This window comes from Oceanobacillus neutriphilus (assembly GCF_014645515.1).
Taxonomy (GTDB): domain Bacteria; phylum Bacillota; class Bacilli; order Bacillales; family Amphibacillaceae; genus Oceanobacillus; species Oceanobacillus neutriphilus.
In genome coordinates this window covers 114,836-230,178 of sequence record NZ_BMLW01000003.1, presented here as the reverse complement: position 1 = coordinate 230,178, position 115,343 = coordinate 114,836, and the positions used below count along the sequence as shown (strand labels likewise).

114 protein-coding genes, 1 other RNA gene and 1 riboswitch (2 of these 116 running past the window's edge) are annotated in these 115,343 nt (G+C 38.0%); of the genes, 31 read left to right on the top strand and 84 right to left on the bottom strand.

Annotation, left to right across the window (positions count from 1 at the left end; genetic code table 11):
- The 6 genes from IEX29_RS06660 to IEX29_RS06635 form a co-directional block, all read right to left on the bottom strand.
- Positions 1–830 carry the 5' portion of a cytochrome c oxidase assembly protein gene (locus tag IEX29_RS06660; RefSeq protein WP_188733682.1) on the bottom strand. The gene continues 10 nt to the left of window position 1, outside the view, so only the first 830 of its 840 coding nucleotides appear in the window; its start codon is at positions 828–830; the stop codon falls past the left edge of the window.
- A gap of 278 nt (positions 831–1,108) precedes the next feature.
- Positions 1,109–1,747 (bottom strand): response regulator transcription factor, encoded by a 639-nt coding sequence (locus tag IEX29_RS06655; RefSeq protein ID WP_188733681.1) that lies wholly within the window; start codon positions 1,745–1,747, stop codon positions 1,109–1,111.
- Between the two features lie 26 nt (positions 1,748–1,773).
- A complete protein-coding gene (locus tag IEX29_RS06650; RefSeq protein ID WP_188733680.1) occupies positions 1,774–2,847 on the bottom strand; it encodes a sensor histidine kinase in 1,074 nt (357 codons plus the stop codon).
- A complete protein-coding gene (locus IEX29_RS06645; protein ID WP_188733679.1) occupies positions 2,847–3,377 on the bottom strand; it encodes a DNA-deoxyinosine glycosylase in 531 nt (176 codons plus the stop codon). The genes IEX29_RS06650 and IEX29_RS06645 overlap by 1 nt, the downstream gene beginning before the upstream one ends.
- A 65-nt stretch (positions 3,378–3,442) precedes the next feature.
- Positions 3,443–4,003, bottom strand: coding sequence for a maltose acetyltransferase domain-containing protein (locus tag IEX29_RS06640; protein ID WP_188733678.1), 561 nt, complete (start codon positions 4,001–4,003; stop codon positions 3,443–3,445).
- Entirely contained in the window at positions 4,003–4,401 is a 399-nt protein-coding gene (locus IEX29_RS06635; protein WP_188733677.1) for a hypothetical protein, read from the bottom strand. Before IEX29_RS06635 ends, IEX29_RS06640 begins: the two co-directional genes overlap by 1 nt.
- Positions 4,402–4,612: 211 nt before the next feature.
- On the opposite strand from IEX29_RS06635, the gene IEX29_RS06630 reads away from it, so the two are divergent.
- On the top strand, positions 4,613–6,031 hold the full coding sequence (locus IEX29_RS06630) for a catalase (RefSeq protein ID WP_188733676.1): 1,419 nt from the start codon (positions 4,613–4,615) through the stop codon (positions 6,029–6,031).
- A gap of 59 nt (positions 6,032–6,090) precedes the next feature.
- Here IEX29_RS06630 and IEX29_RS06625 read toward each other — a convergent pair whose 3' ends face one another.
- The 10 genes from IEX29_RS06625 to proB all read right to left on the bottom strand — a co-directional run bounded on the left by IEX29_RS06625 (position 6,091) and on the right by proB (position 15,650).
- A complete protein-coding gene (locus IEX29_RS06625; protein WP_188733675.1) occupies positions 6,091–7,377 on the bottom strand; it encodes a nucleobase:cation symporter-2 family protein in 1,287 nt (428 codons plus the stop codon).
- Positions 7,377–7,961, bottom strand: a complete 585-nt coding sequence (locus tag IEX29_RS06620; RefSeq protein ID WP_188733674.1) for a xanthine phosphoribosyltransferase — start codon at positions 7,959–7,961, stop codon at positions 7,377–7,379. Before IEX29_RS06620 ends, IEX29_RS06625 begins: the two co-directional genes overlap by 1 nt.
- A 114-nt stretch (positions 7,962–8,075) precedes the next feature.
- A riboswitch (purine riboswitch) is annotated at positions 8,076–8,177 on the bottom strand.
- 106 nt (positions 8,178–8,283) lie between these two features.
- Positions 8,284–8,658: a VOC family protein gene (locus tag IEX29_RS06615; RefSeq protein ID WP_188733673.1), complete on the bottom strand. Its 375-nt coding sequence runs from the start codon at positions 8,656–8,658 to the stop codon at positions 8,284–8,286.
- A gap of 779 nt (positions 8,659–9,437) precedes the next feature.
- A complete protein-coding gene (locus IEX29_RS06610; protein ID WP_188733672.1) occupies positions 9,438–10,088 on the bottom strand; it encodes a DJ-1/PfpI family protein in 651 nt (216 codons plus the stop codon).
- 178 nt (positions 10,089–10,266) lie between these two features.
- Positions 10,267–11,016: an SDR family NAD(P)-dependent oxidoreductase gene (locus IEX29_RS06605; protein WP_188733671.1), complete on the bottom strand. Its 750-nt coding sequence runs from the start codon at positions 11,014–11,016 to the stop codon at positions 10,267–10,269.
- A gap of 141 nt (positions 11,017–11,157) precedes the next feature.
- Positions 11,158–11,345: non-coding RNA, 6S RNA (gene ssrS, locus IEX29_RS06600), on the bottom strand.
- A 167-nt stretch (positions 11,346–11,512) separates the two neighbouring features.
- Positions 11,513–12,130: a 3'-5' exonuclease gene (locus tag IEX29_RS06595; protein WP_188733670.1), complete on the bottom strand. Its 618-nt coding sequence runs from the start codon at positions 12,128–12,130 to the stop codon at positions 11,513–11,515.
- 13 nt (positions 12,131–12,143) lie between these two features.
- Positions 12,144–13,094, bottom strand: coding sequence for an MBL fold metallo-hydrolase (locus tag IEX29_RS06590; RefSeq protein ID WP_188733669.1), 951 nt, complete (start codon positions 13,092–13,094; stop codon positions 12,144–12,146).
- A 193-nt stretch (positions 13,095–13,287) separates the two neighbouring features.
- Positions 13,288–14,535 carry a glutamate-5-semialdehyde dehydrogenase gene (locus IEX29_RS06585; RefSeq protein WP_188733668.1) on the bottom strand — a complete coding sequence of 416 codons (1,248 nt, stop codon included), beginning with the start codon at positions 14,533–14,535 and terminating at the stop codon, positions 13,288–13,290.
- Positions 14,532–15,650: a glutamate 5-kinase gene (proB, locus tag IEX29_RS06580; protein WP_188733667.1), complete on the bottom strand. Its 1,119-nt coding sequence runs from the start codon at positions 15,648–15,650 to the stop codon at positions 14,532–14,534. The genes IEX29_RS06585 and proB overlap by 4 nt, the downstream gene beginning before the upstream one ends.
- Before the next feature lie 499 nt (positions 15,651–16,149).
- On the opposite strand from proB, the gene IEX29_RS06575 reads away from it, so the two are divergent.
- The 4 genes from IEX29_RS06575 (at position 16,150) to cydS (ending at position 19,830) form a co-directional block, all read left to right on the top strand.
- The gene (locus tag IEX29_RS06575) at positions 16,150–16,914 is read left to right on the top strand and encodes an NRDE family protein (protein WP_188733666.1); all 765 of its coding nucleotides are present in this window, start codon (positions 16,150–16,152) and stop codon (positions 16,912–16,914) included.
- A 465-nt stretch (positions 16,915–17,379) separates the two neighbouring features.
- Positions 17,380–18,723 (top strand): cytochrome ubiquinol oxidase subunit I, encoded by a 1,344-nt coding sequence (locus IEX29_RS06570; RefSeq protein ID WP_188733665.1) that lies wholly within the window; start codon positions 17,380–17,382, stop codon positions 18,721–18,723.
- Complete coding sequence (locus IEX29_RS06565; protein ID WP_188733664.1) at positions 18,720–19,733, top strand: cytochrome d ubiquinol oxidase subunit II; 1,014 nt, start codon at positions 18,720–18,722, stop codon at positions 19,731–19,733. Before IEX29_RS06570 ends, IEX29_RS06565 begins: the two co-directional genes overlap by 4 nt.
- Positions 19,734–19,737: 4 nt before the next feature.
- The gene (gene cydS / locus IEX29_RS27210) at positions 19,738–19,830 is read left to right on the top strand and encodes a cytochrome bd oxidase small subunit CydS family protein (RefSeq protein ID WP_371863279.1); all 93 of its coding nucleotides are present in this window, start codon (positions 19,738–19,740) and stop codon (positions 19,828–19,830) included.
- A gap of 59 nt (positions 19,831–19,889) precedes the next feature.
- Here cydS and cydC read toward each other — a convergent pair whose 3' ends face one another.
- Both cydC and cydD read right to left on the bottom strand, forming a co-directional pair.
- Positions 19,890–21,608: a thiol reductant ABC exporter subunit CydC gene (gene cydC / locus IEX29_RS06560; protein WP_188733663.1), complete on the bottom strand. Its 1,719-nt coding sequence runs from the start codon at positions 21,606–21,608 to the stop codon at positions 19,890–19,892.
- Positions 21,605–23,329 (bottom strand): thiol reductant ABC exporter subunit CydD, encoded by a 1,725-nt coding sequence (cydD, locus tag IEX29_RS06555; RefSeq protein WP_188733662.1) that lies wholly within the window; start codon positions 23,327–23,329, stop codon positions 21,605–21,607. Before cydD ends, cydC begins: the two co-directional genes overlap by 4 nt.
- Positions 23,330–23,558: 229 nt before the next feature.
- Here cydD and IEX29_RS06550 point away from each other — a divergent pair, with 229 nt between their 5' ends.
- On the top strand, positions 23,559–23,828 hold the full coding sequence (locus tag IEX29_RS06550; protein WP_188733661.1) for a hypothetical protein: 270 nt from the start codon (positions 23,559–23,561) through the stop codon (positions 23,826–23,828).
- 54 nt (positions 23,829–23,882) lie between these two features.
- Here the strand turns inward: IEX29_RS06550 and IEX29_RS06545 are convergent, their stop codons facing one another.
- Complete coding sequence (locus IEX29_RS06545) at positions 23,883–24,536, bottom strand: endonuclease III domain-containing protein (protein ID WP_188733660.1); 654 nt, start codon at positions 24,534–24,536, stop codon at positions 23,883–23,885.
- A gap of 127 nt (positions 24,537–24,663) precedes the next feature.
- On the opposite strand from IEX29_RS06545, the gene IEX29_RS06540 reads away from it, so the two are divergent.
- Together IEX29_RS06540 and pdxK are read left to right on the top strand one after the other, a co-directional pair.
- Positions 24,664–25,701: a C45 family autoproteolytic acyltransferase/hydrolase gene (locus tag IEX29_RS06540; RefSeq protein WP_188733659.1), complete on the top strand. Its 1,038-nt coding sequence runs from the start codon at positions 24,664–24,666 to the stop codon at positions 25,699–25,701.
- A 140-nt stretch (positions 25,702–25,841) separates the two neighbouring features.
- On the top strand, positions 25,842–26,672 hold the full coding sequence (gene pdxK / locus IEX29_RS06535) for a pyridoxine/pyridoxal/pyridoxamine kinase (RefSeq protein WP_188733658.1): 831 nt from the start codon (positions 25,842–25,844) through the stop codon (positions 26,670–26,672).
- Between the two features lie 36 nt (positions 26,673–26,708).
- Here the strand turns inward: pdxK and IEX29_RS06530 are convergent, their stop codons facing one another.
- From IEX29_RS06530 to IEX29_RS06475, 12 genes are all read right to left on the bottom strand, one after another.
- Positions 26,709–28,106, bottom strand: a complete 1,398-nt coding sequence (locus tag IEX29_RS06530) for a DHA2 family efflux MFS transporter permease subunit (RefSeq protein WP_188733657.1) — start codon at positions 28,104–28,106, stop codon at positions 26,709–26,711.
- A gap of 193 nt (positions 28,107–28,299) precedes the next feature.
- Positions 28,300–28,845: an NADPH-dependent FMN reductase gene (locus IEX29_RS06525; protein ID WP_188733656.1), complete on the bottom strand. Its 546-nt coding sequence runs from the start codon at positions 28,843–28,845 to the stop codon at positions 28,300–28,302.
- Between the two features lie 296 nt (positions 28,846–29,141).
- The gene (locus IEX29_RS06520; RefSeq protein ID WP_188733655.1) at positions 29,142–29,558 is read right to left on the bottom strand and encodes a spore coat protein; all 417 of its coding nucleotides are present in this window, start codon (positions 29,556–29,558) and stop codon (positions 29,142–29,144) included.
- 96 nt (positions 29,559–29,654) lie between these two features.
- The gene (locus tag IEX29_RS06515; RefSeq protein WP_229720122.1) at positions 29,655–30,116 is read right to left on the bottom strand and encodes a GNAT family N-acetyltransferase; all 462 of its coding nucleotides are present in this window, start codon (positions 30,114–30,116) and stop codon (positions 29,655–29,657) included.
- A gap of 622 nt (positions 30,117–30,738) precedes the next feature.
- On the bottom strand, positions 30,739–31,911 hold the full coding sequence (locus IEX29_RS06510; RefSeq protein ID WP_188733653.1) for an MFS transporter: 1,173 nt from the start codon (positions 31,909–31,911) through the stop codon (positions 30,739–30,741).
- A complete protein-coding gene (locus IEX29_RS06505) occupies positions 31,911–33,185 on the bottom strand; it encodes a hypothetical protein (RefSeq protein WP_188733652.1) in 1,275 nt (424 codons plus the stop codon). Before IEX29_RS06505 ends, IEX29_RS06510 begins: the two co-directional genes overlap by 1 nt.
- A gap of 18 nt (positions 33,186–33,203) precedes the next feature.
- A complete protein-coding gene (locus tag IEX29_RS06500; protein ID WP_188733651.1) occupies positions 33,204–34,382 on the bottom strand; it encodes an ROK family transcriptional regulator in 1,179 nt (392 codons plus the stop codon).
- Positions 34,383–34,564: 182 nt separating this feature from the next.
- Positions 34,565–35,056 (bottom strand): GNAT family N-acetyltransferase, encoded by a 492-nt coding sequence (locus IEX29_RS06495; protein ID WP_188733650.1) that lies wholly within the window; start codon positions 35,054–35,056, stop codon positions 34,565–34,567.
- 121 nt (positions 35,057–35,177) lie between these two features.
- A complete protein-coding gene (locus IEX29_RS06490) occupies positions 35,178–35,405 on the bottom strand; it encodes a GNAT family N-acetyltransferase (protein ID WP_188733649.1) in 228 nt (75 codons plus the stop codon).
- 410 nt (positions 35,406–35,815) lie between these two features.
- The gene (locus IEX29_RS06485) at positions 35,816–36,487 is read right to left on the bottom strand and encodes an SIMPL domain-containing protein (RefSeq protein WP_188733648.1); all 672 of its coding nucleotides are present in this window, start codon (positions 36,485–36,487) and stop codon (positions 35,816–35,818) included.
- Positions 36,488–36,557: 70 nt separating this feature from the next.
- Positions 36,558–37,112 (bottom strand): SLOG family protein, encoded by a 555-nt coding sequence (locus IEX29_RS06480; RefSeq protein WP_188733647.1) that lies wholly within the window; start codon positions 37,110–37,112, stop codon positions 36,558–36,560.
- Between the two features lie 152 nt (positions 37,113–37,264).
- On the bottom strand, positions 37,265–37,594 hold the full coding sequence (locus IEX29_RS06475) for a CotD family spore coat protein (protein ID WP_188733646.1): 330 nt from the start codon (positions 37,592–37,594) through the stop codon (positions 37,265–37,267).
- 688 nt (positions 37,595–38,282) lie between these two features.
- Here IEX29_RS06475 and cspD point away from each other — a divergent pair.
- The gene (gene cspD / locus IEX29_RS06470) at positions 38,283–38,483 is read left to right on the top strand and encodes a cold-shock protein CspD (protein ID WP_077603415.1); all 201 of its coding nucleotides are present in this window, start codon (positions 38,283–38,285) and stop codon (positions 38,481–38,483) included.
- A 208-nt stretch (positions 38,484–38,691) separates the two neighbouring features.
- Here the strand turns inward: cspD and IEX29_RS06465 are convergent, their stop codons facing one another.
- Entirely contained in the window at positions 38,692–39,168 is a 477-nt protein-coding gene (locus IEX29_RS06465; RefSeq protein ID WP_188733645.1) for an SRPBCC domain-containing protein, read from the bottom strand.
- Positions 39,169–39,403: 235 nt separating this feature from the next.
- Entirely contained in the window at positions 39,404–40,327 is a 924-nt protein-coding gene (locus tag IEX29_RS06460) for a manganese-dependent inorganic pyrophosphatase (RefSeq protein WP_188733644.1), read from the bottom strand.
- A 264-nt stretch (positions 40,328–40,591) separates the two neighbouring features.
- Here IEX29_RS06460 and IEX29_RS06455 point away from each other — a divergent pair, with 264 nt between their 5' ends.
- Both IEX29_RS06455 and IEX29_RS06450 read left to right on the top strand, forming a co-directional pair.
- Positions 40,592–41,056: a DinB family protein gene (locus IEX29_RS06455; RefSeq protein WP_188733643.1), complete on the top strand. Its 465-nt coding sequence runs from the start codon at positions 40,592–40,594 to the stop codon at positions 41,054–41,056.
- Positions 41,049–42,179, top strand: a complete 1,131-nt coding sequence (locus tag IEX29_RS06450) for an NAD(P)/FAD-dependent oxidoreductase (protein ID WP_188733642.1) — start codon at positions 41,049–41,051, stop codon at positions 42,177–42,179. The genes IEX29_RS06455 and IEX29_RS06450 overlap by 8 nt, the downstream gene beginning before the upstream one ends.
- A gap of 283 nt (positions 42,180–42,462) precedes the next feature.
- Here the strand turns inward: IEX29_RS06450 and IEX29_RS06445 are convergent, their stop codons facing one another.
- Positions 42,463–42,840 (bottom strand): DUF6198 family protein, encoded by a 378-nt coding sequence (locus IEX29_RS06445; RefSeq protein ID WP_308423624.1) that lies wholly within the window; start codon positions 42,838–42,840, stop codon positions 42,463–42,465.
- A 156-nt stretch (positions 42,841–42,996) separates the two neighbouring features.
- Between IEX29_RS06445 and IEX29_RS06440 the strand changes: the two genes are divergently transcribed.
- Positions 42,997–43,641, top strand: a complete 645-nt coding sequence (locus tag IEX29_RS06440; protein ID WP_188733641.1) for a TetR/AcrR family transcriptional regulator — start codon at positions 42,997–42,999, stop codon at positions 43,639–43,641.
- A 108-nt stretch (positions 43,642–43,749) separates the two neighbouring features.
- Here IEX29_RS06440 and solA (IEX29_RS06435) read toward each other — a convergent pair whose 3' ends face one another.
- The 3 genes from solA (IEX29_RS06435) to IEX29_RS06425 all read right to left on the bottom strand — a co-directional run bounded on the left by solA (IEX29_RS06435) (position 43,750) and on the right by IEX29_RS06425 (position 47,525).
- Positions 43,750–44,886, bottom strand: a complete 1,137-nt coding sequence (gene solA / locus IEX29_RS06435) for an N-methyl-L-tryptophan oxidase (RefSeq protein ID WP_188733640.1) — start codon at positions 44,884–44,886, stop codon at positions 43,750–43,752.
- Positions 44,887–45,039: 153 nt separating this feature from the next.
- On the bottom strand, positions 45,040–46,173 hold the full coding sequence (gene solA, locus IEX29_RS06430; RefSeq protein WP_188733639.1) for an N-methyl-L-tryptophan oxidase: 1,134 nt from the start codon (positions 46,171–46,173) through the stop codon (positions 45,040–45,042).
- A gap of 29 nt (positions 46,174–46,202) precedes the next feature.
- On the bottom strand, positions 46,203–47,525 hold the full coding sequence (locus IEX29_RS06425) for an MFS transporter (RefSeq protein ID WP_188733638.1): 1,323 nt from the start codon (positions 47,523–47,525) through the stop codon (positions 46,203–46,205).
- A gap of 175 nt (positions 47,526–47,700) precedes the next feature.
- Between IEX29_RS06425 and IEX29_RS26615 the strand changes: the two genes are divergently transcribed.
- Positions 47,701–47,976, top strand: a complete 276-nt coding sequence (locus tag IEX29_RS26615; protein ID WP_229720121.1) for a hypothetical protein — start codon at positions 47,701–47,703, stop codon at positions 47,974–47,976.
- Between the two features lie 190 nt (positions 47,977–48,166).
- On the opposite strand, the gene IEX29_RS06420 is transcribed toward IEX29_RS26615, so the two are convergent.
- From IEX29_RS06420 to IEX29_RS06405, 4 genes are all read right to left on the bottom strand, one after another.
- The gene (locus IEX29_RS06420; RefSeq protein ID WP_188733637.1) at positions 48,167–48,475 is read right to left on the bottom strand and encodes a hypothetical protein; all 309 of its coding nucleotides are present in this window, start codon (positions 48,473–48,475) and stop codon (positions 48,167–48,169) included.
- A 173-nt stretch (positions 48,476–48,648) separates the two neighbouring features.
- Positions 48,649–49,371 (bottom strand): amino acid ABC transporter ATP-binding protein, encoded by a 723-nt coding sequence (locus IEX29_RS06415; protein ID WP_188733636.1) that lies wholly within the window; start codon positions 49,369–49,371, stop codon positions 48,649–48,651.
- Positions 49,371–50,021 carry an amino acid ABC transporter permease gene (locus tag IEX29_RS06410; RefSeq protein ID WP_188733635.1) on the bottom strand — a complete coding sequence of 217 codons (651 nt, stop codon included), beginning with the start codon at positions 50,019–50,021 and terminating at the stop codon, positions 49,371–49,373. The genes IEX29_RS06415 and IEX29_RS06410 overlap by 1 nt, the downstream gene beginning before the upstream one ends.
- Before the next feature lie 260 nt (positions 50,022–50,281).
- Entirely contained in the window at positions 50,282–51,085 is an 804-nt protein-coding gene (locus IEX29_RS06405; protein ID WP_188733634.1) for a transporter substrate-binding domain-containing protein, read from the bottom strand.
- A 302-nt stretch (positions 51,086–51,387) separates the two neighbouring features.
- Between IEX29_RS06405 and IEX29_RS06400 the strand changes: the two genes are divergently transcribed.
- Positions 51,388–51,723, top strand: coding sequence for a hypothetical protein (locus IEX29_RS06400; protein WP_188733633.1), 336 nt, complete (start codon positions 51,388–51,390; stop codon positions 51,721–51,723).
- A gap of 45 nt (positions 51,724–51,768) precedes the next feature.
- Here the strand turns inward: IEX29_RS06400 and IEX29_RS06395 are convergent, their stop codons facing one another.
- The 4 genes from IEX29_RS06395 to IEX29_RS06380 form a co-directional block, all read right to left on the bottom strand.
- Positions 51,769–52,716 carry a bile acid:sodium symporter family protein gene (locus tag IEX29_RS06395; protein WP_188733632.1) on the bottom strand — a complete coding sequence of 316 codons (948 nt, stop codon included), beginning with the start codon at positions 52,714–52,716 and terminating at the stop codon, positions 51,769–51,771.
- Between the two features lie 264 nt (positions 52,717–52,980).
- Entirely contained in the window at positions 52,981–53,193 is a 213-nt protein-coding gene (locus tag IEX29_RS06390; protein WP_229720120.1) for a hypothetical protein, read from the bottom strand.
- Positions 53,194–53,323: 130 nt separating this feature from the next.
- The gene (gene solA, locus IEX29_RS06385; protein WP_188733630.1) at positions 53,324–54,460 is read right to left on the bottom strand and encodes an N-methyl-L-tryptophan oxidase; all 1,137 of its coding nucleotides are present in this window, start codon (positions 54,458–54,460) and stop codon (positions 53,324–53,326) included.
- A gap of 37 nt (positions 54,461–54,497) precedes the next feature.
- Positions 54,498–54,971, bottom strand: coding sequence for an acyl-CoA thioesterase (locus tag IEX29_RS06380; protein ID WP_188733629.1), 474 nt, complete (start codon positions 54,969–54,971; stop codon positions 54,498–54,500).
- Between the two features lie 363 nt (positions 54,972–55,334).
- On the opposite strand from IEX29_RS06380, the gene IEX29_RS06375 reads away from it, so the two are divergent.
- The 6 genes from IEX29_RS06375 to IEX29_RS06350 all read left to right on the top strand — a co-directional run bounded on the left by IEX29_RS06375 (position 55,335) and on the right by IEX29_RS06350 (position 61,156).
- Positions 55,335–56,309: an SIS domain-containing protein gene (locus IEX29_RS06375; protein ID WP_188733628.1), complete on the top strand. Its 975-nt coding sequence runs from the start codon at positions 55,335–55,337 to the stop codon at positions 56,307–56,309.
- A gap of 95 nt (positions 56,310–56,404) precedes the next feature.
- A complete protein-coding gene (locus IEX29_RS06370; protein WP_188733627.1) occupies positions 56,405–57,673 on the top strand; it encodes an ABC transporter substrate-binding protein in 1,269 nt (422 codons plus the stop codon).
- Positions 57,674–57,758: 85 nt separating this feature from the next.
- On the top strand, positions 57,759–58,640 hold the full coding sequence (locus IEX29_RS06365; RefSeq protein WP_188733626.1) for a carbohydrate ABC transporter permease: 882 nt from the start codon (positions 57,759–57,761) through the stop codon (positions 58,638–58,640).
- Positions 58,641–58,642: 2 nt separating this feature from the next.
- A complete protein-coding gene (locus IEX29_RS06360) occupies positions 58,643–59,530 on the top strand; it encodes a carbohydrate ABC transporter permease (protein WP_188733625.1) in 888 nt (295 codons plus the stop codon).
- Between the two features lie 6 nt (positions 59,531–59,536).
- A complete protein-coding gene (locus IEX29_RS06355; protein ID WP_188733624.1) occupies positions 59,537–60,358 on the top strand; it encodes a PfkB family carbohydrate kinase in 822 nt (273 codons plus the stop codon).
- A 63-nt stretch (positions 60,359–60,421) separates the two neighbouring features.
- The gene (locus IEX29_RS06350; RefSeq protein ID WP_188733623.1) at positions 60,422–61,156 is read left to right on the top strand and encodes a GntR family transcriptional regulator; all 735 of its coding nucleotides are present in this window, start codon (positions 60,422–60,424) and stop codon (positions 61,154–61,156) included.
- Positions 61,157–61,297: 141 nt separating this feature from the next.
- Here IEX29_RS06350 and IEX29_RS06345 read toward each other — a convergent pair whose 3' ends face one another.
- The 6 genes from IEX29_RS06345 to IEX29_RS06320 all read right to left on the bottom strand — a co-directional run bounded on the left by IEX29_RS06345 (position 61,298) and on the right by IEX29_RS06320 (position 68,097).
- On the bottom strand, positions 61,298–62,149 hold the full coding sequence (locus IEX29_RS06345) for a metallophosphoesterase (protein WP_188733622.1): 852 nt from the start codon (positions 62,147–62,149) through the stop codon (positions 61,298–61,300).
- Positions 62,150–62,312: 163 nt separating this feature from the next.
- On the bottom strand, positions 62,313–63,053 hold the full coding sequence (locus IEX29_RS06340; RefSeq protein WP_188733621.1) for an esterase family protein: 741 nt from the start codon (positions 63,051–63,053) through the stop codon (positions 62,313–62,315).
- Between the two features lie 24 nt (positions 63,054–63,077).
- Positions 63,078–64,253 (bottom strand): ATP-grasp domain-containing protein, encoded by a 1,176-nt coding sequence (locus IEX29_RS06335; RefSeq protein WP_308423623.1) that lies wholly within the window; start codon positions 64,251–64,253, stop codon positions 63,078–63,080.
- Positions 64,254–64,508: 255 nt separating this feature from the next.
- On the bottom strand, positions 64,509–65,339 hold the full coding sequence (locus IEX29_RS06330) for an alpha/beta hydrolase (RefSeq protein WP_188733620.1): 831 nt from the start codon (positions 65,337–65,339) through the stop codon (positions 64,509–64,511).
- A gap of 82 nt (positions 65,340–65,421) precedes the next feature.
- Positions 65,422–66,711, bottom strand: a complete 1,290-nt coding sequence (locus IEX29_RS06325) for a globin-coupled sensor protein (protein WP_188733619.1) — start codon at positions 66,709–66,711, stop codon at positions 65,422–65,424.
- Between the two features lie 546 nt (positions 66,712–67,257).
- Positions 67,258–68,097, bottom strand: coding sequence for a mechanosensitive ion channel family protein (locus IEX29_RS06320; protein ID WP_308423622.1), 840 nt, complete (start codon positions 68,095–68,097; stop codon positions 67,258–67,260).
- 280 nt (positions 68,098–68,377) lie between these two features.
- Here IEX29_RS06320 and IEX29_RS06315 point away from each other — a divergent pair, with 280 nt between their 5' ends.
- On the top strand, positions 68,378–69,958 hold the full coding sequence (locus IEX29_RS06315; RefSeq protein ID WP_188733617.1) for a PTS sugar transporter: 1,581 nt from the start codon (positions 68,378–68,380) through the stop codon (positions 69,956–69,958).
- Between the two features lie 428 nt (positions 69,959–70,386).
- Here IEX29_RS06315 and lpdA read toward each other — a convergent pair whose 3' ends face one another.
- From lpdA to pdhA, 4 genes are read right to left on the bottom strand one after another with little or no spacing between them, the layout of a single operon-like run.
- The gene (lpdA, locus tag IEX29_RS06310; RefSeq protein WP_188733616.1) at positions 70,387–71,760 is read right to left on the bottom strand and encodes a dihydrolipoyl dehydrogenase; all 1,374 of its coding nucleotides are present in this window, start codon (positions 71,758–71,760) and stop codon (positions 70,387–70,389) included.
- Positions 71,761–71,772: 12 nt separating this feature from the next.
- The gene (locus tag IEX29_RS06305) at positions 71,773–73,125 is read right to left on the bottom strand and encodes a dihydrolipoamide acetyltransferase family protein (protein WP_188733615.1); all 1,353 of its coding nucleotides are present in this window, start codon (positions 73,123–73,125) and stop codon (positions 71,773–71,775) included.
- Between the two features lie 14 nt (positions 73,126–73,139).
- Positions 73,140–74,123, bottom strand: a complete 984-nt coding sequence (locus IEX29_RS06300) for an alpha-ketoacid dehydrogenase subunit beta (protein ID WP_188733614.1) — start codon at positions 74,121–74,123, stop codon at positions 73,140–73,142.
- Between the two features lie 26 nt (positions 74,124–74,149).
- Positions 74,150–75,130 (bottom strand): pyruvate dehydrogenase (acetyl-transferring) E1 component subunit alpha, encoded by a 981-nt coding sequence (pdhA, locus tag IEX29_RS06295; protein WP_188733613.1) that lies wholly within the window; start codon positions 75,128–75,130, stop codon positions 74,150–74,152.
- Between the two features lie 200 nt (positions 75,131–75,330).
- Between pdhA and IEX29_RS06290 the strand changes: the two genes are divergently transcribed.
- Positions 75,331–76,281, top strand: coding sequence for a sugar-binding transcriptional regulator (locus IEX29_RS06290; protein ID WP_188733612.1), 951 nt, complete (start codon positions 75,331–75,333; stop codon positions 76,279–76,281).
- Between the two features lie 76 nt (positions 76,282–76,357).
- Here IEX29_RS06290 and IEX29_RS06285 read toward each other — a convergent pair whose 3' ends face one another.
- From IEX29_RS06285 to IEX29_RS06165, 25 genes are all read right to left on the bottom strand, one after another.
- On the bottom strand, positions 76,358–76,633 hold the full coding sequence (locus IEX29_RS06285; protein WP_188733611.1) for a PTS sugar transporter subunit IIB: 276 nt from the start codon (positions 76,631–76,633) through the stop codon (positions 76,358–76,360).
- A 17-nt stretch (positions 76,634–76,650) separates the two neighbouring features.
- Positions 76,651–77,400 carry an SDR family NAD(P)-dependent oxidoreductase gene (locus IEX29_RS06280; RefSeq protein WP_188733610.1) on the bottom strand — a complete coding sequence of 250 codons (750 nt, stop codon included), beginning with the start codon at positions 77,398–77,400 and terminating at the stop codon, positions 76,651–76,653.
- Between the two features lie 23 nt (positions 77,401–77,423).
- On the bottom strand, positions 77,424–78,074 hold the full coding sequence (locus tag IEX29_RS06275; RefSeq protein WP_188733609.1) for an SDR family NAD(P)-dependent oxidoreductase: 651 nt from the start codon (positions 78,072–78,074) through the stop codon (positions 77,424–77,426).
- Between the two features lie 4 nt (positions 78,075–78,078).
- On the bottom strand, positions 78,079–79,116 hold the full coding sequence (locus tag IEX29_RS06270; protein ID WP_188733608.1) for an alcohol dehydrogenase catalytic domain-containing protein: 1,038 nt from the start codon (positions 79,114–79,116) through the stop codon (positions 78,079–78,081).
- 6 nt (positions 79,117–79,122) lie between these two features.
- Positions 79,123–79,569, bottom strand: a complete 447-nt coding sequence (locus IEX29_RS06265; RefSeq protein ID WP_188733607.1) for a hypothetical protein — start codon at positions 79,567–79,569, stop codon at positions 79,123–79,125.
- 67 nt (positions 79,570–79,636) lie between these two features.
- A complete protein-coding gene (locus IEX29_RS06260; RefSeq protein ID WP_229720119.1) occupies positions 79,637–79,918 on the bottom strand; it encodes a PTS sugar transporter subunit IIB in 282 nt (93 codons plus the stop codon).
- Between the two features lie 19 nt (positions 79,919–79,937).
- Positions 79,938–81,314, bottom strand: coding sequence for a PTS galactitol transporter subunit IIC (locus IEX29_RS06255; RefSeq protein ID WP_188733606.1), 1,377 nt, complete (start codon positions 81,312–81,314; stop codon positions 79,938–79,940).
- A 26-nt stretch (positions 81,315–81,340) separates the two neighbouring features.
- Positions 81,341–81,814, bottom strand: a complete 474-nt coding sequence (locus tag IEX29_RS06250) for a PTS sugar transporter subunit IIA (protein WP_188733605.1) — start codon at positions 81,812–81,814, stop codon at positions 81,341–81,343.
- A 29-nt stretch (positions 81,815–81,843) separates the two neighbouring features.
- Positions 81,844–83,922 carry a BglG family transcription antiterminator gene (locus tag IEX29_RS06245; protein WP_188733604.1) on the bottom strand — a complete coding sequence of 693 codons (2,079 nt, stop codon included), beginning with the start codon at positions 83,920–83,922 and terminating at the stop codon, positions 81,844–81,846.
- 520 nt (positions 83,923–84,442) lie between these two features.
- Entirely contained in the window at positions 84,443–85,384 is a 942-nt protein-coding gene (locus tag IEX29_RS06240) for a sugar-binding transcriptional regulator (RefSeq protein WP_188733603.1), read from the bottom strand.
- 244 nt (positions 85,385–85,628) lie between these two features.
- The gene (locus tag IEX29_RS06235; protein ID WP_188733602.1) at positions 85,629–86,012 is read right to left on the bottom strand and encodes a transcriptional regulator GutM; all 384 of its coding nucleotides are present in this window, start codon (positions 86,010–86,012) and stop codon (positions 85,629–85,631) included.
- 106 nt (positions 86,013–86,118) lie between these two features.
- On the bottom strand, positions 86,119–87,114 hold the full coding sequence (locus tag IEX29_RS06230) for a 2-hydroxyacid dehydrogenase (RefSeq protein ID WP_188733601.1): 996 nt from the start codon (positions 87,112–87,114) through the stop codon (positions 86,119–86,121).
- Positions 87,115–87,143: 29 nt separating this feature from the next.
- Positions 87,144–88,172, bottom strand: coding sequence for an alcohol dehydrogenase catalytic domain-containing protein (locus IEX29_RS06225; RefSeq protein WP_229720118.1), 1,029 nt, complete (start codon positions 88,170–88,172; stop codon positions 87,144–87,146).
- A 55-nt stretch (positions 88,173–88,227) separates the two neighbouring features.
- Positions 88,228–89,244, bottom strand: a complete 1,017-nt coding sequence (gene srlE / locus IEX29_RS06220; protein WP_188733599.1) for a PTS glucitol/sorbitol transporter subunit IIB — start codon at positions 89,242–89,244, stop codon at positions 88,228–88,230.
- A gap of 27 nt (positions 89,245–89,271) precedes the next feature.
- On the bottom strand, positions 89,272–89,814 hold the full coding sequence (gene srlA, locus IEX29_RS06215; RefSeq protein WP_147208431.1) for a PTS glucitol/sorbitol transporter subunit IIC: 543 nt from the start codon (positions 89,812–89,814) through the stop codon (positions 89,272–89,274).
- A 66-nt stretch (positions 89,815–89,880) separates the two neighbouring features.
- Positions 89,881–90,237 carry a PTS glucitol/sorbitol transporter subunit IIA gene (locus IEX29_RS06210; protein ID WP_188733598.1) on the bottom strand — a complete coding sequence of 119 codons (357 nt, stop codon included), beginning with the start codon at positions 90,235–90,237 and terminating at the stop codon, positions 89,881–89,883.
- Positions 90,238–90,428: 191 nt separating this feature from the next.
- Positions 90,429–91,688, bottom strand: coding sequence for an NAD(P)H-dependent oxidoreductase (locus IEX29_RS06205; protein ID WP_188733597.1), 1,260 nt, complete (start codon positions 91,686–91,688; stop codon positions 90,429–90,431).
- Between the two features lie 782 nt (positions 91,689–92,470).
- Positions 92,471–92,905 carry a hypothetical protein gene (locus tag IEX29_RS06200; protein ID WP_188733596.1) on the bottom strand — a complete coding sequence of 145 codons (435 nt, stop codon included), beginning with the start codon at positions 92,903–92,905 and terminating at the stop codon, positions 92,471–92,473.
- Positions 92,906–92,937: 32 nt separating this feature from the next.
- Entirely contained in the window at positions 92,938–93,942 is a 1,005-nt protein-coding gene (locus tag IEX29_RS06195) for an ABC transporter ATP-binding protein (RefSeq protein WP_188733595.1), read from the bottom strand.
- Positions 93,942–94,961, bottom strand: coding sequence for an ABC transporter ATP-binding protein (locus IEX29_RS06190; protein ID WP_188733594.1), 1,020 nt, complete (start codon positions 94,959–94,961; stop codon positions 93,942–93,944). Before IEX29_RS06190 ends, IEX29_RS06195 begins: the two co-directional genes overlap by 1 nt.
- Before the next feature lie 17 nt (positions 94,962–94,978).
- Entirely contained in the window at positions 94,979–95,830 is an 852-nt protein-coding gene (locus IEX29_RS06185) for an ABC transporter permease (RefSeq protein WP_188733593.1), read from the bottom strand.
- 62 nt (positions 95,831–95,892) lie between these two features.
- Complete coding sequence (locus IEX29_RS06180; RefSeq protein WP_188733592.1) at positions 95,893–96,837, bottom strand: ABC transporter permease; 945 nt, start codon at positions 96,835–96,837, stop codon at positions 95,893–95,895.
- 182 nt (positions 96,838–97,019) lie between these two features.
- A complete protein-coding gene (locus IEX29_RS06175; RefSeq protein WP_188733591.1) occupies positions 97,020–98,621 on the bottom strand; it encodes an ABC transporter substrate-binding protein in 1,602 nt (533 codons plus the stop codon).
- Between the two features lie 58 nt (positions 98,622–98,679).
- Complete coding sequence (locus tag IEX29_RS06170; RefSeq protein WP_188733590.1) at positions 98,680–99,873, bottom strand: M20 metallopeptidase family protein; 1,194 nt, start codon at positions 99,871–99,873, stop codon at positions 98,680–98,682.
- Between the two features lie 185 nt (positions 99,874–100,058).
- On the bottom strand, positions 100,059–101,129 hold the full coding sequence (locus IEX29_RS06165; protein WP_188733589.1) for a C45 family autoproteolytic acyltransferase/hydrolase: 1,071 nt from the start codon (positions 101,127–101,129) through the stop codon (positions 100,059–100,061).
- 347 nt (positions 101,130–101,476) lie between these two features.
- Here IEX29_RS06165 and IEX29_RS06160 point away from each other — a divergent pair, with 347 nt between their 5' ends.
- Positions 101,477–103,531 (top strand): alpha-helical endospore appendage domain-containing protein, encoded by a 2,055-nt coding sequence (locus IEX29_RS06160; protein WP_188733588.1) that lies wholly within the window; start codon positions 101,477–101,479, stop codon positions 103,529–103,531.
- Between the two features lie 75 nt (positions 103,532–103,606).
- On the opposite strand, the gene IEX29_RS06155 is transcribed toward IEX29_RS06160, so the two are convergent.
- Together IEX29_RS06155 and IEX29_RS06150 are read right to left on the bottom strand one after the other, a co-directional pair.
- Complete coding sequence (locus tag IEX29_RS06155) at positions 103,607–104,239, bottom strand: hypothetical protein (RefSeq protein WP_188733587.1); 633 nt, start codon at positions 104,237–104,239, stop codon at positions 103,607–103,609.
- Positions 104,240–104,775: 536 nt separating this feature from the next.
- Positions 104,776–105,465 carry a hypothetical protein gene (locus tag IEX29_RS06150; RefSeq protein ID WP_188733586.1) on the bottom strand — a complete coding sequence of 230 codons (690 nt, stop codon included), beginning with the start codon at positions 105,463–105,465 and terminating at the stop codon, positions 104,776–104,778.
- A 582-nt stretch (positions 105,466–106,047) separates the two neighbouring features.
- Here IEX29_RS06150 and IEX29_RS06145 point away from each other — a divergent pair.
- From IEX29_RS06145 to IEX29_RS06115, 7 genes are all read left to right on the top strand, one after another.
- Entirely contained in the window at positions 106,048–106,347 is a 300-nt protein-coding gene (locus IEX29_RS06145; protein ID WP_188733585.1) for an alpha-helical endospore appendage domain-containing protein, read from the top strand.
- A gap of 162 nt (positions 106,348–106,509) precedes the next feature.
- Entirely contained in the window at positions 106,510–106,929 is a 420-nt protein-coding gene (locus IEX29_RS06140; protein ID WP_229720117.1) for an alpha-helical endospore appendage domain-containing protein, read from the top strand.
- 15 nt (positions 106,930–106,944) lie between these two features.
- On the top strand, positions 106,945–107,439 hold the full coding sequence (locus IEX29_RS06135) for a hypothetical protein (RefSeq protein ID WP_188733584.1): 495 nt from the start codon (positions 106,945–106,947) through the stop codon (positions 107,437–107,439).
- A 31-nt stretch (positions 107,440–107,470) separates the two neighbouring features.
- The gene (locus IEX29_RS06130; RefSeq protein WP_229720116.1) at positions 107,471–108,496 is read left to right on the top strand and encodes a glycosyltransferase; all 1,026 of its coding nucleotides are present in this window, start codon (positions 107,471–107,473) and stop codon (positions 108,494–108,496) included.
- A 10-nt stretch (positions 108,497–108,506) separates the two neighbouring features.
- The gene (locus IEX29_RS06125; protein WP_188733583.1) at positions 108,507–109,598 is read left to right on the top strand and encodes a polysaccharide pyruvyl transferase family protein; all 1,092 of its coding nucleotides are present in this window, start codon (positions 108,507–108,509) and stop codon (positions 109,596–109,598) included.
- A gap of 15 nt (positions 109,599–109,613) precedes the next feature.
- Positions 109,614–110,549 carry a glycosyltransferase gene (locus IEX29_RS06120; protein ID WP_188733582.1) on the top strand — a complete coding sequence of 312 codons (936 nt, stop codon included), beginning with the start codon at positions 109,614–109,616 and terminating at the stop codon, positions 110,547–110,549.
- A 227-nt stretch (positions 110,550–110,776) separates the two neighbouring features.
- On the top strand, positions 110,777–111,655 hold the full coding sequence (locus tag IEX29_RS06115) for a glycosyltransferase family protein (protein ID WP_188733581.1): 879 nt from the start codon (positions 110,777–110,779) through the stop codon (positions 111,653–111,655).
- 152 nt (positions 111,656–111,807) lie between these two features.
- Here the strand turns inward: IEX29_RS06115 and IEX29_RS06110 are convergent, their stop codons facing one another.
- Positions 111,808–112,899 carry a glycosyltransferase family 2 protein gene (locus IEX29_RS06110; protein WP_188733580.1) on the bottom strand — a complete coding sequence of 364 codons (1,092 nt, stop codon included), beginning with the start codon at positions 112,897–112,899 and terminating at the stop codon, positions 111,808–111,810.
- Between the two features lie 209 nt (positions 112,900–113,108).
- Here IEX29_RS06110 and IEX29_RS06105 point away from each other — a divergent pair, with 209 nt between their 5' ends.
- Positions 113,109–114,386 (top strand): glycosyltransferase family 2 protein, encoded by a 1,278-nt coding sequence (locus IEX29_RS06105; protein WP_188733579.1) that lies wholly within the window; start codon positions 113,109–113,111, stop codon positions 114,384–114,386.
- Between the two features lie 77 nt (positions 114,387–114,463).
- Here IEX29_RS06105 and IEX29_RS06100 read toward each other — a convergent pair whose 3' ends face one another.
- Positions 114,464–115,343: the 3' portion of a glycosyltransferase family 61 protein gene (locus tag IEX29_RS06100; protein WP_188733578.1), read on the bottom strand. The gene runs 221 nt beyond the window's last position; the window shows 880 of its 1,101 coding nt (coding positions 222–1,101); its start codon lies off the right edge, out of view — the gene reads right to left on this strand; it ends in the stop codon at positions 114,464–114,466.

Here is a 115,343-nt window from a genome sequence, read left to right as displayed (position 1 = left end):
TTTTCATTCTTAGTTTGCCGCTGTGCCCAAACCAATGTAATAACAGATACCAGTGCAATACTGAACAGAAAAATTAAAATTCCCATCTGCTGCTCATAAACCGGGTCGAACGGTAAAAAGCCTATATAGAATTCATCCGGCATCTGGAGATCAACTGGAATACAAACCTTTAATGATTCCAGAAATACAGCAGGATCATTGTAAGTTTGATAAATACCTTTGCTGGCTAACAATCCATAAAAGCAATAAGGAAGAAAAACAGAAATTTGTATCGCCATTGCATACCATCTGATACGATTATCCAGCCAATAATAGAAAAATGCAGACCAGAAATTTAATGCCGCTATAAAAAGACCCAGCATAAAGAAATGATTCCAATACAGCTCCAAACGGGCGATATCAAACATTAACGGCATATGATAGCTGTAAAAGAAGATAGTTAGTATTATAATTGCTGCTGCAGGTTTTCTTAGAAAATCAAGTGCTCTCCGAATCCGGCTGATTTTTTGGCTGATCCAGGATTTCGGTCTCCAGCCAATAACCAGCAGCGGTGCTGCAACAAACAGCAAACCGACAATTTGATACATATGCGCCTGGAGTGTCAGTCTGCCAATAATATTCAGTGGACTTCCTGCAGCCAAAAATAGAACAACCATACCCAGAAGGAAAGAGATTGTATGTATCGCCCTGACTTTCCCCTTGGAAGGAATCATAAAAAAATAACAAATAATAATAAATGCACAAAATAAGAAGATTCCGCCGTTCCACAGTGTAGAAAAATGAAATTCATCTAAAAATATTTCAATCATAAATCCTTCACCAAACTTCATTTAAGATTACTTCTACCTTGAACTACTCGTCAATTAAACAAGGGGTTCGAATTTCCGCCGACAACAATAGCCGACTCAACTTCATTCTCGTCAGCGCTTAAGGCAGGGACTAACTGTTGCAATGACACTCAGCATCAAAACCCTTGACCATCTTATCCGTTAATACAAACGGACTGATGATATCCGCTGCACCACCAAAGCTGATGTCCCATATTTCATTATAAAATATCTAACACTTGACTTCCGCAGAAAATCGTACAATTTCTTGACATTCTCTTTCAGGAAATGTCATGCGTTACTGCATAAATAGCAAGCTGCGTCCGATCTCTCTGACCTGTCTTTTGAAGAATAACAGAAATATGATTTTTAACAGTTCCTATGGATAGATAAAGCTCCGCGGCGATCTCTTTATTCGTTTTCCCCTGTCCAATTCGTTTCGTAATCGCTCTTTCTCTTTCCGTAAGATCAACATGAAGGGCAGCAGCAGCTTTTTTAGATTGCTTCAATAATCTCGGCATTACTTTTGCTGTTACTTCGTCATGAAGCACCACGCCACCATTCATCACGCTGTAAACAGCTTCAATAAGCTTTTTTCCGTCAGAGGTTTTCAATAAGAAACCGCTCGCTCCTTCATTAAGCGCTTCCAGTGCATACTCATCATCGTTAAAGGTAGTTAAGATTAGAATAGCTGTGTCAGGCCACTGATCTTTTATTTTTCTCGTCGCTTCAATTCCATTCATATCCGGCATACGGATATCCATAAAAATAACGTCAACCCGATGAGCTGCCATCTTCTCTATTGCCTCTAATCCATTACTTGCTTCACAGCTCACACGGATTTCGTTATCCTGTTCGAGAATCATACGCAATCCTTGCCGTACTATCTCCTGATCTTCTACAAGCATAACGTGAAACATCCCTTATCATCTCCTCTCACTGTGTGTTAACCGGGAATCCTGCCTGATAAAACAAATTTATCCGGCAATTGAATAATCTCTAATTTTCCATCTTGTTCTTCCATTCGGCTCCGCATATTTGTCAGCCCAAATCCCGGTTCAAAAGCCTTCACTTCATAAATTGCATTCGTTATTTCAAATTGAATTGCTCCATCTGCAGATTTGCTTAATGTTACATGGACCTCCCGGCTGTTTGCGTGGCGCATGGCATTGGTAATCCCCTCTTGAATAACTCTGTAAAGAAGGACACTTTTGATATTCGATATTGGTACAGACAATACTCCATTTTTCATCGTAAAATGCACATTCAAATGGCTTTCACTTTCTAACTTTCGAATCAGATAGACTACGGTTGCAATTCCTTCTGTTTCATCCACTTTTAATGCTTTTACAGCATCTCTGGTTTCCTGTAAGCTTCTATTCGCTAATTCCTTCATCTGCCCTAAATCCAAATCAGGATATTTTATAGACAGCATCTCTATCTGCATGATTAATGCAGTTAAATGATGTCCGACAGAATCATGTATATCTCTGGCAATACGTGTTCTTTCTTCTATCTTGGCATTTTCTTCTGCAGTGAGATGAAGCCGCTTCAGCTGCCGGTAGGAATCACTTAACTTATCATATAAATTTTTATAATATTGGTCTTTACTCCATTGTTTATGCAGAAGAAAGCTTAATACAAAAATAAAAATACTTCCCAGAAGCAGTGCATAGGAAATGGATGGAATAAATGAAAATAACAGACAGGTAACAACGGCCCCTGATAAAAGGATATAGTAAGCATTTGTATGTAGCTGCCTGGCGGCTAATAGCAAAAGGAACCATACTAAACCAGCGGAAAATAAAACATTTTCCGAGAAAAAGAATCCAGCACATAATATAATAAGAATATTTCCGAATAATAGATACAGCTGTTTTATACGGAACGACAGCAGGAAAAACAAAGCCAGACTCACGGCAAACAAAAAGAAATGAAAAGCGATGAACTTACTGCTGAATAGGATTAAACCGATCCATAATATTGAAAAAAGTACAAATTGCTGCCAGAATAGTTTCATTATATCTCCTCTTCATAAGACTTGATATCATCTAAGTAGTTTGTAATGACACGCCAGGATTCTATTTTCTCTTCAAACGTTTTATTGTACTTCCCTGGAACAGGGCTTGTGGAAGGGAGCTTGATAACATCGATTTCCTGCTGCAGCAGTGGAGTGATAAACTTCTTATACATTTGATAAGCCTTTGTTCCATTGCAGGCAATAAGCTGAATGGTTGGATATTCTTTTAAAAGACCGGCAATATCATTAGGCTCTTCTTCTTCAATGTACATATCCAGGCTCCCCTGCCGGTAACAGTACCCGATTGTATCCCATAATGCTATGTAATTTTTCTTGATCAGGTGTATTTTTTCAGCATACGTTTCGCACGGTTTCTCCTCTAAAATACGATACATGATTGACCAGAAATGGTTTCTGGGATTCCCATAATACTCCTGCTCCTCCAGCGATTTTATACTTGGCATGGAACCGACAATAAGAACTCTTGGCTTGTTGTCGATAACAGGTGCAAATGATTGAAGCTTATCCATGACGCTCCTCCTTACTACTCTTTGACAATAAAAGAATAAATCTGCTTTTTTTGAAAAACTGTTTTCTATAGTTCTACACTTTTAATAAACTTAGCCGGATTTCCTCCATAAATAACATTCGCAGGCACATCCTTGGTCACGACGGAACCGGAAGCAATGATCGTGTTATCACCAATTGTTACACCAGGATTAATGATTGCTCCGCCGCCAATCCATACATTATCACCTATAGTTACCGCTTTACCAAGTTCTATTCCAGAATTGCGTTCTTCAGGGTGAATAGGGTGGGTAGCTGTATAAATATGTACTCCCGGAGCAAGCATGCAATTATCACCAATACGAATCGGGCAAATATCCAGCATGACACAATTAAAATTTGCGTAAAAATTCTCTCCAACATGAATATTATAGCCATAATCACAGTGAAAATCAGGTTCAATAAAAAGTGATTCTCCTGTTGATCCAAATATTTCTTTCAGACAGCTGGTGCGCCTGACAGTGTCCTCCTCTGTAAGTCCATTATAATAACGCATCATTTTCCGGACATAGAGCCGATCTTTTACAAGCTCGTCATCTCCCGGATTATATAATTCTCCTGCCTGCATTTTCTCTTTTTCTATTGACATTAAATCTCCTCTTTCATCTTATTTTTATTTTGTTTCTGTTCGCGGTTTTTCCACCAGCGAATCACCCTTTTTACCTTACCGGAAATAAACGTATACAGTTTTTTATATTCAGGACCAAAAAAGATCCAAAAAAGGATATACAGATATCCTAATAAAAGAAAAACACCAATACTGCTTCTTCCTCTGGCCTGCTGCCATATATAAGCTATTTCATTCATACCCTCTGGACGATTAATACTATATAAAAAGCTCACAAGCGGCAATAAAAGAGATAAAATAATAGCTAAAACCGCCAATACTTCATAACGCCTTCTCACCCATTGAATGATACCAACCAGCAATGCTGCTAAAATGATAAGTCCATAGATAAATAGCGTACCGTTTGACAAATCAGTCATTCCTGCGCTACCTCCTTCATTATTAACAAAAAAAGATATACTTTGATTTTAGCTCAGGTTGCTCTCAAATGCTAGCAATCCAATGAACTGCCTGACAGTTATTATCATTTAATTTTTCATGTCATCCGTTTATTTTTGCTAATGACGCATATTGATACAAGTACCATTCATAACAATATAGAGTAGATCAATTTTTTACAAGGAGGAAATAATGACCGATAACAATCAAAATCCTCATCAAAGAAGGCGCATTCCTGTTCGAAAAACAACAGCATCAACAGGAAACAAGCATCCCGTCCGTCACCCTAAGCAATCGGATAATCCTGAATCATTATATTCACAGACGATCGGTAAGGAAGGTCCGATACTGGAGCAAGATAGTATTTTGCATGAATCGCTGGAAACACTTGTTCACTCAAAGATTGTGGAACGGCCTTTACATGTGAAAGGGACTGGAGCTTTCGGTTATTTCGAAACATTGAATAGTATGAGCAACTATACCAAGCTCCCATTTCTGCAGCAGGCTGGTACAACCGTTCCTGTCGCAGTCCGTTTTTCGCTTGGGGCGAGCAATAAAGGCACCCCGGATACGCTGCGAAACGTGCGTGGATTTTCAACGAAGTTCTATACAGATGATGGAATCTTCGACCTTATTTGCAACCACATCCCCATCTTTTCATTACGCGATCCGAGACGTTTTGCAGAAAGTGTAGAAGCAATGGCGCCTTCACCAAAGAATAATTTAATGGATCCGAACCGGCTTTGGGAATTTGTTGCTACCACTCCAGAGTCCACTCATTTTTTTGTCCAGCTTTTTTCAGACCACGGTACCATTAAAAGCCTGCGGCATATTCCCGGCCATAGTGTCAGTACGTATGTTTGGCGAAACTCAGCAGGAAAACGTTATTACATTAAATACCTCTGGATTCCATTTGACGGGGTAGAATATATTACAAATGAAGAGGCAGAGAAGCTTGCAGCAATCAGCCCTGATTATGCCGCTGAAGATCTCTTCCGGACGATTGAGTCAGGGAAAACCGTAGAATACGGGCTTTATGTGCAAATTATGGACCCGGATGATGCAGAGAAGCTTCCATTTGACCCGCTTGATGATACAAAAGTATGGGATGAAGAAATAATCCCTTTCCATCCTGTAGGAAAGATGGTCCTCAACCGCAACACTGACAATTACATGGAGCAGGTAGAGAAGATTGCCTTTTCACCTTCAAATTTATTAGATGGAGCAGAATTGTCTTTTGATAAGATATTACAAGGACGCGCGAATATATATTGGGACTCCCAGCGTTATCGGATTGGACCGCAATTCCGTAAAGTACCGGTGAATGATCAAAAGCATTGGCAGCCTGACGATTTGCAGACAAGTGGAGAAGGAGAATTTGTAGAAGGAAAGCTCGTACGTTCGGATATACCCAAAGCAAAGCAGGATGATTTTTCACAGGCTGGAGAATTCTATCAGTCGTTGTCACAAACTGGAAAATCTCATCTTGTCTCAAATCTTGTTGCCGCAATGACAGGAGCACGAAGGGACTTACAAGCGAAGGTAATCGAGTATCTATCTCTTGCTTCCCCTGAGCTGGGTGAACGCGTATCGAATGGACTGACCCAGTAATAGAAAAACTACTGATTTGCTGGAGAAATCAGTAGTTTTTCTTATCATTTGTAATTCTATTAAACTTCTTTTGCCAATTCTCCCGTTTCCGTTTTACGGCGGGGTGTCATATTAAAAATAATATTTAAAACAATTGCTGTAACACTTCCCGCTACAATACCGTTACTCGTTAAAATCTGTAAGGAAGATGGAAGTATATCAAACAACTCCGGCACAACGGTAACACCAAGTCCCATACCGACTGAGCAGGCAATAATCATGGAATTCTCCGTTGACTCTGAAATGACTGCACCAAGCATTTTAATCCCCTGTGCTACAACCATTCCAAACATCGCCAGCATTGCTCCGCCTAATACCGAGGTCGGAATAATTGTTGTAACAGCAGCAATTTTAGGAATAAATCCTAATACAACCAGCATAGAACCCGTGATAACAATCACACTGCGTTTTTTTACACCTGTCATCTGCATCAGACCAACATTTTGAGAAAAAGCAGTATATTGGAACGCATTGAATATTCCTCCGAGTAAAATTGCCAGCCCTTCTGCACGATATCCTCTGGACAAGTCTTTTTCTGTTAATTTTTGCTTCGTAATATCACCTAACGCAAAATAAACACCTGTTGATTCTACGAGAGATACCATTGCTACTAAAATCATTGTAATAATCGCTGACCATTCAAATGTTGGTGTGCCAAAGTAGAAAGGATGAACCATATGAAAATAAGAAGCCTCTGCAACAGCTGAAAAATCAACTCTGCCCATCAATCCTGCAGCAATCGTCCCAGCACCTAAACCGATTAAGATAGAGATAGATTTCACAAACCCGGTTGTAAATCGGTACATTAAAATGATAAATAATAACGTTCCAAACCCAAGCGCGATATTAGCAAATGATCCAAAGTCTGCTGCTCCTTCTCCGCCGCCTAAATTATTTATTGCTACAGGAATCAGCGTAATCCCGATAATCGTTACAACGGATCCCGTTACTACCGGCGGGAAGAAGCGGACAAGCTTACCAAAGAATCCGCTTATTAAGAATACAAATAATCCAGATACAATAATTGCGCCATAGATAGCGGAGATACCATACTGTCCTCCGATAGCAATCATTGGTGCAACAGCTGTAAAGGTACACCCTAATACAACCGGCAGCCCAATACCAATATACTTACTGTTCAGAACCTGAAGAAGCGTGGCTATTCCGCACATCAGAATATCAATAGCTACCAGATAAGTTAATTGCTCGGTAGTCAGGCCTAACTCAGCTCCGACAATAAGTGGTACTAAAATCGCTCCGGCATACATCGCTAACAGGTGCTGTAAACCCAATGCTGCCATTTTCATTACTGATGAGCCTCCTCTTTAAAAGCCACTTGCTTATTTTCCAGGGACTCGATAATAGCCAATGACTCTACAATAATCCCCTTTTCACGAAGTGCCTGTCCACCGTCCTGGAAGCCTTTTTCTATAACAATCCCGATACCGGCAACAGTTGCTTTTGCCTGCTCGGCAATATCTATTAATCCGAGAGCTGCCTGTCCATTGGCTAAGAAATCATCAATAATCAGCAGGTTATCCCCCTCTTTAATAAAATCATGAGAGACAGAAACCTTACTGGTTGTCTGCTTTGTAAAGGAGTAAACTTCTGCAGTCAGAAGATTATCTGTTAACGTCAATGATTGCCGTTTTCTTGCAAAAATCACCGGAACACCAAGCTCCAGACCTGCCATTGTTGCAGGGGCAATACCTGATGATTCTAACGTAAGAATTTTTGTTATTTTTTTATCCCGGAATCGATTCGCGAATTCCTTTCCAATTTCTTGCATTAATACAGGGTCTATCTGATGGTTTAAAAAAGCATCTACCTTTAACACTGCATCTGATAAGACTTTTCCTTCTGCTACAATTTTTTCCTTTAGTAAATCCATGAATGATTCCTCCTAAAATGTAAAAAGCCCGAAAATCTACTCATAGGAAAAGTAGATTTTCGAGCATCTTGTCGAATAATCAAGAAAGCAGGTATTGTCTGCTGACAAAATACAAGCTTTTTTATACTTTTCCATAGTCGGTCTATTTACGGTAAACCGGTAGAAACTTGCAGGCCCTATCCCCGCTATTATATGAAAAATATTCGTTTTGGGTTGAATTAAAATTTAAAGAATGCTTTTAGTATAGCACGTACATTCACAAAAACAAGGATTAGGAAAAAATTAAAATCTTTCAAATAATTTAGATAAAACTTTTAGTATCTTATTTATTTTGCCATTCCAGAAATTCAATTCTGTTACCAAATGGGTCATTCACATAGAATCTTTTGGCATTTGGAAGTTTACTATCCCATTTTGTCGAAATACCTGCTCCTTCTAAATGTGTTTGCAATGCATCGATTCCTGATACCTCAAATGCCGGATGCGCTTTTTTCAAAGGAGTAAATGGGTCTTCAATTCCGATATGGAGAGCGATTATTCCATTTCTGAACCAGACGCCTCCATTTGGTTTTAGGGCTTCCGGTTTTTCTTCCTCCTCAAAGCCTAAGATATCTCTGTAAAACTTCACCGCTGTCTCTTCAGAATCTTTTGGTGCAGACAGCTGAACATGGTCTATTCTTTCTAATTGAAATGTCATGTTAATTCTCCTCCCTGAAACAGTATTCTTATATTAAGCATAGCAGGGTTCAGAAAGAAGGAAAAATCGTATTTTATTATCTGTTTTAATTTGTTTTAGTTATAACAGAGAGACCAACTACAAAGAGAACTATATAAATTAAAATTGAAATGAAGATTGTGTATAGCTTCCGCTCCGGCCAACCACTCCGCTTTCCGACGTACAGGACGTACTAGTGCAGACGTTGCAACAGGACGTTGCGATTTTAGTCTGCCATGGGGACGGCTTCAGCTAACTTGAAAAGAAACCCGCTTTTCAAGTGGATCTTCAGCTCGCCCTGTTCCCATAGGAGTCTACGTGGTTGGCCTGCGCTCTAATAGGATTCTACAGCGAATAAAAGAAATTATATCCTGATGGAGTTGGATGAAATCATTACTTTTTGCTTGATGAAAAGATCATTTTAGTGTTTCAAATGGTTGATTTGGCCATTTAAATGATGACACAGCAACAGCATGGGATAGTAAATATCGGGAATAATTTTCATGAACAGAGAGTAATAGTAACAGAATATTTTACTATGAATCAGGAAAAATGTTTTATCTGATATAATTTCTATTTAGTCAGCTGTTTTAACCTGTAAAGAACATCCTGCTAGCGGAGGCGGACCGTTTTGACTCCTGAGGGATTAGCACCATCTGAAGATCCACTTTTGCCAAGTGCTCTTCTTGGCAAAAGTTAGCTGAAGAGCGTGCCCCTAGGAAGCAAAACGGTCCGCCGCAGCGGTGGCCTAATATTTTATTTTAATTTAAATTTTTATCTTTCATTTTATAGTCACCTTTAAATTTTTCAAAGTTCTCTTCGCCCATATAAAATGTTAATTCATCCTCTGTATATTCTCTTATTGCGCCATCAAACATATCGATACTGCAATCTAATCCAAGACCTTTTATAGTTTCAACCGCGAACTCTTTAAAAGCAAAACCAATAGCTGTAATTATGTTTTGATCACGGTGTATTGGTTTATGTAAAATATTACTATCAGGAATAAAATCAGCCCACTCGTTAATTTCTTGCCATAGACCTAAAGTAAATTCTTTATTATCCAGCAGCCCTGCTTTGGCTAAAAGTATAGGTGAACTAGAAATGCTGGCTATTAAAAAGTCTTTATCTTTAAATTGTTTCAAAAAGCGAATATTATCTTCATCAAACAATGCCAGGAGGGGATTAATGATTCCAGGCAAGATTAAACAGTCATAATTGCTTAAATCAAACTCCTCAAAAGTTTTGTGAGCAATAACTTGAAAACCATCTTCCGTATTTATTATTTCCTTATTTGAAGCAAACACTTCTACCTCACGATTATACCAAATAGCTAAAGCATCCGTTAAAGTACTAATTTCTTGCATGCTAAAATGTGGATAAATCATAACTGCTATTTTTTTATGTTTCAAAATATACTACCCCCTTTAAATTTACTGAAAATTATTAACTATGAAAATAACATTAACATAACGGTCTTTCCTTTTCAATTTTACGGTAAATGACTCTGGGGGCAGATTCCATCTCGTTTGATACATGTCTTTTTCAAACAAAAAAACCTCCCAATATCAGGAGATTTTTTTGTTTATATTATATACTTGTATAGCCGCCATCAACCAGCAAACTTGAACCTGTAATAAAGGAAGCTTCATCACTAGCTAAGAATAGAACAGCATTTGCGACTTCTTCCGGTTTGCCAAGCCGGCCAATTGGATGGAGCTTTATCAGATCCTGCTTCGCTTCATCCGGAGCGTCTTTTAATAATGGGGTATCAATATAGCCCGGGTTTACATTATTCACACGGATTCCTTTAGCTGCATATTCCGCTGTTGCCGTTTGTGTTAACAGCTTTACGCCGCCCTTTGCAGCAGCATAGGCGCTCACACCTGCTTTACCGACAAAACCATGAATCGAGTCATTATTTACAATTGCTCCGCCGCTTTCCTGTTTCAGCATTTGTTCAATTGCATACTTGTTCGTTAAAAATACACCAGTTAAATTCACATCAATCACTTTTTGCCAGGCTTCCAGAGACAATTCATGCAGAATGGTACTGTTACCGATTCCGGCATTTGCAAACACTACATCTAACCGTCCATATTTAGCAACTGTTTCATGCACTAATTTTTTGACATCCTCTTCGTTTGTCACATCCGTTTTGATAAAAGTTGTCTCAAATCCTTTTTGATTCAATTTTTCTGACAGCTTTTCCCCATTCTCTGACATATCAGAGAGAACTACACTGGCGCCCTGTTCAGCAAATTTTACAGCAGTCGCCTCTCCAATACCACTTGCTGCTCCAGTTACAATCACTATTTTTTCATCAAATCTATTTGCCATTTCCATTACTTCCCTTCTGTTCTACAGCTAAAATTCATTAAGCAATATTCTTCCCAACTTAGATAAGAATACACATTACATTGCTTCAAACATTAAAGTCCCGATAGCGTTAACGCTATCGGGACTGGATATAAATTATGTACACAGGCCACATTTGCCGTACCATGCAATAAAAAGTTTTAAACCACCACTTCGCAAAGTGGGTGTCCGCAGAAACCTTCCTGTCTTCCATTCCTTTATGACGGCTCGACATTTCAATTTCAATGTAAAACTCCCTATTCCAACTTTAGAGGTTAAAACTTTTATTGATACGAACAACGTAGCTTGTAGTTAATATAATACGCCTTTTTTCTAAAATACGCAATGATAAGGATAGCCTAATTTTTTCTTGTTAAAAAGTTAAGAAGTACTATTCACACTCTCTCAATTCCTTATTAATTAACCAGAAATAATATGCATGTGATACTTCATATATAGATTATCCTGAAGCTTTTTATCAGGATAAAAACAGCTTAGTTGATCCACGTCCTGACTTTCTTTTACCGCTTGTCTTCGGATAACTGCGGCGTGCACTTGCTTTTGATGAGAGCCATCTTTCTAAAAAGTGTTCAGCATCTCCGTCCTGCTGGGCTTCCAATGCCTTCATTAAAATGGATGCAGAAGCCTTCGCATCTTCCAATGCGTGGTGATGAATCAATGGAATATCATGATATGCAGCGACGGTATGCAAACGGTGGTTTTCCAGGTACGGCCATACACGCTGTGAAATTTTCACAGTGCATAAAGAAGCATAGTCCGGATGTGCCAAATCATATTTTAATAAAGAATGACGCAATACACTCATATCAAAGCTGGCATTATGCGCGACAATAATATGTCCTTCCAGCTTTTCATGCAGGGTCGGCCATAATTCTTTAAAGCTTGGCGCATCCTGTACATCCTCTTCCTGAATTCCATGAATGCGTATATTCATACTGCGAAAATCACTTAACGGATTTATCAGCGAATAATATTCATCAAAGATTTCATTTTCGTTGAAACGGACAACTCCTATGGAGCAGGCGCTGTTTCTTTTCTCATTTGCTGTTTCAAAATCGATTGCTGCAAACTTCATCGCTTATCAGCTCCTAATCACTTATAAATGCTTTTGCGGGAAGACCATAGTAATTCTTCCCTTTCTTTGTTTTCACCTTAATTTTGGACTGTTTTTCTAAATAAATTAATCGGGTCAGCGTTGCCATAAATTGACTTGCAAAAGCAAGACTTTTCATCGGACCATATGCTTTCGACGTTAATTTAAAGGCTGTCATTTCCTCATTTTCCATAATCTCTAGCAGCTCGTTCATTCTTTTTTCATGACGATTCGAAATATCTGTTATCCGTTCATCCAGATGTTCGATTATATCCCCATGACCGGGTAATGCCCGTCGTACCGGATATTTCCTCAATACATCCAGTGCATAGAAATAATCCTCCATCGGGTTCAGCTCTTCCCCCATCCAAAGCCCGATTACCGGTGAGAGATGATTTAAGACATGGTCACCGATGATCATTATCTCAGTCTCCGGCTGATAGAAGCAATAATGATCAGGGGCATGTCCCGGTGTCCAAATTGCCTGGTAAGAACGATTACCGAGTCTTATTTCATCATTATCATCAAAAAAGCCATCCGGCTCAAATTTATAAATAGAAGATTCATCTTTTATTTTTAAAGGAATCGGCGGTGCTCCATGTTTTTTTATTAACTCTTTTATCCGATTTTTACGGGCTTTTGCATCTCTTCCTTTACACATTTCTTCATAACCGCGTTTAGAAACATACACAGGAATTTCATATATTTCCTGAAACCACCGTGCCAGTCCGATATGATCCTCATGTGTATGTGTCAGTACAAGCTTTTCTATTTTATAGTTGCTGAGAACACGTTCCCATAATGCTTTTGTTTCTGGTGCATCAATTCCTGTATCAATCACGGTGTAGCCATAATCGCCTTTAATTAAATAACTATTTACCTCTCCCATTGCCCCTTTAAAGCGGACAACGAGGCGGTAAATGTCATCTGTTATTTGCTCCAGCATGTCAGACCTCTCTTTTCACAACCTTTTATATTGTTATTCTACCGCGATTTATTGCATTTGCAAAATGAAAGAGGCTGGATGATGTTAATAACTGAACCCGCAGCTTTCCATCTCGTAAAATCAATTTTTATGTATTCTGCTATTATTAATCCCCAAAAAGGGAAGTGAAATATCTCACTCCCCTTCCCTTGCCTTATTCACGAATCTGTCCGTCACCGGAAACAATAAATTTATTAGATGTTAAAGCTTTTAGCCCCATTGGACCTCTGGCATGCAGTTTCTGTGTACTGATTCCAATCTCTGCTCCAAAACCAAACTCAAAACCATCCGTAAAACGTGTAGAGGCATTATGATATACCGTTGTAGCATCTACTTTTTGTTTAAAAACTTCAGCATGGTTTTCATCCTCTGTAATAATGGCTTCGGAATGCTTTGTACCATAGGTATTAATATGATCGATGGCTTCATATACATCCTGCACCGTTTTTACACTAATCTCCAGACCAAGATACTCTGTTTCCCAATCCGCTTCTGTTGCAGGCTGGACAAAAGGAATTTCTTCAAAAACCCGTTCATCTCCATGTACCGTGATGCCATTCTCAATCAGAGAAGAAATCAGATCATTTCCGTATTTATCAAACCAATCCGACTGAATCAGCAGAGATTCAATAGCATTACATACAGACGGGCGCTGCAGCTTGGCATTTAAAGTGATTTCTTTTGCCATCTCAAAGTTTGCAGTATCATCAATAAAGACATGGCAATTTCCAGCTCCGGTTTCAATAACAGGCACCCGGGATTCTCTGACAACTGTGTCAATCAGATTTTTTCCTCCGCGCGGGATAAGCACATCAAGATAATCATTTAAACGGAAAAGCTCTCCCGCTGTTTCTCTGCTTGTATCTTCTATTAACTGAACCGAATCAGGAATTACTGCACTTTCTGCCATTGCTTCATGAATTACTTTTACAATTGCTAAATTGGAATGAATCGCAGAGGAGCTGCCTCTTAAAATGATGGCATTTCCTGTCTTTATCGCAAGCGTTGCTGCATCAACCGTAACATTAGGTCTTGCTTCATAAATCATACCGACAACGCCGATAGGAACTCGTGTATTGACTATTTTTAAACCGTTATCCTTCTCAATCGTTTCAAGGACTTCACCAATCGGGTCCGCCAAATCGATAATTTGCAGAATAGCATCTGCAATATCGTGAATTCGCTCCTTCGTCAGCTCGACACGGTCAAGCAGTGACTCGGATAATCCTTTCTCTCTCCCAGCCTGGATGTCCAGATGATTTGCAGCAAGAATCGCTTTTTCATTTGCTCTCAGCCCATCGGCGATTTTTAATAATGCATTATTCTTTTCCTCTGTTGTGCATATCCCAATTTGATAGCTGGCTTTTTTGGCAAGTTTACCTTTTTCAATTACTTCACTCATGTCAATTCTCCTTTCATTGTCTCAAATGATACCCAATTGTCACGGTGGATCACTTCAATAGTCGGTACCGTGTGAATATAGGTTGATTCCCGTAATTTCATAACAGCTTCTAATTCTTCTGAGGAACATTTCACCTGACCTCTTCCTAATAAAGCAGACTTTCCATAAACCTCGACAACATCCCCTTTTGCAAAATATCCTTCTACCGCTGTAATACCAGGAGAAAGCAGGCTGCTGCCATGATGCATTAAGGCTTTTTCTGCTCCTTCATCTATTACTAACCTGCCATCAAGTTGTGAATGCAGGGAAATCCATTGTTTATTTGCCGGTAAATGGGCTTGCCTTTCACTATCAATATAGGTACCGTCCCCCTCACCTTTTAAAATCTCAGCAAGCTTTTCTTTCCCGTATCCACTTCCGACAAATACTGGAATGCCTACCGAAGATGCCATTTTAGCTGCCATCAGCTTCGATTTCATACCGCCTGTTCCGACTTTGGAGCCTGTTGCATCTGTCTGTTCAATCAGTTCTGTACTAAGCTTCATTAAATGGTCATAACGTGCTGCATCCGGGTGCCTATTTGGATTTTTATCATATATTCCATTGATATCCGTTAAAATGATTAAATGATCTGCATGAATTAAACCGCTCACTAAAGCTGAAAGCATATCATTATCTCCAAATGTCAGTTCATCAATGGCAATCGTATCATTTTCATTAATAATCGGGATAACCCGCCGTTCCAGCAATTCTTCCATCGTGGCATAAGCATTCCTATATCGTCCCTGATCCGAAAAATCACTTCTTGTCAAAAGTATCTGGGCAGCAGTAATACCATATTCCTTTAATTTTTCCATATAGGTTTGAATAAGTAATCCCTGGCCAACCGCTGCAGCTGCCTGCTTCCCTTTTTGTGTAACCGGTCTTGAAGAATAGCCTAATTGTTTAAAACCTGCAGCTATTGCTCCTGAGGAAACGAGTATCACTTCCATATTACTCTTATGAAGCAGGGCCAGCGCATGCACATGGTCCTCCAGCTGCTGCATATCAATTTCCCCATGTGTATTCGTTAATGAGCTGCTGCCTATTTTAACGACAATACGTTTTGCTGCCATTGTTATTCCACCTTTCACAATCTATAAACATTCCACAGGAAATGAAAAAACCCCTCCATCCCCAGTAAAAACGAAGGGACGAAAGAGTTTACTTCCGCGGTACCACCACAACTTAAATACAACATTAAAAGTATGCTTGAACATCCTTTATAAGAATTGTATTTCACTTATCCCATGATAACGTTTGGGGAACGCTTATGTTTGCATAAGACTGATGAAGACAGGTTCGGTAAATCAGCAATGAGGAATCTCGCAGCATCGGATAAAAGCAAGTAACTTATCCTCCGATTCCATCTCTGACATTGTGATGGCTTACTTACTGGTCCTTCCATAACGTTCAATGTATTGATATTAATTATTAGCAGAATTTTTCTAGTTGTCAATAGGAAAATACATCTTCACTCTTTGAATGCGATAAGATTGATTCTAAAATATCAGAAAAGTATACTTAATACAACAATAGCTGTTGAATTTATATAGAGGGAGGAGTTTACGCTCCATGTGCTTAATTACCTTTGCTTACCACACCCATCCGAAATACAAATTGATTTTGCTCAGTAACCGGGATGAGTTTTATAACAGACCTACACTTCCCGCAGGTTTTTGGAAGGACAAGCCTGACATTCTTGGTGGAAGAGATTTGCTGCAGCATGGAACTTGGCTGGCGGTTTCAAAGCAGGGAAAATTCGCTGCGGTCACAAACTACCGGGACCCCGGCCTTCCAGAAATTAAGACTCTTTCCCGCGGTGAACTTCCGGTGAATTTTTTGTTACAGAATATTGACGGCAAAACGTTTTTGGACCACCTTTCAAAAAATCGTCATAACTACTCTGGATATAACATTCTTTTCGGTGACAAAGATACGCTGTATCACTATAATAATGTGTATAATCAGGGCTCTGAAATAAAAGCAGGTGTTTATGGATTAAGTAACGATACACTTAATACGCCCTGGCCGAAAGTCGAACGTTCAAAAAATGAGCTGGCGGATTATATACAGTCCCACACAGTAATACAAACAGAAAATTTATTGGACAGTCTGAAAAACAGGACACAGGCTGATGATAAATTTCTGCCCCGGACAGGGATTCGAACGGATTTAGAAAAAGCATTATCCTCTATCTTTATCGAAACACCTGAGTATGGCACCAGAGCATCTACTATTTTACTGATTGATCACCACGACAATGTAACTTTTATTGAAAAAACATACGATAAGGAGGATATATTTCAGCAGTATGAATTTTTGATTGAATCTGATTAAATCTTTGCATACAGGGAATGTTAAAAAATATAGATCAGATTCAAGAAAAATCACTTGGCCTTTAAAATACTGGTGTTCTTGCTAAGGAGATGTCCGCTGCGACGGTTTTCGATGGGACGAGTAATCGCAGTCCCAGTCCCAGGAAGTCGCTTTCCGCTGGCAACGTTCAGCCTCCTCGGAAGAAAACCGCTTTTTGCGGGGTCTTCACCTGTTGCGTTTTCACAAAGAAATAAAGCTAATTCTAGCGGAAGAAATACACGGAGACTTCTGTGGGAATGCGCAGGATGAAGACCCCGCAGGAAAAAAGTTAACTTCTTTTTTCGAGGAGGCTGAGTTCAAGCCCGCGGAAAGCGTAGTGTATTTCTGGGGTTGCGATTACTCACCCCATGAAAACCGCTGGAGCGGCTATCGCCAGCATTTTTTACTTTCTTATTCTTTAAAAAAATACATAAAGGAGGTTAACCCATGACCTTATTTGAAGATCCGGCATATGCCAGCAGGATGCTGACGCTGTTGACACTATCATTTCATATTATTTATGCCACAATCGGTGTCGGTGTTCCTTTGATGATTATGATTGCACAGTGGATCGGGATTAAAAACAACGATAATCATTATCTGTTGATGGCAAGACGCTGGGCGAAAGGATTTGTTGTTACCGTTGCCGTCGGGGTAGTAACAGGTACCATCATCGGCCTTCAATTATCTCTGCTTTGGCCAAGCTTTATGGAATTAGCAGGAAATATCATTGCCATGCCATTATTTATGGAAGTATTCGCCTTTTTCTTTGAAGCCATTTTCTTAGGAATTTATTTATATACTTGGGATCGGTTTGATAACCCGAAAAAACACTTGCTTTTATTAATTCCGGTAGCTGTCGGCGGCGGAATGTCGGCTTATTTTATTACCGTAGTGAACTCATTTATGAACAGTCCTGCAGGCTTTGATATCATTGACGGAGAGCTTGTCAATGCGAATCCGCTGCTTGCCATGTTCACTGTATCCATGCCGACGAAGGTTGCCCATGTGGTATCTACAGCCTATATGACCATCGCCTTTATGTTTGCTGCTATCGCAGCATTCCGGCTGCTTCAGAAGAAAAATCAGGAATACCACAAAAAATCATTGCATATGGCCATGAAGATTGGTTTAATTTTTGCAGTTGCAACAGCTTTAATCGGGGATCTTTCTGGTAAATACTTAGCAGCTTATCAGCCTGAGAAGCTGGCCGCCGCTGAATGGCATTTTGAAACAACGACGGAAGCACCGCTGGTAATGTGGGGAGTGCTGGGAGAAGATAATGAAGCCAAATATGCTCTGCATGTTCCTTATGCGTTAAGTATCCTTGCACATGGTCTGCCGAATTCAGAAGTAATTGGGCTGGAGGAGTTTCCGGCTGATGAACAGCCTCCGCTCGTTATCCATTATTTCTTTGATACGATGGTAACCATTGGAATGTTTATGATTGCCTTATCTCTGCTTTACTGGTTTGGAATGCGGAGAAAATGGGCTTTCGTTGAAAAAACATGGTACCGCTGGCTGATTGTTGCAGGCGGACCGCTGTCCTTCCTGGCAATCGAAGCCGGCTGGTGGATGGCCGAAGTCGGCCGTCAGCCTTGGATTTTGAGAGGTCTGATGACGATTGAGGATGCCGCTACAACCAGTGACTACGTTGGTTGGATGTTTGTGTTATTTGCAGTCCTTTACTTTATTCTCGGGGTCGGCACAGTTGTTGTATTAAGCTACATGTTCCGAAAAAATCCTGTAGAAAAGGATTTGGAGCATATGCAAGGTGGTGAGTCGTCATGATATTAGAAATCGTCGGTATTTCCGTTCTCTGGTTATTCTTGTTCGGTTATATTATTGTTGGGTCAATCGATTATGGAGCAGGCTTTTTTAACGCCTACAGTATTGTGACAGGAAAACAGCACATTCTTTCTAAAATTATTCAGCGTTATCTGTCACCGGTTTGGGAGGTAACCAATGTATTCTTTGTCTTCTTCTTTGTAGGAATTGTCGGCTTCTTTCCGCAGTCAGCTTACTATTTCGGAACCATTTTGCTGATTCCGGGAAGCTTAGCATTGATTTTATTAGCCATCCGCGGCTCTTATTACGCCTTTGAATCCTATGGAAAGCAGGGGCATAAGGGATATGCCATTATGTACGGGCTGTCCGGATTACTTATTCCCGCTTCTCTGTCGATTGTTTTGACCATTTCTGAGGGCGGCTTTGTCTTTATGGAAGATGGAAATCCTGTCTTAGATTACAGTGCTTTGTTTTATAGCCCATTAACGTGGTCGATTGTTGTTTTGAGCATTGCGGCTGTTCTTTATATCTCTGCTGTTTTCTTAACCTGGTACGCAAATGAAACTGGCGATAAGGATGCGACGAATTTAATGAGAAAGTACGCGCTAAGCTGGTCTGTTCCTTTGATTATTGCTGCATCAGGAATCATTGTAGAACTCTATTTTCATAACGAAACTCATTTTGAGAATCTCTTGAGTCTCTGGTGGATGTTCGCTATTTCCTTTGTTTTGTGGATATCAACCGTTGTTTTGATTTGGAAGCGCCGAAACTATGGAACAGCTTTCTGGCTTCTTACCGGCCAATTTGCTTTTGCATTCTTCGGTTACGGAGTTGCTCATTACCCATATCTTTTGTACCCTCTCGTCAGTATCCATGAAGGGTTTACAAATCCGGCAATGGCAATTTCGCTTATCGTTGTCTTTATCTTAGGTATGGCACTCTTGATTCCGTCACTTTATCTATTATTAAAGCTGTTCCTCTTTGATAAAAATTATATTAAAGGAAAGAAGTGATCTAATGTTAAATCAATTTCTGATTTTCATCGCCCCTTTCATCGTCCTGATTGCAGCAATTGCTTTTGCATTTGTCGCTGCAGCTAAGGATAGATAATAAAAAAATCCCCTGTATAGTTGAAAGAAAAAACTACTATACAGGGGATTTTCTAATATTTAAAATGCTAACTGCTGATTTTCAAGCTCCTTCATTACCTTAAAATAGCCCTTCTCTTTTCTCATCAACTCCGTATACGTACCTTGTTCAATAATTTCTCCCTGATTCATGACAATAATTTGATCCATATTTTCCAAGCCTGTTAAACGATGTCTGATGGTCACAACGGTCTGATATTTTGTTACCTTTTTGATTTCAGCCATAATTTGCTGTTCCGTAATCGAATCAAGAGATGACGTCGGCTCGTCCAGCAACCAAATAGAAGCTTCCCGTAAAAACAGACGAGCAAGTGCAAGACGTTGTTTTTCCCCGCCTGACAGGTTTGTTCCCTTTTCCAACACCTGATCTTCTAAAGAAAAATGAGTTAATTGAACCTTTTCCAAAGCTTCCCGGCACATTTCTGCGCTGGCATTTCTATTAGCAAATTGTAAATTTTCATAAATACTTCCATAGAAAAAATGATTATGCTGCAGTGATACATTCATCTGACTCCATAAGCTGTCCGGGGCAATCGTATTTATATCTTCTCCATTCACTAAAATATGTCCAGATTGGACTGGTGCAAAAGTAAGCAATGCCTGCATCAATGTTGATTTCCCTGAACCGCTTGGTCCGACAATAGCGATATTATTTCCCGGTTTTATTTGAAAGGAAGCGTTCCGTACTGCTGGTTTCCTTTCATTTGGGTATTGAATGAAAACATCCTTAAATTCAAAATAAAGCGGGAGATCTGCTTCCAATTCCTGTACAGCATTTTTGGGAGGCGTCTCATTTTCCCAGACTTCAATAAGACGTTTTGAAGAAGATTTACTTTCTTCTAAGTGAGCCGGAAGCACGGCCATGGATGGTGTATCTTCAAATACAGTAATAGCAATCATAAACAGCATGGCTAGAAGTGTTCCGCCAAGATTTCCTTCAGCTACATAAAATCCGGCCTGCACTAATATAATTATTGCAATGAAAAAAGAAAAGAAAATAACAATTGCTTCCCGAATAGCAAGCTGACGATTCTCTTTTGCATTCATTTCTTCATATTGATTCATTTCATCAAATAACTGCTGCTCTTTTCTTTCAGTCTGTTGAAAAATCGTTAATTCCCGGAAGCCATATAGATAATCTGTAAATTCCGAAGACAGTACACCTCTTTTTTCCCGCATAGATACTGCTGCCTTTCTCTGAAACAAATAAAATATTGCTGGAAAAACAATCAGCACTACAATCATACCGGCTGCCATTGTGAGTGCCACACTGGCAGATATATACATTGTAAAGAAAATAGTAGCTATAAAAACAGCAGCTAACACAATAGGCGGATAGAATACACGCAAAAAGAAATGCTGAAGGGACTCGACATCCCCAACAATCCGGGCTAAAATGTCTCCGCTCCGATATTTTTGTAAAAGTCTGTTTGCCAATGGCTCTATTTGGTCATAAACCTTTAAGCGGATATTTTTCAAAATTGTAAATGTTCCACGATGGGAAAAATAACGTTCCCCATATCTGCTTAGAGCCGAAGTAATACCCAAAAGTTTCACACTTGCTACAAGAATCATCAATGTATAAATTGGCGGTGCAAATGCGGCTTGTGAGATTAAATATCCACTTGCTGCAAACAGGGACACCGCAGTAATACCCGCTAGAAATCCAAAGAATACAGAGAGGAGAATATCCTTTTTTTCTTTCAGCATCATTTTTAACACCAGACTGATGTCCTTCATGGTTTCCTCCCCCCTTGCTGTGTATTTATCATATGCTGATAGATTTTATTATTTTGATAAAGGTCGTTATGAGTTCCTTCTCCGACTATTTTACCCTGATCCAGGAGAAAAATCTTATCAGCTGTCCGGACCGTATGAAGCCGGTGAGCAACCGTAACCATTGTGGTTTGGTTTTTTAAAGAATCCAATGATTTTTGTAAAATATGCTCTGTCTGAATATCTAAACCTGTTGTCGGTTCATCAAAGAATAGAATCTGCGGCTTTTTCAGAAGTGTTCTCGCAATCGCAATCCGCTGTTTCTCCCCTCCTGATAAGCCCCTGCCTCCTTCTCCTATAATTGTATCCAGCCCATTCGGCAATGCAGAAATCCACTCCCAAATCCCCGCATGTGCCGCAACCTCCTGAATCGTCTGATCAGTTTGCTTTTCCAGAGAACCAAGCAAAATATTTTCCCGTACAGTTCCAGAAAAAATGTAGGGCTGTTGCGTAAGGTAGCTGATTCTTTGAAACCAATCTGCTTTTTGTACCTTTTCTTGCGGAATACCGTCAATCAGGAGTTTCCCATCCTCAGCAGGCAGAAACCCGGCAAGTAAATGGAGTAACGTGGACTTTCCGGCACCTGTTTTACCAATAATTGCTACCTGTTCATAAGATGAAATCGTTATAGAAGCAGGTTCCAGCTGAAATTTCCCTTTTTCATAGTGGAAGGAAGCTTGTTCAAGCCTTATTTCTGGAGCTTTATCCGTTTTTAATGGGGCTGCTCCCCAAGAAACTGGCATAGTCTCTTCTTCAAGTACATCCTCAACTCGCGATGCTGCCCCCATACTTGCACGACCGGAGTGAAAGGCAGAGCCCAGCTGCTTCAATTGGCTGAACAGCTCGGGTGCAAGTAGTAAAACAAAAAAGCCGGTAAAAAAGCTGAGATTTTGAAATATAATCATCCGAATAGCAATTTCCAAAGCAATCAAGCCGATACTCAGCATAGAGATAAATTCCAAGGCTAAGGAATTTGTAAAAGCAACCTTTAAAACACCCATTGTTGCATCACGAAAGCTTGTACTATCCTGATTAATTTTATTTCTCTGCTGAGCTGACTGTCCAAATAATTTAACCGTCGGAAGCCCCTGCAGTGTATCAAGGAAGGTTGCAGAAAAGGCTGCTAACTGTGATAACTGTTCCTTTGATTTATCTTTTGTTTTCACACCAATAATCATCATAAATATTGGAATAAACGGAGCTGAAATAAGAATAATCAATCCGCTGGTCCAATTTTGAATAAATATAACAATCCAGATAATCAGAACAAGGCCGATAGATTGAATAGCCTGTGGAAGATATTGACTGAAATAGCCATCTATTTCATCCACCGTATCCATAAACAGGCTTGCCTTCTGCCCGGATTGACCTTTATCCGCATCCGTCATTTGCTGATCAGTAAAATGACGGAGCAGCCTTTTTCGTATAGAAATCTTCGCAGTCTGCGCCATCTTAATCCCGGAATCTTTTATCATATATTGAAAAATAGTCCGTAATAACAGCATACTGATTAATATAAAAACTGCTGGAAGAATAGATGAAAAAGCCACATTCTCTAAAAACAGCTGCTGAATAATCGTAACAACCAGGTAGCTCTGCCCTGTAACAGCAGCAGCCATACAGACAGATGCAATCGCCATCCAAATCATTCTGGTTCGAAACTGTTTCATAAATTCCTTTAACAACTGGACACCACCTTCAAAGCTGACATCATAAACATGAGTACATCTTATATCCCATTATACAACAGCGGGCTTTCTATAGCTCATCACACAGCCCATGTGTTCCATAGCAAATGAACATTCTATGAACATCATTAATTGTAGAGTTTTTTGACAAAACACATATATTAACCTATATACAACTGTCCCATGTTTATGAGACAAGAAAAATGATTTACAGGAGTGTCATACCATGTCTAATTTCTTCCTTAACTCACCCGCAAATTTCAATCAAAACGAAAAAGGCCTTGGAGATAAGTTACTGTATTATGGCGGAGTAATTACTACATTCGGAAGTATTATGTCCCTCGTCGGCTCAACAATTTTATACAACGAAGATATTGAAGAAGAAACTGCGTTCGAAGAAGATACACCAGTTACGAGCCGGCAGCTTGTTGAAATGCAGCAACAGCTTGCTCTGCTGCAGCAAAAAATAGATCGGCTGGAGAATCAAGGGCAGTGAATCGCCAAACTCTGTCCTTGACCCGCATGTTAGAATACATTTTCTATTTTTAACTTATCTTCTTTCTCTTCCCATCCTGCAATACGAAAGCAGAAGGCAGTTTTCACATAAAGGTGTCTTCTTACAATATTGTTTTCCATGCTCCACAATTAATGCGTGAAATTCCTGATGCATTTCTAAGTCATGAGGAAATAATTTTTCTACTTCAGTTTTGAAGGCATGATATGTTTTAGGAAGATGGTAACCGATTCGCTGAAATAATCTGACCGCATAGTTATCCGCAATAAATCCGGGCTTATTAAAAGCATAGAGCATCATTGCATCTGCTGTTTCTTCTCCGATACCATGAACAGCTAACAATTCTTTACGGAGGATAGCCCGATCAACCTTTTGCACTTCACCTATCTGAAAATCATATTTTTGAAACCATTGCAGCCAAGCTTTAATCTTCTTTGCCTTCATTCGATAGAAACCGCTTGGACGTATTTTTTCAGCAAGCTTTTCTTCCTCCATCTCCATTATTTTTCCGGCAGTTATGTTTTCCCCAAGATTCGCTAAAGCTAACTCGACATTTTTCCAATTAGTCCGCTGAACTAAAATTGCACTAATTAGCATTTGGAAATCAGAAGCAGCCGGCCACCACCCTTGGGGACCATAGTAATGAAATAATTTCAGGTACAATTCCGTATAGCTTATTTTTTCAGTCATCTAAATCTCCTCTATATCCATAAAATGTGTGCTCAAAAAGTGAAGGTCTGATAAAGCTGATTTCTTTTCTAATCTGCCTGAGCAGGATACACTTATAATATATTTACGAAAGAAATGGAGAACAACTATGAAATCTGTTCACACTGATATTATACAATTCCGGGGGAGCCATTATCAATTCGGACTTTTTCAAGCAGAGAAGCTAAAAAACTCCCCTGTACTTAAGTCCAGGAAAACGCTGCTCAGTAAACGGTGGAGAAACTTTCTTGTCGATGAAGAGGAAGTGGAAGCTGTATTCAAAACATTTTCTCCAGCTATTTGGGAAGAGCTGCAAGGCTTATGCGATGGATTAGATATTTCCTGGAATGACGCTATTCGGGAATTTGGCGGCTACTATTATGAATATGGCCGCAGCGGCTGCTCTATCAATACCAAACAGGATTTTCTAGTACGGAATTATGATAATGCCCCTAATTCCTATGAAGGGCGTTATGTGTTATACGCACCTTCCGATACGGGATATGCCAGCGCCGGTCCTTCCATGCAGATTACCGGACGTACTGACGGGATAAATGAAAAAGGGCTGACCATGGGCTATAATTTCGTCAACCGTAAAAAATCAGGTGACGGCTTTGTCTGTAATATGATTGGCAGATTGATTTTAGAAAACTGTGCCACAGTGGAAGAAGCTGTTCAATTATTACGCGATTTACCCCACCGGAATACCTTCAACTATGTGTTATTAGATACCTCCGGAAAATCACTTGTCGTCGAAGTATCTCCCCGCTCTTTCTTTGTCCGGAAAGATAATAGCTGTACCAATCATTTCAATGCATTAACAGAAGAAAACCGGTACCGTTCAGATGAATCGATGGAAAGGCTGGAGAGAATAATAACAAAGCAGAAGAATGCTCATACACCTTATGAAGCATTTCGCATGTTAAATGATATCGAACAAGGAATCTTTTCTGAAAAATACGGGGCATGGGCAGGAACATTGCATACAGCTCTTTATTTACCGAAAGAACTCTCTGCGTGGATTGCATTGGGTGGCAATCGCCAGCCGTTTATTTTCTCCTTTAAAAAATGGCTGCAGGGCAATAAATTACATGCAACAAAGATAAAAGGACTGATCAACGCATCAGATACATTTATTAACACCTAGATGGCCCCGCTGCCATCATTCCAATGGCTTTACAATTAGGTTAGAAAGGATTATTCTAGCTACAAAGGAAAAGTTAATACAAGCAGTCAGCAATCTATTGTTTTTGCCATAAGCTGGCTGTCTATGAGGAGGACACACAGATGACTATGAAAAAAACATTAACCCTTGCCGGTTCCGATTCCAGCGGTGGAGCTGGAATTGCAGCCGATTTAAAAACCTTTCAAGAGCATAATGTGTATGGAATGACAGCTTTAACTTCCATTGTAACAATGGATCCACAAGGCTGGAGTCACCATGTTACACCAATCGACGTGGATGTCGTAGAAAAACAGCTTAATACCATTCTTTCTGTCGGAGTAGATGCCATGAAATCCGGAATGCTCGGTTCTGTAGATATTATTAATTTAGGAGCCCGGAAAATTGATGAATATAACATTGAGAAGTACGTTCTGGATCCTGTTATGGTATGTAAAGGGGAAGATGAAGTACTTCAGCCGGAGAACACGGATGCAATGCGCGAGGAATTACTCCCCCGTTCTTTAGTGGTTACTCCTAACCTGTTTGAAGCAGCACAATTAGCGCAGATGGCTCCAATTAAAACCATTGAGCAAATGAAAGAAGCAGCTAAAAAAATTCATGCGTTAGGTGCGAAAAATGTTGTCGTTAAAGGAGGAAAACAGCTGGAGCATGATAAAGCTGTCGATTTATTCTATGATGGAACGAACTTTGATCTATTGGAAAGCGAAAAAATCGATACGACCTATAACCATGGAGCAGGCTGTACATTCGCAGCGGCAATCACAGCAAATTTAGCTCATGGAGTAGATGTCCACGATGCTGTCAAAGCAGCTAAAACCTTTGTTGCTGCCGCTATTGCAAACGGCTGGAAATTAAATGAATACGTCGGACCTGTTATGCACGGTGCTTACAACAAAACCGACAGCAAGAAAGTAGAAGTATTCAGCGTATAATAAAAAAACCTTAGAACGAGTTCTAAGGTTTTTTTATTATCTATCCCGGTCATGGATAAAGAATGTCAATATCAGCGCAATAATAGAGATGATTCCTGTGACAAGGAAGGAAACATTGACACCATGTACCATTCCTTCAATCCCTTGCTCAGGAATAGATGCTGTAGACATGATTGTAATTGGTAATGCCGTTCCAATTGCTCCCGCAACCTGTCTCAAGGTATTATTCACCGCTGTACCATGAGAAATAAACTCTTCCGGCAAGGCGTTTAATCCGGCTGTTGTTACAGGCATCATCGCCATGGCAACTCCAAGCATCCTTAAAGCATGAATCGTTGCAATAAAGGCAAAGCTTGTTTCTGGTGTCAATGTACTCAGCATAAACGTGGTGCCGACAATCAGTACCAGACCAATCATTGCTAAATATCTTGCACCATAGCGGTCAAAAAGCCTTCCGGTAATCGGGTTCATTATCCCTTGGATAATGGCTCCGCCCAGCAATGCAAGTCCGGAATGGAAAGCATTGAATCCCAGCATCTGCTGCATATAAAGCGGCAGGATAACAGCAGCGCCGATCATCGTCATAAATGTAACCATACCTAATACCGTCGTAATCGTAAATATTTGATATTTAAATACACGGAATTCAAGTATTGGCGATTTTAAATGCATCTGTCTGATAATAAACCATGCAAGCATAACTCCACCGATGACTAAGGAACCAATGACCTGGTAACTTATCCAGCCTGCATTTCCAGCAGTACTAAACCCATAGAGAATACCACCGAAACCTAGTGTAGATAACAGAATAGATAGCTTATCCAATTCAGGGAAGGTTCGTTTTGTCACATTTTTAAGTAAAAAGTAAGCGATAATTATGTTTAAAATAGCAATTGGCAGCACCATGAAGAATAAAGTTCTCCAAGGGAAGTGCTCTACTATATAACCAGACAGCGTCGGGCCGATGGCAGGTGCGAAGGAAATAACTAAACCAAACATCCCCATTGCGCTGCCACGTTTTTCCTTTGGATAAATCAAAATTAAAATAGTTTGCATCAGCGGCATCATAATTCCGGCACCGGCTGCCTGCAAGACACGCCCTGTTAAAAGTGACAAAAATTCTGGCGCAACCCCACAAATAAGCGTACCTGCCGTAAACAGGGACATAGCAGTTAAAAATAAAGTACGTGTCGTAAATGTACCGATTAAAAAAGCTGTTATCGGAATCATAATACCATTTACGAGCATAAATGCTGATTGCAGCCATTGGACAGTATTTGCATCAAGATCTAAATCAGACATAATATGCGGCAATGCTGTTCCTAATAAGGTCTGATTCAGAATGGCTACAAACGCTCCAGATAATAAAACAACCAGAATCGGTACACGGCTTGTACTTTTTGTTTCCGGCAATGATTCATGACTCTCATCCATTTACAACCCCTCTTTCCTAAAATCAATATTTTTTTATTGTATTTTCCAACCATAGATTTGGGTGTTAACCCTATTTCTTATAATTGTATCTTTCCCTTTTTTCTCATCTTGAAAAGCTGTTTTATTAAAATGATATTCTTTTTTAAGTTTAAAAACAGACAAAACCGGTGACTGTAAAATCACCGGCGTAAAATTATTTCTGTAAAGTATCGCACCAACTGACAAAATTGTGAACAACAGAATCAAGAAAATCAACTGTTTGTTCATCCGTCAGGTTCCCTTGCTCATCTACCTTGTTCTGAACGGAACCAATTAATACTTCATTTCCCGGCAGGGTTAATACCCCGACTCCGCGAGAGTTTAAAATTTGACGAAGCTGTAATTGAGCTTTCACTGTACCAAGAGCTCCCATAGAAGCTCCGACAATCATCCCGGGTTTGTTTACCAGTACTAAATCAACACGTGAGAACCAGTCAATTGCATTTTTTAACATTCCCGAAATAGAACCATTATATTCAGGTGTAGCAAATAAAACTGCATCACTTTCTTTAATACGTTTACGTAATTCTTTGACAATCTCAGGCGGATTTAATTCTTCATCCTGATTATAAAAAGGCAGCTTTTCTATCGGTAAAATATCAATTTCAATTTTATCCTGATAACGATCCTTCATATATTTAACAAGTTGTTTGTTATAAGATTCTGCGCGATTACTTCCAATCATTGCTGTAACTTTCATCTGTATACCTCCAATATGTCTGCTGTAATTATGTTATGTTTATCACAAACACTTATCGATTGATTTTAAACACAATTAATATTATTACCATAATGATTTATCTACCTCAAGAAATCTGCTCAGGAATTTTCAGCATTTTCATATACTCTTCCATAAAAAAAGACTCCTATCAAGGAATCTTTCAAGAGAAGGTATTTTTATCCCCTTGGAAGGCTTTCTCAATAAGAGCTATTTTTTCACATTATTAATAATAGAAGAATAATATATCCCCCTACCGATAAGTGAAATTATATTGTTTAAAAGAACCAGTTACGATTCCGGTTACCACAGCAAGGACGTTTTCTCTCACATGAATTGTTTCTGGAACATCTATTATTTTCTTTTTGACAATGGTTAGACTGATTTCCGCAATTGTTTCCATGTCCGCCATTGTTAGAACCACCTACTCTGCGACAATTGCTTGAATCGTTTACATCACTGCCGCAATCATAATTCTCAACAACCGTTTCGTTCACATTGGATTCACTGACTGGATAAAAATTTTCATTTCGGATAATAGTGCGATGCACATTTTTAATTTCTGTTGGATGAATGTTTTTTATAGTCTTTACACTTTTGCTGTTACGAACCTCATGTCTTGTTGGATGAACACGTACTTCCTCATCTCTGTTGGAATTACTGCAACGGCTGCATTGACAGTTATTTTGGCCCATTTGAACTCCCTCCTTTCCAATGCATAATATATCTTATGAAAAGAAGCGGATTTGTCCTACGCAAATAACTATTAAAACAATAAATGTACGTTTTTTCTATATTATTGTACCGTTTCGCCTCATCGTTATAAATTCCATGCCTTTATATTGAAATTGATGCTCTTTGATAAAATTATTCTTTTCATATAAGCGGATTGCTCTTTTATTAAAAGAAGCAACGGTAAGCCTGATTGGTTTCCCTTTGTACTCCAGCTCAATAAAGTGAAGAATCCGTTTTAAGAACTGGTCTCCATGTCCCTTCCCTGTCAGAACAGGGTTCATTCCTAACCCCAAATCCACACAATCTTCTATGTAAGCAGCGTTTCTTTCTCCGGCAGGGATCTTCGCTGAGCGGCCGGTACAAAAGAAACCAATTAATTTGTACGAGGGATCCACTATTGCATAATAGCTGCCCCCAAGCAATTCGACAATGGCGCTAGTTGTTAATACATTGTTATAAAAATCATATGGCTTTTCATACTTCCAGCAAAGTGCCTCAACTGCATACTTTTGTGTCATTCGAGCGATATGTATATCCATTAAGCATCCCCACTTTTCCTTTAGCCTACCTTTATTATTCCATAATTTTCTGAAGAGGGGAATATAGAACTTCATCAGTTATATTATTTTTCTTTTCAAGTTAAGAAAAACAAAAAAAATCACTTGGTCTTTAAAATACTGGTGTTCTTGCCAAGGAGATGTCCGCTGCGGGAAGTCGCTTTCCGCGGGCAACGGCTTAGCCTCCTCGGAAGAAAACCGCTTCCTGCGGGGTCTTCACCTGTTGCTTTTCCCGCAGGAGTCGACTTCCCTCCGCTCCCATCTAAGAAGAAATATGTTTTATTTCCTTTTTCACAAAGAAATAAAGCTAATTTTAGCGACAGTTTTAGATGGGGCGAGTAATCGCAGTCCCGGAAGAAATACACGGAGGCTCCTGTGGGAATGTGCAAAACGGAAAAGGAAGTTCGGTTAAGTTCGCGACGTCCTGGGACTGCGATTACTCGCCACATGAAACCCGTTGCAGCGGCTATCTCCAGTATCTTATATACTCCCTACTCTTTAAAAAAAACAAGCAGAAGGATTTCTTCTGCTTGTTTCACGTCATCATCTATAAAATAGCTTTTTTAATGGAATAAAACATCTGTTAAACTGTCTTCTGTGGTGTTTTAATAAATATAGATATGATAAAAACCAGCCCTACAAACACGATAAGCAAGTTAAAACCATTTTGTATCCCAAACGCCTGCGACACAGTTCCGACTACCCAGCCGATAAGTGCTCCTCCAAGACCGGAGGCTACATAAATCAAACCTTGCAACGAACCGATTTTATCTGTGATTTTCGCTCCAATTCCTTGTGCCGTCGGGAAGAGAACCGATAAAGAAAGGCCAAATAGCATTGCTATATAAGCGAAGTCGGTGATAAATAAACGTGTAATGATAATCGCAATTAATGCCATCAATGAAAAAGTAACCAGCGTACGTTTTTCTCCAAATTTAAAACTGATATATCCTCCTGCAAACCGGCCTAAAGTAAACAGGATGGAAAAGCTTGCGATAACATATGCAGCAACTTCCGCTTTTTGAGCAGCATCCATTCCACCAATATCTAAAGAAGTATAGAAAATTGGGAAGAAGTTAAGAAATCCTGCTTCTGCTGCTACATAGAATAGAATGAATAAAATAACAAGCATAACCTGTCTATCTGCAAAGAGACTCATAAAGCTTTTTAGATTTATCTCTTCTCCCTGCTCCACTTTTTCATTTTCCAATGACAATAGAACAAGGATAATCAATGCCACTAAAACTGCAACCCCAGCATAGAAAAAGCGCCAGCTGATGTTATTTGAAAACATCGCATTAAGAATAAGCGGTGTAAAAATCATCCCCATTCCGAAGAAAGCATTCGCAAGGTTAAAAATTGCCCCGGCTTTACTCTGGAAGAATGTAGGTATTATTGTAGCGACCGAGACAGTCATAGCACCAATTCCGACGCCGACCACCAGGTAAAAACCTAAGAAAAATGCAACAGTGAAAGCAAAGCTGGTACCGGCAAGTCCTATAATCATACTGACTGTACCTGCTATCATCATAAATTTAATGCCTTTTTTATCGACCACAAATCCTGCTATCAAGCTGGCTAATAAAAAGCCGATTTGAAAAATAGATACCATTGTTCCTACCTGACCAATATCCAGATTGATATCTAATTGAACCTTTTCCAAAACAATTCCTTTGGTATTTTGGATTCCTCCAAGAATAAACATTGTCGTAAATATGAGAATAAATGCTTTGACGCGTTGTCTGCTGTTACTCATTAGCTGTTTTCTCCTCTCCGGTGTTGGCCAATGGCATGAAATAATTCTCGGTCTGCCCAGCCATAACAATAATAAATCAATTCATCTGCTTCACTTTCATCGGCTGCTTTCACTGCCTCGACCAGCTTTCCCGGTTCGATGTTCCACATCTGAATGCCGCTGAATATGTGCGTATCCGGCTGTGATTTTTTACGGGCCAGCTTATTTTGTTCCGCAACAAAACGAATTGGAAATCCTTCTTTTTTAAACTGACTGTAAGATAAATCGTCATATAAACCAAATAGTCTGTTAAATGCTTTAAAAGCACTTTCTGATTCATCTGAGCCGTCGGCAAAATAATCTATCATTCCTTGCACATCTGCACCGCCGCCTAATTTATGATACGGAAAATGCTTGAGACTTGAGGCATATTTCGTCAATTGAGAATAATCCTGTCCCAAAATCCAGCTGTATGCAGGCGGCCACAAGTCAAGTAAAAATGCAAAACGGTTATCAATCTGCTTCATTCGCTGCGTAAGATTTGCAATAAATGTTGTAACACTGTTTTGTCTGAATCGGTGCCAATCCTTTAAACTTTGATCTTGAGTTAATATATCTACTGCATGATCAAACTGTTTATCCTTTAATAAAGCTCTTATTTCAGCTATTTTTTCTTTTATCTCATTAATATTCAGGTTTTCCTCAGACATTTTCTTTTCACAATGAGGGCAGAAGCAAGTTAACAGCCCCCTCGGATCAACCTTCTCCCCCGCCCAATCAGGATAACGGATACGGTCAATCATATAAGTGGTATAGCCATAACGCTGATAAGTATCTGTAAATACTTTTTCCCAAAAATCTATAACGTCCGGGGCATTAGGACACAGCCATTTTTCTGCTGCTTTTCCTTGATCATCAACTACCAAATTATCTTGAAGGGCAGTTCCTGTAAAATCACCATTTAAAATATTTGCCCAGGGAATAATTTGAACATCTGTTTCTTCCATTTCTGTTTTCAGAATCATTAATGGATCTTTGTCAGGTGTTAATGCAGCATTCCTCTTTTGATCAATTGCTTTATAGGAAGGTAAAACGACATACATTTCTCCCTTTCCCTGCACAAATTTATGCTTCGGATTATGCGGAAGAACACCAATTGGATAAGGATTTCTTTCAAAAATGGTATTCATTTGCGGAAAAATATAATTGATGTCTGTCATTTCTCCTATTAATTCCTTTATTTGCGTCACACCTTCGTCTAAAATATCATGCGGATGAATATGAATTCCTGCCATGTTTTTCGGCCTCCTTTTTTAATATAGCTGTGCATCCTTGATGAAATTAATAGATGGGAATACTGTGCTTAATCCTAAAACAGCTGCACCGTATAGCGGAGCCTGCTCCTTTAAGCTAGAGAGTTCTGCCTGGACCTTTGTATTAGCGAAGGTTTGATTTGCAATTTTTTGATTTACTTCCTTCAGGAACATTCCAGCAGATTTTGTAACACCACCCATAAGCAAAATCTTTTCCGGATTAATCACGGCATTTATATTTAAAATTCCAATTGCTAAATAGTCACTAAATTTATCAACAATATATTTTGCTGTAAGATCTCCTTGTGCAGCAAGTTTAAAAATGGCTTCTGGAGTAACCTTCTCTCCCTTTAATTTCTGGTAGCTCTCTTCAATGCCGGAACCGGCACATAATATTTCAAAATAACCTTTATCCGTAGGGGCATACAGCTGTTCACGATTAAAGAGCATATAGCCTACCTCACCAGCTGCGTTATTTGCACCGCGTATAATTTTCCCATCCATAAATAACGCTGAACCGGCTCCTGTTCCAAGACCAATTAATACAGCACTGGATAAAGTTTGCGCTTCTTCCTTATACAGCTCACCGATTAATGCTGCCCGGATATCATTTTCAATAACAATCTCGATTCCCGTTCTCTTATACAACATTTCTTTTAAATGGAGGTTAGACCATCCAGGTAAATTCGGCGACCCTTCAAGAACAACACCAGCTTTGTAATCCACAATCCCCGGGGTTGCTATGCTGATAACTTTCATTTTTTCCTTGGAAACTTGTTTTTCTGCTATAAACGCTTCCATATCTTTTGCAAGTGCATCGATAAATGCTTCACTGCTATCTGTTTTATAGGTTGGTGTCTGAAACTGAGCTAATATTTCAGCCTCCAGATTAAACAGGCATATATTAATTTTTGTTCCTCCAAGATCAACCGCAACACCATAAAAAGAATCCTTAGCAAAGCTGAGTTTGGTTCCTCTCCGGTTGGTATCATCCCCTTCTTTTTCATCAATAACCAGCTGTTCATCAATCAGCTCCGTTACAATTTCTGAAACCGTTGCCTTTGTTATCCCGGATTCCTTTGAAATTTGAGCCCTTGTAAGCGGCCCTTCCTCCCGAATGGTATTTAATACAATTTCTTTATTCATTTTTCTAATCGTGCTTGGCATATTTACAGACATAATCCTTCTCCTTGTTTACATTATAAACTTAAATCACAAATATTTTTATTTTAACCATTTGTAAGGGCTTTTATTTCATTTAAAAAATTAAAAACCAACCAATAAGTTTATTTTATGAACTTATTGGTTGGTTGTCAATCTTTTTTTATTTATTTTTTTGTTAAGGAATAAGTGTTAAGGTTTTACAAAGTCTTTACTGCCATGACTGAATTGTCCTGAATAATTCCTGGCTCTGAAAAACCAAATGAAGCGTATAATGCTTTAGCTTTGATATTATCAGCATGGTAGAAGAGTGCTATATATTCCGCTTCGCCATAAGGCATCGCTTCTATATCCATCAGCATTTTTTCAAAGGCAAGCTTACCGTACCGTTTCCCCTGATAATGCTTGTCAATCATCATATGCTGAACAAAATAACCCTTCTTTCTATAAAAAGCTTCATTTTCAAATGATTCATGATCCAATGTATCATAACAATACATCAAAAACCCTACTACAACTCCATCAGCATAAATGGCGAAGGGGATGGTTGGTTCCCCCTCTGCATTCAACACATAAGCGTCTGCAATGTATCTGAGGTTAGTAGCCATGATAAAATCTTTTTGGTTTTCTCCCACTTCAAGCGCTATTACTTCGTCTATGTTATTCTCAGTTATTTTTCTTAACTCAACCATTTGTTTCTCCTCTTCAATTTATTTATGGCGTTCTTCCTGCATTGTAACGGTTTACATCTAATTCCATCTTGCAGGTATACAAGGTATGCCCACTAATATTTTCTGTGAATTCTGAAATAATCTAAAATCCTTTTGCCTGGTAAAATGACATCCCTTTTTTATTTTCTTTTTCCACATTCAAATGGATAACTGCTGGTGATAATTCATCCATCCCATATTCCAAAAGTCTTGTCCCTATCCCTTTCCCTTGCGTATCCGGGTACAAATAAATGGCATATAATATGCTGATTCCCTCTTCTGACACTTTGCCGAAATTAGCAAATCCCTCTATTCGTTTATCGGATTCCACTACGTAAAGATGAGAATGCTCGATTCGCTGCTGCTGCTACAACAAAAAATAAAATAATAAATGGCAGAATAAACGCGATAAAGCTTAATAAGAAATCCAAAATACCATCTCCTCTTTCTTTTTATACTTATATTGTATAGCGCATTTCCGTTTAGTGATAGTTTTGTTATGATGTTCTACCAGTCTCCATCTCAACGGAAAAAGCAAGCAGGCTTTTGAGGGAATTTTAAAATATTACGGTTTGTTCTTAATGGTTAACGGACTGTTAATTATCGCGACAATTATTTTATACATAGTGTACTTTAATTTTTATGTATAGGCCGGACCAGTCTAATTATAAAAAAAATACAAATCAAGCTTTCTTAGCTTGATTTGTATTTCTTTCCATAATAACCAAATAAAATATCTCACTACTGCACCTGATACACCACTTCTAAACTTGCTTCCACCGATTGATTACCCGGCTCAATTGGTGTAGCTGCCATTTTAAAAACCTGCGCCGGGCCAACACCAGGTGATGAGGTCTGTTCGTTTATCTTTAATGGGACCGGATTTAAATTAACGCCCAGCTGTTCCGCTAAGCCCTCCGCCTTCCTTTTCGCATCTGAAAGCGCAAAGCTTAATGCTTCATTATAAAAATTTTCCGGGTTGTCTACAGAAAATTCGATTGAAACAACCTCATTCACTCCATTTTCAGTAACTCGGTCAATAATTTCTCCAATTCTGTCCATATCATCTGTAACAACCGTTATTTCATTCCGCACCTCATAACCCTGCAATGTCTGATTGCCATCCTGATAACTATAAACCGGTCTTGCAGAAAAGCTGGTTGTCTGAATTCGCTCTCTTGGAATGCCGATTTGCTGCAAAACCTCCAAAACCCGGTTCATTCGTCTTGCATTTTCTTCCTGGGCTTCCTGCAAAGAAATATTTGTTGTCGAGACAACTAATTGAATACGGGCAATACTCGGCGTAACAATAACTGTACCGACACCACTTACTGTAATCGTACCTGGCCCCTGATTATCCTGGCGTTCCGGCATTCTATACCCGTAATTAGGCGGTCCATAAGTATAGTACATTGCAAACGTCCCTCCCCTCCTCATACTATTCTATGTTGTATAAGGGTCGTACCATTCAAGAATTCTCCGGCTAATCCCAATAATCCGGATCCTGCATTTGCAGCTCCTGCACAATATCATCTAAATCCTGTGGAGTAATCGTAAAAATGGGGTATTCCTTAGACGTCCGCTTCGTAGCATCATAAAAAAATTTGACGCTGCCGGGGTATTCATCATCGACAAGAAGCAAAGCTCCATCACTTTTATCAATCAGCCACAAATCCTTTGCCCGAAATTGATAGGCTCCCTGATATTCTCCTTTATAGAGAGGCTTAAAAAAATCAGCAGTCATCATTAACTCTTCGTATTTTTCCTTGATCGGATCAGGCCAGCGCTGATCCTGGTTTTCAAACGGCGGGAAAACACCTATCTGCACATCATACTCCTCTTTTAAATCCATAATTACGTCAGCTGCCCACTGTTCAATCCCCATTTGGCCTGAAATAATAACCCATTCTAATCCCTCTTCTATAAATGTACGCAGTCTTTTCTCTATAGCTGCCTTGATAAAAACAATCCTTGGATCATTTTCTTTGAAGATGCCCAATTCTGTCGGTTTATAGCCTGTTACATGTAATATTTTCACTTTAATATCCTTTCTTGATAAAACATTTTAGCTCATTTGTGATTTTATTTGCTCATTCATTTATATGCTATTTATCATTCTAACGCAGGAATACTTGTTTTGGAAGCCAGTCCCACTCTATAACAATAAGGCAGCCCCTCACTGCCTTATTGTTACCACATTCCCGGTCTTCTCCATGGAGGAGCACCCGGATGTCTCCTCATTTCTCCCATGTGTCCGGGTGGTATCTGCCCCGGTAAACCCATTGGCGGAGAGGGAAACTGCGGTTGTGGACCTGTATGCTGTCTGCCGACAAACGCTTCCTTTCCATATGGCTGGGAATGTTGATTTTTTATAGTTTGATGATTCACGTAGGTTGTGTGCATGGGATGAATATGATTAACAACGGCTTCTGATGACGTATGAACATATTGATGCTTTGTCGGATGTACAATTGTTCTTTCATTTGGACGCTGCTGATTAAATTGCCCATTACCTTGCATACGCTCTGCCTCCTTTTTCTTCTCTCTTTTAATGTATGTTATAAATGTACAGATCGAATAAGACAGATACCCAATTTCTTTTATGATTTTCAAACAGCAGGAACAAATGCGCAGAGCGCCTGCTTAAAAACGTAGAGATTGCGCCCCCGGTCTTTGGGGGTGGTTCGACCTTGGTCGAACTTCCTTTACTTAGGAGATAAAGGAAACACGGTGAGGTGACGAACCGATGTTGACTTTCACCCCAGGGCATAAGTGCTACTTTAGCTCTGTCTACGCCTGACGGCTTGCCAATCACTAAGTCTTCTTTATCGTAGGGCGTGACGTGAAATCTCTAAAGTTTGGCGCTCGGAGCTGGACGCGGCTGTTTTTCTATAAATAGTTATCCACAAGGCAATAATTCTATAATTTTCTATGCAGTGAAAAACCTGTTCCTGCAGCACCTGGAAGGCTGCAAAAAACAGTTAAATGGTCCCGGAAACATATTGAAATAATCTAAAATAATTCTTTAAAATTTTTTCCGAAAAAAGTTGGCATTTTATAATAGTTGTGTGATATACTATAGATAATTATTTAAGTTCGTTAGAAACACAGGATGAGATACAATAAAAGAATTGATCTTTCGTCTTGAGATTCAACTTTGAACTAAATAGTAATAAACAGTGCAACAATTGCACGTGGAGGTAAAAGAATGAACACAGGTTCTGTAAAATGGTTTAACGCTGAAAAAGGCTTCGGTTTCATCGAAGTAGAAGGTGGAGACGATGTATTCGTACATTTCTCAGCAATCCAAGGCGATGGTTTCAAAACTTTAGAAGAAGGTCAAACAGTTACTTTCGACATTGAAGAAGGAAACCGTGGACCACAAGCTGCTAACGTTGTAAAAGGCTAATAAGCAGATATATAAAAAGCTGATCTTAACTGATCAGCTTTTTTATTTATATTCTATTGACTTACAAGCTGTGTTTTTATCACTTTAAAATGAAATTTTAGTACCCTTCTTCAATACCAGCTAGTCTTCTCCTATGCTTTCATACCCTTTTTTCGGACAAAACAGAACTGTATTTCTCCTTTTTCATGAAACAGCAATAAAGCGGAACTTACTCCATAAAGATAGCAAGATTCTCCAGTGTGGATCTTAAACCAGTATCGTGATCCTCTTTTCGTATTCCTTCAGGTACATTCTCACAAATGACAGTAACCTTTGTACCATCTGAAACTGCTTCAAAAAACCATTTTTGTATCATTTCTCCTGAGAATGCCGGATCCTCAGAATCAAAGTTTACGGTTTGCACAATTCGTTTATCAGGAACCAGCTCCAGGAACACTCCTTGGGTTATATCTGTGTTTTCTGTCGTTTTGCCCGGGTGTGAATTATCCAATTCGTACATTAGAGTTATCCGGTAAGCTCCACCTTTTTGAGGATCAAAGCTTTCGATACGACCCGACATTCCATTTGGCGGCAGCCATGAAATCAATGCTTTCGGACTTACAAATGCCTGATATACCGTTTGCGGTGATGCCATAATCACTCTTGATGCCGAATCTATTCTTTTGCTACTTGTTTCCTTTGCCACAATAAAATCCTCCCTTCTTCTTAAAGTTTAACAGACCGGAATGCCATAAGATTCTCCCCATTTGCGCAAAAATATAACTTTTTATAAACAGCCTAACCAACATCCTTTGCGAATTTGTCATTTAACAAATATGTATTTTATCCCTTCTATCTATTCATGTTATATACAAAAAACCCTTCTACTCATGTGATATAGAAGGGTCTTCTGTATATTTCACTTCAATATTGTATCTTCCTTAAAACTGCTCTGTTAAAGCTGTAACAATTTGTTTTTTACGGGAAACAACGCCTTTTAATAAAGCACGGTCATTTCCATCTAAAGCAGCATGAAAGGCTGTTTCTACTTTATCCTTCGCCGGGCCGACTGCCAGCACCTCTGAATCATTATTCAGGATATCTGTTGCAACAAACAGGAATAAATCTAATCCTTTTTCATTAACTGTTGCTGAAATTTCATTTACCAGCTCATCGTGAAGCTGGTAAATTTCGCTGACGTCCACTGCATTTACTTGAGCAATTTCCACCTTTGCATCACCCATCGCAAATTCTTTGGCGTCCATTGTAATCAAATCTTTCACTGATTTATCACTGATATCTGCGCCGGCTTTCAGCATTTCTAAACCGTACTCTTCTAAGTCTACACCTGCTTTTTCAGCCAGCTCACGTGCTGCCTTCACATCTTCCTCTGTGCAGGTTGGTGATTTTAATAATAAAGAATCAGAAATAATGGCGGATAATAAAAGTCCAGCAATATTTTTGTCTAATTCAATATTATTTTCTTTGTACATCTTGTTCAGGATAGTTGCTGTACAGCCAAGCGGCTCCGCGCGGAAATACAGCGGCTCTTTTGTTTGAAAATTAGATACGCGGTGATGATCAATGACTTCACGGATAACAGCATTCTCAATGTTATCAGCACTTTGCTGAAATTCATTATGGTCTACTAAAATAACCTCGGCACCATCTTCGAGTCCTTGAATAAGTGCAGGAGCTTCCACACCAAATTGATCTAAAGCAAATTGTGTTTCTCCATTTACTTCACCTAAACGGGCCGGGCTTACCTCCGCTCCGAGTTTTGTTTTTAAATCAGCATAAGCTAAAGCGGAACAAATCGTATCCGTATCTGGATTTTTATGTCCGAAAATGAGCGTTTTTGACATCTTTTATTTCCTCCCTCGACAAACTTTCCATATAGAAGATGTTCAAAAAGTCCAATAAAAATGACACGGGGAATTTCTACGTTGACGAGCTTTTTCATCGTACTTTTTGAACGCATATATATAGATTATCATATTTAACCTCCAATGCTCCAGCCCTAATCTTTTTTCTTTAAAAAATACCGAAAATATTTTCATTCTGCCTCAAAATACTGTAAAAGTAATCATTATTAGATTATAATTAATCTCATTGGAGGGATTTATGAAATGACAAGAAAACAATTTAACTTAACACGTACTGCTTTACTCACCTTTGCTTCAGAATTGGACGATTCTGTTATTGATGTACAAGCAGATTATTTTAATAATACCATCCGCTGGCATTTAGGTCATGCGCTTGTTACAATGGAAAAATTCTTATTCCGTTATCCTAAGAAATCAGAGAATATACCTGCAGGCTATGCCCAGCTGTTCAGTTCCGGAACGAGCCCTAAGGATTGGCAGGAAGAACCGCCAAGCTTAGAAGCATTACTGGAAGCTTTAGAAGTGCAGCAGCAGCGCATTAATGAATTTAATGATTTATTCTGGAAATCAAATGTACAGTTTAAAGTCCCGTTCGGCAGTGTCGAAACACAGGGCGATCTGCTGATTATGCTTTCCTTCCACGAGGCAGAGCATCTCGGTAAAATCAAAGCAATGCATCAGGTTGTTGCAAAGGATAAAAATGAGTAAACCCTATGTTATTATTGGCGGCGGCATTTTAGGTGCCAGCACCGCCTTTTATCTTTCTAAACAGGGCGCAGAGGTTATCCTTATTGACCGGCATGATGAAGGTCAGGCGACGGATGCAGCTGCCGGGATTATCTGTCCCTGGATTTCCCAGCGCCGCAATAAAAAATGGTACCACCTTGCTAAAAATGGTGCATCAATATACCCATCTCTGATAGCTGATTTAGAGAGTCTCGGTGAAAAGGATACCGGTTATCAGCGAGTTGGCGCATTAAGCTTACATACTGATTCTAAAAAGTTAGATGGTATGGAGGAAAGAGCGCATAAAAGACGGGAAGATGCTCCAGAAATCGGTGATATTATCCGGCTTAATGCGGAAGAAACACATAGCCGTTTCCCTATTCTGGACAAGAATTATCAGGCAGTCTTTATCAGCGGGGCTGCACGGGTTGATGGAAGAAAATTATTAAAAGCTCTCAAGAATGCAGCAAAGGCTAACGGAGCTGTTCTTTTGTCCGGTAATGCAGAGCTGTACTCAACAGAAAATACCATAACAGGTGTAAAATATAATGGTGAAATAATAGACGCTGAAAAGGTTATCTTAGCAAATGGTGCCTGGATGAAGGAAACCACTGAACATTTGGGAATCAGACTGGATGTCTCCTTTCAGCGTGCACAAATTATGCATCTGGAAATCCCGGCTATGCAGACAGCAGACTGGCCCGTTGTTATGCCGCCTGGAACCAAATACTTACTTTCTCAGGATGACAACCGTTTTGTGATTGGATCAACCCATGAAGACAAAATCGATTTTGATTACCGTGTTACTGCTGGTGCTGTACATGAAATTTTAGATCAAGGTCTTGCCATTGCACCAGATTTAGCAGAAGCAACAGTTTTAGAAACCCGTGTCGGCTTCCGACCATACACTCCCGGATTCTTGCCCATTATCGGAGAACTGCCTAATCATCCAGAGGTACTGCTTGCGAATGGACTTGGTTCATCCGGCCTGACCATGGGACCATTTCTTGGACAGCAGCTTGCTAAATTAGCACTGAATGATGATCTCGATATCATTTTAGATCATTATGATGTAAAATCTGCATTGCTAACAAGCGACACATAGTATCATGATTAATGATGAAAAGAGGCAAACCTTATGAAGGGCTCATATATCGTTATCATCATCCTTCTTCTAATTATCCTGACAGCTTTCTTCGTCTGGTTATGGTTGCAGGGATTTAAAGGAAATCAGGAAAGCATAGCATCCTTATTCAATAGTTCAGTTTATCCAGCAGAAAAAGGACCGGTTTACTCATTCTTCTGAGAACTGGTCCTTTTTCTTATCCAGTTTAAATTATTTCCATACTGTTTTACTGCATTTACTTTACATATGTTCATTTCAACTTTTATGAGAGATGCTTTTTCTTTCTATTCTCATTTTGATTATATTCTATCTTTAATACAAAATCTCCCAGCTTTAGATATGTAGCCTGGAATATAGGACTTTGAATGAAAGTAAACACAAATGTAAAAATAAACACAGGCCCGCCAATAATTAACCCTAGCACCAGCACGCTGCACTCTGTTATAATTCTCACTCTGCCGATCGGAGCTCCTAATTTATCTGCAATAGAAAGCATAAAGCCGTCACGAGGCCCGGAACCAACACCAGCAGCATTGTACATTCCCCCGCCAAAGCCCATAATACAAATCCCCATTAACATAAAAATAACATCCAGCCATGTATTCGTTGCAGTCGGAAGGATCCCTGTCCAATGAAACAACTTTGTATTAAAGCTTAGTATACGCTTTTTAACCGGAAATAAAAAGGTTCCTCTTTATCTATATAAGTTGAACTTATAAATGTAACAAATTCGGATTACATATACAGATTTTAATATTCTATGATATTCTATAGTTAAGGAGGAGGTGAGTTCCCATTGAATGCCTTTACAAGATTACCTGAGGAAAAACAATTACATATTTTAGATGTTGCAACGGAATGTTTTGCAGATAAAGGATATTATGGGGCAGGCGTAAAAGAGATTTGCCAAAAAGCAAACATCTCAAATGGTGCCCTTTATAAGTACTTTAAAAATAAAGAAAAATTATTTCTCACTGTATTAAACCGATGCCAGCACATTTTAGTCTCGCACTTATACAGAAAACATAAGCATATTGAGGAATCATTCCTCGCTACAGTCCATTCATATTTAAAAGAAATTGAAAGGCTCCATATGAAGTATCCTAATTACATAAAAGTTTATGCTAACCTCGGGTCTAACAATATGGAAAAGTTTTCTCAAGAATTACATGATAATTTCATGGAATCTGGTTCTTATGTGCTTGAAATGGTTAAGGAAGCCAAAAAAAGAAATGAAATTCAATTGAATATTGATGAAAAATCATTTTCTTTTCTGTTAGATAATTACTTTTTACTTTTCCTTTATTCCCTGGTTTCCGATTACCACGAAAAACGATTCCGTACGTTTCTGAGAATAGGAAAAAATGAACAATTAACCAACGAAGAAAAAGTAGAATTTATTCTGAACTCTATTCAAATTTTATCAGGAAAAACGAAGTAATAAGGTGGCCTATTTCAATAATTATTTTAATGTACAGTTATATAAAAAAAAGAAAGTAAGCTTGCAGAATCCTTTAAGGGTTCCACAAGCTTATTTTTTAATAGCAGCTCATTCTAAAAATCTATTTGGATCTAAATGTTGGACTGCATAGCTTGAACTTCCAGTTTTCAGTAATTCCAAAGCAATTTTCCCCATAACTGGCGCTAGCTTAAAGCCGTGACCGGAAAAGCCGCCAAATACCAGAAGATTGTCCTGTTTAGGTACATATCCTGCGAGTGAATGATGATCTTTCGTATAACCATCCATATAGGCTGTTACTCTAATTGGCTCAGGGATTAATTCTGGAAGATATTTTTTTACCCCTTGAATAATTTGTTCCAAATCCTCCGATTGCACATTTCGGTTCATAGCATCCGGATTCGCCACTGGCCCCTCCCCGCCGGAACTAACCTTGGCAATCTTTACAGTATTACCATCTACAGTTGGTACACCAAATAAATCTATGCCATCTGTTAAATGGACAAAAACGGGAAATTGATCAGGATAAAACGATTTTATATTCTTGGAAGTAAACCAAGATAATAACAGACGATTCACTTCAAAATAATCATTATATATTGGCAATAATCGATTTAACCAAGGACCAGCAGTTACAACAACCTTTTCAAACTCATATATTCTTTCCCCTGCATGGACACGCACCCCTGCCGAATGAGGTTCAATAGATTCTACAGGAGTGTTCCTTAAAATTGCAGCCCCCAGTTCCTCTGCACGTCTGGCTGCTGTCAGAACCGCCAGCTCCGGACGCAGAAACCCTGATTTCCTGTCCAGAATTATTATTTCATCCGATGTTAACATATGCTGAGGATAATATGTTTTTGCTTGCTTCCAATCCAATATCTCGTGATCTAAATCAAAATCATGAACACATTGAATCATGTTTTTCATTGTTATTTCTTCTGATTTTCCAATTGTTAATCCGCCAGTTAATGTAAGAAGGTCAACATTTGTATCCTGCTCCAATTCACGCCATTGCTGATACGAATCTATTAAAAGGGGAATATATTCACTTCCTTCTAAATAAGCTGTCCGAAAAGCTCTGGATTCTCCGCCTACAGCAGAACGGTCATGCCCAATGTTAAACTGTTCAAAACCAATAACGGATGTTATTCCAGCTCTAGCCAACTGCCACATAACCATACTCCCCATCGTTCCAACACCGACTACCCCTACTTTTGCATCCATTGACTCAACTCCTTTTCCCAAAAAGTTATAAGAATGGGACAGAAGTATTTTGATCTAACAAATTCTGAACACAAATCGTGTGAATATCCGCTTCAGGAATATGTTTCTAGATTAAATCATTTCTTCTGTCCCTGTCCCAGTCTCAGCCTCGTTTTATTCCCCTTTCATAAAACGAGCTGGGTCCAAGTGGGAAATATCAAATTTTGTTCTTCCGTCCTCAATCAGATCGGCTCCAATCTCCCCCATAACAGGGGCTAATTTGAATCCGTGTCCTGAATATCCACCCATGATAAATGTTTTATTATGCTTTGGGACAGCCCCCACAACCGCATGTTCATCCGTTGTATAACCATCCATGTGCACACTGATCCTCATTGGATCTGATCTTAATTCCGGGAAAAAGTTTTGAACAGCTTTATTAATCTGTTTTAATTCAGAAAGCTTTACATCTCGCAAAATATTATCCGGATCCACTTCTCCAAATGTGTCAACACTTCCTATTTTAACCATAGTCCCTTCTAAAGTTGGAATACCAAAGAATTGTATGTCATCAGATATTCTCCCGAATACCGGAAAAGCATCCGGTTTATAGTTACTTAGTTTGTCTGTAGGGTACCAGGTCATCACGATCTTCCTCGACTTCAAATTTTGCTTTAATTCAGGAAATAGTTTTGTCGTCCAAGGACCAGCTGTCACAATAACTTGATCAAATTCGTAGTTCTTACCGTTGGCAACAACCTTCACCGCCCCATCCACTTCCTCAATACTGTCTACTTTTGCATGACGATGAATTACCGCACCTAGCTGTTCGGCTCGTTCAGCTGCTGCAAATACAGCAAGCTCAGGACGAATATAACCAGCTTCATGATCAAGCAAGACAATATCATCAGGCTTGAACTTGTGCTGTGGAAAACGGATATGCGCTTGTTCTGCATCCAAAATTTCAGAATCTATATCAAAATCATTGACACTTTGAATCACATTTTTCATTCTAGTAGAATCTTTTGGGCCAATCATCAACCCGCCATTTAACGTTAATAGATTATAACCTGTTTCATCCTCTAATGCTTCCCATAGTTCGCGTGACTGCTTGAGTAATGGAACATATTCCGGTCCTTCCATATATGCGGTTCGGAACATCCGTGATTCCCCGCCAGCGGCTGATCGATCATGAGCAATTCCAAATTGTTCAAAACCGACAGCTTTAATCCCCCGTCTCGCTAACTGCCAGAGCGTCATACTACCAATCGTTCCAATACCAATTACTGCTACATTATTACTTGTCATTTATACTCCTCCTTGTATATTATGTTTAATTAGGAAACGGAAACATTAGCTGCTTTTTCTAAAGATATATTACGCGTTTCCGGCGCCCATTTGATTGAAATAAATAACGCAATCAGCAACAAACCTGTTAAAATTGCCATTGTTATTTGAATACCCAGTGCATCTATACTTATCGGCAGAAGGAAAGTCCCCGCTGCTGCACCGATTCGGCTAATCATTGTAGCAAAACCTACTGCAGTTGAACGTATATGGGTAGGGAACATCTCACTTGGATATACCGTTTGCAAATTGCCCGAAGCGGAAGCTGCAAAAACATAAATGGAGAAGCTTCCTACTATAATGAAAGACGAAGGGTTTGGAATAACCACAAGCAACCCGATTGATACGGCCAAAATTAAAAATGAATAAATAACAAAGCTTCTTCTTGAAATTTTATCCATAATGACAACACCTGCTACAGCACCCGCTAACTGAAATAAATTTGAAATCAAGGTTCCTAAAAACTCATCATTCAAGTTAAGGCTGGCAAACACAACTGGCAAAAAGGTCATCATTCCAAAATAAGGTAAGACATGCAAGCACCAGAATAACCCTGCAAATGCCGTTCTTGTTCTATATTTTTTACTAAATATTTCCTTCACTTCTGTTTTCTTATTTTCTTCCATTACTAGATTATCTATACGGACATGACTGCCAAAATATTTGTCAACAACAGCCCTTGCTTCATCGACCCTGCCTTTACTCATTAACCACCTCGGAGACTCCGCTGAACCCAATCGCAACATAAGTAGTAAAAAGGCCGGCATCGCACTGCTCACCAATATCCAACGCCAAATTTCTTCTCCCCCAAAGTGAAGCATTGCGTAGCCGACAATAACAGAAAACACGAAACCCACTGTCCACATTGCGTTCAAACAGGCTAAAATCGTACCACGCTGTTTCCTGGGAATCAGCTCCGACAATAGCGTTGCCCCCGTTGCATATTCAGCACTTATCGCAAACCCCAACAATAAACGAAGAATAAATAATTGTTCCGGTGATGAAACAAAATATTGCAATATGGAGATGAAAACAAACAAGGCTATGGTTGTTAGATAGATTGGCTTTCTACCAATTTTATCTGTTAACCATCCAAAAAAGAAACTCCCCAGAAAAAGACCTATTAATGCTGAACTTCCAATTAATCCATACCAAAAAGCATTTAACTCCAGTTGAGGACCTAATAATGTTAGAGCAATAGCAATAACTCCCAAAATATATCCGTCACAAAATTTCCCACCCGTAGTATAAATTGCAACCTTTATATGAAACTTGCTTAACGGTAAATCATCCATTGAAATCGTTCTACTCACACAATCTCCTCCTTTTATTTTATACGACTCATTTCATTCGGTGTCATCATATATTTGGATATATACTACTTTTAGAAAGAAGGTTTTATTATCATCACCTAAGAGAGTGAACGTTCACTCTTTTTAACATATTAGCAATGATTGAAGATTAAGTCAATGTAAAATTAGCACTTATATGAGTATTTTGATAATTGTATCTATAAGGATAAAATCACCTAAACAAATAATAAACCCAATTCCATCCATTATTCCAAGCAACACATTAATAGATGGACAAATTCCTGTAAAAGCAATATCAGATGGGAAAGTAACGCTTTATAGGGAAAGATTATCCAAACAGGAAATAGATGAAATAATTCATTCAATACAGAACAAAAGCGCAGAGCGCTCACGTGTTAGCTCCCTAGTTTTTGGCGCTCAGAGCTGGACACGGCTGTTTTTCTATAAATAGTTATCCACAAGAAAATAATTCTATAATTTTCCACTAGCGTTGCATAAAAAAATAAATACTTAAGCAAGTAATATGGTTTGTAAATTCTGATTTATTGTTGTAATCTTCAGATATAAACAATATTTTATTAAAAAAAGACAATAGGCACTAAAGGTAGCCCTTCATCCATTTCCAGAATTTTATATACTCTTTAAATAATTGAGTTTAAAGTTAAATCATCTAAATGCCCAGTTTCTCCTGTTTCATATTGTTCTAAGGTTTCTTCAAATATGCGCTCGTGTTCCAGCCTTCGTCGGTCTTTAGATGTATGTCCTGGTTCCTTGAATACGTTGGAAATAAACTGTTCCATGGATTTCGTCCAATAATCACGAATCCAGTTCAACATTTCCAGCAGGGTTCCCCGGTAGCCTAAGTTGATTTTCATTAACAGGGTCAGGCAGAAGGTAATCATCGCTAGAAAAAGTTGATTATATACGGCATTTTCACTTGTTCCATACATTTTTTTAATGACTAAATGAAATAAATTTAATGATTCACAATCAATTACCGTAATTATATGCTTTTTCCTAATAAATAAAAAGAGGTTTTCCGTTATCCTTAAAACCCTATTTTCTAATTATTAAAGCAGGTATACAGAATCCTATCTATTCCATAAACCTGCTTAACCCTACATTATAAAACTTTATTTAAAAAGTTCTTTGTCCGTTCCGAATTCGGATTTGTAAAAATGACTTCCGGCGTATTTTCTTCCATAATAATACCCTCATCCATAAACAGCACCCTATCCGCAACTTCTCTGGCAAATCCCATTTCGTGCGTCACCACAACCATGGTCATCCCCTCTTTCGCTAATTGCTTCATTACCTCTAACACTTCTCCAACAAGCTCCGGGTCAAGTGCTGAAGTCGGCTCATCGAACAGCATCAGCTTGGGTTCCATGGCAAGTGCACGTGCTATTGCTACACGCTGCTGCTGTCCCCCTGATAATTGTGCCGGGTATTGATCTGCCTTCTCTGCAAGACCTACCTTTTCCAATAAAGCTTCCCCTCGCTCTCTTGCCTCTTGCACAGAAATCTTACGGACTTTCCGGGGGGCAAGCATTACATTTTCAATCACAGTTTTATGCGGAAATAAATTAAATTGCTGGAATACCATCCCCACCTCGGTGCGAATCATATTAATATCCGTTGTCCTATCCTTTAAATTATAACCATCAACAATAACATCTCCACTTGTGATATCCTCTAATAAATTTAAACAACGTAAAAAAGTACTTTTACCTGATCCGCTCGGTCCAATAACGCATACCACTTCTTTTTCTTCCACCTCACAGTTAATACCTTTTAAAACTTCATTATCTCCAAAGCTTTTGTGTAAATCCTGTACAGTTATCATTAGTATTTCAACCTTCTTTCAGTGTAGCGCAATAGTAAAGATAAACTAAAATTAATTACTAAGTAGAATATGGCTACGGTTGTGTATATTTCCAGTGCAATAAAATGATTCGATGCAATATACCTGCCCTGGAACATTAATTCCGGTACTAAAATAACGGATAGCAAAGAGGTATCTTTAATACTGATAATAAATTGATTCCCTAACGGTGGAATCATCCGTTTAAATGCCTGCGGCCAAATAATATAGCGCATGGTTTGGTGCTTATTCAGCCCCAAAGAACGGCCTGCCTCCATTTGGCCCTTATCAATAGAATCAACAGCTCCGCGGACAATTTCCGCAATATAAGCTCCTGAATTAATAGCGATAACAACAATACCGGCAGTAATTGAATCCATATTATATTTTGTAATAATCGGAAGTGCAAAGAAAATCCACATTGCCTGAACAAGCACCGGTGTGCCTCTGATAACTTCCACATAAACAGATGAAATAATTGAATAAAATTTATTTTTAGAAATTCTTCCTAAACCAAAAATAGCTCCTAATATAAATCCAATTAGTAAACCAACAACAGAAATTAATAGTGTATAGTATAAACCTGTTCCTAATTGCGGTAAAAATTCAATCACCCGACTAAAATTAAACATTTCCTCACCTCTCTAATCAATAAAATAAGGAGCCGCGCATTGATTGCCAGCTCCTTATTTTCCAGTAAAGTCAACTGTATCAACGATTCTTGGTTAACAGATATATTGATACTTCTTCTACAGAGCAGCGATAAATCATCTTATAATGATTTTTCATTTTAAATATTTCAAATTAAGTCCTCCAAATCTGCCGCTCTCATAGCAAGAAGTTTCCTTTCATCTTACTTACAACCAAATAAATCATCTTACTTCAAGTTAGATTATTCTTCATTGCCAAACCATTTATCATAAATCTCATCATATGTCCCATTTTCTTGCAATGTAGCCAGCGCATCATTAATCGCTGCTACTAAATCATCATTTCCTTTTGAAATCGCGATCCCGTATTCCTCTGCTTGATAGTTGTCACCAACTGTTTTCAGTCCATCACCTGTTGTTGCAATATAGTATTCTACATTTGGAGTGTCATATAAAACTGCATCTGCACTACCATTTTCAACAGCCATATACACTTGGTCCAGCTGCTCATACGTATCAATAGTCTTATCCTCCAGGGTTTCCTCAAGGAATTGTGAACTTGTAGAACCTAATCGCGTTGCAACCGTTTTCCCTTCTAAATCTTCTATGCTATTAATATCTTCATTATCTTGTTGTACAGCAATAGTAAGACCGGATTCATAATAAGGATCACTATAATCAATAGTTTGTTTTCTTTCTTCAGTAATACCTATTCCAGCAACAGCAATTTCAAACTGCCCGGTCTGCAAGCCAGGAATAATACCATCAAAATTCGTTGTTTGAATCTTACCATCAATTTCAAATCCAGCTTCTTCGGCAATTGCCGTAATTAAGTCAATATCAAAACCAACTAACTCTCCATCTTCCATAAATTCAAACGGTACGAAGGAATTATCGGCTACCACTGTATACGATTCATTCAAATCATAATCCCCATCTTCCGCCTCCGATTCATTTCCTGAAGAATCATCACTGCCACATGCAGCTAAAACGAATAATGAAATAAGTGCCAGCATAAAAATCCAATTTTTCTTTTTGCTAAACATCCAAAATTACCCCCTAATATTTGATTTTGTTTTCTATGGATAACTCTAAGTATAACAAAATTCCATTTTTATTAAAAATTCACTATTAACCCATATTTCTGAAAAAACAAGTGAATTCTGTGATTTTAAGTCTTTACCCATCACTTAATATCTTTAAACTCGGAAATCTTCAGAAATCCTTTCCTTTTCACATAGTTATGGCAAAAGTTAGGTTTTAAAGTAAAAATAAATAAAATCTGTTAAACTGTTTCTATAGATTTTATTTACAGATGAATCAAGATTATAGGGGGCATTGTATCAATATGCAGCAGGAAAGTATCTCTATATTAGAGTGGAAAGTATTTGTTGAAAAGAAACGCAAGAAAAAAATGCTGGTAAAATTAATCTGGAATGATACAGATAAATTAACATTGCTAATCTCTCCAAATATCAAGGTCAATTCTTTTATAATTGATGAAAAAGAAGGTTATCTTTTTTATGATATAGAAGGAAAGCAAATAATGAATCCAATTCCCTCCATTATTCCAAGCAGCGCACTAATAGATGGGCAAATTCCTGTAAAAGCAATATCAAGTGGAAAGGTAACACTTTATGGAGAAAGATTATCCAAACAGGAAATGAATCAATTAATGCATTAAAAAGTCTCTGGCAGATAGCTGTTCCTATCTCCAGAGACTTTCTTGTTAAGTATTCTTCTTCTTTTCATCATATTTTGCCCAGTACGTTGCAAGGATCGGTCCGGAAATATTATGCCATATACTGAAGATAACACTTGGTACAGCAGCAATTGGCGTAGCAGAAAAGAATGTTAATGCTAATGTAGAAGCAAGTCCCGAGTTCTGCATACCAACCTCAACGGATACTGCCTTTTGATCTGAAAAACTTAATTTAAAGAGTCTTGCAGCACCAAACCCAAGTAACAGGCCTAATAGATTATGCAGCACAACAACACCAAAGATGAGTAATCCTGATGTTGCAACTGCATCCTTATTTACGGATACTACTGCTGCGGCAACTGCAACAATACCAATAACGGAAACAAGCGGCAATACAGAAATACTTTTTTCGACCTGTTTACTAAATAATAAGCGGATGACAAACCCTAAAATAATTGGAATAAGTACAACCTGCAATATTTGAAAAAACATTTCTTTAAAAGAAACCGGCATCCATTGGTTCGCTAATAAAAGTGTTAAAGCCGGCGTCAAAACCGGAGCCAGTAATGTAGACACTGTTGTTGCGGATACAGACAGAGCTGTATTTCCTTTTGCTAAGTAAGTAATTACATTAGATGCGGTCCCGCCTGGTGCACACCCTACCAGAATCACACCTACTGCAACCTCTGGCGGCAATTGAAAAGCAATAGATAATCCATATGCCAGCAGCGGCATAATAATATATTGTGCAAGTACAGTGATAAATACACTTTTAGGAGTTTTTAATACATCCTTAAAATCTTGAGGCGTAAGTGTTAATCCCATTCCAAACATAATAATTCCTAATAAGATACTCACATGCGGTGCAATCCAGGTAAATCCGCTTGGAAATAGGAAACTGATAATCGCAAACAGGATTACCCAAACAGCAAATGTGTTTCCTGCAATACTACTGATTCTTTCTAAAATCTTCACTTTCAAATCCTCCTAAAAATACTTTCGTCAATGGCTTCTTATCGTAAAAATTCAAATAATTCAATCTAATATTTCAGAAGAGTGAAATCAATGGAAGCCACATTGAGTTCCTAATCTTTTAAAAAATAATAGATGGTCTATATCATATCAAAACTCTGATAATTATGTCTATATTAAATTGAAATATTTTTACATTTATATAATATTATCCAGCAGACTATTTATTCATGTTAAAAATCCATGGAAGCAGCTTCTCAAATATTTTCAATTAAAAATAAGATTCAAGCCGCCGAGCACCCCTATAAAAACAATAAACAGAAACGAATTTGGCAGCATCTCATTAAAACGGACTCCTAGCTTTTGCCAAATTAAGTTTAGTGCAATCATTATTAATACAATCAAACCAATCATCGGCTTCAACCATTCATCTCCAATATTCTGCAAAACGAAAAAGCCGCTAATAATTCCGATTATCACCTAATCCAGTAATTCAAGCTCAAGCATCTTTCTTCTCCTTTAAATTCTATTATTCCCGCATCAATCCAACCTGTTTAACAATTAGAAAAGGTATACACACACCATCTATGAGGTTATACCTTTTCTATTATTATTGATTATCAAATCGATTTAAACGAAAGCTCTCTAAGCTTACAACAGTCTTTTTATCCATTAGCATTTTTGTTAAACTTTCACCAATACCGCTGCTGAATTTAAAACCATGACCGGAAAAACCGCATGCAACAATAATATTTTCATAGCCTGGTAAATAATCGATAATAAAATCTTCATCCGGTGTATTTGTGTACGTACACACCCTTCCCTCTTTCCGTTCAATATCCTCAGAAAAATACTTATGCGCGAAAGAAAGTGTTTCTTGTTCATCTTCTGGAAACGTCCCAAATGGTTCCAATTCTCCGGGATTATCTATTGGATTTCCTCCATCATGCCTGCCTATTTTCAGACCTGTTCCATCGATGCTCGGAAAACCATAATATGTACTATCCTCATCAATATGCCCCCAGCCAGGAAATACTCCTTCTTCATAATTCGTTTCTTCTCCTGCTTTAAACCAGGAGAATGTTTTACGAACAGGGGTAATTGGCAAAGTAATATCGAGCAGCCTTGTCACTTGATTAGTACCCTTTCCTGCGGAGATAAGCAGTTTTTTGCCTTTGACTTCATCATCTGTTAATTTTACAGTAACTTGATCAGCTTCTGTTTCGATAGCTTGTACGCGACTGTTTGTATATAAATCTGCACCATTTTGTTCTGCTAACGCCCGATAGGTACGAACAGCATTTTCGCTGAACAGTACACCTGAATTTTTCTCAAAGTAACCAATCATTTCATCCTGTAATTGAAATCCCGGCCAGCGTGTATTGATATCTTTTGCTGTCATCACTTCTAAAGGAAGGTTATATTCCTCAGCTGATTTTTGAACAGTATCTAAAAATACATTACCTTTTAAACCAAAGTTAAGGACACCTGTCTTTGAAAATATCCGCTCTTCCGTTTTCTCTTCCAACTCTTCCCAAAGTTTTTGTGAATGTAATGCCAGCGGTACATAATTACCACCTTCTCCATAAGCATGCCGTATCAGCCTTGTACCTCCATGATGCGACCCTTCATCATGAGGAGGGTCATAAGAATCAACCAGTGCCACCTTCTGACCAGATTCCGTTAAATAATAGCCTGCTGACATCCCCATAGATCCGGCACCAATAATAATAACATCGTATATCATCCTGCCCTCTCCCTTCTCTCATCTCTGCCATTCTATTCTACTCAGCAATCCTTTTAACTTGCTCATAAATCTCCGGATGGGTCTTCCGAAGCTTTACAGGCTTCCATGCTTCATTCACCCACATATGCGTTGTTTTTCCTGTTGTCAGCAACTTACCGTAAGGCTCATCTATCGTAGCGCTCACTGTTCCATTTGCTTCCCAATCCTCCTCTGTAATTCTCCTGGCTTCATATTCAAAAGCCAAACGGATTGGTGAAAATTGTTCAATGCGTGTAAATAATACAACCAAATCATCAAACCTTGCTGAACTTTTATAAACCGCACTTGCATCTAATACTGGTAAAAGCAGCCCCTGTTCTTCAAGAGCATGATAGGACATTTCAAAATGTCTCATCCACTCTGTCCGGCCAACCTCAAACCAGGTAATATAGTTTCCATGATGAACTACTCCCATTTGATCTGTGTCTTTGTATTGTACGCGCATTTTATGCTGATGCCATGCTTGTGTCATTTTTATTTCCTCCTGTTTCTTTTCTACATTTCAGCTTTTGTTCCTCTTTTAAATTATAGCATTTCCTCTTCTATTTTATAAAAAAACTGCTAAAGCTTTATTTGGTTTAACTTCAACCCCTCTTGTATTTTTTGACTGGCATCATCTCCTATATAGCAGCTTTCAATGAATATTTTTACAATTATTACTCTCAAAAAATAATTTTTAAGAAAATTTAAATTTATCTATTTACATATGACGTCATATGATGTAATATTTAAACAACATGATGTTATATTACATCATAAATTAAGGAGGTGTAATTTACGGTTTTTGGTAAACGGTCACATTACAAATGTGCAAAAAAGAGGAGGAATTTTATTTATGAAAAAAGAACATGTGGAACAGATTCAAAAAGCAATTAAAGCAATTGAAGAAAGACAAATCGACAATATATTCTTTGTAGCATGTGGCGGATCGATGGCATCATTATCAACTGGTGAATACTTTATTTCCAAAGATACTGCAGTACCGGCATTTGTCTATACATCTAACGAATTTATTCATCGTTCACCAAAAGCATTGGGTGAAAATAGCTTAGTTATCTTACGTTCACATTCCGGGGAAACTCCCGAAACTGTTGAAGCTGCTTCATTCGCCCGTGAAAAAGGTGCATTAACCATTGCGATTTCTATGGAAGTAGAATCACCACTTTGCCAGAATGCAGAGCACATCCTTCATTACAACTATAAAGATGGTTCAGATGTGATTGATGGTGAACTTGGTATTTTTTACACTTTTCTTTTCAGAATACTTAAATTAATTACAGGTAATGAAAAATATAAGCGGGCAGAAAAACAGCTTGAAAACCTTGGCTCTTTAATTGAAAAAAATCAGGAAAAATTCAAAGAAGCTGCTGATCAATTTGGAAGAAAGCATAAACGTGAGAAATTAATTTATACAATGGCAAGTGGTGTTTACTATCATCAGGCATATTCATTCACTAGCTGCCTGTTAATGGAAATGCTATGGATTAATTCAAATGCAATACATGCCGGTGAATTCTTCCATGGTCCATTTGAAGTAACAGACTATGATGTTCCTTTCTTGCTGGTTGTTGGTGAAGGACCAAGTACTTCACTTGATTTAAGAGCATTAGATTTTGCTGAGAAGTTCAGTGATAAAGTGGAAGTTGTTGATATTCGTGAGTTAGAATACGATGGTATTGATCCGGACTTAAAAGATTATTTTGGAAGCGCTTTATCCGGTCCTGTTCTACGCCTTTATGCAGACGGATTAGCTGAACACACCGGTCATCCTCTATCTGTGAGACGTTATATGTGGAAAATGGAATATTAAGAATAAAATGCTTGAGAAAAGATAAAAATAATATATTTTTATCTTTTCTCAAAACACTATCTGTTAAAAATCTAGTATAAAAATGGGGCGAGAGAATGAAAAAAAGAATTGGTTGTCTAATAGCCGTATTATTACTCACTGGCATCCTGGCTGCTTGTGGTTCTAACTCTTCCAATGACGCGGAATCAAGCGGGGATGAAGTAGTTATTGACTTCTTTCATCGTTGGCCAAATGAACCAAGAAAATCTTTCTATGATCAAAAAATTAAAGAATTTGAAGAAGCCAATCCAAACGTAAAAATTAACGTTGATTCGGTTCTGAACGATTCCTATAAAGAGAAAGTACGTGTTCTTGTTTCAAACGATGACCTGCCAGACATCTTTTCTTCCTGGTCTGATACTTTTGCTGAAAACCTTGTTAGTTCGGGCAGAATCAAACCATTAACTGATCTGATTGAAAGTGACCCGGATTGGAGCGATAAAATTATTGAATCACAATACGAAGGGTTCACCTTTGATGACATAACGTATGGTATACCATTTACCATTGATGGAAAAGCCTTTTTCTACAATAAGAAAATTTTTGAAGAAGCAGGCGTCGATGTGCCTGAAACTTATGATGAATTCATTGAAGTTCTTGATGAACTGCAAGCAGCAGGCTATGAGACACCGCTTGTGGAAGGTTTAACAGATGCTTGGGCAATCTCACATTATATGGGAACTATCTTTCACCGTGTAGTAGAACCGGAAATCTTAGCACAAGACTATAATCCAGAAACTGCGGCATTTACAGATGAAAGTTATATTAAAGGGTTGGAAATCTTTCAAGAACTGACTACCTATATGGGCGAAGTTTCCACAGCAATCGATCATGAAGCTGCACGTAATATGTTTTCTGCCGGTGAAGTACCTGTCCTTTACATGCAATTTGCAGAAATTTTAATGGTAGAAGATGCGGGAGATGTGGATTTTGGGTTCTTTAATTTTCCAGAAGTAACCGATGGAAATGGCAGTGCTGATTCCTTAACTGGTGCTCCAGAAGGCTGGATGTTAAGCGAAAATGCTCCAAAAGAAGCTGAAGAATTTTTAAAATTCTTAACTTCTGAAGAAACAGCTGCTGAATTCACAGAAGTAGACGGACAGTTAAATGCGATTGAAGGCGGGGTAACGGAAGAAAATGCAAACCCAACGAGCTACGAGGCATACCAAATTGTTTTAGATTCCTCCGAAACAGCCCCTTGGTTTGATAATGCAGTCGATATTACCACCGCTGATATCTTTATGCGGGGAGGACAAGATTTAGCAATCGGGCAAACAACACCAGAACAAATAATAGAAGAAGTTCAAAGTCAAGTTGCAAATTAAAAGGAAACAACAATTAAATAGCATGCCCTGACATCTGTATGTCGGGGCTTTCCACTTATTTTGAAAAGGAAAGTAGGTTTAATTTATGAACAAAAAATTTCCTTTAACACCTATTTTATTTTTACTACCTTCTGTTTTCTTTTTAGCTGTTTTCATTTATATACCATTAGTACAAAATTTTTATAACAGCTTTTTTGATTTTAATGTATTTTCCAATTCGAAGGAATTCGTTGGTCTAGCGCAAATACAAAAGCTGTTTCAAGATGACGTAGTTATGGTTTCTATCATGAATAACTTTAAATATGCGATTATATCAGTGATTTTCCAAATTTTCTTTGCATTAATTTTAGCAAGTATTTTAGAAGATAAACTATTTCGGAAAGTTGCTCCTACACTTAGAGTAATCTATTTTATTCCGGTAATGATATCTATTTCCGTAATTGCTCTGCTATTCAGTTTTATTTATAATCCACAAATGGGATTATTAAATAGTTTTCTTGAGCTGGTGGGTTTGGATACATTGACGCGTCCGTGGCTTGGTAACTCGACTTCGGCTATTTATAGTGTTATTGCGATGTCTCAATGGCAAAGCATCGGTCTGATTACCATGCTTTTTATTGTAGCTATCCAAAAGATTCCTAACGAATTATATGAAGCTGCTGATATAGACGGTGCCGGACGGATTCGAAAATTTTTCAGTGTTACACTTCCCCAGGTAAAAGAAACGATGTTTGTAAATTTATTAATTACCGTTACTGGATCCATACTAGTTTTCAATGAACCATTTATTTTAACAAATGGCGGTCCAGGAAACAGCTCCATGACACTCGCAGTGCATATGTATCAAACAGGATTCTCCAGAGACAATATGGGGTACGCGTCAACAATCGCAACACTTACCTTTCTTTTATCTGCCATTTTTGCATTAATTCAAATTAAAGTGTCTAAGACCGGAAAGGAAGATTGATAATGAAAGAGAATATAAATTCAAAGCAATATTCCAATTCCCGTCAGAAAGAGCCTAAATCTGCAAAAATCCAAACAAGAATATTTAAATACAGTACATTAATTGGCCTCGGGATTTTTGCATTAATCATTCTTTACCCGTTGTTTTGGATGTTGATTTCTTCATTTAAGAGCTATGACGAAATTTACTCTGATGTATGGAATCTGCCGAGCACCTGGAATTTTTCAAACTACACATTAGCCTGGGAACAAGGTATACAAAATTACTTTATAAATAGTCTTTATGTAACAGGTTTTGCTATCCTAATTACCGTCACAATCGGTTCGATGGCAGCATTTACTTTATCCCGTTACCGCAATCGCTGGATTGACATAGCACTGCTGTTTATCATCGGTGGACTAATGATGAATCCGCAAGTAGCGTTAATTCCATTGTTTGAAATATTAACATTTTTTAATTTAATCGATACCCGCTGGGCATTAATTTTAACTTATGTCGCATATCGATTACCTTTAACTATCATTCTTATTCGAGCGTTTTTCTTAACCGTTCCAAAAGAACTTTCTGAGTCAGCTTTATTGGATGGATGCAGTGAATTTGGTATCTATCGGAGAATATATCTGCCTTTATCCATTCCTGTAGTTGTTACAACAGTTATTTTAAATGCATTCTTTGCCTGGAATGAGTTTTTATTTGCTACAGTATTTATCAACTCCAGTGATTTAAAAACCATTCCATCCGGTTTAATGGTTTTTCGTGACGCATTAAGAACCGACTGGGGTGTGCTGTTGTCAGGTATGGTAATTGCTTCCATACCAATGATTATTCTATTAATCTTTTTACAAAAATACTTAGTACGAGGACTTGCAGAAGGTTCTGTGAAAGGATAGTGAAAAATGAAATTAATTACTATTGGAGATAATGTAGTGGACTGTTATTTAGACCGAGAAGAGTACTTCCCCGGCGGAAATTGTGTCAATGTAGCTGTAAATGCCAAACGTAATAGAGCTGAAGAAGTTGCCTATATCGGTATTTTTGCAAATGATGCTCCTGCCAAGCATCTGCAATTTGCGTTAAAGCAAGAAGGAATTGATTATCAATATTCCCGGATTGCTGCTGGCATTACAGGGCAACCAAAAGTAAATCTGTCTCCTGATGGAGATCGCATTTTTGTAGGTGGTCCAAAAAACACAGTACAGCATCGTTTTAAAATTCAGCTCACTTTAGAAGAATTGGATTATATTCGGCAATTTGATTTATGCCATGTGAGCTGTTATTCATCAATGGAAAGCGAACTTCCAAAATTAGCTGAAGTCATTAAAATTGCTTATGACTTCTCTGATAATAAAGCGTTAGATTATATTGAATCTATTGCTCCATATATTTCCTATGCGTTCTTTTCAGCTGCAGAGCTGTCAGAAGATAATTTGGAAACTTTCATTTCTTCTATACAATCATTTCAGTTTGAAGTGATTGTCATTACCAGAGGCGGCAATCCAGCTATTGTTATTTCCGAGCAGGGTCGTTTCTATCAGAAGCTGAATAAAATTGATGTGATTGATACAATGGGAGCAGGAGATAGTTTTATAGCGGGTTTTTTAACGTCATATATAGAGAATAAAAATATCTTATCAGCAATCGAACAGGGTACGAAATCAGCTGAAAATACGTGTCAGGTCTATGGAGGCTTTGGTTATCCTCAACCTTTGATTGATTAGTTAACGAATACCATAGTTTGATGTATAATGTAAGAGAATACTTACATTATAGGAGCTAATTTTATGAAGGAAGATAATTTGAACGGCGGGCAAAACTATTTGTACGAAGAAATTATGACAGGAATTAAGGAATACATTAATGAAAATCAACTCCAATCCGGAGATCGTATCCCTACTGAAAAAGAATTAGGAAAGTTATTTAAAGCCAGTCGCATTTCTATTAGACGAGCAATCAAAGAGCTTGTAGATGAAGGTGTTTTGAAGATTATTCATGGGAGAGGAACCTTTGTAAACAAGAAACGTAAAGAAATACATCTGCTACATTTGCAAGGATTCTCTGAAGGTCTGACGTCAGATAATGATAAGATATCAAAAGAGATTGTTTCTATGAAAAAAATAAGTAACAATAAAAAAATAAACAGTCTATTTGAGAACAAATATAATGAGTTTATTGAGCTTATCCGCAAAGTATATCGTAACGACCAAATTTTGAGTTTGGATTATGCTTATCTTCCGACTGCTATTTATCCAAATATAGAAGATAAAATAAAAAAAGAAAGCTCAACTTTTAAAATTATTCACGATGATTATAGAATTGCATTTAAAACAGTTAAGAAAGAATTGGAAATTGTTCCGGCTACGGAAGAATTGCAAAAACATCTTAATATCAGTAGATTAACACCACTTATATTAGTAGAAAAAATTATTTATAACGAACATCATCAACCTGTGCATTACTCAGAGTATTACCTTATCTCAGATGCTGTCAAATTAAGAATTGAAAATAACTTACCTTAATCTGCGTCTACGCCTTAGAAATGCCAAATTATTTTGTTTTATAAGGCAGGATCTATCAATATGGTAAAGTTTGATCAGTAAAATAAGCAATGGTTACTTAAAATTTCCAGTAAAACCATTGCTTATTTTATATCACTATTTTTATAAATTTGATTGAATAGTAATCAAACTGATCTGACCCTGATTAAGAAATCTTATCGGTAACGCAGAAGTTCCCAATCCGCTGTCAATATATAAATAACGCTCATCGCCTAATGGATATATCCCCTTCTGTAATTCCGGCAACAGCCCCTCATCCGGAGCAACAAGCGCTCCTATAAATGGCAGCCTGACCTGACCGCCATGTGTATGACCGCTTAGTACGATATCAGCATCAACATCAGGATATTTTTGAACAACGATTGGAGCATGGGATAGTAAAATAGTATATTTATCTGTATCCAGGTCAGCAAAAGCCGGAGACATATCTTCATGCTCTGTCGATATATCATTCACACCAACTATGTTAAATAGCTGACCATCTTTTTCAAATTGCGTATTCTTATTGTTTAAAATGATAACCCCTCTGTCCGCTAATCCAGCTAAAAATGCTTCTTTTTCGGGATTTCCATGCTCGTGATTGCCAGTGACAAAATAAGTATCCGGGTTTAACTGTACTAATTCTTCTGCAAACTGAAGAGCCGGCTCCAGATTTTCTGTCTTCCTATCAATTAAATCACCTGTTAAAACAATAATATCAGCATCAAGTTCCTTCACTTTTTCAAGCACTGCACCGTTCTCCTTCCCAAACACACGGCTATGTACATCTGTTATTTGCAGTACTTTCAGCTCTGTGCCTTCCTCCAGCTTGTCACTTTGAAACTGTTCTCTATTTATCTTAAATGTGGCAGTATCAAAATATATTTTAATAGTTATGGACAGCATTGCCAGCAGCAGAACAATAAAAATAATACGTTTTCTTAAACCACTTTTGATTTTTGTCTTTTTCTTCATCAGCTTTTAACCTCTTTATTCATATAATTCTTCCATCTATCCTTTAGGTCACTCCTGCAATTATACATCAGATTGTTCGTATATATGGAAAGAGGACGCTATTAATGTAGATTTATCCGATAAAAAACACCAGTATCTTTATTATACTGATGTTTTCATACATTTAGGAAAATAATTTTTTTAAGTAATACGGCATTTGCTTTCTCCACCAGACCCAATCATGAGAAACATCTTCTCCCCATTCATCAAACCAGGCCGGAATTTGTTTTTCTTCAAAAGCTTCTTTTAATGAACGGTAAGAAGGCAGACCATCCTGCTCCCAATCACCTAATCCTGTACACATAATAATATTTGCAGAGCGGTAACGATCAATAAACCAGCCATCGTTTTGATTCCAGATATAATCACTTGGTGAATTTTCATATACAAGCGGATCATTTCCATAATCTCCGAAAAAGAAACGCGCATCATATACACCACTAAGTGCTACCATTGTTTGAAATACATCGGGGTGTCTCAAGAAAAAGTTCAGCGCGTGATAAGCTCCCATACTGCATCCTGTTGTCATCATTGGTTCAAACCAGTCTGCTTTATGTTTAATAAATGGAACTGCTTCTGAGATCACATAACGGTCATATGCCTCATGAGCAAGTGCACGGTCATGCGGAGACTTTGAATTATGCAGCCAGCTTTCACTGTCCACACTGGCTAATGAAAAAAACTGAACTTTACCAGCTTCAATAAATTCCTGACAGGCATCAATCATTCCAAAATCATAATATTCAAAATGCGTTCCGCCGGATGATGGGAAAACAATAATCGGCATACCACTATGTCCGTATCTGTTTAACGGCATCTCACGCCCTAATTCACCGCTCCAATGGCTTAACTGTTCTATATGCATAGTCAAAACTCCTGTCTCAGCTCTTTATTTTTTTCGTTCATGCACAAAGCGGGTGATCTCATTTACTTCTTCCTCAGTATCTGCATTAATGGCATAAAATTGGTTTCCTTGAAGATGTGCAAATGCTTCCGGCATACGCTCGGCAAACTTCACTCTATTTCTAAATTTATCACGGATTGCTTTGGTATCATTTTGATATTGGTAAGCATCACGCTGTGTAACCCCAATACAATACTGATTTGGAGCATCTGGTTCCTTAAATTCTCCTCCAGTCACCAGAGAAGCATACTGGGCAAATAAATCAATGGAGTAAGCATAGTTATACATATCAATTGTATAACCTCCTGCCAAGCGATTATTATATTCCAGTGCTACGTAATCTCCATTTTCCAATTGGAAAAACTCAATATGGAAAAAACGTTCCTTCATTCCAAAGGTTTTTACAATTGCCTGTCCATATTCTTCAAGCTTCGGATCAATTTCCTTCTGAATCACATAAAATAAATCCAGCTGACCTTGAACAAGCTCTAAAGTTGGTACATTATATGTAAAGCTTGTCTGGAAAACAATATTTCCTTTTTGATCTGTTAAACCGTCAAACGTACAGAGTTTTCCTCCTTCAACATAAGGCTCCAGGAAATAAGCTGTTGCTTCCTTCCACTCTTCTTCAAAACGATGCACATCATCTTTGGAGCTCAACTTAAAGGTAGCGGCGGAACCAACTCCATTATCCGGTTTCGCAATAACTGGCAGACCCAATTTCTCAATAGCTTTCACTAAATCCTTCTTGTTTTTGACAACGCGTCCCTCAACTACCGGCACACCCGCTTTTTTGAACAGTTTCTTCATTTCAGATTTAAATTTTACCTTTTTCAAGTCTTTTGATTTATTTCCAAATACATTAAATTGCTCACGAAGCTTGGCATCAAGCTCTAACCAGTGTTCATTATTTGATTCAATCCGGTCCATAGGGCCATGCTTATAAAATAAAAATGCAACAGCGCGTTTCACTTCGTCAACATCTTCTAAATCATTGACACGATAATACTCTGTCAGTGATTTTTGTAATTCAGAGCCTAATTGATTATAAGGCTCTTCACCAATTCCTAACACGTTGACACCTGCATCTTTTAAACGATGGGCAAATGGCTGAAAATTATTCGGATAATATGGTGATATCAAAATATAATTCATCATCATTCTCCTTTCCTGACCCCTGCAAAAATCAGTAGTTTAACTGTTAAAATACCATTTTTTCAATTTAAAATCAATATAATTTTTCGAAAATTGTCAAAACGGGTAAATAAATGTACATTTAGCAGCACTATTAAATGTATTCAGCAGGCCATACAGCCACAATCGCAAAATACTATCAGGCGTAATATTATCTGCCGCCTAATAACTGTTAAAAATTGGACGGCAGATGCTTTTCAACACCTTTTGTACACGCATAAATTAAGACCACTTTTCACTGAGAAACCGGAAGCATTCCGGCAGGTGCCTTGACCAGGCTTCTTCATTATGCTCTTCATCCGCAAAAACATTTAAATGGATATTATCAATTGAGATATTACCTTTCACCAGCTGCTTATAATACTTCAGTGAGCAATCAATATATGCCTGCTTCATATTTCCATACATTAACTGCCGGTCAGCATCATCGCCTTCCTGCGTCCCTACTTGGATATATACGCGTTGTTCAGGGTCTAAAGTCTCTCTGGCAATATAATGGTCAAAGGCTGTACTTGTAATCCAATTTGCCAGCGAAAAAATACCCAAACCACCAATTTGGTCTTTATATTCAATCCCCATAAAAGCTGAAATATTCCCACCAAGAGAACTGCCGATCATAGCTGTATGATACTTATCCGACTTAGTACGGTAATGCTGATCAATAAAAGGCTTCACTACTGTCATGATGAATTCTGCAAATTCAGCACCTCTTCCTCCCAGTTCAATATCCTCAGGCAGGGGGCTCTCTGTAATTTTCCAGGGAGTATACTCATTTATGCGATCTTGTTCCCCATTGTCTATGCCGACGACAATCATCTTGGCCAAATCAGGATTCCGCTTTATAGCAGGAATGACCTTCCATGAATAACCGCTGTAAGCTTCACTGCTGTAAAAAACATTTTGTCCATCATGCATATAAACGACGGGATAACGACGATTTTTTTCTTTTCCGTAATTTTTAGGTAACAGAACCCGTATACGGCGCTTCTCATTTTTATAAATCATAGGCAAATCGTGTGTTTCCAGCTTTAAATAAAAATAGGATTGTCTCATTTCAAATTCCTCATTCCGTCAAGATTCTATCCATTATCTTATATCCAATTATTTACGATAAATTTGTGATAATTATATCCTGTCATTGTATTTCATTAAACTTGTGGGAATAGTTCTCAATCTCCCCCATAGAAGATTCAATCTCATTCATACTTTGCTGATTCTCTTCTAAAGATTGCTGAATATGACTGCTATTTTCTGAAATAAGCGTCATTGATTCAGAAACTTTACTTAAAATATCTGCTGTCTTAGCTGTTTGCTCACGTACGGCTTTTACTTCTTCCTGTGTTTCTCTGATTGCTTCACGGCTATTGGCAACTTGTTCATTCGTTTCAAAAATCAAATCACTTACCTCTGCAACTGCTTTCGCTGACTGTACCGCCAGTTTGCGCACCTCTTCAGCTACAACAGCAAATCCTTTACCTTGTTCGCCGACTCTGGCAGCTTCAATAGATGCATTTAATGCTAATAGATTCGTCTGTCCTGCAATGGATTCTACAATAGAAATAACTGACTTAATTTTTTCCGCACTATTCATTAACTGCTCCAGTCTTTCTACAACAAACATCATCTGATTATCTAGATTAGACATTCCTGTACTTGTTGTCTTTGTCTGCTCCATACCAAGCTGTGCAGATTCCGTAGTGGAAGCAGCAATCTCTTCTCCCTGCCTGGAAATTTGATTAATCCGATTTGCCTGACTGACCATTTTCATCACAGATTGATTCGTTTCTGAAGATAAGAAGCTTAGATTCTCTGCCGTTTCTCTCATGGAAGTGATAAGAGCTTGATTCTTTTCATCGACAATCGCTCTTTTTTCTTCGATATCCTCTTCGTATGCTTCCAAGACAAGCTGCTGCTCAAAGTTTAATAATTTATTTGTTACCTGGGCAGCATACAAAAAGCTATCTCTGTCTTGATATGTATCTGCTAAAAGCTTTGATATTTGCAAGAAGATTTCTTGAAAAGAGGCAACATACCATTTAGGCTTCAGACCAATTTGTACATGCACCCTGGCAATCCTGCGCCGTTTATCAATAAAATTCTGATTTATTTCTCCAGAAAACATTTCGATAACGTGTATTGTCAATGTTTGTTTTAAACGGCTAATTGAACTGTTATTTTCAATAATTCCTATTAATTCTGGAACAAGGGCCAGATTATCATAAAAAGGATTAATAATTGTTTCAATATTCTCCTTAATCATTGGCTGCAACAATTTTGCAATAGCCAGGTCCTGCTTTGTTATTTTCGACAGCTGCAGCTGTAAAGTTAAATCTTCCTGATACAATTCTTCTAAAACTACCTTTACATCTTTACTGCTTTCCAGCAGATTTTCCTCTGTCACAACTTTGCGAAAAATACTCCTCATGCAAACCACTCCCGATGCTTATTTTACAAATTAATCTTATCTTACATGTGCTGCATCCTTCTTCTAAAAGCATTAAACATTCAGTCTAAGTTCGGCAAACTTAAACGATGATCGTACTCCATTATTGCAATGCTTATAGACTATGAAACAATTTTCCTGAAATCCTGATACAAAAATCATAAAAAATAAAGGATGTGAACGCTATAGTTCTTCACAGGGGAAACCGCCACCACAATATGTACTTCCTTCCATGTCAATTTGTTCATTCATTCTTCCTTATATCCAGCTAAACCTTTATTCCTTTATCTAACTATCATTATACAAGATGCATGCACAAAAATACTTATTTTAATTATAAATCCGGTAAAAATAAAGTAACATCCGAAATATAAGTTACAACTAACAGCATCGGATTAGTCCTTTCATTTAATGGAGCTCTTGTTAATTATCCATCAGAATATAATTTCGAAAACAAAAAGGACTACCGAATTTCATTTCGATAGCCCTCTTAAATTATCTGTTTCAAATTTTATTTACAGGTTCTAACTACTCTTCCTGCGGTACTTCAGCATATGTTTTTTCAGGATCTTCCTGTTTCGCATCAAGCGCTTCTTTAATTGCTTTACGCAAATCACGTTCCACAGCCCATTGCTCCATCGATTCTGTTTTAGCAATAACCCGTAAAGTTATTTCTGCTGAACCAAATGTCTGCACACCGAGTACATCCGGCCCTTCCATAATTTTAGGATTTTTTTCTTTTATTTCATCGCACACTGTTTGTAATACACCAACTGCTTCATCAATATTATCACTATATGGAATGGAAATATCTACTAAAGCCTGCATATTTCCGCGGGAATGATTGCTTAAAGAGATGACCTCTCTATTTGGCACATAGTTTAGAGTACCATCAAAACTGCGGATGTGCATTGTCCGCAGACCAACCTCTTCTACAACTCCATCGTACCCTGCAGCAGTTATGTAATCACCAACATCAACCTGCTTCTCTAACAATAAGAAAAAGCCTGTAACAATATCACTGACCAGCCCTTGTGCACCAAACCCAATTGCCAGACCGACAACACCAGCCCCGGCAATCAAACCTGTTGCGTTAATATCAAAAATACCGAGAATAACTACTAATGTTACAAAAAATAAAACATAAGAAAAGGCACTGATTGTTAACGACTGCAGAGTCTTTGTTCTGCCAGCCGACATTTTTTTCTTCACCTGTGCTTTAGAAAACGAATTCCGGATAAATCTTTTTCCAATCGCACGTGCAATATAAAATACAATAAGTGTCGCTATCAATTTTAAAACAATTAATCCAGAATTTAATAAAAGCTGTTCCCAGTTTATGTTTTCAATCCAATCCAATTCTTCCATCTCCTTTACTGCTCTCAATGATTGATGATTATATCAAATGAAGAATCCAATGTAAAATAAGAAAGGATTCATTATCTGTAATTCAAAAAATAAAATCTACAGTTTTTTAAATGAAATTCATCACAACAAATTCAAGGCATATAAAGAGGTACATCTGATCTTATATAGCTAATCTAATTATTTTCTATTAAATTTCTAAAGACTTCACTACTTTATTATGATAAAATATTAACGCATTAAATAATCATTGTATTGAAACTATCTACCTGGGGGAATTCTCTTGAAAAATATTGCTATCATAGGCAGCTCGGGCGGCAACCTGTACAATTTAGGCGGAAAAAATCCGGGTAAATTATTAGATGAAATAAAAAATCAATGTCACGCTGCAGATTTTAACATTGCTGCCATACAATTTATCGCTTCAGAAGTTTCTATGGATCAGGCAAAAGCAGACTCGAAAACATGTCTTTTTAGTCTAAATGAAGCAGGGCACATAGCACAAAGCGCTACAAACACATTGAAAAAGATAAATGAACAAGCAAAAAAGACAGATACGCAGATCGCTGCTCTCATTCATAATAGAACAATAGACGGGTTAATCGTCATGAGTGCTGATGCAGAGAGTGCTAATCAACAAGTCGTTAACGCAGCAGTCAAAATGAACATTCCAATCGTTGGAACAGGCGGGACATCCATGGCAATAATCAGTGCAAAAGGCGCAAACGTTATTGCTAAATCCGGAACAACTGGTACCACCAATCGCACACGCGCTATTTCTTTCATTACCTCCATGGCAAAATATTGGGATATAAAATATAAACCAATCATTGGAACTGCAAATAAAATGGATACGGAAAACAGCGGAAGCATTTGGAAAAATATTAACATTCGCGGCATCATGGTTTCTGCATTGCCAGGTTTTATCGCGATGGCTCTCGTTCTCGCATTAAGTAAGATTCCTCTATTTAGCGGACTGCAAGATATTTTCGATATTATGATTGGAGCGCTTCCGATTATTATTGCAGCGATTGCAGCAAAGCAAGTGTCTAATTTAGATGAAGTCTCCATAGTGGCCGGGGTTGTAGCAGGCGTGTTATCAGTAGAAGGCGGAATTATCGGCGGTATCATCGGGGGTATTTTAGCAGGTATTTTCGTACATTATTTCTTTCAAAAGTGCATTAGCTGGAAATTTCCAATGACAACAGTAAATATCGTCACGGGAGGAATAGCCGGTTTACTCGCAGGTCTATTAGTCTATTTTCTATTCGCACCAATCGCATTGTTTATCGGGGATGGAATTAAAACTGTAATCGAAGCAACCATCGGCTTCAGTCCAATTCTGGCAGGACTATTAGGCGGTCTGCTCATTTGGCCGGCCATCTTAGGAGGCGTATATCATGCAGCAATTCTGCCCATTGTGTTATTGGAAATGGAAAAAACAGGAGTAAGTTTCCTCGGCGCCATTGATATGGTTGGTCTTGTTATGGTATCTGCGGGAATTAGCCTAGCAAACATCGTTGCGCCCAGGGAGAAAGGAGAAGCTGCTGCTGCAACCCCTGGATTCTTAATCAATATGGGATTTGGAACATTTGTAGAAGCTGCCTATCCGTTCATGTTCTCTAATAAAATCGTCTTCGCCGGTGCGATTCTATCTGCCGGAGCTGGCGGTGCACTAGTCGGGCTGTTTGACGTTCGCGGAACAGCATATGTTCCAACATTCACCACACCTTTTTTATCTGATAATCCTTTAGGATTTGTGATTGCTATGCTCGCAGCATTTATGCTTTCTTTTGCCATTACATTGATTGCAAATAAGAAAAAGAAAGTGAGGGAAGTCAGAAATAAGAGGGTAAATGCTTAAAAGAAGTTTTTCGAATAATGAATATGCAGGAAATAAAATGAAGCGGCTCGCAGCATCGATCTGATAAGGAAAACATTGCGGTCAAAGGAAGCTGATGTTAACTTATCGCAGTAGATGAAGCGAAACCGCCTTTTTGGTGCTTATAGCTAGTCGCAGCAATTTATGAAAGATAATAACCCGTAAAAAAGAAGAGGAATATGACTTATCCCTCTTCCTTTAAACTTATTTTGTTATTTTTTTCTATCCTAATTAGGCAGGGGTATTCATCTAGCTTTTAAAAAATCCTTATATGACAATTCTGCCAGATTAGCTAATTTAGGGAGTTTTTGCTTTCCTCACCCACTGAGAGCGATCAGCATCGCTGATTAAAAAAATATTGTATCGTAATCAATCGTCATGCTATAGATAGATAAAATACTTTCCTTCTATTAATAATGTATTCCTTTATCCAGCCATTTTGCAGCAGCTTCAAACATAGCCTCTGATAAAGTTGGATGCGGAAATACCATATCCTCCAGCTCTTCCATGGTTCCTTCTAAGTACATAAAGGAGGTCGCCTGACTGACCATTTCGGTTACATGTGCCCCCGCCATCACCACACCGAGAATTTCTCCGTATTTTTTTTCAGAAATTATCTTCATAAATCCATTGTTTTCTGAGGAAGCAATTCCTTTTCCATTGGCAGTTAAGTCTACCTTTTGAGACTTTACCTGGTAGCCCTTCGCCTCTGCCTGCTCCTCTGTCATACCAACGCTTGCGATTTCGGGAAATGTATAGATGCAGCGCGGCATAATGAAATCCTTTTTGTGATTTTCTCCCAGAATATGATCAACTGCCCGGATACCTTCTTCGCTCGCTGCATGAGCAAGCTGATATCCCCCGATTAAGTCACCTATAGCATAAATACCTTTTATTGCCGTCTGCATGCTTTCATCCACTTTTACAAACTTACCTTCATAATTAACAGAAAGATTATCTAAACCGGCCAAATTAGGCTCACGTCCAACAGAGATCAGCACGCTATCTGTTTCCAGACTTGTTTCCTTCCCATTCTTTTCTATTTGCACATTTGTCTTCTCATTCTTTTTAAACGAAAGTACCTTGGTACTTGTATGAATGACTATCCCTTTACTTTTCAGCTCTTTTGCAAGAAAATCAGCTGCTTCTTTATCCTCTGAAGGAATAATACGGTCTGCCATTTCTATAATTTCAACTTTTGTACCCATGCTTTGAAAAATACAGGCAATTTCAAGCCCAATTACTCCGCCCCCGATAATCGTTAAATGACCAGGCACTTCTTCTATATCAAAAACGGTATCACTTGTATGATAAGGTACATTTGAAAGTCCGGGAAGATTTGGCACAAAGGGTTTTGATCCATTTGCCAAAATAATTGATTCGGCTTCCAGCTTTTCTGTCTCTTCTCCTATTTCTACAGTGATTACTTTTTGATTATCAACTGTTCCATAACCATTGTACAACTTAATTTTATTTGTTATTAACAGGCTGTTGATTCCGTTACGAAGCTGCCCGATGACCTGATTCTTTCTTTCAACCATTGCATCTAAATCAAATGAAAATGAATCAATTTGAATACCGAACTTTTTCGAGTCTTTTACTTGATTGATTACTTCCGCATTTTTTAATAAAGTTTTAGAAGGGATACAGCCACGGTTTAAACAGGTGCCTCCCAATTCTCTACCTTCTACCAGCGCCACTGACAGACCCAGCTTTGCAGCACGGATTGCCGATACATATCCGCCGGGACCGCCGCCAATTATTGCTACATCAAAATTCGTCATGTGCTCAGCTCCTTAAACTAATAAACTATAAGGATTTTCAAGATTTGCTTTTAAATCGGTTAAAAATGCAGCAGCCGGTGCACCATCAACTGCCCGGTGATCAAAGGACAGGCTAAGAACCATCATAGGACGTACTGCTAATTCCCCATCAACAGCAACAGCTTTTTCTGTAATTCTTCCCACACCGAGAATGGCTGTTTCCGGTCCATTAATAATTGGTGTAAAAGCATCAATGGCGTACATTCCTAAATTACTGATCGTAAATGTACTTCCCCGCATTTCCTCTGGCTTTAACTTGTTTTCTCTTGCTTTTTTGCCCAATTCTTTACTAATCTGCGTTAATTTAACCAGCCCTTTTTGATTTACATTCTTAATAGAAGGAACAATTAACCCATTTTCTACCGCAACTGCAAGTCCGATATTTACTTCCTTGTTCATTACAATCTCTTCTCCGATTAAAGAAGCGTTTAATTGAGGGTGCTTGCAAAGTGCGCTAGCAGCAGCTTTTATAATGACCTCTGTAAAGGACAAACGGTATCCTGTTTCTTTTTCGACTATAGGGAGCAGTGATTTACGTAACGCAATCACATTTGTCATATCCACATCGCTCGTTAAGGTTACGTGCGGGATGGTTTGCACACTTTCAACCATCTTATCAGCTACCGCTTTACGAAGCCCTTTTAATTTGATCCGCTCCGCTGGAAATGCAGCTGTTTCTTGATCTGACATATTGACAGATTCCAGATAAGAAAGTACATCTTGCTTTTCAATTTTCCCGCGGGCTCCTGTTCCGGTTATTTGACTTAAATCGACCCCATGATCAGCTGCAATTTTTTCTGCCAGCGGCGTTACAGCTAGCACTCCTCCTGCAATCGCCTGTTCGACATCATGCTGATGCACTCTTCCATTTGGACCAGATCCAGAAATAGCAGATAAGGAAATATCATTTTCCCGGGAAACACGACGGGCAGCAGGAGTAGCTCTGACTTTTCCATCTTTATTTTCATACGAATCCGCATTGGCACCTACTGTTTTCCCTGCAGTCTCAACAGAAGAATCATCCTGGACTTTTTCTCCTGAATCTGCCTCCGCTTCAGTAGCCGGAGGTGTATCAGAAACTTTTTCCCCAGCTTCCCCAATATAGCCGATACAAGCATTCACTTCGACCTCATCATCCACATTAAAATACTTTTTTAGCAATACTCCTTCTTCATACGACTCTACTTCAATATTGATTTTATCCGTCATAATTTCAAATAGAGGCTCTCCCATCTCAACAGAATCTCCCTCTTCCTTAAACCATTGAAGTAAAGTACCAACTTCCATCGTACTGCTTAGTTTAGGCATAAATATCTCTTTAGCCACTGGAATCCTCCTTTCTATGCTTTATTTAAAGTTTCTTTAACTGCCTGGATAATATCTGAAACCTGTGGAACATGCATTTTTTCTAATTCCGGATTATATGGAATTGGTGATGAAGCCCCGCCCAATCGTTTAATTGGAGCATCTAAATAATCGAATGCTTCACTTTCAGCAATCATACTTGCAATCTCCGCTCCATACCCGCCTCTTTTTACTGCTTCATGAACAACTACCAGACGGGAGGTTTTAGATACAGAATTAATGATTGTCTCTGTATCTAACGGAACTAAAGTACGCGGATCAACTACTTCTGCACTGATACCTTCCTTCTCCAGTTCTTCAGCAGCCTCTAAAGCATGATGTACCATAATAGCAGTAGCAACAATCGTTACATCTGTTCCTTCCCGCTTCACATCTGCTTTTCCTAAAGGGATGCTGTATTGTTCTTCAGGTACTTCTCCCTTCGTTTTATAAAGTAATTTATGTTCATAAAAAATTACCGGATTATCGTCATCGATAGCTGCTTTTAACAGACCCTTTACATCATGCGCAGTAGAAGGCTGAACAACTTTTAAACCAGGAATATGTGCCACCCAGGCCTCTAAACTCTGTGAATGCTGTGCAGCTGCTCCCGTACCTGAACCGCTCGGCGTGCGTAAAACCATAGGAACTTTTCCTTTTCCTCCATACATATAACGAATCTTCGCAGCCTGGTTCACCATTTGGTCCATAGCAATTGTTATAAAATCAGAGAATTGCAATTCCAAAATTGGGCGCATCCCAGTTAATGCAGAACCAATTGCAGCGCCGGCAATTCCTGATTCACTGATTGGTGTATTCCGCACACGTTCAGGACCAAACTCCTCAATCATTCCGCGGGTAACTCCAAAAGCCCCTCCATATACACCTATATCTTCACCAAGAATAAAAACATCTTCATTTTCACGCATCTCCTGACTCATTGCTTCACGAACAGCTTCTAAATATGTTATCTCTCTCATTCTCTTTCCTCCTTTAAACATCCGCTTTAAGCAAATACATCCGTTAATAGATCATCTTTAGTAGGCATAGGGCCCTCTTCGGCAAATGCCACTGCATCTTCAATTTCTTTTAAAGCTTCTTTTTGCAGTGATTCTGCCTGTTCTTCCGTGATAACTGATTCACTAATCAGAAGCTCCTTTAATCGTTTAATTGGATCTTTTTCTCTCCATTCATTTTCCTCGTCACGAGTACGATACTTCTTAGCATCACTTTTCGAATGGCCCTTCCAACGATAGGTTTTTGCTTCAATTAATGTTGGGCCTTCCCCATTTTTAGCACGTTCAATAGCTTCATTTGTTACATTCATCATTTCGATAATGTCATTTCCATCTGCAACAACTCCCGGGATACCATAGGATTTGGCTCTTGTCGCAATATCTTCTATCTTCACCATTTCTTTGACTGATCCTGACATGCCATATTGATTGTTTTCACAAACAAAGATAACCGGTAAATTCCAAACAGCAGCAAGGTTAACTGCTTCATGAAAGCTTCCTTCATTTGTGGCGCCATCTCCAAAAAAACAAACGGTTACATAATTCAGCTTTTTCATCTGTGCTGTTAAAGCTGACCCCACTGCTAATGGGATGCCTCCGCCAACAATTCCATTAGCGCCAAGATTACCCATTTCTACATCAGCAATATGCATGGAACCACCTTTACCTTTGCAATAGCCTGTTGTTCTTCCGAATAGTTCTGCCATCATTTTATCTGGAGTTGCTCCCTTTGCGATACAATGACCGTGACCACGGTGTGTGCTGGTGATTTTATCTTCTTTATCCAGTAAAGCGCATACACCCGCCGCACTTGCTTCCTGTCCAACAGCTAAGTGTGTGGTACCGTGAATTTTACCTTTCGCAAAAAATTGGTCTACTTTCTCTTCAAAATAACGGATAGTCCACATTTGTTTGTAGAGCTCTATTAAATTTTCTTCTGTTATTCTTTCTGGAACCTTTAAATCCTTCATTTTTTTGCCTCCTTTTTTACATATGTTCTATATAGTTACCTTTGTAATAAGTGTATGTTTTTTTTCAGGAAAGGTCAAGATAATTATCTTATAAATATTGAATTTATTGATTATTTTTTGATTTATAGTAAACTTTATTTTAAAGGATTATTTTTACAATCAATTGTAATAGAGATGTTAATTTGAAAGGATGTGAGCATGTGCTTAGCTGGGAAGAAAGACGTTCATTAGTAAAAATAGCTAATTTATATTACAATGATGGCTGGACACAAGAGCAGATTGCAAAAAAGCTTGGTGTTTCACGACCTGTCATATCCAAATCTTTGCAAAAAGCCCGGGAACATAAAATCATTGAGATTTTTATTAAAGATGAAACAGTACATACAGTCAATCTGGAGAAAAAGTTAGAAGAACACTTTGGGTTAGAAGATGCCGTTGTTGTTCCTATTTCTGGTCAAACACCAGATGTAGTCAAGCTTTCTGTTGCACAAGCAGGGGCGTATTATTTATCTAAAAATATCAAAAAGGCAAAAAAAATGGGAATATCATGGGGAACGACTTTAGAAGCGTTAGTCCAGGAATATCCTTATGAGATGAAAAAGAACATCACAATCTTTCCCTTAGAAGGCGGCTTGGGACGAAAGAAGGTGGAAATTCATTCTAATCAGTTAGCATACGAGCTCGCTAAAAGGTTAGGCGGTACATGCTCTTATCTCTATGCACCAGCCATGGCTGAATCCAGTGAATTACGTGAGCGCTTAATGAAGATGGATGACATTAATGCAGTTCTTCAGGAAGCAGCAACAGTTGATATAGCATTAGTTGGTTTGTCTAACCCATATGTACAATCAACTTTAGAAGATATTGGTTATCTTAACCAAAATGATTTAGAACAGCTTCGTCAATTAGGTGTAGTTGGCGATATGGGTTTTCGCTTCTTCGATTTAAATGGAAACCCTGTCAATAGTTCGTTTAATAAAAAAGTAATTGGAATATCTCTGGAACAATTGCGTAATATCAAAAAAGTAATTGGAGTTGTCTCAGGAGCACATAAAGCGGAAAGCGTATTAGCAGCTTTAAAAGGCAATTATATTAATGTATTGGTTCTTGATGAACAAATAGCAACAGAATTATTATATGCCAGTGAATAATTCATCTATAGATTGTTTAATCACCTTCTAAAAAACTCTTTGGCAGACAACCTGGTCTAACCAAAGAGTTTTACAACTAGGAAATATGTGCTACCACATCATTAATTACATTATCTATTCCTATACCAGTTATAAATGGAACGCCGTCAATAGTAGGAATTTCTGTATCCAGCTTATTGACTCCTACAAGAACAATAACATCTGGATTAATGTCTTCCACATTGGTTTCATAAATATTTCCTGCCACAATCTCAGCCTCAACGTTTTTGTCATTAAGACCCGTCTGTAATAATTCCACGACTTTGTTCATTTTGTTTTGTGAAGTTCCCGTTGCAACCAAAACTTTTGCCAACTTAATCTCTCCTTTAATCATGTTAAATATGTTCTTCCGCCATCCATTAATAAAACCTGTGCTTGGATATACCGGGATTCCCCGCTTGCCAGAAAATTGATAGCGTTTGTAGTATCTGCTAAGGTGCCAAAATTTTTAATAGGAATCTTTTGACGAAGCGCTTCCTTAGCTTCTTCTGTCGGATAAAGTATATCTAGCATCTCCGTTTCTATTACCCGTGGAGCTACAAGATTAATATGAATACCTTGATCACTATATTCATTAGCAATAGCACGCATTAAGCCGAACGCCCCTCCCTTGGAAACAGCATAATGTGCCCCGCCGCCTGATCCGGTTATAGCAGATCCAGAACCAACAATAACGATGCTTCCTCCCTTAGACTTGACCATCTCTGGAAGAGCAGCTTTCAAGATATAAAACAGACCAGTCAGGTTTACATCTAAAGTAAAACGCCATTCTTTAGCAGTAACATCTTCCAACCTTTTTTGCGATGTAACTCCTGCTGAAATAATGAGCACATCCATTCTTCCAAACAATTCTATCGTTTCGCTTACTACTTTTTCCGTATCTTTCCATGAAGTAACATCCTGTTGGATAAAAGTTGCCTCGTATCCTTGATTCCTCCACTCTGTCATTAATTGGTGTCCCTTTTCTGCATTTATATCTGTGAAGACTACTTTATCATCATTTTTCAGACGACTTTCAGCTACTGCTTGACCTATCCCCGCAGCTCCGCCGATAATCAGTACTACCGATGTCTGCCTCATCACATCTCCTCCCCGTTTTATATTTATGATAACGTTTCTCCATTATCTAAAGTTATAACCTGACCATTTAAGAAACTCATATGCTCATTACAAGTCTCTTTTAACAACTGAATGATTTGTCTGGCTCCCTCTGGGTTCCTCCAGCATTTTGGAGATATACTAATCACATTTGAGCGAATATTTCGTTTTGAAAGTTCTTTTGACAGACTTTTGCTAAAAGACTCCAGACCGCTTTTATGGCTGGCATAACTCACATCTCCTGTTTCCCCGCTCACCGCTACGGTAGAGGATATATGAATAATCTGACCGTCATCAGGAACATACGAAATGAATGCTTTAATTAATAAAAAAGGAAGATGAAGATTGATAAACAAGGACTTCTGCCATTCGTCTACCGATGTTTCTGTGAGTGTATTTCCGTTCAGATGTTCTAAATTGTTAATTACTGTATCAAATTGTATATTATTTTTATTTAACCAGGATTCCATTGATACATCTTGATCATCTAATAAATCAAAGGATATTAATTGAACTGGATCTTGACCATTTATATACTGATATAAACTGCCTTTCCCATTTAACTTATCAGTAAAATCAAGTGCATATACCGTTTGGTAATATGCAGTCATCATTCCGGAAATGCGATGTGAAGCATCAAACAATAAAATATTCATTTACTCACCTGCTTCCATCAGGAACTATTAATACTTTTAAAACCTCTTTGGTTGTATCATGAGCCAGCGTTATTGCTTCATTTAGTTTAGATAGCGGGAAACGGTGCGTCACCATCTTATCAACATCAATAACTCCTTTTTTCAAAAGTTCCAGTGCAGGAGTATAATTATAAGGTGTAGAAGAATAAGCGCCTACAATAGAGATTTCATCCTCAAAAAAACGATAAGCAGGGATAGGAATATCATTTTTAGAAAATGGAGCAAACACTAAGACTGTTCCTCCCCGGGCCACACAATGCATTGCCTGTTCTAATAAAAAGCTGACGCCGGCAGAAATTATTACTATATCCGCCCCATGGCCATCAGTCAAACGATTTACTTGTTCCTGCACCGCTTCTTCACCCGCTCTTATAACATGGGTAGCGCCAACCTCTTTTGCTTTTTCTAATCGATAAGGATTCACATCACTAACTATTACTTGCTCTGCTAAGAAATGGTTAGCTAATTGTATTTGTAAACAGCCAATTTGCCCCGCTCCAAGAATTAATACTTGATCACCTGGGTTTATAGAGATTTGTTCAAATCCATGCAAGCAGCAGGCTAATGGTTCGACCATTGATCCTGCTTCATCGCTTAATTCATCAGGCAATTTCCCCATGGTATGCTTAACATGCAATGCGGGCACACGAATATATTCTGAAAAACCACCTGGGTCTACATTTGTCATTTTAAATTGAGGACATAATGAATAATGCCCTCTTTTACAGTAAGTGCATGTAAAACAAGGGACATGATGAGCTACAAACACTCGGTCACCTACGTTAAAATCCATTACATCATCCCCCGCTGCTATCACTTCTCCAGCTATTTCATGCCCCAAAGTAATCGGCGGTACTACTGTTTTATCCACGGCTTTATGAATATCTGTACCGCAAAGACCACATACTTTCATCTTAATCAATACTTCATCACTGTTGATATCGAGATTACCAATTGGCTGCATCTCAAAATGATTTTTATCGTAATAGACACTTTTTTGCATTCACAATCACCTCTTGACACTTGAAATTTTTTTCTCTACAAAACTTTTAGTCTTTAACTCTTCAAATAAATCATCATATTCTTTGATATCACTGGTTATCCAGTAGCGCCCTTTGATGAATTTATTTGTCCCAAGCCTGATATATAATTTACCTGTTTGTTGGTATACTCGTAATTGAACAAAAGATAGTTCTCTCCAGTAGAACTCATGTGTAACAAAAAAAGCATGTACGATAATTTTCTCATCATCTAATTTAATCCACCCAGGTGTATGAATACCTATAATACTAAAAAATAATAGAATAGCGCTCCCATATATTAATAGCTGAGCAAATGGTGTTTGTTCTCCTGAAAGTAATAATAATATGCCCCAAATCAATAACCCTATCATGATAATTAAAGGTAGTAATACAGTTGTCACAAATTTCGAAATTGTATATTGATAATGTTTCAACTTGAACACCTTCCTTGGTCTTTTAATAGAAAGCCTGACAATTGTATAAATTGACAGGCTTTCATTTTTACTCTAATCCTAAAATATCCATTATTTTTTGAATATCTTGATCCATTCCTACTCCAGATAGAAAGGAAACAGTTTGAATGACTGGCACATCGCCAATTCCACTAACTGGCGTGGTAGTAACAATCAGATCAAAATTTGCCGCCTTTGAAGGAGCCTCTGCAGCTTTACATTGATCAACATAGACTTGATAACCTTTATTTCCTAATACTTCTTCGATCTTCTTTGCCACTACTGTTGATGTTGCAATTGCAGTGCCACATGCTACTAAAATTCTTTTCATAATGAAACGCCACCTTTTCTTATTTTAATGTTTTTTTATCAATACCTAACTCTTTTGCATACTGTTTCTTGATATCATTACGTACCCAATACCATAACAATGCATATATAACACCAAAGATAATTGCAGTAATAAATAATGGACTGGTCGGATCTAATAAGTTATATAGAATGAATACAAGGATATGTGAGCCTACATCGATACCAGAGATTAAACTGGATGATTCCGGCATTGCAAATCCAACTGCCTCTCCCATTTTCGTAGTCAATTCTGCAATATTAGTTGCAATAAATAACACAATCATCACTGTTATAATTGAGTTAATTAAACCACGAATAATGTTCCCTTTGGAAGCTGCTACTGCCCAAATCACCGTAAAAGGCAATACTGCCAAATCAGCGAATGGAAGCATTTCATTCCACGGTAATATAACAGCTAAAACCAATGTTATTGGTACCATCAATAATGCTACCGCCATATTTGCAGGGTTACCAATAACAACTGCTGCGTCCAAACCAATATATACTTCTTTTCCTGGAAACCTCTTTGTAACAAAATCTCTGGTTCCTTCTGAAATTGGGATAAGCCCTTCCATCAACAAAGCAACCATTCTAGGTAATAGAATCAGTACTGCTGCCATTTGGATTCCCAATGTTAAAATGCCTTGTATATTATATTCACCTAATATTCCAATTAAAAGCCCAAGAAGCAGCCCCATTACCAGCGGTTCCCCAAACACACCGAAACGTTTACGCAAGGTTTCGGGATCAGCATGTAATTTATTTAACCCAGGAATCATATCTTGTATTTTATTTAACGCATATGTGATTGGCGCAAAGTTTACTGACTCTGAATGCGCAAGGGAAACACCTTTCAAACCAAAATGATGCTCTACCACTGGCGCCGTCCAGTCCGCAAGCTTAAGCGTAATCCCTGTTACAATAAGTCCTATTGCAATCGACAGAAATGCATTATCTGTAGCAATGTACACTAAAGATGTAGAAAATATTAAGTGCCAAAAATTCCAAATATCAACATTGATTGTCTTTGTCCAGTTTAAAGCAACAAGAATAAGATTAAAGACAATGATTATAGGTATCATAACTGGTGCTAATGTAGTACCAAATGATATTGCTGCCCCGACTGGCCAGCCAACATCTAAGATTGATAGATTTAAATTAAATCGTTCTACCATCGCTTCTGTTGCCGGACTTAAAGATGTCGTCAATAAACCAATGACCAAGTTAATACCAACAAAACCGATACCGATTGTAATACCAGCCCGAAAAGACTTATTAAAACCCTGTTTTAGAAGAAGACCGAAAATGGTCATAATAATAGGTAGCATAACCGATGGACCTAAATCTAAAATAAAATCAATTGTCGATTGAAACATGTATATCACCCTTTTCTATTTTTTATCTATACATTTAATTTTTGACTATATTCCTGAATAATAGTTATTATTGCAGCTTTATTTTCAGCCATTTGAATACTTTGCAGCAATTCCTTATTTTGAATTAATCCTGTAATTACCTGTAAAACTCCTAATTGTCGTTCCGGCTTTTGGATAGCTAACATAAAAATAATTTCTGCTTCTACTGTATGTTCCTCCATCCCCATATGAATAAAAGAAACAGACCTCTCTAACACTGCTACACCAATAGATTCTTTATTTACATGAATAGAATCAGTATGAGGAATGGCTACCCCAATATGTTCAGTTTGTATGCCTGTAGGATATACTTTTTCCCGCTCACTTAAAGCCTTTAAATAAGACTCTTTTACATACCCCTGCTCATACATACGATGAAACATTTGCTTAAACACATCTTCCTGAGACGATGCATTAAGAAAAAAGACAAGATCTTCACTAAAAAAAGCGTCAAAATTCATAACCTGTTTTCCTCCATCCCGCTATTAAACTAAACGTCACTGTATTCCTCTTTTTCATTTTCAATAAATTGCTTTATCAATTCATGTATTTGTTGATATGAAGCAGATGCGATTACTTGGTTAATTTTTTGATCGTTCTGAGCAATGTCAGTTAATTCTAACAATGCCCGCAAGTGTTGTTCACGATCAATCGCAGATAACAATACAACGAAATTTGCTTTCTTATTTTTCGAAAAATTAATTCCCTGATTCACGATCAAAAAGCTCATGCCTACTTTTAAAGCGCCATATTCAGGATCTGTATGCGGTATAACGGTTTTATCTCCTAAAAACAAGTAATCACTGTCGTAATTATAACCTTGTATAACCGCATCTCTATATTCCGTTTTAATAATATTATTTCTAATCAACGGTTGTGCTGCTATATATATAGCTTCTTTCCAATCCTTAACGCAATCTATAAATTGAACATAATCAGTTTTCATCATTTGTAATAAATTTCGCTTAGTAACATTTAAATCAAACTTCGAAATTTCGCTTGGCCCATGTAAGTAAGCAGCTAATTCTTTTCTTAATTTTTTTTTATCTTGAATAGTTGAATTCTCCGCAACAATTTGCATGATGACATCTAACTCCGGAGTTTGCGGTTTATACCCGTATAAATCATTAACAACAAGTTTTTGTAACTTTTTCCATTCTGTATTTGTCGGAAACTTATTAATGCAATATTGACGTTTAACTGTTTTTAAAGGGACATTAGAAAAAATAATATGATAATCCTGTTTGTACTCTTGGAACTCCCTCAAAGACATAGAACCTAGAAATATAAAGTCTGGAAAAACCTTTTTTAAAGTATTCATCAGCATTTTGGAAATAGATGTACCATGCGGGCAAACAACAATTGCCTTAATTTTTTCTGTTACGTTGTCACCCTGCTTAGATAACCATCCGCCTATTAAAATGCTAAAATAAATAATTTCATTCTCTGGAATTGGTTGATCAAACAACTTCGCAAAGGGAGTAAGTGTCTTCTTAACCAAATAATGCAGCTCCTTAAAATCCTTTGTAAATGATATATCAACTTGATTTAATTCACTCAAACGATACTTAATTCGATAATAAGCAGGTGCTGCATGTAACAATAATTGACTTATTAACTGTTCCTTATCCTTTAAAATCACACATGCCTGCCGCTCAAAATCAATTAAAAATAACTCAATCGCTTCTCTAATCTGCGGCATTACACTTTCCTCTGCAAATCTTGAAGAATGCAAAGTAGTTGAAAGCAGATGAAGAGCTATATATACGCGTTCATTTGTTGAAACATATTTATAATCTGAAAATAGCTCTTCAGTTGCAAGATACTCTTTTGTATCTGCAATTTCTTCATAACGTAATTGAAAATGTTCTATAGAATACCCTAACCTGACCCTTTTTAGAATAGAAGCAATAACATAAGGCATAATTGCCATCCTGTCATCAGTGAACTTTAACTGTAGTCTGTTCTCAATTTCCATCATTCTATCAGCAATATCCTTAATATCCATCTCCTTTATTCGTCCATATCGCTGTGCAAATTTCTCTCCATTGCTCATATCCATACATTCTTGGATGATTGAGATTAATAGTTTGCGAATAGCATATTCGTCCCCTGTTATTAAGTAACCGTTTGTTCTGTTGTACACATAGTTAACTTCAAAATTTTGTACATACTCTTTTACTTTTTTTAAATCGCTTAAAATAGTATTTTTACTTACTTGTAGTGATGAAGCAAAATGCACTAAAGATAATTCTTCGTCTGAAGTTAAAGTCATTAAAATAATAACTAAGATTCTTTGTTCTTCAGTAAAAAAATCTTGATGACTTTCTATTGATTGTGTTTTATGTTGCTGTTGAACAAACAGTTCATCCGGAATGATAAAAAGACCAGTTTTATTTCTTGATATTTTTGGAAGCCCTTTCATTTTTAAATATTCATTAATTTTAGATAATAAATAAGTTAATTGTCTCTTACTTATTTGCTGATCTTCCACCAATTCTTTACTCGTAATAAAAGGATTTCTCAATAGCACTTCCATAATAAGACGACTTCTTGTATCTAACCCCATAAAATAATCCCCTTTGCTTATTAATACTGTACCATATCATTTGTTCTTTATTAACACATTTATAAACAAAAAAATTGTAACATCATTGTACATGATTGTGATTAGGTGTCAATATTAAAAGTAAATCACCCATATGTTTATAACAAGCAATTAGAATATATTTTTTAGTATAATAAATAAAAATATATTTTTCAGTATTATATATACAAAAGTAACATAAATGAACAAAAGATATTCACATAATGTTTCCCATTAATTATTCTATTTTCAATAATTTCTTCTTTCGCAGAAAGGTAAACTACTTCAGGAGTACAGTGATAAATTATTACAGTTTGTATTTTCTTCTAAACTATATTTTTTTGGGTTCTACCAGTTCTAGAAGTGGTAGTTTTAAAACCAATCACTGTGCAATAAACAACAAGCATAAAAAAATAGTGAATTTCCACTTATAAAGGAAAATCACTATTTTTTACTTTGGGTGTTTTTTATACAAAATACTGCTCTTTAATCAAATATGAACTCAATTCTCTAGTAATAGTTTTGCGGTAATTTCATCGGTTATTAATACATGAATCAGTTCCCCACGAAGAGCAGCTCTAATCCCTCTCACTTTTTCTTCACCCGCTGCAACGCCAATTACTAATGGAATATTTTTCAGCTTATTGATATCAGCGGAAATCGTTTTCTCATTCCATTCATTTTCTATTAAATTTCCTTCATCATTGATAAAGTTATAACAAATATCTCCAGCAATTTCTTTCTCATTTAAATCATCAATAATACCATAATCTTTATAAGATTTAACCATCGTTGAATGCTTTGGAGATCCTCCAATCCCCACAAGAGCGATATCCGCCTGATTCCCCATTTCAAGAGTGTTTTTTATAGACGATTGTTTTAGTATAATTTCTTTTGTCTCTTTAGAATCAACAACAACAGGAGCATGTAAAAGATGATAAGTTGCTTTTAATGCTTCTGCAAGCTTTGCAACAATATGATTTGCATGAATGTCTAAACGCTCGTCTCCCATCCCTCCAACAATCGGAACAAAGCAAACATTTGAAAAATACTGACTGGATGTCATGGCTGTTGCAACTTCATATAGAGTCGTTCCAGAAGATACTCCAACAACTTGATTATTCCTTATCATTCTTAACAAATATTTACTTGCTGCCGTTCCTAACTGAATTTTAATATTTCCCTGTTCCGTTTCAGGTAAACAAACCACTTCACGTAATCCATATTTCTTTTCCAGTTTTGTCTCCAAGCTTGATACCGTATGATACTCCTCATCATGAATAATGATTTCGACAATACCCAGTTCCTTAGATTTTGATAAATATTTCGATATTAATGATCGGCTAACCCCAATTTTTTGTGCAATAGTTGATTGCGTTTCTCCTGCTTCATAATACATATTCGCAATCTTGATCATTAATCTGCGATCATCTAAATAGGACATTCCTTTACACCCTGTTCTTGTTAATAATTATTTAAATTTCATTATATCATTTTATTCACTTGATAAATATAATGGGGATTAAAAATTTATATATTGATTTTTTTCCTTTTTCTAATATAAGTCAAAACTTCACTTAGCGGGAGTTTTATTCTTCTTTTAGGAAGTTAGCTTCCTGGACCCGCCTAAATAAATTTATTTTTATCCTTTATTTGGGAGGAGGAAGTTTTGGTTCTCCGTGATACATTTACATTGCTTTAGCTTTTCTTTTCATTTGTTCTTCTATACGTTTAATAGCGTCTTGGACGACTAATTTATGTTTTTTCTTTTTCCAATCAACAATCTCTATATTTTCTCCAACATATTCCTTATATTTTGCAAATCTGGAAAGTACCGTTAATCCTGATAAGATATTACATTCTTGAATGACTCCTTCATTATCCGTAACAACAATGGCTACTTTCCCAATCCGAAACATTTTTTTAGTCATTCCAACACCAAGATAACCTTCACTATATTGTTGTGTGAGTTTTGCAACTTTTTTCTGGTAATATTTCACGTGGATAATTCCTGTTAATGCCTGAATAATAAGAATAATAACTAAAAATGATAGAAATAATAAGGGATCCATTTTTTAACCTCCTACTTTGGTGGTTTTTTTAACAAAATCATACTAAGAATAAAGAACAATGGATGAAAAATAAACAATTCACCCATTGTTTAAATTAAAATAAATTTCATTCTAACGCTTCAATAATTCGTTTACTCAATATTACTGGTGAATTAGCAAAATTGCCAACTGTCGATCCCGCAATATGTGGTGTGATCGTAATACTATCCAAATTATTATAAGGGTGATCTCTTGGTAATGGTTCAATATCAAACACATCTACTGCTGCTCCGGCAATTTTTCTATCTTGTAATGCCTCTGCCAAATCCTGCTCATTAATTAACCCGGAGCGTGCAGTATTTATTAAAACTGTATTTTTCTTCATTACGTTAAAATGCTCTTTGTTAATCATATTTTTCGTTTGTTCTGTCAGACGGTAATGCATGGAAAGAATATCAGCTTGTTTTACTAGTTCTTCTAAGGTATCAACTTGTGTGTCATGCGTATCGCCTTGATAATAGTCATCGAAGAATAAAATTTTACCACCAAAAGGTCTAAGTAATTCTGCAACTCGTTGACCAATAGCCCCATAACCAATTAAACCTATGGTTGATTCCTTCAATTCTGGTGCTAGTACACCATTTGGAAAATACTTTTCCCATTCCCCATTTTTTAGTTTATGGTTACCTCTAGCTATATTTCGAATTTCGGATAGAATCATCCCTACTGTAAACTCTGAAACACTTGTAATGCTACGTCCTGGTGTATTTAAAACTATGATTCCTTTCGATTCAGCATATTCTTGATTCACATTTTCAATACCTGCTCGAAGCACTCCTAACAACTTCAAATTCTTGCATTGATCTATTACCTTTTTTCCAATAGGTGCAAATTGGGTAATTATCATATCATAGTCTTCTAATCCTTCTGTTAATTCTTCAGGAAGTGCAATCGCCTCACTACCTTTAGATTCCAATGTTATATTATCATTTTGTAATGCTTCTAAATTTTCATGTTTCCATTCTTTCACAATTATCTCTATCCCTAAGTCTTCTAAACTAGCAAGACCTTCTTTCATCATTTGTTTATCAATAAATAAATCAGCGATTGCTAAACATTTCATATTTTCACCTTCTCATTTTTTCTTTATACTTACGACTGTAATAAAACGGAAATACGATAATTTCCACGTGTACTTGCTTTTTCAAAAGCTTCTTGAATTTTAGTTAATGGAATCTTCTCTTCAATTAAAGGGCTTACATTAATTCGATGTTCACTTAGCATTTTTGCTGCATAATTAAAATCATCCAGATTCGATCCATACGTACCAATAAGTTCACATTGTTTGTAATGAATGGTATTAGAATCTATACTTAATTCTGGTGCTGGGTAACCCGCAGCAAATAAAAGAATCTTTCCCTCATCATTCTTTATCATCTCTAAAGCTTGCTCGTTTGCTGAAGAAGTACCAACTGCAACAATGACGATATCTGCACCATTACCATTTGTTCTTTTTCTAACTTGTTCTACCGGATCCTCATTACCTGCATCAATTAATTCTAATTCCATTTGTTTAATCTTTTTTACTTTTTTGGGATTCCGTTCAGATACAATTACCCTTGCTCCCATTGCTTGAGCAACTGCTGCATTTAATAATCCCATTGTGCCCCCACCAATAACAACAACCGTATCAAATCCAGAATTAATCCGGAGTTTGCGCATTCCTTTTAGTACGGAGGATAAAGGTTCCACAAAGCCTGCTTCTGAAGCAGACAACTCATTACTAATTTTCACGACACTTTTTGATTTTCTAATAAAATAATTCGCAAACCCAAAAATACCGTAATATTTGTCAGAATAATTTTTCCCAAATTGTTTAATGTTTCTACAAGCAGTAATTTCTCCTTTTTTACATTTATCACAGTCCCCGCAAAAATCATATAAAATACAAACCCGATCTCCAACTGTTAAAGAATTACTTACTTTTTCTCCTTTAGCTATAATTATTCCTGAACTTTCATGTCCGCCTGCCATTGGGTATCCTTGATGTTCACGTTTTCCTTGCCATTGTTGATAATCTGTTGTACAAATATTACAAGCTTCCTGCTTAATTAGCACTTCATCATCTTTTAAATTGGGTAACTTCTCTTCTCGCACTTTAACGTTTCCTTTTTCTTCCATAACTCCAAATCTAAATGAATCTGGTAGCATCCTATTCCTCCTATCAAACGATTTTCTACAACATAAATGACATAAAATATGCAATAATTACTGCTGCAGGTCCTGTGACTACCCTCGAAAATAGAATTGCTGGTGCTCCAACGCTAGCTGTTTCAGATTTTGCTTCTCCTAACGCCATACCAACTGGAATAAAGTCCGTTCCAACTTGTGCATTTATTGCAAATAACGCTGGAAGTGCAATACTCATTTCAATGTTACCGTTTGCAATTTCATTTCCAACTAGCGTTCCGATAATCGCACCTATAACAGCTCCTGGAGCAAGTAAAGGTGATAAAAATGGAAGCGCTGTAATTACACCTAAAATAATAAGTCCACCGATATTATTTGCAAGTGGGACAAATACATTTGCTAATATTTCTCCAATACCTGTATAGTTGATAATTCCGATTAAAGTTGCAACAAACGCCATAAATGGGATTATATTTTTAATGATAGAGTCGACAGTATCACGACCTGCCTGGTACAAAATGTTCATGAAAGCCCCTGCGACTCTGGCAATTTTATTAATTAATCCCATGAAGCCAGCATTTTGTGCACTATTGGTTTCTGGCTGATCATCAGCAGTTGGAGCAGCTGCCTCTTCACCAGGTTCAGAATAATCACTTTTTTCAGTTTCTAATTCTACATAAGGTGTTTTTTCATCAACAAGCTCAATATTCTCTACGGATACACCAGAAACAAAAATATCATCTGTAATAAATTTTGCTAATGGGCCCGATGGACTCATTACTTTAACGTTAATTGTCGGTATTCTTAATTTTGGGTATGTTCCTCCCCTTGCTGTTCCACCACAATCAATGACCGCTGCTAATGTTTCATTTTTATCTACCGGATTTTTAAATGCATCTACTACTTCAGCTCCGGAAAGTTTTGCAATTTTTTCAGCTACCGGGTGGATTCCTCCCCCTGTAACACTAATGACATATTTTTTTTCATCTGTTGGTGTAAATTCCAGGGGACCTCCCCACCCATTTCTTCCTTTAGATACTTTGACTTTTTTATAAGCACTCATGAGATTTCCTCCCTTTATGTTTAGATTTTAATTTTCCTTAAGGATCTTTTCATGACCTTGTTTTTTAAACATATAAGCACTAATTCGTTCAGTAACCAAACCTCTCATTAAAATAACAATTAAACCGGTTAGTAAAAACATAAGACCTAATTGTGCTTGACTACCACCTGCCGCTGTATATCCTGTTGCCACTCCCAGCCATACAAATAATTCTGCAGAATTGGCATGGGGAAAAAGACCAGTTATAGGATGCACAAAGGAAACCGCAGAATCATAGAATGCCGGTTTATATTTCTCTGGTAAAAATCGTCCAACTGTATAGCACATTGGATTCGTAAAGAAAAAAACTGCTATAAAAGGTACAAGCGTATAACGGAGTACAGCATATTTCGTGATTTTTTGAATAAATCCATTTATCTTTTCTTCTCCAATCATTTTTGTTATCGCATTAACAGCTGTAATCAATGTAACTAGTAAAGGTATAATCCCTGTCATATAACCCATAAATACTTCAGCCCCGGCTTCAAACATTCCAATGAAGCCCTCAGCAATCATTATCATAAAATCCATTTAACACCCATCCTCTCGTAATAGTAATCTATTTAGAAGCAGCTCTATGAAATAACTTATTCCACATTATTTAACTTGAATCGAATCTCCTTCTTTTAATATTGGAAAATCACTTGGTGTTACTAAAACAGCACCGGGTAAAATTTCTTCATCTTTATCATCTTTAAAGTAAATAGAAAGATGACCGAGACTTTCAAAGTTAGAATTGGCTTCTTCTCCAACTTTTTGAATGGTATATTCTCTACCTCCAATCACAATTATTTTTCCAAGTTCTAAGACACCTTTAGGCTGTTCTTCAAAACGATGAATCACTGAAATATCTCTTAACTCTGGCGGAACGGTTTCATTAAAAAGTACTAATAAATTTTCTTCTTCAAAATCTGGTACAAGGGCACCAATTTCAAGAATATTCATTTTTATCATAGACTTCTCCTCCTACTGTTTGATGACAGAAATTCATTCAATTTTTGATTTAAGATTCAATATCAACTGCTTAGATAAGTATTCTCTTAGAAACAGTTCTCTCTTAATAAAATCCCTACCAATACCTCAAATCATTTAAACAGGCATGCAAAAATGGAATAAATATATTTCAGATTTTATAATTATCAATATTATTTAGTGCGAAACATATGGTCTTGTAAGGATCTTAACTTCCATACAGTTGTTGAAGGGTCAAGTTCCACATCATCATGTGTTAAAAATTGACCTTCTTTTATATCTTTCTTAGCAACGACATCTCCACTAATTAAACCGACAGGGATATGTCCATTCTGTTCCATTTCTTTATGCGTTTCCAATACTCCTCTAACAGAAAAACCACCGATCCCATCTAATTTTTCTCCTGTTTTTATGTCTCTTTTAGCAACGGTTACCGTTTCTGAAATCGGTGCTCCTAATGGATGGATAGACGTGTCTTGCTGTAAAACAGCCTTAGCAATAGTGATTGGAGTCTCTAGGCTGGCTAAATGATATGGACGGAATAATGTATAGTGATCTCCATGACTTTCATCTACCTTTAATAAATAACGCAATTCTTCATTAACAGGCTCTAAATCACTTTTAACAATGACAAATACCCCCGGAGCTAATCCGTTTACATATTCGACGACCCCTAAACTATCTAAAACCCCACCTTTTTCTTTTAAGTTTAATTTTTTTGCAACATCATCTAAATTAGCGTCTAAACCGTGCATTCCAACTTTATCCGGAACTAAGCCAATTGCGTTACTTAATAAGTTCATCTCTGCCATTGTTTTTGTCCCATCCTGAAATGCAGCCAGCATATGTGCACTCATATTTTTAGATTTTGCCTCAGCAGCCGCTGTATCCGGATTAGCTGTTGGCTTCAATGCATTATTTTTACCTTTACCTGCAACAACAACTTCCATACCCATTGTCTTAGCAAATTCATATAATTCTACGATAGCTGCCGGCTCGTCTCCTGCTGAACCAGAATAAACAAGTCCAGAAGATTGAAATAATGAATTCATATAAGAACCAATTGTTATATCCACTTCTACATTTAATAGAACCAAATGTTTTCTTGAATTTAATGCTTCTAAAGAAATATTTGCCCCGACTTCAGGTACTCCAGTTGCATCAACTACTACCTCTACATTGGAAGACTGGATTACTTCTCTATAATCAGATGATGCAAGTGTGTTAACTTTTAAAATTTCCTCGGATTTATAAAATTCAACAGCTTTTTGTGCTCTGGTTTGATCAATGTCAGATACGCCGCCTACAATCATTCCAGGAATACGGGATATCTGCGAGATAAGACCAAAACCCATTTGTCCTGCTCCGATAACGCCTACTTTGATAGGATTATTTTCTTTCTGTCTTGTTTGTAATTCTTGATAAATTGACATATTAACTCCTCCTCGCGATTTTTGAAGCGCATACATTATATTCATAACATAAAACAATTTTCAATAACATATGTTATAAATTATCACTTATGACATCTTTTTTAACATATGTTACAGATTATAACACATGTTACAATTCGCTTTTATTATATGCTGATATATTTTTCTTGTCAACAAGTAGAATTATTTTTTCGAATATTAACTCAATAATTTCTTAATCAAATATAAGCGTGCTACCATTTTCGATGTTTAATTAAGATTCTTAAAAAATGAAATACTTCGTAACTGGATGGAGGTCATAAAAGGGATTACGGCAATGCTTTTCAGCGGGGTGAATAATCGCTACCGCGTCGTGAACTCAGCATTTCCCCTTAGATATAGGAGAGTAAGAAGAAAAATCCAGCTAATAAAATTTTACTTTATAAAATAAACTTCTTTTCCCAAAATTAAACGCTAAAGATATTGTCTTTATCTTTATAAAAAGCGGTGTTGATATGTAAATTTCTGCAACAAAAAGGGGAGTAAGAAAAAATTATTTTTGTTAAACATTTCAAAGCCATACAAGAAACTGAGAAGGAGATCAATACTGATATTATTTAGAAGAAACAATAAGATTAATATTAAATTCTGGAATTGTAACTTCTTGACTTTAATTAATATTCTACATACAGAACACTGTGATAGCATGGAATAATCCAGAAGTTGTCAATTAGATTACTTTCAGTTGATATAAATTAAAAAACGCTATGAATATTAGATTCATAGCGTTTTTTAAAATTATATTATACAAAATCCTTCTGCTCCTTCAACAATACCGATATCCCCTGCTCATCTTCCTCTACCTTCCAATTAAGCGAAAGCATCTGCTCTAAATCACGAAAAGAGGCTTCATCCAATTTTAACCCCTTAGCTCCTGTTTCGAGCTTCTGATAATCTTCCCCGGCTTCTTTTTGAAACTTTAACCTTAATAATCTCTCCAGCCCGCCAACTGTAACAAATTTAACAGCGTATCCTTCATTAATCACTTGTTCAAAAGCGCTAAAGTCCTTCTCAGCCAACACAATCAACTGTTCAAAATCAAATTTTTCGTTGATTTGCTTCCATTTTGATACATCTTTTTCTTTTACATCATGTATTATTTCTTCATTCGTTATTCCGTTCGTACGTAATGTCTCAATCATATACGCTTCCATCTGAGAAATTTTTGGCCGATTCATCTGGATACATTCCTTTCTTCCTTTAAGTTTAATTAGTTGCTGCTGGCAATTGCCTCGGTTTCCTGCGGATAAAAACAGGCAACCTGATGATTAGGGTTCTTCCCGTCCTTTTCTTCTAAAGCAGGAATATGCTGTTTGCAGGATTCTTGGGCAATCGGGCATCTCGTATGAAAAATACATCCAGTTGGCGGATTAGCAGGAGACGGCAATTCACCTTTCAGCATAATACGCTGCCTCTGTCTTTCTTTCTCAGGATCAGGTAATGGAATTGCTGACAATAGCGCATTTGTATATGGATGCTTGGAATGATGATATAATGTATCACTATCGGATAATTCCATCACCTTACCAAGATACATTACCGCAACTTTATCTGCAATATGCTTAATTACCGATAAATCATGGGCAATAAATACATAAGTCAGTCCCAGTTCTTCCTGCAAATCCTCCAGCAGATTAATTACCTGTGCCTGTACAGATACATCCAATGCACTGACCGGCTCATCCAGAATTAACAGCTTGGGATTTAGAGCAAGTGCTCTGGCAATCCCTATCCGCTGACGCTGTCCTCCAGAAAACTGATGCGGAAACTTCTCTGCATCCTCTCTCTTTAAACCGACAAGATCTAATAATTCATAAACCCGTTCATTTAAATTACTTGTCATTTTAAATGCCTTCAGCGGTGCTGCAATAATCTCGCCGGCCTTCATTCTTGGATTCAGACTGGTATACGGATCCTGATATACCATTTGAATATCTCTGCGCAATTCATGCATCTGCTTTTTATTGTAACCCAGAATACTTTCTCCCTCAAAAAGTATGTCTCCGGATGTTGGCTCTAAAAGACCGACAATGGTCCGTGCCAACGTACTTTTTCCACACCCGGATTCACCTACAATTCCTAAGGTTTCTCCTTTGTTGACAGCCAAGCTGACCCCATTTACAGCTTTCACATGGTTCACAGGCTTTTTAAACACTTTTTCTTTTATCGGAAAATACATTTTTATATCCTTTAATTCCAGTAACGGCTCAGACATTATTTTGCAACTCCCTTCTGAGCATTTACCTCAAGCTCTTGTTTCTTCTTAGAAAATTCCTCTTCAGACAATATACAAGCAGCCCAGTGCCCCTCTCCGCGTTTCGTTAGCGAAGGATCAATTTCTAAACATGCTTTTGTAGCAAATGGGCATCTTGGCTCGAAATGACAGCCTTTTGGCCGTTCAATTAAATTGCTCGGCTGCCCTTGAATTGGTATTAACCGCTCTGATGCATCTGAATCAATACGCGGCAGAGACCGCAATAAGGACCAGGTATAAGGCATCGTGGAACGATAAAATATATCTGATACGCTCCCTTTCTCAACAATTCTGCCTGAATACATAACCAGCACTCTGTCTGCTATCTGTGCAACCACTCCCAGATCATGTGTAATCAAAATAATCGCAGTTCCATATTTTTTCTGAATCGAGCGCATTAATTCCAGGATTTGCGCCTGTATGGTCACATCAAGTGCTGTTGTCGGTTCATCAGCAATTAATACCTTTGGGCGTCCAGCCAGTGCGATCGCAATTAAAACACGCTGACGCATCCCGCCGGAAAATTGATGCGGGTAATCATGCAGCCTCCGCTCCGGATCAGGGATACCGACATCTGTTAAGAGCTCGAAGGCCCGTTTTTTTGCAGCTTTTTTGGATACCTTCTCATGAGAACGAATTGCTTCAATCAACTGGTCTCCAACTCTAAAAACTGGATTCAGACTGGACATGGGGTCCTGAAAAATCATAGAGATTTCTTTTCCTCTTACTCTGCGAAGCTCTTTTTCATTTACATTGAGCAGATTTTTCCCTTCAAAAATTATTTCTCCTTCCGGATGAAAGACTGGAGGAGAAGGATTTAACTGCATAACGGAATGTGCTAATACACTCTTCCCGCTCCCGGATTCACCTACTATACAGATGGTTTCTCCTGCTTTAATTTGAAAAGATACATCATCCACCGCTTTTACCGTTCCATTTTCCGTATCAATATAGGTTTTTAAATTCTTTACCTCAAGCATGAATACCGCCTCCTTTCTTAAGATGCTATTTTCGTTTTAACGAAGCGCTGCTTTCTTTTTTTATTTTTCCTCGCATGTGGATCAAATGAATCACGTAATCCGTCGCCAAGCATATTTAAGGCAAGTACTGTAATCACAATTGCCAATCCTGGAAAAATGGAAATCCACGGTGCCAATGAAATATAAATTTGTGATTCCTGAAGCATATTTCCCCAGGTTGGCGTCGATGGGTCTACCCCAACGCCTAAAAAGCTTAATGCCGCTTCTGCAAGAATGGCTTTCGCAAAGATAAACGTTCCCTGCACTATAATGGGAGACAGGACATTCGGCAAAACATATTTTGCTATAACTACCGGATCACTGACTCCTGAAGTTTTTGCCGCTTCAATATACTGAACGGAATTTATTTGCAGAACGGCTGACCGTACAATACGTGTCATTACCGGCCAAAATGAAAAAGTTAACGCAATAATTATATTTGTTACATTTCCTCCCAATGCTGCAACAAGTGCCAATGCAAGAAGTAAAGAAGGAAAGGCAAGCATACCGTCAATAACGCGCATAATAATAAAATCTGCTTTTTTATAATAACCGGCTATTAAACCAGTGATGGTTCCCAAAATGGTTGCTAATACTGCTACTGTAAAACCGACCGTCAGAGAGACTCTTGCTGCTACCACTGTTAATGCAAAAACATCTCTTCCAAAATGATCGGTACCGAACCAGAACGTTCCGGATGGAGGAAGCAGACGTTGCGCAGCATCTATAAAACCAGGAGAAACAGGCAGCCAGACATTAGCTGTTATTGTTGCAATTGTCAGTAATAACAATATAGAAAGAGCAACAAGATTTCTTTTTTTCTTCAGCATAGGGATATCTCCTTTTTCTTAATAAAGTAAATCAATCTCATATATAGCTCTGAACTTCTGCCTCAATCATAACGGATTCTCGGATCAAGCAGACCATAAAGCAGATCAACCAGTAAATTGATAATGACATAGATAACAGCAATAAATAAAACAACGCCTTGTATTACCGGGTAATCTCTCCGGTGAATCGAATCAATGAGCAGCTGCCCAATTCCCGGTATGGTAAATATCGTTTCAATAATAACTGTCCCGCCTAATAATCCTGCAATCGTTACGCCAATAACTGTAGTTGTCGGAATTAAAGCATTAGCAAAAACATGCTTCATCAGTACAGCACTTTCTTTTATTCCCTTCGCCCGGGCTGTTTTTGTATAATCCTGATTTACAGCCTCCAACATTCCATCACGCAGCATTCTGGATATCAAGCCTATCTCTACTGTCGCCAGAACAAATGCCGGCAGGATCAAATGGTGGAGCCAAGGCAGAAATCCTTCTGCAATTGGTATATAACCTGCTACCGGAAAAATCGGGATACTGACTCCCAGTCCTAATACTAATAACATAGCAAACCAGAATTCTGGAATAGATGCACCTAATAGAGATGCTGAGATAAATAACGGATCTAAAACAGTCTGCCGTTTCCAGACTACAAAAATCGCAATTGGTATAGCAATAACTAATGTGAAAATCATAGAAACCAGCATCACACTGAAAGTAGGTCCAATTCGATCTAATATAATAGATAGAACTGGTTCAGAGGAATAAACTGACTCTCCCAGATCTCCTTTAAAAACATTTGTCACCCAGTCAAAAAATTGGATAACTATTGGCTGGTTCAAGCCAAGCTGTTCCTCCAGCTGCTGAACTGCCTCTTTAGAGCTATCCTCTCCCAGAATCAAGTAAGCCGGATTTCCGGGAGTCAGATGGACAATCATAAAAACAATAATACTTACCACTAACATGACTGGAATAATAGATATAAGCCGACGAATTGTATATTGTAACAAACCCCATTCACCTCATTTGCTGTTGTACCATAGCGGCTCCTGATAAGCGGATGTTTCCGGTGCCGGCATAGTAATATTTATCAATTTAAGTTCTCATTCAAAAAGTGCTTTGAACATCCTTTTTAATAGAAAAAGAAGCCAGATCAGCATAGCGGATGAACATGGCTTCTTAATCCTTTTATTTATTGATTCTTCCAGGCTCCCCAGAATCTTGGTCCAACCCATGTTTCTTCTAATTGAACCTGTTCTCCTTTAATATCAAGCCTTGTTTCATTAGCCACTTTAATAAACGGAAGCTCTTCCCATACGGTTTGATTCATTTCTGATAAAATATCTAATCTAGCTTCATCGTCAGAAGCTACCGCCCAGTCGTCAATCAACCCTCTCCAGCGCTCACTGTCATACCAACCGCTGCTATTTGTATCATTGACAAGCATACCAAGTTCATTTGGAGAGAATCGCGTTGACCAGCCGACAACGACGATATCCCAATTTGCCGGGTCGGACCACTGTTCTAAATATGTCGCCCATTCCAGCGATACGATTTCAATAGTAAATCCGACTTCCTCTAATTGCTGCTTCATCACCTGTGAAATTCGTTTATACGTCTCTGAGTCATTAGAATGCATTATTTTAAGTGACTCTCCATTATAATCAGATTCCTCTAATAATTCTTTTGCGTGTTCCGGATCATAATTTAAATAATTCTCTGTACCTTCCTCAGAATAAAGCTTCGTCTGCTCCGGATCGAACAGCGCCCCGTCAAAGGAATAAAAATCACTGTTTCCATAAGTTGCTTCTGCAATTGCTTCTTTATCCAATGCCAGATTTAAGGCTTCTCTTACTTTAATATCGTCAAACGGCGGTTCAGATTTATCCGGTGTAATGGTAGAATATCCATTGATATAGCTGACCGGATCAATCGAAGGATCTGTTTCCACAACATCATATAAATCATTCGGAATGGATAAAGCATAGTCATATAAATCAGTCTTTATACCATTAATGGCAACCTGCGGATCCTTTACAATCTGAAAATCCAGCTCATCAAAATAAGCGACCTTTTCCCCTGTCAATCCTCCTAAATCAGTTTCATCCCGCGCAGCATAATCTTTGAATTTAGTTAAAACAATTTCACTGCCACGGCTCCAATTATCAAATTGATAAGGACCTGTTCCTATTAATTGTTCCGGGGTTAATGGCTGTTCTCCAGCTTCCTCTGCAATCTCTTCAGGAATAATCATCAAGGCATTTTTTGGTGCGGCCATATCAGATAAAAATGCGTTATATACTTCTGTCAATTGAATTTCAATCGTTTTGTCATCTACCGCTGTAACGGATTCAATGAATCTATCAGACTCTTTCCCAACCGATGAAATAGTTCTCCATCTATCTATAGATGCAATCACATCGTCTACGGTTACATCAGAACCGTCATGAAATTTCACATCATCCCTTAATGTAATTGTATAAAGTGTTTCATCATCGCTAACTGTAAAATCCTCTGCAATCATTGGCTGTACCTGATAATCATTATCCAAGGCAAGTAACGGTTCAAAAATATGCCAGGCAATATCTCGGGTAGGTGTTGCTCCTGTCGACATCCAATCAAGTGTATCCGGTTCAGAAGGGTAAGCAACTGTCAATGTCCCGCCTTCTACCGGATCCCCTGCCGGTTCATTGCTATCTCCAGCTCCACCTGCTGATTGATCTTGATTTCCACAGGCAGCTAAAACGAATATTGTAAAAATTGAAATTAATAATAAAGTAAATCGCTTCTTCATTCTGCATTTCTCCTCGTTGTTGATTAATTATTTTACTGCCCGGCTAACGGGGTTCATTTTAAAATAAATAATGGCTGATAATAGACACAAACGATTTTTCAATATTTACTAATGCACGTTCATCAATATCGAATCTAGGATGATGGTGCGGAAAATGTGTTGCTTCATCCTCGTTTTGTGAACCGACACGGAAGTAAGTTCCCGGTTTTGCTTCCAGAAAATAAGAAAAGTCTTCTGCTCCCATCGTCGGTGAAAATTCAACGACATTCTTCTCTTCAAATGTTTCTTTAAAAAGCTCTCTGGCTAAATCAGTTTCTTCTTTATGGTTAAACAACGCCGGATATCCTCTTAAATAATCCAGCTGGTAGGTTGCGTGAAATGCACTTGTAATCCCATCTAAAATGGAACGAACTTCTGTTTCCACTTTATCCCGGACGTCCGGGTCAAAAGTACGGACCGTTCCTTCAATGCGGGCAGTGTCCGGAATGACATTAAACGCGTTTCCCGCTTGAAAAACACCGATTGTGACTACTGCTGATTTCAGCGGATCAATTTGACGGCTGACAATTTTTTGTAAAGCTTCGACAATACTTGTTCCAATCACAAGTGAGTCCGTAGTCTGATGCGGACGTGCTCCATGACCGCCATGTCCTTTAATATCGATAGCAAATTTATCTACCGCAGCCATTTGATAGCCTTCTCCTACCCCCACTTTTCCAAAAGGAATATCTGAAGCCAGATGTGCTCCAAAAACATAGTCCACATCGTCAAGAATTCCCTCTTCAATCATAAATTTAGCTCCGCCCGGCGGAGTTTCCTCGGCTGGCTGGAAGACGAATACAATGCTTCCTTTTAAGTTTTCTTTATATTTACTGACTACTTTCGCCACACCCAAAAGAGCCGCTGTATGGCCATCATGTCCGCAAGCATGCATTACTCCCGGTTTTGTAGACTTGTATGGGGTTTCTTTTTCATCATTAATCGGCAGAGCATCAAAATCTGCCCGTAATGCAATTTTCTTTCCAGGCTCTTTACCTTCCAAAACACTAATTAACCCATGTCCACCGATATTTTTTTGAACCTCTAGTCCAAAGCTTTTTAATTTTTCTTCAATGTACGCTGCTGTATGTACTTCCTGAAAAGATAATTCAGGATGCTGATGCATGTATCTTCTCCAGCCTCTTACCTCCTCAAATGACTGATCAACTTCCGCAAAAATGGAATCCGTTATTTTTTCTTTGACATTACTCATTCTCTCATCCCCCGCTTACTTTTCAGTTTTATATGTCTGTTTGTCTTCATCTTTGTAAATAACTAAATTGATGAAATTTTATATTAGTTTAAACTCATTATTCCTAGTTGTCAACTAGGCTTAGAAAGATTATATGAAAAAAAGAAGAAGTTGTGCCTAAAAAGGCAAAACTTCTTCTAAAAAAACTATTTATTCTCCTTATACCAATCCGCTTTTTCCATATGTGCAAATGGAATATCAGTATCTACAATTCCAGTAACTACAGAAACAGGAAAGTCCTCTCCATTCAACCAGGCAGCAAAGTCAAATTTCACAGGCTGCTGATCCCCACCGATAGCAAGCCATGCCTCGAGTTTGGATGGGAAATAACCGGAAGTATGTATCGTTCCTGCCCATTGTCCATAAAGATTAGAAAACACACCATTTTCTGTACCATTTAACAATTGAAAGGCCTCCTCTCCATGAAGTGGATTTGATCGATTATTTTCCATGATTTCCAAGCGTCTTTTAGAATCCTTCAGATAATGGCGATTTTCTTCCTTCATTATTTGAAAATGATTCGTGCATGCCGCCCCCTTTCTCACCTCAACATTTCTGGGTGAAGCTTCTACAATGGTTGACTCCTTGTGATTTTTATCAAATAATACATAGCTAAATGACCCGCGGTGTGGGATATGCTTTAGTAAAGAAACAGCTTCCTCTATAGTGGCACATGTCTCTAAAATAATTCTTCCAATCATATGGCAGACAAATCCATCCCCAGGACGTTTACGATGCATAAAGGTATACCCCATCGCCAGACCCTTTTCGTTCATACCGTCACATCTTCCCGTTACTTTCTGCGTAACACCTATCACTGCATAACCTGCATCGGTTGGCTGGAATACCGAATAAATTCCGTCGTAGGTTTTAGGATGATAATCATAATTCCTTATTAAATAATTCTCTCCCGTTAAAATAGAGCAGCCTGAACGGTCCAACTTAACCCGATACCCTCCAAATTCAAGCAAAACTCTTTCCATAGGCCATTTAAGTGCTTCTGCAAAACCGGATAATTCCTCCCATATTGCTGGTGCTACTTCTTGAAAAACACATTTCGTTTGTTCGATATCAATGGAAAATAGGGGGTTTCTTACCTTCCATTGATTTTCGCGATTCTTTAATAAGATATGATTTTTCATTAAAGTACCCTGATGATAACCAAATTCATAATGTGTTCCCCGAAATTGAATGATATTTGTTGATATTTTTTTCAAACTGACTCCCCTCTCCCCATCTAATTATTTACAACCTATAGTTTATATATTAAGTGTACAAAGCATAAGTAAAAAAAAGAAATGATCCTGCTTGTTTTATCGTACCAGAATGTTCCTTTACTGTTTATACTTTCATATTACCTCGAATATCACAAACTCATTCCCTATATATCTTTTCTTTTTTTATATACTTTTAACCCATTTTCCATGAATACCAAAATAATAGTAATGTGTCTACACCGACTTCGTATCAACGAATATATTGGTTGAGAACGCTGGATTTGTGAATATATTTCTCGCAAATGCTATTGTTTGCAATATTCATTTTTAATGAAAGGAGAATCATAATGTCCCAACCTAATATCCCAAACTTTACACCTAATATTACATTAACAAGAGATGATGCAATTAATTTACTATTAGCTTCCATTGCTATGGAAGAATTAGGGCTTTCACATATTATTAATGCCGAGGGTGAAAAAATACAATATGCTTTAGGTACCCTTCCCGGCCTGACAACACCTGCAACTTTACCTGAAATATTGGAAGTAAATGAAGCAGTTCAAGATATGCTTGCGACAGCTATGAAAAAAGAATTATTATTGGATAATAAATTAAAACAAGTAACTAGTATTATTCCTGATGGGGACTTGGGACCAACTGGACCGACCGGGCCTACTGGGCCTACGGGTGCTACTGGACCGACCGGTGCTACGGGTGCGACAGGCGCGGATGGCGCTACTGGTCCTACCGGCGCTACGGGCGCTGCGGGTGCTACCGGACCTACTGGTGCGACAGGCGCGGATGGTGCTACTGGACCTACTGGTGCGACAGGCGCGGATGGTGCTACCGGACCTACTGGTGCTACGGGCGTGGATGGTGCCACTGGACCTGCTGGCGCTACGGGCGCGGATGGTGCCACTGGGCCTACTGGTGCTACGGGCGCGGACGGTGCTACTGGACCGACCGGTGCTACGGGTGCGACAGGCGCGGATGGCGCTACTGGTCCTACCGGCGCTACGGGCGCTGCGGGTGCTACCGGACCTACTGGTGCGACAGGCGCGGACGGTGCTACTGGACCGACCGGTGCTACGGGTGCGACAGGCGCGGATGGCGCTACTGGTCCTACCGGCGCTACGGGCGCTGCGGGTGCTACCGGACCTACTGGTGCGACAGGTGCGGACGGTGCTACTGGACCTACTGGTGCGACAGGCGCGGATGGTGCTACCGGACCTACCGGCGCTGCGGGTGCTACCGGACCTACTGGTGCTACGGGCGTGGATGGTGCCACTGGACCTACTGGTGCTACGGGTGCGGACGGTGCTACTGGACCTACTGGTGCGACAGGCGCGGACGGTGCTACTGGACCTACCGGCGCGACAGGCGCAGCGGGTGCTACTGGACCTACTGGTGCGACAGGCGCGGATGGCGCCACTGGACCTACCGGTGCTACGGGCGCGGACGGTGCTACTGGACCTACTGGTGCGACAGGCGCGGATGGCGCCACTGGACCTACCGGTGCTACAGGCGCGGACGGTGCTACCGGACCGACGGGTGCTACGGGTGCAGATGGTGCCACTGGACCTGCTGGCGCTACGGGCGCGGACGGTGCTACCGGGCCGACTGGTACTACGGGACCTACTGGTGCTACCGGGCCGACTGGTGCTACTGGACCTACTGGTACTACGGGACCTACTGGTGCTACTGGACTTACTGGCGCTACCGGGCCTACTGGTGCTACTGGACCTACTGGTACTACTGGACCTACTGGTGCTACTGGACCTACTGGCGCTACCGGGCCGACGGGCGCTACTGGACCTACTGGTGCTACTGGACCTACTGGCGCTACCGGGCCGACGGGCGCTACTGGACCTACTGGTGCTACAGGAGCTACGGGTGCTACTGGGCCAGCATTTGCAGAAAACGGATTTTCTGCCACTCAAGCAACACAGACTGTAACAGGATCAGACCAAATAGTCAGTTGGTCTACGATAACACCTGGTTCTTACGCCAGTCCTGACTTTGCTGCTTTAGATGGAATTTACACAGCTCCTGAAACAGGCCGTTATTCCATCAGTGCAACAATAAACTATCAAACAACAGCCGCTCTTACCATTAACCTTGGAGCGGGAATAAACCCGGCATTTGCGGTTCAACGTATTACGCCAAACCCTGCAACATTGGTAACAGGATTATTCCCTGTATTGAACGTAAACATTGCTCTGCTCCTGACCTTAAGAGCTGTATTAGGTAACGGAACAGTAACGCTAGCTAGAGAAGTTGAACTTACTGCCGGCGATCAGATTGGTCTATTCTATATAGCTGATGGGTTAACCATTGGCATAGACTTAGGTGGTGGCGATCAGCAAGGCATCTATTGGTCTATCAATCAGATTGCCTAACCTATCAAATTTGGAGTGCTTAGGCACTCCAAATTTGATTTTACATAGCTATGTAAAAAAAGATATTTAAAAACATTATTCATTTTCATCTATAGGGTCTTTCCCGTTTTGTATTCTGACAGTATTGGATAATGAAAGGTCGCTTGCATACGTTTCTTCTATAGATTTAGGATTTAGCTTCTCATTTAATTCATAAAAGACGTATTTCAAAGAAAATATTGCTTTTTGATTTCCTTCGTTATACTCATCAATTAATTCTAATATTTCATTTATTGATTCTTTATCGTATTCACTATCAAAATCATAATTCTCTTTTATCCATTCAAATTCTGCTTTACCTGGTAATAAATTCTCTTCATATTCTGTTGGGTTTTTATGCGTTCCTATTATAATACCATTGATATTTCGTTGATAACCATCAATATAACCTTTAACTTCGTCATCCGTCATTCCCATTATATTATAAAATTGCTCTGCCGGGATAGCCTTCAAAATTTCAATTTCTTCCTCGGTTAAGTTATCACCGCTCATATTTCCTTCCCGATTTTTATTTATTAATTCCTCAATTTCTTCATCTGTCATTTCTTTCACTTTTTCTCTGGCTTCACTACTTGGTCCCTCTACTTGTTTTTCTTCCTTATGTTTTAATTCTCTTTGTTGTGCGTCTTTTCCCTCTGCTTGAGCTACTTCATTATTACCTTCTGTCATCAATAAACTACTTTTAATTGATAGAACACAAATGCAAAAGTTCTTATGTTTGGTGAATCAAATCCACTTTTTTTGTCTAAGTATTGTTTTGATGATAAGAAATATACATGCGAAAACAATCGGTGCAAGGGCAATTATAAAAATGGAACCTAGATAGATATAATCATTGCCTGTAGCTCCAGAAAGGAAATATTTAATCACACCTATATCTGACGCTTCATTATCTAATAATTCCCATTCATATATATTAAAGCCATCTCCTTTTGCTCTAAGAAGTCGACCGAGTTTATATATTAGAGCTGGATAGATTAAAATTAGGAAAGAAAATAAATAATGAATTTTTTTAAAGGAAAATATAAAATAAATATATCAAATAAAAATCTCCTTACTTTATATTTGAATAGTATCATCATAAAATAAAATATAAATCGTGACGTATATAAATAACATCACGATTTACATTTAACTATACAGGAATTTTATTTGCCTTGTTCAATTTCATCCGTTATTACTTTCAAAATTGTTCTAAGTAAAGTTTATTCATCTTCATTTTCAACAGATTGAACAGCAATACCATTGAAAATATCTTCTTCATAAATATCGTGCAGCCAAAATTCTTTTGAGTTTTCAATAATTGCGTTCATATCAATGCTATCGCCTGTTTTTTCATCTTGAATTTTGTTGTAACCTTCTTCATCAATCTCTGCTTCGTAAACATTCGTTTCTTCTCCATCAATAGGTGCTTTAACTTCAAAATGAACTTCATTTACCTCACTTTTGGAAAATTCATTGAACTTGTTGTCTACTAAATCAGTTAGAATCAAGTGTGGAAGTGCCAAGCCTTTAAATGAATCTGCAAATTTATCGTTGAGTGTGATTTTTACATCTATCTTGTTTTGACCTTCTTTTTCTCCCGTACTTTCTTTTTTTGCTTTTACAACTTCATCAACAATTAAATCTTCGCCAAAGCTGGCATCTATATAATTGATAAAAGCCTTTAAGTATTCATAGGAAGACTTTTCCCGGGCTTCTTCCATTTCGTTATTTTCTTTTCCATAATCTTCAGGCAAAAGACTTTCCTCTTGCTCATTTTCAGATGATTCGACAGCACTTGTTTCTGAATTTGTTTGATCTGGTTGGTCAGCTTCATTCGCACTTGAATTTGTACATGCTGACACAATCAATCCCAACATGAGTGCTAACGCAAATAATAAAGTTTTTTTCATATAGCTGTTCCCCCTTTTTATATCTCCATGCATGATACCATACACTTATTTATTTTGAAAACAGAGGTTTCTGTAATCATCACCCAGGTATATCGCATACATAACTCCTTGTTGGTGTTTTGAAGTAGTTAAGAACAAAGTACCGTTCATATTTTTTAAAGTAAGCGGATATGGTTTTATGTAATGCCTGATTCTTTGGAAAGGTTAGACTGCTTAGTCTATTACTACCTTCCAACACACTATCAATATAACAATATTAAAGACTCGGAAGAAGCTGACCATAAGATAGCAGATATGCTTGATGAAGATTATATTGAAACATCATTTAAAATGGTGTTTTTTCTTTGTTATTGATGAGAACAAATATTCTAATCTTAAAAAGTGTCATCAAAACATGTCATCTTAGAATTATTCCAAAATATTATAACCCTCTCAATCCCTTTTAGGACAAGCATCTAAAAACACCCAACCCCATTACACAAAACCATAGACCATTACCCAATTATGGAACGGCCTAAATGCTACAGTCATACGATAATTGTATGGCAATAGATATATGTCTAAAGATGAGGAGGAACCAATTTGTCGCAAGCAAATATTCCAAATATCACACCTGAAATTTCCATCGACCGTGATGATGTTATTAATTTATTATTAGCTTCTATCGCTTTTGAAGAACTTGGTCTGGCACATATCATCAATGTGGAAGGGGAAAAAATTCAATATGCATTAGGTACTTTAATCCCTTCTCCTGAAGCAATCTGCGAATTGGAGGACTTAATTGATATAAATGAAAGTGTTCAATCAACATTGGAAATGATATTAAAAAAAGAACTGTTATTGCAAACAAAACTAAAAAATATTATGGACATTATAGAATAAAAAGCTTAAATCCTTCCTTTTAAAGGAAGATGTAAGCATTGATTTATTACTATCTATTCGTATGAATACGTTCCTGCAAAAGGAAACACATACAGGGAGCATAAACTTAATTTATTATTCCTTGTCACTCTAAATATTTAAAAATAATAGGAGGAAAACCTTATGTCAATGCCAAATATCCCAAACATCACCCCTATTGTCTCGCTGAAGCGTTGTGAAACAATCGACTTGCTATTGTCGTCTATTGCTTTAGAAGAAATAGGATTATCCCATATTTTGAATGCAGAAGGAGAAAAGCTCCAAGCATTCTTAAAGAATCCCCACCATTGTTTAAAGGATTATTTAAAAATGAACGACAGTGTTAATAAAACATTGCGCACAATCGTTAAATCACAAATGCTCCTTCAATTCAAACTGGAAGATGTAGCTGCTTTGGATGAATCATGCGACTGTATGTGTAAGGATAAGAAACATAAAAACCGGGGATGCAGCAATAATTTCTATGAAGAGCTGGGGTATCATCCCTCAACGGATTGTAATTGTAAAAATTGCAGAGAAAACAAACCCTGCTCCGAGGAATAAAAGAGGAGGCAGAGAATGGTGAATGATAATTCAACGATGGAAGAAAAATGGAATAATTGCCAATTAAACTATATAACATACACACATGCTTTCTTATACTTTCTCACGGACTATTTTTATGAATACTTTTATTATGATAAAAATATATCGGTTGCAGAGGAAGAACAAATAGAAAGAAAACTCCTGACATCTCTTTCATCTCTTGAAAAGCTGCATTATCAATTTCTTCATCAAAAAAAACTGCTTGAAGAACTTGATTATTATCCCGATGAATCTACATTTAAACCTGAAGACAGTTCAAGGGAATACTTTAAAGAAGAAATTCGTGAGCAAATACTTGAATTAAAAAGACAAATCCAACAGCATCCTTTTTCTTTGGAAACGCATAAAAAACATTGTCTGGAGAGCTTAAATCTATTATTAAGCTATTATCCAAGAATTACAATCATCAATAATACCTTCCCTCAGGGACCTTGGCTATCCCGGCAAGTAAGTGAAGAAACGTCCTAAGAGCCATCTTAATAAACCAGGAGGAAATCAAATGGAGACAGTACCGGCGATTACCTTATGTATGATTGTCAAAAATGAAGAAGCATTTCTTGAAAAATGTTTATCCAGCGTGGAAAACTTCGCGGATGAAATTATTATTATAGATACAGGTTCTACCGATAATTCCATTCATATCGCTCACAGCTTTCGGGCAAAGGTTTATCGTTATGAGTGGGATCATCATTTTGCAAAAGCAAGAAATGAAGGTATAACAAAGGCTGCAACGGAATGGATTCTATGGCTGGATGCCGATGAATGCCTCGATATACAGGATCCGGAAGCCTATAAGAAAGCATTAGAAAATAAAAAAGCAAATATGCTTTTCCTGCCAATAACAAATTTTGTTAGTAATCATTTAGATTCCGATGATCAGGCATCCTATCTTCATTATCAGCCCCGGTTATTTCGTAATCATCAGGGTATCCAATTTATTAATCGCATTCACGAAACATTAGACGGAGAACCTGAGAGAATGACAACGGATATATTCGACCTGTCTATCCTTCATTATGGCTATATGGAAGAGGTCACTGAAAAAAAAGATAAATCAGCCCGCAATAAAAAAATTCTGAAATTAGAAGCAGAGAATGACCCCCATAGTCCGTGGGTAGAATATCATCTTGCCAGTGAGTATTATCGTGACAAAAAGTACAATAAAGCATTTAAATTTGTCAACCAATCTATTTTCAATTTTTTGCTGGAAGGACAAAAACCGCCCTCCCTTCTATACAAATTGAAGTATGATATATTAATTCGAACCAATAGTCTCGATCAGGCGCTACCTGGTATTGAGAAGGCACTTCTGCTGTATCCAGATTATGTTGATTTACATTTTTACAAAGGACTTATTCTAATTCAGCAATATGATTTTCAAGCTGCCAAAGCATGCTTTGAAAAATGTCTGGAGCTTGGCGAAGATCACCCGAACTATTTAATTCTAAAAGGTGTCGGGAGCTTTCGGGCGGCATATTATAAGAAAATTTGCACAGAGAAATTAAATGCTGCAGAGAAGCAATAGGAGGTTAAAAATGAAACATGTCTTATATATCGGCTGGATAGGCTATAACAATTTAGGCGATGAATTAATGTTCGAATGCTTTAAAGAACAATTTTATCAGCTTGGAGATGATTATAAGCTTGATCTGGTAAATAATGAAAAGCGTTATCTCGATAATGCCCCGCTTCAATCTTACGATTTAATTGTACTTGGCGGCGGTTCTATTCTAAGCGGAGCCGGATACCCCATCCAGCCTTATATTATTGAAGCCTTATATCAAGCCTTGCAATTAAATAAAAAAATAATGATTTGGGGATCGGGAATCGATTGGGTTCCTAAATCTTATTTAATAGACCGTCAAGGCATTGATTTTATTAAAACGAATGAATTGAAATCAATCCACGAAAAGCTGAATGCGGTATTTAATGAAAGTTCCTGGAGCGGCGTCAGAGGACCATTGACAAAACAACTGCTGCAGCAGGCCGGAGTAAAAAAAGAAGTTGCCATCAGCGGTGATCCGGCATTTTTACTGCCAAATAAAATAGACAAAGGCCGATTTCCAGCTCCGTTCGATCCAGATGATAAAGTTATCGGAATTAATTGGGGGACTTCCTTCCATAATATTTACGGCAGAAATGAAATCACTTTGGAAAACCAGTTTGCTGAAGCATTAAATCAGCTGATTACGGAAGGTTATAAAATTTATTTTTATATCATGTGGGGTGCTGACTTAGAACACACCAGGCGGTTAGCAGCTAAATTAAACGATGATACTGCCTGGCAGTTAGACAATACTGTTTACCCTGCAAAAACTTTAATGTCTCTAATGACGCATTTTGATTTCACTATTAATTTTAAATTACATGCAAATTACCTGTCCCTTGCTGCCGGAGTTCCATTTATCGCTTTAGGCTACCGTTTTAAAATATTCGATTTTATACGCTCTGTCCAATTAGAGGATATGGCTATAGCTACGGATGATCCAAATCTGGTTGAGCAAATTATTACCCTTGAGAAAAAAATTACGAATAGCCGTTCAGATATTATTGAAACAATGGAAAAACAGCAGCAGGCCTATCGCTTAAAGCTGGTAGAACCATTTGAGCAAGGCTTATATATTTAAGAGGATGCGATAAAAATGAATAAATTAAAGCTGTTATTTATGACTCGTGACGATCAATCCTACACAGTCCCTGCATCACACTACTTTATTCAGGAGCTTCAAAAAATAACTGATTTATATGTATCACATCAATCCGGGAACATAAAACAAATTCTTGATTCCATTCCATTTGAACCAGATTTTATCTTTTTTAATGATTATCTGGATAATGGCACTCCAGTTGTTACAGGTCTGAAAGATTTAAAATTGCCTTTTGCCGTCGGCTTACACGATTTACACTTTCAAAAACCTTTAAGAAAAGCAATGATTGAAAAGGAAAATATTCAGCATATTTTCACTTTTTATCGTGATAAGTTCAAGCAGTGGTACCCGGAATTCACGCCCCGTATGCATTGGTTGCCGCATCACGCTTATGATGAAATTTATCAGGACTATCAGCTGCCAAAGGGCAGGAATATCCTCTTAACAGGATCTGTGCTGGAGGATTTTTATCCACTGCGGGCAATGATGCAGATGCGGCTGAAAAATAGATCTGATTTTATCCATTATTCTCATCCGGGTTATCGAAAGGTTGGAGAAAATGAAAAAGATGTCTTTGTCGGACAAAATTATGCCAAAGAGCTGAATCGTTCAAAAATTGTTTTAACCTGTGATTCTGTGTTCAAGTATCCATTAATGAAATACTTTGAAATTACTGCCTGCAACGCTTTGCTGTTGGCCAGTTATTCTAAAGAATTAGGCGATTTAGGTTTTATCCCCGGCGTGAACTTTGTCGCAATTGACGAGCTTTGTTTTGAAGAAAAAATTGATTATTATCTGAATCATGAAGTGGAAAGAAAACAAATTGCTCACAACGGCATGTTGTTGACAAGAGAAAGGCATACCACTAAAAAACGTGCCCGGGAGTTTTTAACCGAGATAGAGTCCATTTTAAAGAAGTCCCCATCCTAAACAACGACCAGAGCATGATTTCAAGGATAAATATAGTGAGCAAAACGACTCGCAATTTATCCTGTATCATCTATCTATAGACAAGCCTGCATGTCTCCCTTCCGCTCTCTTCTTATTTCTATATTGATCCTTTTGAAACAGGTTAAGTATACATCCCCTTCCTTTTAATCAAACATACATTAATAAAGCAAAAGAAATATTATCAAAAAAAGGCAGGTCGAATAATTATGGAGCAGAAAAAGCTCTTAATGTGTTATGGAAAAACATCCTTCACCCCTGGACGATATTTAGAGGATGCTTTTCGAAATATTGGGGTAAAGGTGGATGTGTTTACATCATTTATTGACTTTTCTCAAATTGCATTAGACGAGTATATCGCTGTTTTATTCATTGAAAGTCCTTCTTTACCACCAGTTAGAGTAAAGCAGATAAACCTTGTCAATATCCCGAAGATTTTTTTTATTAATCATGGAGAAAACCGGCTCACGACCAATATACAATTAGCTCACTATTATCAGGCGGATCTTGTATTAATGGCGCATTCTTTACATTTAGCAAAGCATTTCCCTGTGCCAGCAGAATTCTTTCCATTTGCGATGGCAAAGGATATTTTTAATAATCCTGCACTGCTCCAGAACAGACCTGTTGATATTACATCGATTGGAACGTTAGACCCTGCCCTATATAAAAATCGGATCCAGGCTATTGAAAAAATAAAAGAGAAATTTCACGCCGATTACCGATTATCCTTCCATAAACGGGTCTTTTTACATGATCTTGCAAAAGCATACGGCGAGTCAAAGCTTGTTATTAATCATGCGGCAGACAACATAAAAAGCCTGAATCTCCGTATTTTTGAAGGAATTGGCTGCGGCTCTCTGCTGCTTACTGATGAAGTTCCTAAATTAGACACGCTGCTTGAGGACGGTAAACATCTGGTTCTATTTGATTCGGATCAGGATCTTTTGGAAAAAATCGAATATTATTTAACACATGTTGACGAAGCACAGATCATTGCTACAGCAGGCTATCAGCATCTTTTGAAGCATCACACCTATGAGCATCGTGCTAAAGCATTGTTAAACCGGATAGAAAAAGGATTATAATCATAACGAGTGTTATTCTTATTTTTACATCAGGGTAATTAATATCTTATACAAGCGTGCTCCAATACAGTAAATACCAAGCAGAAACAAAACTGCCGTTTCACTTGAAATCAAGTAAACCGGCAGTTTATTTATGTTTTCACAAGACATTTTCAGCTATTCTTTTCCTTATATTCCTTAAAAAACTTCTCATTAAATCGCACTTGACTGTCGTTTGGCCGGTAGTACTTTGCTTTCAGATTATGTTCTTCAGCTAATCCTCTCTCACCAATCTGCCAATAGCAAACACAAAGCTGCAGATGCGGGTACCATGTTGAAAAGCTTTGCTGTAAAAATCCCTGGTGATCCTCTAATTCGATTTCTGCAGCCAGACGATACCAGATAATTGCTTTTTTGAATAAATTTCTTCCTTTATATAAATCTCCAATCCGACAGGAAACCTCAGGTCTTGGAACATCGTAGACAAGGGAAAGCACAAGAGCTTCAATTTCTTTTTCCGGGTTTTCCAACATCCGGTAGCAGGCCGCCATGTTGATACAGGCCCGGATTTCGTCTTCAACCCAGCCCTTCTTTGTTGCTAAAAATTCCCGGTAATAAATAACTGCCCTCTGATAAAAGCCGTGATCTTTCAATTCATTTGCAAAATAAAATAAATCTCTGGGGCTGAATGCTTCTCCTTGCTCCAATCTTTTTTCATAAATTATCAAGTTACGATCATTTACTTTATTCACATCAGACTTATCTGACTTACGGTGTGTGACAGCAATATCTGATGAAATAATATTTCCGTATACCTCTAAATACTCGTGGACCGGTCCAATCCACTTAAAATTACGGTCACGTTTCACCAGACGGTTTCTGCGATAGCTGAAGGACGGGTTATCAAATTCATCAAAAGCAATATGATACATCATCGAAACAGCATCCACGGAATCATCCAGCTCTTCCTTCAGCTTTTTGAATTTTTTTTGATCTTCCTCCTGTAAAATATCATCCGCATCAAGCCACAAAATATAAGGGGACGTTGCTTGCTCGAAAGCAAAATTCCTGGCAGCTGAAAAATCATCAATCCATTCAAAATCAATTACCTTCTCTGTATATTCACCCGCAATCTCTTTCGTTTTATCAGTTGAACCTGTATCGATAATAATGATCTCATCACAAATGGCTTTAACACTGTCTAAACATTGCCGCAGCACCTCTTCTTCATTCTTCACAATCATACAAAGGCTTATTTTTACCATATTCACACCACCAATAAACAAGATATATTAATATATGTTGCGGAGGTGCTATCCGAAACGGAGAATTAAAAAATGGTTGGATGGACCTTTTCAGATAAATTTTCTAAGAAGAAACAGGATAGAATCAAAGGTTCCCTTCAAAGGGGATAAAATTTAGAAAGAACTCATATACATAAATAGAAATACCACAAATGAATGGAGGCCTTCTATTGAAAGATATTACTGCTATTCTCCTACTTTATTCTGATAAAGCAGCGATCCATAAAGCTCTCGTATCTTTAAAAAGGATTGACTCCAGATTACATTCTGTTATTGTTCTTGAGGAACTCAGAATGTCTTTAACCAGAATTCAGGAATATACTCACTTTGAGCAGCTTCAAACTTTCACGTGGGAAGAGCATCATTTTGGTAAAACATTGAACGATATCATTCAACAAATCAACAGTGCATATGTATTGTTTCTTTATGATACAGATTATCTTTCTCCTGCTATTCAAGCTGACTCCCTCCACCTTTCCCCATCAGATTCATTTTCAGCCAACATCGACCATAATCGAAACATAGCTGTTCATCGTCCATTCCTTGTGCGTGCATCTTTTCTCAAAAAAAATCCATTTCTATTAAACTCTCAGCTGCCGTTTAAGGAGGCGCTTTTTCCCGCCTGGATTTCTGATAAATCGAGTTCAATAAAGACTTGTCCAGAAGGATTGGTGCCCCAATCCAGAAGGAATAATTCTGTAAATAAACTTGAAAAACAAAAATTTATGCAGAAGTACCAGCTGAAGAAAATCCAAACAACCAATCCAAGCCTGACTGTTCTCATTTCAAACTATAATATGGAGCAATATGTGGAAACAGCAGTTGCCTCCTGCCTGCTGCAAAATGAGCAGCCCGAGCAGGTACTCATTATGGATGATGGATCAACAGATAACTCCTCTCATCAGCTTAAACAGTGGAATGATGGGAAGCAGGTGAGATTGTTTGAAAAAAAGAACGAGGGCAAAGCAATTGCTCTGAATCAGTTATTACCCCATGTAACGACTGATTTCATTCTGGAACTTGATGCCGACGACTGGCTGGATCCAGATGCCATTTTTATTATAAAAAAACTCCTTGCAGATTTATCCGAGGATGTATCTGTATTATATGGAAATCTCCGAAACTGGAAGCAATTAGTTGGAGACATTCTTTTTAAAGGAGTGACAAAAGGGAATATTATCAATGGAAGAACGGATTTGCTCTCCTATCGATTCCCCCTTGGACCAAGAATATATCGTACTTCTGCTTTAAAAAGAATCGGAGGCTTTCCGGTAATTACATTTAAGGACGGAAAGCTTTATGAGGATGTTAGTGTATTAAACCAATTAATCAAGAACAACCGTTTTCAATATCATGATTTTACTGTATACAATGTACGGGAACATAAAGGCAGCATCACCAAAACCAATCGTCCGGAATGGAGTAAATTTTTAAAATCACTGAAATAACCATAAAGAATGACTGCTCCTGCCATCAAAAAATTCAGCTGCCTAAAAAAGCACCTGAATTTTTAAAGTAATCCTGATTACTCTATCCCTTCATTCTCCAAAATCCCGGCCATTTTTCTCACATCTACCACCAGATTTTTGATGACTTCATGCTCAGTAGATACAGGATTAGCCTTTCTACACTTCAGAAAACGATAATCCAAATCCAGGTATTGTCCAATTTTTACGAACTCATCTGACGTAGCTGTGAATAACTGAATGATTTTTGTCCCGGGCTGACAGAACATAAGATTTGCCAGGCCGGCTCCATTCGGACTTATAATAACGTTTGCTGAAGAAAAAATATCGATTTGCTCCTGCACGGTTAAATTACTTAATACAATTTTTTTAAATCCTTTTTTGTTTAAAAGCTCCATCAGCTTCGATTCATTGGCGACCCTTCTCCAAGAAGCATCCTCCCGGCTGATGTAGATTCGATCATATTGATTGGTGCTTGGATTATGATCCTTCTTCAAAAATGCGTCACGCAGGAATTCAATTGTCCATTTCACACAGGTTCCTGCATTAAATGGCACCGATGGCAAAACCAATTGATCTGCCCTCACATGTTTCCCTGGTGTAAGTTGCAGGATTTTATCCTCAGGGATTCCAAGCATTTTAATCGTTTCCTGTTGAAATGGCAACGTTAAAGGAGGAAGAACATATTTATCTATCTCAAATCCGCTGAGCTGCAGTAAATGATAGCGTCCCAATGTATCATGCAGCCAATGCCAGTAATTCGTATGCCCGGCCCAGGCAAGGACCCCCAGTGTTCCTTTAAAAGAGGAAGCAGAAGGAATAGTTTTAACTGCAATCTTCTCAAAATAATTCCAATTTAAATGAAAAACCATATCGCGAAAGTATGTCTGATCAGATGCCATTGTATAAACCATACCTTCCCCTTTATCGCACATCCAT

Excerpts from the sequence above, each read along its gene's own strand:
- IEX29_RS06655 (WP_188733681.1), bottom strand. The coding sequence starts at position 1,747 with ATGTTTCACGTTATGCTTGTAGAAGATCAGGAGATAGTACGGCAAGGA.
- IEX29_RS06650 (WP_188733680.1), bottom strand. The coding sequence starts at position 2,847 with ATGAAACTATTCTGGCAGCAATTTGTACTTTTTTCAATATTATGGATC.
- IEX29_RS06645 (WP_188733679.1), bottom strand. The coding sequence starts at position 3,377 with ATGGATAAGCTTCAATCATTTGCACCTGTTATCGACAACAAGCCAAGA.
- IEX29_RS06640 (WP_188733678.1), bottom strand. The coding sequence starts at position 4,003 with ATGTCAATAGAAAAAGAGAAAATGCAGGCAGGAGAATTATATAATCCG.
- IEX29_RS06635 (WP_188733677.1), bottom strand. The coding sequence starts at position 4,401 with ATGACTGATTTGTCAAACGGTACGCTATTTATCTATGGACTTATCATT.
- IEX29_RS06630 (WP_188733676.1), top strand. The coding sequence starts at position 4,613 with ATGACCGATAACAATCAAAATCCTCATCAAAGAAGGCGCATTCCTGTT.
- IEX29_RS06625 (WP_188733675.1), bottom strand. The coding sequence starts at position 7,377 with ATGAAAATGGCAGCATTGGGTTTACAGCACCTGTTAGCGATGTATGCC.
- IEX29_RS06620 (WP_188733674.1), bottom strand. The coding sequence starts at position 7,961 with ATGGATTTACTAAAGGAAAAAATTGTAGCAGAAGGAAAAGTCTTATCA.
- IEX29_RS06615 (WP_188733673.1), bottom strand. The coding sequence starts at position 8,658 with ATGACATTTCAATTAGAAAGAATAGACCATGTTCAGCTGTCTGCACCA.
- IEX29_RS06605 (WP_188733671.1), bottom strand. The coding sequence starts at position 11,016 with ATGGCAAATAGATTTGATGAAAAAATAGTGATTGTAACTGGAGCAGCA.
- IEX29_RS06595 (WP_188733670.1), bottom strand. The coding sequence starts at position 12,130 with ATGAAGTTTGCAGCAATCGATTTTGAAACAGCAAATGAGAAAAGAAAC.
- IEX29_RS06590 (WP_188733669.1), bottom strand. The coding sequence starts at position 13,094 with ATGCTGGAGCAAATAACAGATGACATTTACCGCCTCGTTGTCCGCTTT.
- IEX29_RS06585 (WP_188733668.1), bottom strand. The coding sequence starts at position 14,535 with ATGAGTGAAGTAATTGAAAAAGGTAAACTTGCCAAAAAAGCCAGCTAT.
- proB (WP_188733667.1), bottom strand. The coding sequence starts at position 15,650 with ATGGCAGCAAAACGTATTGTCGTTAAAATAGGCAGCAGCTCATTAACG.
- IEX29_RS06575 (WP_188733666.1), top strand. The coding sequence starts at position 16,150 with ATGTGCTTAATTACCTTTGCTTACCACACCCATCCGAAATACAAATTG.
- IEX29_RS06570 (WP_188733665.1), top strand. The coding sequence starts at position 17,380 with ATGACCTTATTTGAAGATCCGGCATATGCCAGCAGGATGCTGACGCTG.
- IEX29_RS06565 (WP_188733664.1), top strand. The coding sequence starts at position 18,720 with ATGATATTAGAAATCGTCGGTATTTCCGTTCTCTGGTTATTCTTGTTC.
- cydS (WP_371863279.1), top strand. The coding sequence starts at position 19,738 with ATGTTAAATCAATTTCTGATTTTCATCGCCCCTTTCATCGTCCTGATT.
- cydC (WP_188733663.1), bottom strand. The coding sequence starts at position 21,608 with ATGAAGGACATCAGTCTGGTGTTAAAAATGATGCTGAAAGAAAAAAAG.
- IEX29_RS06550 (WP_188733661.1), top strand. The coding sequence starts at position 23,559 with ATGTCTAATTTCTTCCTTAACTCACCCGCAAATTTCAATCAAAACGAA.
- IEX29_RS06545 (WP_188733660.1), bottom strand. The coding sequence starts at position 24,536 with ATGACTGAAAAAATAAGCTATACGGAATTGTACCTGAAATTATTTCAT.
- IEX29_RS06540 (WP_188733659.1), top strand. The coding sequence starts at position 24,664 with ATGAAATCTGTTCACACTGATATTATACAATTCCGGGGGAGCCATTAT.
- pdxK (WP_188733658.1), top strand. The coding sequence starts at position 25,842 with ATGACTATGAAAAAAACATTAACCCTTGCCGGTTCCGATTCCAGCGGT.
- IEX29_RS06530 (WP_188733657.1), bottom strand. The coding sequence starts at position 28,106 with ATGGATGAGAGTCATGAATCATTGCCGGAAACAAAAAGTACAAGCCGT.
- IEX29_RS06525 (WP_188733656.1), bottom strand. The coding sequence starts at position 28,845 with ATGAAAGTTACAGCAATGATTGGAAGTAATCGCGCAGAATCTTATAAC.
- IEX29_RS06520 (WP_188733655.1), bottom strand. The coding sequence starts at position 29,558 with ATGGGCCAAAATAACTGTCAATGCAGCCGTTGCAGTAATTCCAACAGA.
- IEX29_RS06515 (WP_229720122.1), bottom strand. The coding sequence starts at position 30,116 with ATGACACAAAAGTATGCAGTTGAGGCACTTTGCTGGAAGTATGAAAAG.
- IEX29_RS06510 (WP_188733653.1), bottom strand. The coding sequence starts at position 31,911 with ATGAGTAACAGCAGACAACGCGTCAAAGCATTTATTCTCATATTTACG.
- IEX29_RS06505 (WP_188733652.1), bottom strand. The coding sequence starts at position 33,185 with ATGGCAGGAATTCATATTCATCCGCATGATATTTTAGACGAAGGTGTG.
- IEX29_RS06500 (WP_188733651.1), bottom strand. The coding sequence starts at position 34,382 with ATGTCTGTAAATATGCCAAGCACGATTAGAAAAATGAATAAAGAAATT.
- IEX29_RS06495 (WP_188733650.1), bottom strand. The coding sequence starts at position 35,056 with ATGGTTGAGTTAAGAAAAATAACTGAGAATAACATAGACGAAGTAATA.
- IEX29_RS06485 (WP_188733648.1), bottom strand. The coding sequence starts at position 36,487 with ATGTACTATACTTATGGACCGCCTAATTACGGGTATAGAATGCCGGAA.
- IEX29_RS06475 (WP_188733646.1), bottom strand. The coding sequence starts at position 37,594 with ATGCAAGGTAATGGGCAATTTAATCAGCAGCGTCCAAATGAAAGAACA.
- cspD (WP_077603415.1), top strand. The coding sequence starts at position 38,283 with ATGAACACAGGTTCTGTAAAATGGTTTAACGCTGAAAAAGGCTTCGGT.
- IEX29_RS06460 (WP_188733644.1), bottom strand. The coding sequence starts at position 40,327 with ATGTCAAAAACGCTCATTTTCGGACATAAAAATCCAGATACGGATACG.
- IEX29_RS06455 (WP_188733643.1), top strand. The coding sequence starts at position 40,592 with ATGACAAGAAAACAATTTAACTTAACACGTACTGCTTTACTCACCTTT.
- IEX29_RS06450 (WP_188733642.1), top strand. The coding sequence starts at position 41,049 with ATGAGTAAACCCTATGTTATTATTGGCGGCGGCATTTTAGGTGCCAGC.
- solA (WP_188733640.1), bottom strand. The coding sequence starts at position 44,886 with ATGGATGCAAAAGTAGGGGTAGTCGGTGTTGGAACGATGGGGAGTATG.
- solA (WP_188733639.1), bottom strand. The coding sequence starts at position 46,173 with ATGACAAGTAATAATGTAGCAGTAATTGGTATTGGAACGATTGGTAGT.
- IEX29_RS26615 (WP_229720121.1), top strand. The coding sequence starts at position 47,701 with ATGAGTATTTTGATAATTGTATCTATAAGGATAAAATCACCTAAACAA.
- IEX29_RS06420 (WP_188733637.1), bottom strand. The coding sequence starts at position 48,475 with ATGTATGGAACAAGTGAAAATGCCGTATATAATCAACTTTTTCTAGCG.
- IEX29_RS06415 (WP_188733636.1), bottom strand. The coding sequence starts at position 49,371 with ATGATAACTGTACAGGATTTACACAAAAGCTTTGGAGATAATGAAGTT.
- IEX29_RS06410 (WP_188733635.1), bottom strand. The coding sequence starts at position 50,021 with ATGTTTAATTTTAGTCGGGTGATTGAATTTTTACCGCAATTAGGAACA.
- IEX29_RS06405 (WP_188733634.1), bottom strand. The coding sequence starts at position 51,085 with ATGTTTAGCAAAAAGAAAAATTGGATTTTTATGCTGGCACTTATTTCA.
- IEX29_RS06400 (WP_188733633.1), top strand. The coding sequence starts at position 51,388 with ATGCAGCAGGAAAGTATCTCTATATTAGAGTGGAAAGTATTTGTTGAA.
- solA (WP_188733630.1), bottom strand. The coding sequence starts at position 54,460 with ATGATATACGATGTTATTATTATTGGTGCCGGATCTATGGGGATGTCA.
- IEX29_RS06380 (WP_188733629.1), bottom strand. The coding sequence starts at position 54,971 with ATGACACAAGCATGGCATCAGCATAAAATGCGCGTACAATACAAAGAC.
- IEX29_RS06375 (WP_188733628.1), top strand. The coding sequence starts at position 55,335 with ATGAAAAAAGAACATGTGGAACAGATTCAAAAAGCAATTAAAGCAATT.
- IEX29_RS06370 (WP_188733627.1), top strand. The coding sequence starts at position 56,405 with ATGAAAAAAAGAATTGGTTGTCTAATAGCCGTATTATTACTCACTGGC.
- IEX29_RS06365 (WP_188733626.1), top strand. The coding sequence starts at position 57,759 with ATGAACAAAAAATTTCCTTTAACACCTATTTTATTTTTACTACCTTCT.
- IEX29_RS06360 (WP_188733625.1), top strand. The coding sequence starts at position 58,643 with ATGAAAGAGAATATAAATTCAAAGCAATATTCCAATTCCCGTCAGAAA.
- IEX29_RS06355 (WP_188733624.1), top strand. The coding sequence starts at position 59,537 with ATGAAATTAATTACTATTGGAGATAATGTAGTGGACTGTTATTTAGAC.
- IEX29_RS06350 (WP_188733623.1), top strand. The coding sequence starts at position 60,422 with ATGAAGGAAGATAATTTGAACGGCGGGCAAAACTATTTGTACGAAGAA.
- IEX29_RS06345 (WP_188733622.1), bottom strand. The coding sequence starts at position 62,149 with ATGAAGAAAAAGACAAAAATCAAAAGTGGTTTAAGAAAACGTATTATT.
- IEX29_RS06340 (WP_188733621.1), bottom strand. The coding sequence starts at position 63,053 with ATGCATATAGAACAGTTAAGCCATTGGAGCGGTGAATTAGGGCGTGAG.
- IEX29_RS06335 (WP_308423623.1), bottom strand. The coding sequence starts at position 64,253 with ATGATGATGAATTATATTTTGATATCACCATATTATCCGAATAATTTT.
- IEX29_RS06330 (WP_188733620.1), bottom strand. The coding sequence starts at position 65,339 with ATGAGACAATCCTATTTTTATTTAAAGCTGGAAACACACGATTTGCCT.
- IEX29_RS06325 (WP_188733619.1), bottom strand. The coding sequence starts at position 66,711 with ATGAGGAGTATTTTTCGCAAAGTTGTGACAGAGGAAAATCTGCTGGAA.
- IEX29_RS06320 (WP_308423622.1), bottom strand. The coding sequence starts at position 68,097 with ATGGAAGAATTGGATTGGATTGAAAACATAAACTGGGAACAGCTTTTA.
- lpdA (WP_188733616.1), bottom strand. The coding sequence starts at position 71,760 with ATGACGAATTTTGATGTAGCAATAATTGGCGGCGGTCCCGGCGGATAT.
- IEX29_RS06300 (WP_188733614.1), bottom strand. The coding sequence starts at position 74,123 with ATGAGAGAGATAACATATTTAGAAGCTGTTCGTGAAGCAATGAGTCAG.
- pdhA (WP_188733613.1), bottom strand. The coding sequence starts at position 75,130 with ATGAAGGATTTAAAGGTTCCAGAAAGAATAACAGAAGAAAATTTAATA.
- IEX29_RS06280 (WP_188733610.1), bottom strand. The coding sequence starts at position 77,400 with ATGAGGCAGACATCGGTAGTACTGATTATCGGCGGAGCTGCGGGGATA.
- IEX29_RS06275 (WP_188733609.1), bottom strand. The coding sequence starts at position 78,074 with ATGAATATTTTATTGTTTGATGCTTCACATCGCATTTCCGGAATGATG.
- IEX29_RS06270 (WP_188733608.1), bottom strand. The coding sequence starts at position 79,116 with ATGCAAAAAAGTGTCTATTACGATAAAAATCATTTTGAGATGCAGCCA.
- IEX29_RS06260 (WP_229720119.1), bottom strand. The coding sequence starts at position 79,918 with ATGAAAAGAATTTTAGTAGCATGTGGCACTGCAATTGCAACATCAACA.
- IEX29_RS06255 (WP_188733606.1), bottom strand. The coding sequence starts at position 81,314 with ATGTTTCAATCGACAATTGATTTTATTTTAGATTTAGGTCCATCGGTT.
- IEX29_RS06250 (WP_188733605.1), bottom strand. The coding sequence starts at position 81,814 with ATGAATTTTGACGCTTTTTTTAGTGAAGATCTTGTCTTTTTTCTTAAT.
- IEX29_RS06245 (WP_188733604.1), bottom strand. The coding sequence starts at position 83,922 with ATGGGGTTAGATACAAGAAGTCGTCTTATTATGGAAGTGCTATTGAGA.
- IEX29_RS06240 (WP_188733603.1), bottom strand. The coding sequence starts at position 85,384 with ATGTCCTATTTAGATGATCGCAGATTAATGATCAAGATTGCGAATATG.
- IEX29_RS06235 (WP_188733602.1), bottom strand. The coding sequence starts at position 86,012 with ATGGATCCCTTATTATTTCTATCATTTTTAGTTATTATTCTTATTATT.
- IEX29_RS06230 (WP_188733601.1), bottom strand. The coding sequence starts at position 87,114 with ATGAAATGTTTAGCAATCGCTGATTTATTTATTGATAAACAAATGATG.
- IEX29_RS06225 (WP_229720118.1), bottom strand. The coding sequence starts at position 88,172 with ATGGAAGAAAAAGGAAACGTTAAAGTGCGAGAAGAGAAGTTACCCAAT.
- srlE (WP_188733599.1), bottom strand. The coding sequence starts at position 89,244 with ATGAGTGCTTATAAAAAAGTCAAAGTATCTAAAGGAAGAAATGGGTGG.
- srlA (WP_147208431.1), bottom strand. The coding sequence starts at position 89,814 with ATGGATTTTATGATAATGATTGCTGAGGGCTTCATTGGAATGTTTGAA.
- IEX29_RS06210 (WP_188733598.1), bottom strand. The coding sequence starts at position 90,237 with ATGATAAAAATGAATATTCTTGAAATTGGTGCCCTTGTACCAGATTTT.
- IEX29_RS06205 (WP_188733597.1), bottom strand. The coding sequence starts at position 91,688 with ATGTCAATTTATCAAGAATTACAAACAAGACAGAAAGAAAATAATCCT.
- IEX29_RS06200 (WP_188733596.1), bottom strand. The coding sequence starts at position 92,905 with ATGAATCGGCCAAAAATTTCTCAGATGGAAGCGTATATGATTGAGACA.
- IEX29_RS06195 (WP_188733595.1), bottom strand. The coding sequence starts at position 93,942 with ATGTCTGAGCCGTTACTGGAATTAAAGGATATAAAAATGTATTTTCCG.
- IEX29_RS06190 (WP_188733594.1), bottom strand. The coding sequence starts at position 94,961 with ATGCTTGAGGTAAAGAATTTAAAAACCTATATTGATACGGAAAATGGA.
- IEX29_RS06185 (WP_188733593.1), bottom strand. The coding sequence starts at position 95,830 with ATGCTGAAGAAAAAAAGAAATCTTGTTGCTCTTTCTATATTGTTATTA.
- IEX29_RS06175 (WP_188733591.1), bottom strand. The coding sequence starts at position 98,621 with ATGAAGAAGCGATTTACTTTATTATTAATTTCAATTTTTACAATATTC.
- IEX29_RS06170 (WP_188733590.1), bottom strand. The coding sequence starts at position 99,873 with ATGAGTAATGTCAAAGAAAAAATAACGGATTCCATTTTTGCGGAAGTT.
- IEX29_RS06160 (WP_188733588.1), top strand. The coding sequence starts at position 101,477 with ATGTCCCAACCTAATATCCCAAACTTTACACCTAATATTACATTAACA.
- IEX29_RS06155 (WP_188733587.1), bottom strand. The coding sequence starts at position 104,239 with ATGACAGAAGGTAATAATGAAGTAGCTCAAGCAGAGGGAAAAGACGCA.
- IEX29_RS06150 (WP_188733586.1), bottom strand. The coding sequence starts at position 105,465 with ATGAAAAAAACTTTATTATTTGCGTTAGCACTCATGTTGGGATTGATT.
- IEX29_RS06140 (WP_229720117.1), top strand. The coding sequence starts at position 106,510 with ATGTCAATGCCAAATATCCCAAACATCACCCCTATTGTCTCGCTGAAG.
- IEX29_RS06135 (WP_188733584.1), top strand. The coding sequence starts at position 106,945 with ATGGTGAATGATAATTCAACGATGGAAGAAAAATGGAATAATTGCCAA.
- IEX29_RS06130 (WP_229720116.1), top strand. The coding sequence starts at position 107,471 with ATGGAGACAGTACCGGCGATTACCTTATGTATGATTGTCAAAAATGAA.
- IEX29_RS06125 (WP_188733583.1), top strand. The coding sequence starts at position 108,507 with ATGAAACATGTCTTATATATCGGCTGGATAGGCTATAACAATTTAGGC.
- IEX29_RS06120 (WP_188733582.1), top strand. The coding sequence starts at position 109,614 with ATGAATAAATTAAAGCTGTTATTTATGACTCGTGACGATCAATCCTAC.
- IEX29_RS06115 (WP_188733581.1), top strand. The coding sequence starts at position 110,777 with ATGGAGCAGAAAAAGCTCTTAATGTGTTATGGAAAAACATCCTTCACC.
- IEX29_RS06110 (WP_188733580.1), bottom strand. The coding sequence starts at position 112,899 with ATGGTAAAAATAAGCCTTTGTATGATTGTGAAGAATGAAGAAGAGGTG.